The sequence below is a fragment of the Enterococcus ureasiticus genome (assembly GCF_001730285.1).
Lineage (GTDB): Bacteria > Bacillota > Bacilli > Lactobacillales > Enterococcaceae > Enterococcus_L > Enterococcus_L ureasiticus.
The window spans coordinates 1-105,904 of the sequence record NZ_MIJZ01000017.1 but is presented as its reverse complement, the minus strand read 5'-3'; the positions used below and the strand labels follow the sequence as shown (position 1 = coordinate 105,904).

Annotated in this window: 88 protein-coding genes, 8 tRNA genes and 1 rRNA gene; 79 read left to right on the top strand and 18 right to left on the bottom strand. The window is 36.4% G+C overall.

The genetic code is table 11. The annotated features are described in order from the left end of the window. The 14 genes from rrf to gor all read left to right on the top strand — a co-directional run. Positions 1–95, top strand: a 5S ribosomal RNA gene (gene rrf, locus BCR21_RS16230); the annotation flags it as partial. A gap of 14 nt (positions 96–109) precedes the next feature. Further along, positions 110–182 (top strand) — tRNA-Val (locus tag BCR21_RS16225). Between the two features lie 6 nt (positions 183–188). After that, positions 189–261 (top strand) — tRNA-Lys (locus tag BCR21_RS16220). A 13-nt stretch (positions 262–274) separates the two neighbouring features. Beyond that, positions 275–356 (top strand) — tRNA-Leu (locus tag BCR21_RS16215). Positions 357–391: 35 nt separating this feature from the next. After that, positions 392–464: transfer RNA gene (locus BCR21_RS16210), tRNA-Thr, on the top strand. An 8-nt stretch (positions 465–472) separates the two neighbouring features. After that, positions 473–544: transfer RNA gene (locus BCR21_RS16205), tRNA-Gly, on the top strand. A gap of 15 nt (positions 545–559) precedes the next feature. Further along, positions 560–645, top strand: a tRNA-Leu gene (locus BCR21_RS16200). A gap of 99 nt (positions 646–744) precedes the next feature. Continuing rightward, a tRNA-Arg gene (locus BCR21_RS16195) sits at positions 745–818 on the top strand. A gap of 85 nt (positions 819–903) precedes the next feature. Next, a tRNA-Pro gene (locus tag BCR21_RS16190) sits at positions 904–977 on the top strand. Between the two features lie 163 nt (positions 978–1,140). Continuing rightward, a complete protein-coding gene (locus BCR21_RS16185) occupies positions 1,141–1,608 on the top strand; it encodes a CtsR family transcriptional regulator (protein WP_069647508.1) in 468 nt (155 codons plus the stop codon). Positions 1,609–1,612: 4 nt separating this feature from the next. After that, the gene (locus tag BCR21_RS16180; RefSeq protein ID WP_069647507.1) at positions 1,613–4,102 is read left to right on the top strand and encodes an ATP-dependent Clp protease ATP-binding subunit; all 2,490 of its coding nucleotides are present in this window, start codon (positions 1,613–1,615) and stop codon (positions 4,100–4,102) included. Between the two features lie 240 nt (positions 4,103–4,342). Continuing rightward, complete coding sequence (locus tag BCR21_RS16175) at positions 4,343–5,263, top strand: peptidase U32 family protein (RefSeq protein WP_069647506.1); 921 nt, start codon at positions 4,343–4,345, stop codon at positions 5,261–5,263. Between the two features lie 14 nt (positions 5,264–5,277). Beyond that, positions 5,278–6,519, top strand: coding sequence for a peptidase U32 family protein (locus tag BCR21_RS16170; protein ID WP_069647505.1), 1,242 nt, complete (start codon positions 5,278–5,280; stop codon positions 6,517–6,519). Between the two features lie 119 nt (positions 6,520–6,638). Continuing rightward, a complete protein-coding gene (gor, locus tag BCR21_RS16165; protein WP_069647504.1) occupies positions 6,639–7,991 on the top strand; it encodes a glutathione-disulfide reductase in 1,353 nt (450 codons plus the stop codon). A 38-nt stretch (positions 7,992–8,029) separates the two neighbouring features. Here gor and BCR21_RS16160 read toward each other — a convergent pair whose 3' ends face one another. The 4 genes from BCR21_RS16160 to BCR21_RS16145 all read right to left on the bottom strand — a co-directional run bounded on the left by BCR21_RS16160 (position 8,030) and on the right by BCR21_RS16145 (position 12,072). Next, complete coding sequence (locus tag BCR21_RS16160) at positions 8,030–9,016, bottom strand: polyprenyl synthetase family protein (protein ID WP_069647503.1); 987 nt, start codon at positions 9,014–9,016, stop codon at positions 8,030–8,032. Positions 9,017–9,055: 39 nt separating this feature from the next. Beyond that, positions 9,056–9,616, bottom strand: coding sequence for a Gx transporter family protein (locus tag BCR21_RS16155; RefSeq protein ID WP_034683622.1), 561 nt, complete (start codon positions 9,614–9,616; stop codon positions 9,056–9,058). A 16-nt stretch (positions 9,617–9,632) separates the two neighbouring features. Beyond that, positions 9,633–10,055 carry a NusG domain II-containing protein gene (locus BCR21_RS16150; protein ID WP_069647502.1) on the bottom strand — a complete coding sequence of 141 codons (423 nt, stop codon included), beginning with the start codon at positions 10,053–10,055 and terminating at the stop codon, positions 9,633–9,635. A gap of 109 nt (positions 10,056–10,164) precedes the next feature. Beyond that, positions 10,165–12,072 (bottom strand): NAD(P)/FAD-dependent oxidoreductase, encoded by a 1,908-nt coding sequence (locus BCR21_RS16145; RefSeq protein ID WP_069647501.1) that lies wholly within the window; start codon positions 12,070–12,072, stop codon positions 10,165–10,167. A 265-nt stretch (positions 12,073–12,337) separates the two neighbouring features. On the opposite strand from BCR21_RS16145, the gene pplA reads away from it, so the two are divergent. From pplA to menA, 3 genes are all read left to right on the top strand, one after another. After that, positions 12,338–13,267 (top strand): extracellular electron transfer flavoprotein PplA, encoded by a 930-nt coding sequence (gene pplA / locus BCR21_RS16140; protein WP_069647500.1) that lies wholly within the window; start codon positions 12,338–12,340, stop codon positions 13,265–13,267. Between the two features lie 205 nt (positions 13,268–13,472). Further along, entirely contained in the window at positions 13,473–14,513 is a 1,041-nt protein-coding gene (locus BCR21_RS16135; RefSeq protein ID WP_240488110.1) for an FAD:protein FMN transferase, read from the top strand. An 11-nt stretch (positions 14,514–14,524) separates the two neighbouring features. Beyond that, positions 14,525–15,478 (top strand): 1,4-dihydroxy-2-naphthoate polyprenyltransferase, encoded by a 954-nt coding sequence (gene menA / locus BCR21_RS16130; protein ID WP_069647498.1) that lies wholly within the window; start codon positions 14,525–14,527, stop codon positions 15,476–15,478. Positions 15,479–15,554: 76 nt separating this feature from the next. Here the strand turns inward: menA and BCR21_RS16125 are convergent, their stop codons facing one another. Both BCR21_RS16125 and BCR21_RS16120 read right to left on the bottom strand, forming a co-directional pair. Further along, positions 15,555–16,526 carry an LPXTG cell wall anchor domain-containing protein gene (locus BCR21_RS16125; protein ID WP_069647497.1) on the bottom strand — a complete coding sequence of 324 codons (972 nt, stop codon included), beginning with the start codon at positions 16,524–16,526 and terminating at the stop codon, positions 15,555–15,557. Positions 16,527–16,658: 132 nt separating this feature from the next. After that, positions 16,659–17,645, bottom strand: a complete 987-nt coding sequence (locus BCR21_RS16120; RefSeq protein ID WP_069647496.1) for a biotin--[acetyl-CoA-carboxylase] ligase — start codon at positions 17,643–17,645, stop codon at positions 16,659–16,661. Positions 17,646–17,850: 205 nt separating this feature from the next. Between BCR21_RS16120 and BCR21_RS16115 the strand changes: the two genes are divergently transcribed. Continuing rightward, the gene (locus tag BCR21_RS16115) at positions 17,851–18,063 is read left to right on the top strand and encodes a zinc ribbon domain-containing protein (protein ID WP_069647511.1); all 213 of its coding nucleotides are present in this window, start codon (positions 17,851–17,853) and stop codon (positions 18,061–18,063) included. Between the two features lie 64 nt (positions 18,064–18,127). Here the strand turns inward: BCR21_RS16115 and BCR21_RS16110 are convergent, their stop codons facing one another. The 3 genes from BCR21_RS16110 to BCR21_RS16100 all read right to left on the bottom strand — a co-directional run bounded on the left by BCR21_RS16110 (position 18,128) and on the right by BCR21_RS16100 (position 20,930). Beyond that, on the bottom strand, positions 18,128–18,931 hold the full coding sequence (locus tag BCR21_RS16110; protein ID WP_069647495.1) for an ABC transporter ATP-binding protein: 804 nt from the start codon (positions 18,929–18,931) through the stop codon (positions 18,128–18,130). Further along, positions 18,931–19,881, bottom strand: a complete 951-nt coding sequence (locus BCR21_RS16105; protein ID WP_069647494.1) for an ABC transporter permease — start codon at positions 19,879–19,881, stop codon at positions 18,931–18,933. The genes BCR21_RS16110 and BCR21_RS16105 overlap by 1 nt, the downstream gene beginning before the upstream one ends. A 71-nt stretch (positions 19,882–19,952) precedes the next feature. After that, the gene (locus tag BCR21_RS16100) at positions 19,953–20,930 is read right to left on the bottom strand and encodes an ABC transporter substrate-binding protein (protein ID WP_069647493.1); all 978 of its coding nucleotides are present in this window, start codon (positions 20,928–20,930) and stop codon (positions 19,953–19,955) included. Between the two features lie 486 nt (positions 20,931–21,416). On the opposite strand from BCR21_RS16100, the gene BCR21_RS16095 reads away from it, so the two are divergent. From BCR21_RS16095 to rpoC, 3 genes are all read left to right on the top strand, one after another. Next, positions 21,417–21,989, top strand: coding sequence for a hypothetical protein (locus BCR21_RS16095; RefSeq protein ID WP_069647492.1), 573 nt, complete (start codon positions 21,417–21,419; stop codon positions 21,987–21,989). A gap of 364 nt (positions 21,990–22,353) precedes the next feature. Further along, entirely contained in the window at positions 22,354–25,971 is a 3,618-nt protein-coding gene (gene rpoB / locus BCR21_RS16090; protein ID WP_069647491.1) for a DNA-directed RNA polymerase subunit beta, read from the top strand. Between the two features lie 162 nt (positions 25,972–26,133). Continuing rightward, on the top strand, positions 26,134–29,787 hold the full coding sequence (rpoC, locus tag BCR21_RS16085; RefSeq protein ID WP_069647490.1) for a DNA-directed RNA polymerase subunit beta': 3,654 nt from the start codon (positions 26,134–26,136) through the stop codon (positions 29,785–29,787). 48 nt (positions 29,788–29,835) lie between these two features. On the opposite strand, the gene BCR21_RS16080 is transcribed toward rpoC, so the two are convergent. After that, positions 29,836–30,555 carry a glucosamine-6-phosphate deaminase gene (locus BCR21_RS16080; protein WP_069647489.1) on the bottom strand — a complete coding sequence of 240 codons (720 nt, stop codon included), beginning with the start codon at positions 30,553–30,555 and terminating at the stop codon, positions 29,836–29,838. 139 nt (positions 30,556–30,694) lie between these two features. Here BCR21_RS16080 and msrA point away from each other — a divergent pair, with 139 nt between their 5' ends. Next, positions 30,695–31,228 (top strand): peptide-methionine (S)-S-oxide reductase MsrA, encoded by a 534-nt coding sequence (gene msrA, locus BCR21_RS16075; protein ID WP_069647488.1) that lies wholly within the window; start codon positions 30,695–30,697, stop codon positions 31,226–31,228. 44 nt (positions 31,229–31,272) lie between these two features. Here the strand turns inward: msrA and BCR21_RS16070 are convergent, their stop codons facing one another. Then, a complete protein-coding gene (locus BCR21_RS16070) occupies positions 31,273–31,959 on the bottom strand; it encodes a prepilin peptidase (protein ID WP_084013373.1) in 687 nt (228 codons plus the stop codon). Between the two features lie 100 nt (positions 31,960–32,059). On the opposite strand from BCR21_RS16070, the gene BCR21_RS16065 reads away from it, so the two are divergent. The 3 genes from BCR21_RS16065 to BCR21_RS16055 all read left to right on the top strand — a co-directional run bounded on the left by BCR21_RS16065 (position 32,060) and on the right by BCR21_RS16055 (position 34,997). After that, positions 32,060–33,589 (top strand): gluconokinase, encoded by a 1,530-nt coding sequence (locus BCR21_RS16065; RefSeq protein WP_069647487.1) that lies wholly within the window; start codon positions 32,060–32,062, stop codon positions 33,587–33,589. Positions 33,590–33,650: 61 nt separating this feature from the next. Beyond that, positions 33,651–34,388 (top strand): DUF5105 domain-containing protein, encoded by a 738-nt coding sequence (locus BCR21_RS16060; RefSeq protein ID WP_069647486.1) that lies wholly within the window; start codon positions 33,651–33,653, stop codon positions 34,386–34,388. 120 nt (positions 34,389–34,508) lie between these two features. Then, positions 34,509–34,997: a Dps family protein gene (locus BCR21_RS16055; RefSeq protein ID WP_069647485.1), complete on the top strand. Its 489-nt coding sequence runs from the start codon at positions 34,509–34,511 to the stop codon at positions 34,995–34,997. Positions 34,998–35,052: 55 nt separating this feature from the next. On the opposite strand, the gene argH is transcribed toward BCR21_RS16055, so the two are convergent. Then, positions 35,053–36,438, bottom strand: a complete 1,386-nt coding sequence (argH, locus tag BCR21_RS16050) for an argininosuccinate lyase (protein ID WP_069647484.1) — start codon at positions 36,436–36,438, stop codon at positions 35,053–35,055. Positions 36,439–36,561: 123 nt separating this feature from the next. Next, complete coding sequence (locus BCR21_RS16045; RefSeq protein ID WP_069647483.1) at positions 36,562–37,767, bottom strand: argininosuccinate synthase; 1,206 nt, start codon at positions 37,765–37,767, stop codon at positions 36,562–36,564. Between the two features lie 363 nt (positions 37,768–38,130). On the opposite strand from BCR21_RS16045, the gene rplM reads away from it, so the two are divergent. The 23 genes from rplM (at position 38,131) to BCR21_RS15935 (ending at position 61,894) form a co-directional block, all read left to right on the top strand. Continuing rightward, positions 38,131–38,577: a 50S ribosomal protein L13 gene (gene rplM / locus BCR21_RS16040; RefSeq protein WP_303393681.1), complete on the top strand. Its 447-nt coding sequence runs from the start codon at positions 38,131–38,133 to the stop codon at positions 38,575–38,577. Between the two features lie 13 nt (positions 38,578–38,590). Then, a complete protein-coding gene (gene rpsI, locus BCR21_RS16035; protein WP_010762225.1) occupies positions 38,591–38,983 on the top strand; it encodes a 30S ribosomal protein S9 in 393 nt (130 codons plus the stop codon). 530 nt (positions 38,984–39,513) lie between these two features. Further along, on the top strand, positions 39,514–41,655 hold the full coding sequence (locus BCR21_RS16030) for an InlB B-repeat-containing protein (RefSeq protein ID WP_069647482.1): 2,142 nt from the start codon (positions 39,514–39,516) through the stop codon (positions 41,653–41,655). A gap of 390 nt (positions 41,656–42,045) precedes the next feature. Then, positions 42,046–42,243: a thiazolylpeptide-type bacteriocin gene (locus BCR21_RS16025; protein WP_069647481.1), complete on the top strand. Its 198-nt coding sequence runs from the start codon at positions 42,046–42,048 to the stop codon at positions 42,241–42,243. A gap of 20 nt (positions 42,244–42,263) precedes the next feature. Then, entirely contained in the window at positions 42,264–42,461 is a 198-nt protein-coding gene (locus tag BCR21_RS16020; protein ID WP_069647480.1) for a thiazolylpeptide-type bacteriocin, read from the top strand. Positions 42,462–42,663: 202 nt separating this feature from the next. Beyond that, positions 42,664–43,347 carry an ABC transporter ATP-binding protein gene (locus BCR21_RS16015; protein WP_069647479.1) on the top strand — a complete coding sequence of 228 codons (684 nt, stop codon included), beginning with the start codon at positions 42,664–42,666 and terminating at the stop codon, positions 43,345–43,347. 5 nt (positions 43,348–43,352) lie between these two features. Further along, positions 43,353–44,171 (top strand): ABC transporter permease, encoded by an 819-nt coding sequence (locus BCR21_RS16010; RefSeq protein ID WP_069647478.1) that lies wholly within the window; start codon positions 43,353–43,355, stop codon positions 44,169–44,171. A 31-nt stretch (positions 44,172–44,202) separates the two neighbouring features. Then, the gene (locus tag BCR21_RS16005; RefSeq protein ID WP_069647477.1) at positions 44,203–46,713 is read left to right on the top strand and encodes a hypothetical protein; all 2,511 of its coding nucleotides are present in this window, start codon (positions 44,203–44,205) and stop codon (positions 46,711–46,713) included. Then, positions 46,697–47,740 carry a hypothetical protein gene (locus BCR21_RS16000; protein WP_069647476.1) on the top strand — a complete coding sequence of 348 codons (1,044 nt, stop codon included), beginning with the start codon at positions 46,697–46,699 and terminating at the stop codon, positions 47,738–47,740. Before BCR21_RS16005 ends, BCR21_RS16000 begins: the two co-directional genes overlap by 17 nt. Then, on the top strand, positions 47,737–48,672 hold the full coding sequence (locus BCR21_RS15995; RefSeq protein ID WP_069647475.1) for a hypothetical protein: 936 nt from the start codon (positions 47,737–47,739) through the stop codon (positions 48,670–48,672). Before BCR21_RS16000 ends, BCR21_RS15995 begins: the two co-directional genes overlap by 4 nt. An 18-nt stretch (positions 48,673–48,690) precedes the next feature. Further along, positions 48,691–50,235: a YcaO-like family protein gene (locus BCR21_RS15990; protein WP_069647474.1), complete on the top strand. Its 1,545-nt coding sequence runs from the start codon at positions 48,691–48,693 to the stop codon at positions 50,233–50,235. Beyond that, positions 50,213–51,517 carry a hypothetical protein gene (locus tag BCR21_RS15985; RefSeq protein ID WP_069647473.1) on the top strand — a complete coding sequence of 435 codons (1,305 nt, stop codon included), beginning with the start codon at positions 50,213–50,215 and terminating at the stop codon, positions 51,515–51,517. The genes BCR21_RS15990 and BCR21_RS15985 overlap by 23 nt, the downstream gene beginning before the upstream one ends. A gap of 97 nt (positions 51,518–51,614) precedes the next feature. Further along, entirely contained in the window at positions 51,615–52,439 is an 825-nt protein-coding gene (locus tag BCR21_RS15980) for a thiopeptide-type bacteriocin biosynthesis protein (protein WP_069647472.1), read from the top strand. Continuing rightward, complete coding sequence (locus BCR21_RS15975) at positions 52,439–53,212, top strand: SagB family peptide dehydrogenase (protein WP_069647471.1); 774 nt, start codon at positions 52,439–52,441, stop codon at positions 53,210–53,212. Before BCR21_RS15980 ends, BCR21_RS15975 begins: the two co-directional genes overlap by 1 nt. A 5-nt stretch (positions 53,213–53,217) precedes the next feature. Then, a complete protein-coding gene (locus BCR21_RS15970) occupies positions 53,218–54,090 on the top strand; it encodes a low molecular weight phosphatase family protein (protein ID WP_069647470.1) in 873 nt (290 codons plus the stop codon). A 23-nt stretch (positions 54,091–54,113) separates the two neighbouring features. Continuing rightward, positions 54,114–55,736 carry a YcaO-like family protein gene (locus tag BCR21_RS15965; protein ID WP_069647469.1) on the top strand — a complete coding sequence of 541 codons (1,623 nt, stop codon included), beginning with the start codon at positions 54,114–54,116 and terminating at the stop codon, positions 55,734–55,736. A gap of 5 nt (positions 55,737–55,741) precedes the next feature. Beyond that, a complete protein-coding gene (locus tag BCR21_RS15960; protein ID WP_069647468.1) occupies positions 55,742–56,692 on the top strand; it encodes a hypothetical protein in 951 nt (316 codons plus the stop codon). A gap of 13 nt (positions 56,693–56,705) precedes the next feature. Continuing rightward, a complete protein-coding gene (locus tag BCR21_RS15955) occupies positions 56,706–57,392 on the top strand; it encodes an SDR family NAD(P)-dependent oxidoreductase (RefSeq protein ID WP_069647467.1) in 687 nt (228 codons plus the stop codon). Beyond that, positions 57,389–57,841 (top strand): hypothetical protein, encoded by a 453-nt coding sequence (locus BCR21_RS15950; protein ID WP_069647466.1) that lies wholly within the window; start codon positions 57,389–57,391, stop codon positions 57,839–57,841. Before BCR21_RS15955 ends, BCR21_RS15950 begins: the two co-directional genes overlap by 4 nt. A gap of 436 nt (positions 57,842–58,277) precedes the next feature. Further along, entirely contained in the window at positions 58,278–58,877 is a 600-nt protein-coding gene (locus BCR21_RS15945) for an accessory gene regulator AgrB (protein WP_069647465.1), read from the top strand. 22 nt (positions 58,878–58,899) lie between these two features. Continuing rightward, the gene (locus BCR21_RS16760; RefSeq protein ID WP_205684852.1) at positions 58,900–59,007 is read left to right on the top strand and encodes a cyclic lactone autoinducer peptide; all 108 of its coding nucleotides are present in this window, start codon (positions 58,900–58,902) and stop codon (positions 59,005–59,007) included. An 813-nt stretch (positions 59,008–59,820) separates the two neighbouring features. After that, positions 59,821–61,122 (top strand): sensor histidine kinase, encoded by a 1,302-nt coding sequence (locus BCR21_RS15940; protein ID WP_167351798.1) that lies wholly within the window; start codon positions 59,821–59,823, stop codon positions 61,120–61,122. Positions 61,123–61,168: 46 nt separating this feature from the next. Next, complete coding sequence (locus tag BCR21_RS15935) at positions 61,169–61,894, top strand: LytR/AlgR family response regulator transcription factor (RefSeq protein WP_084013369.1); 726 nt, start codon at positions 61,169–61,171, stop codon at positions 61,892–61,894. Between the two features lie 284 nt (positions 61,895–62,178). Here the strand turns inward: BCR21_RS15935 and BCR21_RS15930 are convergent, their stop codons facing one another. Continuing rightward, entirely contained in the window at positions 62,179–63,156 is a 978-nt protein-coding gene (locus BCR21_RS15930) for a tRNA dihydrouridine synthase (protein WP_069647462.1), read from the bottom strand. A 188-nt stretch (positions 63,157–63,344) separates the two neighbouring features. Between BCR21_RS15930 and BCR21_RS15925 the strand changes: the two genes are divergently transcribed. From BCR21_RS15925 to yqeK, 4 genes are all read left to right on the top strand, one after another. Beyond that, positions 63,345–63,767: a MarR family winged helix-turn-helix transcriptional regulator gene (locus BCR21_RS15925; RefSeq protein ID WP_069647461.1), complete on the top strand. Its 423-nt coding sequence runs from the start codon at positions 63,345–63,347 to the stop codon at positions 63,765–63,767. Positions 63,768–63,803: 36 nt separating this feature from the next. Beyond that, entirely contained in the window at positions 63,804–64,883 is a 1,080-nt protein-coding gene (locus tag BCR21_RS15920; protein WP_069647460.1) for an LLM class flavin-dependent oxidoreductase, read from the top strand. Positions 64,884–64,894: 11 nt separating this feature from the next. After that, positions 64,895–65,461 (top strand): NADPH-dependent FMN reductase, encoded by a 567-nt coding sequence (locus BCR21_RS15915; RefSeq protein ID WP_069647459.1) that lies wholly within the window; start codon positions 64,895–64,897, stop codon positions 65,459–65,461. Positions 65,462–65,607: 146 nt separating this feature from the next. After that, complete coding sequence (gene yqeK, locus BCR21_RS15910; RefSeq protein WP_069647458.1) at positions 65,608–66,198, top strand: bis(5'-nucleosyl)-tetraphosphatase (symmetrical) YqeK; 591 nt, start codon at positions 65,608–65,610, stop codon at positions 66,196–66,198. A gap of 96 nt (positions 66,199–66,294) precedes the next feature. Here the strand turns inward: yqeK and BCR21_RS15905 are convergent, their stop codons facing one another. Next, on the bottom strand, positions 66,295–68,067 hold the full coding sequence (locus BCR21_RS15905) for an oleate hydratase (protein WP_069647457.1): 1,773 nt from the start codon (positions 68,065–68,067) through the stop codon (positions 66,295–66,297). Between the two features lie 658 nt (positions 68,068–68,725). Here BCR21_RS15905 and BCR21_RS15900 point away from each other — a divergent pair. Continuing rightward, the gene (locus BCR21_RS15900) at positions 68,726–70,048 is read left to right on the top strand and encodes a hypothetical protein (RefSeq protein WP_069647456.1); all 1,323 of its coding nucleotides are present in this window, start codon (positions 68,726–68,728) and stop codon (positions 70,046–70,048) included. A gap of 115 nt (positions 70,049–70,163) precedes the next feature. Here the strand turns inward: BCR21_RS15900 and BCR21_RS15895 are convergent, their stop codons facing one another. Further along, positions 70,164–70,970, bottom strand: coding sequence for a hypothetical protein (locus BCR21_RS15895; protein ID WP_069647455.1), 807 nt, complete (start codon positions 70,968–70,970; stop codon positions 70,164–70,166). 189 nt (positions 70,971–71,159) lie between these two features. On the opposite strand from BCR21_RS15895, the gene BCR21_RS15890 reads away from it, so the two are divergent. Further along, the gene (locus BCR21_RS15890) at positions 71,160–71,582 is read left to right on the top strand and encodes an Rrf2 family transcriptional regulator (protein WP_069647454.1); all 423 of its coding nucleotides are present in this window, start codon (positions 71,160–71,162) and stop codon (positions 71,580–71,582) included. Between the two features lie 68 nt (positions 71,583–71,650). Then, a complete protein-coding gene (locus BCR21_RS15885; RefSeq protein ID WP_069647509.1) occupies positions 71,651–72,274 on the top strand; it encodes an NAD(P)-dependent oxidoreductase in 624 nt (207 codons plus the stop codon). Positions 72,275–72,337: 63 nt separating this feature from the next. Here the strand turns inward: BCR21_RS15885 and BCR21_RS15880 are convergent, their stop codons facing one another. Beyond that, positions 72,338–73,519, bottom strand: coding sequence for a hypothetical protein (locus tag BCR21_RS15880; RefSeq protein ID WP_069647453.1), 1,182 nt, complete (start codon positions 73,517–73,519; stop codon positions 72,338–72,340). 181 nt (positions 73,520–73,700) lie between these two features. On the opposite strand from BCR21_RS15880, the gene BCR21_RS15875 reads away from it, so the two are divergent. The 5 genes from BCR21_RS15875 (at position 73,701) to BCR21_RS15855 (ending at position 80,792) form a co-directional block, all read left to right on the top strand. Beyond that, complete coding sequence (locus BCR21_RS15875) at positions 73,701–74,948, top strand: competence/damage-inducible protein A (RefSeq protein WP_069647452.1); 1,248 nt, start codon at positions 73,701–73,703, stop codon at positions 74,946–74,948. A gap of 107 nt (positions 74,949–75,055) precedes the next feature. Next, positions 75,056–76,105, top strand: a complete 1,050-nt coding sequence (recA, locus tag BCR21_RS15870) for a recombinase RecA (RefSeq protein ID WP_010762249.1) — start codon at positions 75,056–75,058, stop codon at positions 76,103–76,105. 276 nt (positions 76,106–76,381) lie between these two features. After that, positions 76,382–77,938, top strand: coding sequence for a ribonuclease Y (gene rny / locus BCR21_RS15865; protein WP_069647451.1), 1,557 nt, complete (start codon positions 76,382–76,384; stop codon positions 77,936–77,938). A gap of 169 nt (positions 77,939–78,107) precedes the next feature. Continuing rightward, entirely contained in the window at positions 78,108–79,760 is a 1,653-nt protein-coding gene (locus BCR21_RS15860; protein WP_069647450.1) for a peptide ABC transporter substrate-binding protein, read from the top strand. A gap of 150 nt (positions 79,761–79,910) precedes the next feature. After that, the gene (locus tag BCR21_RS15855) at positions 79,911–80,792 is read left to right on the top strand and encodes an ABC transporter ATP-binding protein (RefSeq protein ID WP_069647449.1); all 882 of its coding nucleotides are present in this window, start codon (positions 79,911–79,913) and stop codon (positions 80,790–80,792) included. A gap of 342 nt (positions 80,793–81,134) precedes the next feature. Here BCR21_RS15855 and BCR21_RS15850 read toward each other — a convergent pair whose 3' ends face one another. Continuing rightward, positions 81,135–81,332 carry a helix-turn-helix transcriptional regulator gene (locus BCR21_RS15850; protein ID WP_069647448.1) on the bottom strand — a complete coding sequence of 66 codons (198 nt, stop codon included), beginning with the start codon at positions 81,330–81,332 and terminating at the stop codon, positions 81,135–81,137. Positions 81,333–82,163: 831 nt separating this feature from the next. Here BCR21_RS15850 and BCR21_RS15845 point away from each other — a divergent pair. The 19 genes from BCR21_RS15845 (at position 82,164) to BCR21_RS15755 (ending at position 105,471) form a co-directional block, all read left to right on the top strand. Next, positions 82,164–82,961 carry a TIGR00282 family metallophosphoesterase gene (locus BCR21_RS15845; protein WP_069647447.1) on the top strand — a complete coding sequence of 266 codons (798 nt, stop codon included), beginning with the start codon at positions 82,164–82,166 and terminating at the stop codon, positions 82,959–82,961. 202 nt (positions 82,962–83,163) lie between these two features. Beyond that, the gene (locus BCR21_RS15840) at positions 83,164–84,672 is read left to right on the top strand and encodes a helix-turn-helix domain-containing protein (RefSeq protein WP_069647446.1); all 1,509 of its coding nucleotides are present in this window, start codon (positions 83,164–83,166) and stop codon (positions 84,670–84,672) included. 292 nt (positions 84,673–84,964) lie between these two features. Beyond that, a complete protein-coding gene (locus BCR21_RS15835) occupies positions 84,965–87,370 on the top strand; it encodes a MucBP domain-containing protein (protein WP_069647445.1) in 2,406 nt (801 codons plus the stop codon). A 13-nt stretch (positions 87,371–87,383) separates the two neighbouring features. Beyond that, positions 87,384–87,659 (top strand): LPXTG cell wall anchor domain-containing protein, encoded by a 276-nt coding sequence (locus BCR21_RS15830; protein ID WP_167351797.1) that lies wholly within the window; start codon positions 87,384–87,386, stop codon positions 87,657–87,659. Continuing rightward, positions 87,660–88,244, top strand: coding sequence for a WxL domain-containing protein (locus BCR21_RS15825; RefSeq protein ID WP_069647443.1), 585 nt, complete (start codon positions 87,660–87,662; stop codon positions 88,242–88,244). An 87-nt stretch (positions 88,245–88,331) separates the two neighbouring features. Next, positions 88,332–89,387: a WxLIP family cell surface protein gene (locus BCR21_RS15820; RefSeq protein WP_069647442.1), complete on the top strand. Its 1,056-nt coding sequence runs from the start codon at positions 88,332–88,334 to the stop codon at positions 89,385–89,387. Between the two features lie 200 nt (positions 89,388–89,587). Then, complete coding sequence (locus tag BCR21_RS15815; RefSeq protein WP_069647441.1) at positions 89,588–89,956, top strand: YlbF family regulator; 369 nt, start codon at positions 89,588–89,590, stop codon at positions 89,954–89,956. Positions 89,957–89,958: 2 nt separating this feature from the next. Continuing rightward, the gene (mutS, locus tag BCR21_RS15810; protein WP_069647440.1) at positions 89,959–92,526 is read left to right on the top strand and encodes a DNA mismatch repair protein MutS; all 2,568 of its coding nucleotides are present in this window, start codon (positions 89,959–89,961) and stop codon (positions 92,524–92,526) included. Between the two features lie 33 nt (positions 92,527–92,559). Next, the gene (gene mutL, locus BCR21_RS15805; RefSeq protein ID WP_069647439.1) at positions 92,560–94,644 is read left to right on the top strand and encodes a DNA mismatch repair endonuclease MutL; all 2,085 of its coding nucleotides are present in this window, start codon (positions 92,560–92,562) and stop codon (positions 94,642–94,644) included. A 27-nt stretch (positions 94,645–94,671) separates the two neighbouring features. After that, positions 94,672–95,226: a Maf family protein gene (locus tag BCR21_RS15800; protein ID WP_069647438.1), complete on the top strand. Its 555-nt coding sequence runs from the start codon at positions 94,672–94,674 to the stop codon at positions 95,224–95,226. A 30-nt stretch (positions 95,227–95,256) separates the two neighbouring features. After that, positions 95,257–95,751, top strand: coding sequence for an acyl-CoA thioesterase (locus BCR21_RS15795; RefSeq protein WP_069647437.1), 495 nt, complete (start codon positions 95,257–95,259; stop codon positions 95,749–95,751). A 98-nt stretch (positions 95,752–95,849) separates the two neighbouring features. Further along, positions 95,850–96,287: a peptide-methionine (R)-S-oxide reductase MsrB gene (msrB, locus tag BCR21_RS15790; RefSeq protein WP_069647436.1), complete on the top strand. Its 438-nt coding sequence runs from the start codon at positions 95,850–95,852 to the stop codon at positions 96,285–96,287. Between the two features lie 185 nt (positions 96,288–96,472). Further along, complete coding sequence (locus BCR21_RS15785) at positions 96,473–98,146, top strand: peptide ABC transporter substrate-binding protein (RefSeq protein ID WP_069647435.1); 1,674 nt, start codon at positions 96,473–96,475, stop codon at positions 98,144–98,146. A 139-nt stretch (positions 98,147–98,285) separates the two neighbouring features. Then, positions 98,286–98,897 (top strand): Holliday junction branch migration protein RuvA, encoded by a 612-nt coding sequence (ruvA, locus tag BCR21_RS15780; RefSeq protein ID WP_069647434.1) that lies wholly within the window; start codon positions 98,286–98,288, stop codon positions 98,895–98,897. 12 nt (positions 98,898–98,909) lie between these two features. Continuing rightward, positions 98,910–99,920 carry a Holliday junction branch migration DNA helicase RuvB gene (gene ruvB, locus BCR21_RS15775; RefSeq protein WP_069647433.1) on the top strand — a complete coding sequence of 337 codons (1,011 nt, stop codon included), beginning with the start codon at positions 98,910–98,912 and terminating at the stop codon, positions 99,918–99,920. A gap of 324 nt (positions 99,921–100,244) precedes the next feature. Next, positions 100,245–101,303 (top strand): hypothetical protein, encoded by a 1,059-nt coding sequence (locus tag BCR21_RS15770; RefSeq protein WP_069647432.1) that lies wholly within the window; start codon positions 100,245–100,247, stop codon positions 101,301–101,303. Between the two features lie 434 nt (positions 101,304–101,737). Further along, a complete protein-coding gene (locus BCR21_RS15765) occupies positions 101,738–102,412 on the top strand; it encodes a response regulator transcription factor (RefSeq protein WP_069647431.1) in 675 nt (224 codons plus the stop codon). After that, positions 102,409–103,788 (top strand): sensor histidine kinase, encoded by a 1,380-nt coding sequence (locus tag BCR21_RS15760; protein ID WP_069647430.1) that lies wholly within the window; start codon positions 102,409–102,411, stop codon positions 103,786–103,788. Before BCR21_RS15765 ends, BCR21_RS15760 begins: the two co-directional genes overlap by 4 nt. Positions 103,789–104,364: 576 nt before the next feature. After that, positions 104,365–105,471 carry a tyrosine-type recombinase/integrase gene (locus BCR21_RS15755; protein WP_084013368.1) on the top strand — a complete coding sequence of 369 codons (1,107 nt, stop codon included), beginning with the start codon at positions 104,365–104,367 and terminating at the stop codon, positions 105,469–105,471. Positions 105,472–105,904: the final 433 nt, after the last annotated feature.

Here is a 105,904-nt window from a genome sequence, read left to right as displayed (position 1 = left end):
GATACACCTGTTCCCATGCCGAACACAGAAGTTAAGCTTCTTAGCGCCGATTGTAGTGAAGGGTTTCCCTTTGTGAGAGTAGGACGTCGCCACGCTAAAGTGTTGTCTTGGAGGTTTAGCTCAGCTGGGAGAGCACCTGCCTTACAAGCAGGGGGTCGGCGGTTCGATCCCGTCAACCTCCATTTTTTGAGCCGTTAGCTCAGTTGGTAGAGCATCTGACTTTTAATCAGAGGGTCGCAGGTTCGAGCCCTGCACGGCTCATAGGAATATTTTTGCGGGTGTGGCGGAATTGGCAGACGCACTAGATTTAGGATCTAGCGCCTTACGGCGTGGGGGTTCAAGTCCCTTCACCCGCATTTTTAGTCTCGTTTTATTACTAGGCGATTATAACGCCGGCTTAGCTCAGTTGGTAGAGCATCTGATTTGTAATCAGAGGGTCGAGGGTTCAAATCCTTTAGCCGGCATCCAGACTGCGGAAATAGCTCAGTGGTAGAGCACCACCTTGCCAAGGTGGGGGTCGCGGGTTCGAACCCCGTTTTCCGCTTAGCCTTTTCAAAACGCCGGGGTGGCGGAACTGGCAGACGCACAGGACTTAAAATCCTGCGGTGAGTGATCACCGTACCGGTTCGATTCCGGTCCTCGGCATTGCTTTGAAACACTATGAATGGCAATTGTGAAATTGACAGAATAGATGTTGAAAGGTACAAAGTAGATGAATACATCTGACTTTGATCCTTTTTTTTAGCACCCATAGCTCAACTGGATAGAGTGCTTGACTACGAATCAAGAGGTTAGGGGTTCGACTCCCTTTGGGTGCATAGTTAAAGTGTTTGACTGAGGATTAGAAGGTTCAGAGAATTTAGTTCCTTTTAAGCGTTTGGTCTTTTTTTATTATTATAGCTACGGGAAGTAGCTCAGCTTGGTAGAGCACTTGGTTTGGGACCAAGGGGTCGCAGGTTCGAATCCTGTCTTCCCGATTTAAAGAACAGAGTAATTACTCTGTTCTTTTTTGTTCGATTGAGTAACTAACTATTTCAATATATTTATCTTTTCTTATCAATTTGGGCATTCTTCTTTATTAAACAGTTGAAGTTATGTATAATTAAGGTCAGTATTAGTCAAGGGAAAAGGATGAGTGTGATGAGTAATCAAAATACTTCTGATTTAATAGAAGCATATTTAAAAAAAATTCTTGAAGAAAGCAGTAAAATTGAGATTCGTAGAGCCGAAATGGCTCATTTATTCAATTGTGTTCCCTCCCAGATTAATTATGTTATCAACACACGTTTTACGATTCAACGTGGCTATTCTGTTGAGAGTAAACGTGGCGGCGGTGGTTATATTAGGATTGCCAAAGTCCAAATTTCTGATAGTGATCAATTACTAAAACAAATTGCTCAGTTTACGGGTAATGAGCTTTCAGAAAAAGATGCGCTGATTTTTGTACAAAAATTGTATGAAGAAGACGTAATCACCAAAAGAGAAGGAAATCTGATGTTGTCAGTTCTTGGCAAATCAGTTTTAGGCAAAGCAGGATCTAATGAAGATTATTTACGTGCTCAATTGATGCATTCATTTTTAGAACGTTTGAGTTACGAGGAGGAATGATAGTATGGATGAATTATTTACAGAAAGTGCCAAGGCGGTATTAGCTATTGCACAAGAAGAAGCAAAATATTTTAGGCATCAATCTGTGGGCTCAGAACATTTATTGTTAGCATTAGTTTTAGAGCCAAATGGAATTGCTGGGAAATCACTACGTCAGTTGAATGCAGATAAAAATGATATTCGTGAAGAAATCGAGCATTTAACTGGATATGGAACCGTTAAAGGCTACCCTAAGGGCGCTTATTTACCTTATTCTCCTCGTGCAAAACAAATTTTTGCTTACGCAGGCGACGAAGCGAAACGTTTAGGCGCACCGAATATCGGAACGGAACATATTTTACTAGGTTTATTAAGAGATGAAGATATTTTGGCTTCACGTATTTTATTGAATTTAGGTTTGAGTTTATCTAAGATGCGTCAATTGCTAATGAAGAAAATAGGTGTTACTGACCCGCAAATGAGTGGTAATGTCGGGCGTCGTCGCAATAATCAGGCTCAAAAAGCTGCACCTAAAGGAACGCCAACGTTGGATTCATTAGCACGTGATTTAACGAAATTAGCGCGCGAAAATGATTTAGATCCTGTTGTCGGACGTTCACAAGAGGTTAGAAGATTGATCCAAATTCTAAGTCGTCGTACAAAGAACAACCCAGTTTTAGTTGGTGAACCTGGTGTGGGTAAGACAGCGATTGCTGAAGGTTTGGCCCAAAAAATTGTGAACGGTGAAGTTCCTGATGATATGCTAGAAAAACGCTTGATGATGTTGGATATGGGCGCTTTAGTTGCTGGTACCAAGTATCGTGGTGAGTTTGAAGATCGACTAAAAAAAGTAATTGATGAAATTTATCAAGACGGAGAAGTAATTTTGTTTATTGACGAATTGCATACCTTGATCGGTGCAGGTGGTGCTGAGGGTGCGATCGATGCATCAAATATTTTAAAACCAGCACTTGCAAGAGGAGAATTACAAACGATCGGTGCAACAACACTAGATGAATACCAAAAATATATCGAAAAAGATTCAGCATTGGAACGCCGTTTTGCTCGTGTGCAAGTGGATGAACCAACCCCTGAAGAAGCAGAAGAAATTTTAAAAGGTTTGCGCTCTCGTTATGAAGAACATCATGGTGTTGAGATAACAGATGATGCGCTTCATGCGGCGGTTCAATTATCTGTACGATATATCAATTCTCGCCAGCTACCGGACAAAGCCATCGATCTGATGGATGAGTCATCTGCCAAAGTCCGTTTAGATTTAGCAGATGAACCGTCTGAAATCAATAATTTACGTGTAGAAATCGCTCGTTTAGTTCAAGAAAAAGAAGAAGCGATTCAGTCCCAGTCATTTGAAAGTGCAGCAAGACTGCGCCAAAAAGAGAAAAAACTAGCACGTAAATTGGAAAACATTTTATTACTAGAACAAAAAGAAGCTTCTGGTTACGCGAATCAAGTGACAGAGCAAGATGTTGCGAATGTTGTTTCACAATGGACAGGCGTGCCGTTACAGCAGTTAGAGAAAAAAGAAAGTGAACGTTTACTTGAACTAGAAAGTATTCTACATCATCGAGTAGTTGGTCAAGATGAAGCTGTTCAAGCAGTGTCACGTGCGATTCGTAGAGCTCGTAGTGGTTTGAAAGATCCAGATCGACCAATTGGTTCATTCATGTTCTTAGGCCCAACAGGTGTAGGTAAAACAGAGCTTGCCAAAGCACTAGCTGAAACAATGTTCGGAAGTGAAGATGCTCTTGTTCGAGTGGACATGTCTGAATTTATGGAAAAATATAGTACTAGTCGTTTGATTGGTTCTCCTCCAGGTTATGTGGGGTACGAAGAAGGCGGGCAGTTAACTGAAAAAATCCGTCAAAAACCATACTCCGTCATTTTATTGGATGAAGTAGAAAAAGCGCATCCAGATGTCTTCAATATTCTATTACAAGTATTAGATGATGGGCATTTAACTGATTCAAAAGGACGTAAAGTGGACTTTAGAAATACAATTTTGATCATGACATCAAATATTGGAGCAACAGCGATTCGTGAAGAAAAAAATGTTGGTTTCAATGTAAAAGACCTGACAAAAGATTACGATGCGATGCAAAAACGAATTATGGAAGAACTGAAAAAAGCATTCCGTCCAGAGTTCTTGAATCGTGTGGATGAGACCGTTGTCTTCCGTTCATTGGACCAAGAAGAAATCCATGAAATCGTGAAAATCATGAGCAAATCTATCGTTCAGCGTTTGAGAGAGCAAGACGTCAATGTGAAAATAACAGCTGCAGCCATCGAAGTGATTGGAAAAGTTGGTTTTGATCCAGAATATGGCGCACGGCCGATTAGACGAGCATTACAAAAAGAGGTGGAGGATCGTTTAAGTGAAGCATTACTTTCCGGTCAAATCCATCTGGGTGATAAAGTAACCATTGGTGCAAGTAAAGGTAAAATAACATTGAACGTTAAATCGCCTAAACCTGAACAAGTATTACAAACAATTTAATAAAAAAATCATTAATTCGCTGTGCAAAACGAATCCGTTTTGTACAGCTTTTTTATTTTAATAAAAGTAAAACTATAGCATTTATTTTGTGAAAAATGAACGTTAAAATAAAGAGAGGCTATTGGAAAGTTTGTGAACCTGTGCTACTATAAAACAGTTGTTAGAAGACTATGGAAAAAGTAAAAAGACATTTTTTTAGGGCTGAACAAACCCACTCAGCTTTTTAAAGGAGGATACAAAATGATTGAACTTATTGCGACTGCTGAGTCGATTGAACAAGCAGAGGCTTTGTTAGCAGTAGGAGTAGACACGTTATACATTGGAGAAGAGATGTTTGGATTGCGCTTACCAACGTCATTTTCTCGTGAGGAACAGCGGACCATTACAGAAAAAGCGCACGAAGTTGGTAAAAAAGTAACGATTGCACTAAATGGCATTATGCATCCTGAAAAAATGAAAAAAGTGCCAGAATATTTGGCATTTTTACAAGAAATCAAAGTAGATCAAGTAACAGTAGGTGATCCTGGAGTCGTATTTGTGATGCAACGTGATCAAATCAATATTCCATACATTTACGATGGTGAAACCTTAGTGACTAGCTCTCGCCAAATAAATTTCTGGGCGAAACGTGGAGCAATCGGTGCAATATTGGCACGTGAAGTTCCTTTTGAAGAAATGAAAGCGATGAAGGAAAACTTGATGGTTCCAGCGGAAGTTCTTGTGTATGGTGCTACATGCATCCATCAATCAAAACGACCATTGCTGCAAAACTACTATAATTTCACTAAAAATGATGAGTCGGCGAGTAAAGAGCGCGGTTTGTTTATATCAGAACCTAAAAAAGAAGAGACGCACTATTCAATTTATGAAGACAGCCATGGCACGCATATTTTTGCAGATAATGATGTGAATTTAATTGGTGAATTGGACAAGCTTCATGAACATAATTACACAAAGTGGAAACTTGATGGGATCTATGCGCCAGGAGAAAACTTTGTAGAAGTAGCAAAACTATTCGTAGACGCAAAAGAAAAAATCGAAACAGGTCTTTGGTCGAGTGAACAAGCTCAAGAAGCAGTCGATCAAATCAAAGCTTTACATCCAGAAAACCGTGGGTTAGATATTGGATTCTTTGATTTAGATCCAGACGAGATAAAATAAGGAGAAAAACACACATGACAAACGAACGAACATTGAAGCGTCCTGAGGTCTTAGCACCAGCAGGGACGCTAGAAAAACTAAAAACAGCCATTCATTATGGAGCAGACGCGGTATACATTGGCGGAAATGCTTATGGTTTACGTAGCCGTGCAGGTAATTTCACAAAAGAGGATATGATCGAAGGCGTAGCATTTGCCAAAGAACATGGAGCGAAAGTATATGTAGCAGCAAATATGGTTACCCATGAAGGAAATCAAGAAGGAGCAGGAGACTTTTTCAGAGAAATTCGCGATGTTGGTATTTCCGCAGTAATCGTTTCTGATCCGGCCTTGATTGAAATTTGTGCAGCAGAAGCACCTGGCTTGCCGATCCATTTGTCTACACAAGCTTCAGCTACTAATTATGAAACACTGGAATTTTGGAAAAACGAAGGCTTGGAGCGTGTTGTTTTAGCACGTGAAGTATCAATGGAAGAAGTAGCAGAGATTCGCAAAAATACGGATGTTGAGATCGAAGCATTCATCCATGGTGCAATGTGTATTTCTTATTCGGGTAGATGTACGTTGTCTAACCATATGTCAATGAGGGATGCTAACCGTGGCGGTTGTTCACAATCTTGCCGCTGGAAATATGAGCTTTATGATATGCCTTTTGGCGCTGAACGTACAAGCTTAACAGACAAAGGTGAAGTTGAAGAAGAATTTTCAATGAGCGCGGTTGATATGGCGATGATCCAGCATATTCCTGAATTGATCCAAAATGGTGTTGATAGTTTTAAAATTGAAGGAAGAATGAAATCCATTCACTATGTTTCTACAGTAGCAAATGTTTATAAAAAAGCAGTTGATACGTATATGGAAGATCCTGAAAATTATGAATGTAAACAAGAATGGATCGATGAACTTTGGAAAGTAGCACAAAGAGAGCTTTCAACTGGTTTTTATTACCATGTACCAACCGATGAGGAACAACTATTTGGAGAACGTCGTAAAATCCCTCAATATAAGTTTATTGGTGAAGTCATGGCATATGATTCTGAAACAAAAATCGCAACAATCCGTCAAAGAAATCATTTTAGTGTAGGGGATGAAATTGAATTTTATGGTCCTGGGTTCAATCACTTCCATCAAACAGTAGAAGTTATGTATAATGAAGAGAACGAGTTAATCGATCGAGCACCAAATCCAATGATGATTCTAACGATGCCGGTTGAAAAACCTGTGGCAGTTGGCGATATGATTCGTAAGAAGAAATAAGTAATACAAATGAGGGATTGGCTGTCGTAGCCTATCCCTTTCATTACAGGTGGAAGTTCGTTAGCATTTCGGACATAAATTCCTATTATCAGTCTTTAAAATAAGGAGGACAAATAACTATGTCAAAACAATATGATTACATCGTGATCGGCGGTGGCAGTGGCGGGATTGCTTCTGCTAATCGTGCAGGTATGCATGGGGCTAAGGTTTTACTGATTGAAGCTGCAGATATTGGCGGAACGTGTGTCAATGTTGGCTGTGTACCAAAAAAAGTGATGTGGCAAGCTAGTTCAATGATGGAAATGATGAAGCGTGATACTGAAGGATATGGATTTGATGTAGATGTAAAAGCATTTAGCTTTAAAAAACTTGTTCAAAATCGTGAAGCCTATATCAATAATTTACATGCAGCTTATCATCGCGGATTAGATAGTAACAAAGTAGAAGTTTTATCTGAATATGCAACATTTGTTGATGATCATACAGTTGAAGCAGGTGGTGAAATCTATACTGCACCTCATATTTTGATTGCTACTGGTGGACGCCCCAAAAAATTAGGGATTCCTGGTGAAGAATATGCGATAGATTCCAATGGTTTCTTTGCTTTAGAAGAATTACCAAAACGAGTAGTATTTATTGGTGCAGGCTATATAGCTGCTGAACTTGCAGGAACAATCCATGGATTAGGTGCTGAAACGCATTGGGCTTTTAGAAAAGAGCGCCCGTTACGAGAATTTGATGAAATGCTTTCTGAAAAAGTAGTTGAGCATTATATTGAAGACGGTATGCATATTTATCCTCATTCAACTCCCCGTTCTATCGAGAAGTTTGAATCTGGAGAATTGATGATCACTTTTGAAAATGGGACTAAGATTACAGCTGATAGTATTGTATTCGGAACGGGTCGTCAACCAAATACGGATACCTTGGGATTAGAAAATACTCATATTGAGCTAACAGATAAAGGTTATGTAAAAGTCGATAAATTTCAAAATACAACGCAGTCTGGTGTGTACGCCGTTGGGGATGTGATCGGTAAAATTGACTTAACACCTGTTGCTATTGCAGCGGGGAGAAGACTTTCAGAACGCTTATTTAATGGGAAAGAAAATGAATATTTAGACTATGAAACGATTCCTACTGTTGTTTTTACTCATCCACCAATTGCTACAGTTGGCTTGACTGAAATAGAAGCAGAAGAAAAATATGGCGATGAGAACATCAAAATTTATCAATCGACGTTTACTCCAATGTATTTTGCGCTAGGAGAATATCGTCAAAAATGCGATATGAAATTGGTGTGTGTTGGCGAAGAGGAAAAAATCGTTGGACTACATGGTATTGGCCTTGGTGTAGATGAGATGCTGCAAGGTTTTGCAGTTGCCATAAAAATGGGAGCTACGAAAAAGGATTTCGATAATACAGTAGCGATTCACCCGACAGGTTCAGAAGAATTTGTGACGATGAGATAAAAAACCAGGATAAAACGGCTAACGTTTTATCCTGGTTTTTAATTTGTTCGTGCAAGAATCGCTTGTGTGATTGTTAACAATTCATTTTTAGCATTAGTGGATGTTTCAGGTAATTTGCTAATCCCCTTTAATGCTTGTTGTGTATATTCTTCTGCAAGTTTCTGCGCTTTAGCGACACCGCCAAAAGAATGAACGAGTTCATAGATTTTATTTGTCTCAGTTTCAGTTAATGATTCACCTTTTTCAAGGTAAGGAAGTAAGGTTTCACGACCTTCTTCTAAAGCATATAAAAGCGGTAGTGAATAAACTCCTTGACGAACATCTTCTAGAACGGGTTTGCCGATTTGTTCAGGGCTTTGTGTATAGTCTAAAACGTCATCAATAATTTGAAAAGCAATCCCGATATTTTCCCCGATCTTCCCACAATTTTTAGCAAATCGGTCTGATGTTCCACTTTCATAGGCGCCAACAAAACAGCTTAATGAAAAAAGCTCGGCTGTTTTACCAGAAATATTCTCAAGGTATTGATCGATCGTCATGTCAAGATTATAGCGATTGTCCATTTGGCCCAATTCGCCGCTCAATATTTTTTCCATACTTCTGGAATTCAATTGGATACTCTTTAAAGAAGAAGAGTAATCAGCTAATAGTTTAAAACAACTGACAAATAAATAATCACCAGCATAAACGGCTGTGCTATTGCCGAATTGAGAACGTATAGTTGGTAAGCTGCGTCTGATATCTGCATCATCTACGATATCATCGTGGATCAGGGTTGCAGTGTGTAGTAACTCGATAGCCGCTGCCAAAGCAACAGCTTTTTTTCCTTCTCTTTTTTCACCAAATTGTGAAAATAAAAGTTGATAGGCTGGTCGCAACAATTTACCACCAGAATGAATCATAGACATGACCGCATTTTCGACCTCTTTGTTTTTTAAATTAACACTATTTTCCATTAGCTTTAGTGTGCTGTTTAAATCTTTTGCTAGTTCAGGATATTTTTTCCACATTGGGTGAATGTTCATAAAATGACTCCTTTGATTGTACTCGATCTGACTAAGATGTTATTGAAAATATTGACTCCATTTATGCTTGGTTGTTGATTCATAGTTTAACTGGAATTGCCGTAAGGTTTGAACATGGCGCAACAAGTAGTTTGCTGCAATTCCTATTGCAATCCCAGATAATAAGCCGATAAATGAAAGGAACGGTAGATAAAGCATGGGAGCCCACGATTGAGCAAAGAAACAAGTGGTCAATAGTTGTCCAACATTATGCAAAAATCCGCCTGCTGCACTGATTCCGATAATACTGACACGTTTTGGTCCTAACTGCATGATAATGAGCATCCCTAAATAACTAAGTAACGCACCACTGGCACTGTAAAAGAAGGTAGAGATCGTTCCTCCAAGTAAAGTCGTTAAAATCAAACGCATACAGACTAAAAAGAAACTGTCTCTTTTTCGCATGGTAAAAATGGCAATGATTGTAATTAAGTTAGCCAATCCTAATTTTGCCCCTGGAGCGAAAGCAAAGGGATAAGGGATCATATTTTCAATCAAACCAATAATCACGCCTTGGGCAACTAACATGGAAATATAGATGTTTTTTTGTAATTTGCTCATAATATACTGGCAACGTTTAGTAAATCAAACTGCCATCCTCACTCCCGTCAGAAGCTTCAACTGTGATGAATAAATTATGTGGTAAACAAGCAATCGGTGTTTCTCCTGCTTTTGATATCCATCCTCGTTGTACGCAAATTTGATCTCCGCAGTTTGTTTCAACCATACGGATTCTGTCTCCGCTGACCTCGATCAAGTTGTAATCACCATCAGCTGCTTCATATTTGTATGTATAAGTAGGGCCGCCTTCTTTTAGCTCGAAAACTTTGATGACTTCGCCATCAACTTTCAAGACGGCTTGTTTTGCGGCATCGTCTTGGGCGGTATTTTGTATGCCAAAAACAACAAGGGGCAAGAAAGAACTGATCGTTAAAAGTAAAATAATAACAATATCCCATGGACGTATATAACTTTTTTGAATAAATTCTTTAAAATCCAACTCTTTCCTCTCCTTTGTAGTTTTTAGTTTAATATATTTTATCATAATGAGAAAAGAAAGTTCTAGGAGTAAACCTAGAACTCTCTTAGATTTTTACTATAAAAAGTAATTATTTACTGCCGTATCTAGATTTAGGTGTACCATACCACCATTTACCTAATGTACGTTGTACCCAAGGGATAACCCAGCGGTCTAAACCAAGTGAGCGTCCAGAACCATTCATCAAAGCGAAGGCTACGAAGATAAACCAAATGTTTACCCAGTAGAACATGCCTGATAGACAGAATGCGATTGTTAAACCAATTGTAGCAGCACTACTTAACCAAGTAAATAATCCAGCGATCAATGCTAAAGCAATCAACACTTCAACGATTGTCATGAATTTTTGCATGAATAACGCAACTTCTTGGTTTGGCATCATGAATTTCATCACACTTTCAAACCATTTAGGCATATGATCGAACACTTGCATTGGTTCTTCACCGTATGCATAGCTTAAACCAAATTGGGCGGCTTTTGCTGTTGTTTCAGTTGCTTCGGCTCCACCACCTGCAGCAGATGCCCCAGTTGTTACTTGTTCTTGTAACCATGGGAATGGGAACGCAACTTTATCCGTAAACCATGAACCGTCACCAAACCAAGTGCTTGGTTTAAGGTAATCACCAGTTCCGACAATTTTCTTCATTGCTTCTACTAACCAAACTGTTCCGTAGAATACACGTAATGGAACACTCCATAAAACATTACCATAACGAGAAGAATGTCCGCGTGTTACATTACGATCATCTTTAATATGGAAGAATTCGTGCATAATATATTGGAACATGTAATAACCAGAACGGATATCAAAGAAATATTTCAAGTTAACGATGTGTTTCATAATGATTGCTAAGAAACCGCTAAGGTGAATTTTATCAAATAAGTTCGCAACGCCCCATTTAGCGCCGACAGAAACCATGAATCCTTGATAATTTCCTTTGAATTTGTGTTTTTCGCTACCTTTGATGTCAGCCACGATATTTGCCGCAGCAGTGTGACCCGTTTGTTCAGCAGCTTGAACGATTTGTGGTGTTGGTGTTTCAGGGAACTCTTCGTAGTATACTAAGTCACCAACGATATAAATGTTTTTGTCTTCGTAGCCTTTTGCTTGCATATATTCGTTTGCAATCAAACGATTACCGCGAGCTGATTCTAAACCAAAGTCAGCAGCATCAGAAGTTGCTTTAACACCGGCAGTCCAGATCAATGTGTGTGTGGGAACTGTAGAACCATCTTTTAATTTGATGTGATCTGCAGCTACTTCAACGATTGGTGCGTTAAGCAACAATTTCACATTTTTCTTCTCTAAATAACGTTCAGCTTTGGCTGCGTCATTACGAGATAACATGTTTAAGATTGTCGGCATTGCTTCAACGACCATTAATGTAAATTCATTAGGATCAAGTTTGAAGTCTTTAGCTAGACGATCTTTCCAGTCGATCAATTCGCCGATCATTTCAATACCAGTAAATCCTGAACCGCAGACAACAAATGTCAACATTGCTTTACGAACTTCTGGATCGGGCTCGATTGCTGCTTTTTCAACTGTTTCCAAGATATGTTCACGAATTTTCAGAGAGTTTTCAAAAGACCATAAAGTAAATCCATGTTCTTTAACTCCAGGAGTACCAAAATCATTTGGCTCGCCGCCCATACCGATGATCAATTGGTCAAATTCATAAGAACCTAACTTTGTTTGAACGACTTTTTTGTCTTTATCGATACCAGTTACAGTGTCTGTTACAAGAGTGACATTCTTTTTACGTGAAAATAAACGTTGCAAGTCATATTGAATCGCAGAAGGTTCAACACGTCCTCCAGCTACTTCGTGCAACTCAGTCATCATGGTGTGGTAAGAATGACGATCAATTAAGGTAATTTCAACGTCAGAATCTTTTTTCAATTTTTTTGCTAAAAATTTAGTAGCTGAAACTCCAGCATAACCAGCTCCCACAACGACAATTTTTTGCTTTGTCATTGATAATCCGCTCCTTAAAAAAATAAAATAGAAAATGATAATAATTACACAATCGACTTCATTATATAGCGATAATCAGGTTTTGTCTAATAACAATTCTTAAATATATGAAATAAATTTTTATTATTAAAAAAACGTGAAAAATGGGTAAAATTTTGTCTTTATTTTATAACTTTAATTGACATAATTGAAATTTTCTATAGAATGTAAATTATATCACAAACTTAATTTGTGAACGTTTAAGAAAAGGAAAAGGTGAACAAAAATGAAAATGAGCAAAATTGTTAAGGGTTTTACAGCTATCGCACTTTCATCTCTTTTATTAGCAGCATGTGGATCAGATCAAAAGAAAGATACAGCAAAATCATCTGACTCAAGCACTGCAACATCAAAAACAGCTGAATCTTCTAAAGCAACAGAAAAAGAAGCTGGTGCAGATTTACAAGATGGTACGTATAAATTAGAAGAAAAGAACGAATCTAACGGTTACCGTGCAACTTTTGAAATGACTGTTAAAGATGGCAAAATCACTGAATCTAACTATGACAATATCAATGCTGATGGTAAATCAAAAGCGGATGATAAAGACTACGAAAAAAATATGAAAGACAAATCAGGTGTAGGTCCAGCTGAATACATCAAAGAATTAAACGAGTCTTTCGTTAAATCACAAAGCGCTGATGGTGTAGAAGTAGTAACTGGTGCGACTCACTCTAGTGAATCATTCCAAAACTATGCACAACAATTGATTCAAGCTGCCCAAGCAGGAGATACTAAAACAATCGAAATCGACAATGGTGCTGACCTTAAAGACGGTACGTATTCATTGAAAGAAAAAAATAATTCAAATGGCTACCACACACAATTTTCAATCGTTGTTAAAGATGGCAAAGTAACTGAATCTAACTACGATAACGTTAATGATGAAGGTAAATCTAAAAAAGATGACGCTGACTACAACAAAAACATGAAAGACAAATCAGGTGTAGGTCCAGCTGAATACATCAAAACTTTAAACGAAGAATTAGTAAAAACAATGGGTGAAGAAGGCAAATCAGCTGCAGACGTAGAAGTAGTAACTGGTGCAACTCACAGCTCTCATTCATTTGTAACGTACGCAGAACAATTAATCAATGCTGCTGAAAAAGGCGACACTAAAGAAATCGTTGTAGACAACATCGTAATGAAAAAATAATTTTTTACACAAGTGAACCAAAAAATATATATGTGGCAGAATTCAGGTATTTCTCTGAATTCTGCTTTTATTTTTATCAAAATACATAAATAACAGATAGAAAATCCTTCCCATTCACGAAAAAAAGCGCTACTATAAATAAGACAATTTTCTATTTAGAAAGAGGGATATGATGAAGAACAAAAAAACACTAATCACTATAGCAATGGCATTATTTTTAGTTGTTTTAGCAGGATGTAACTCGAAAGACGAGCAGTCAAAAATTAATAAAGAACCTTATTCAGATCAGCAATCATTGTTAGGAACATATGTCCAAGTAAGAATCTATGATGATGGAAAAGAAGATGTTTTGGAAAAAGCATTTGACCGAGTAAAAGAATTAGGTGATAAAATCACTGTAAACGAAAAAGGCTCCGAAATAGATGAAATCAATGAACAAGCAGGTATCAAACCAGTTAAAGTTTCGGATGATATTTATCCATTGTTGAAACGAGCGTATGAATATAGTGAAGATTCTTCAGGCGGTTTTGATATGGCAATTGGTCCAATCACACAATTATGGCATATTGGCTTCGACGATGCGCGCAAACCTTCACAAGAAGAGATCGACCAAGCATTAAAATTAGTTGATTATCATAAAGTGAAATTAAATGATGAAGATAAGACAGTCTACCTTGAAGAAAAAGGTATGCAGCTTGATTTAGGTGCAATCGCAAAAGGATTTATTACAGATGAAGTTGTGAAAGTCTTAAAAGACAATGGCGTAACAACTGCGATAGTGGATTTAGGCGGAAATGTTTATGTTTTGGGCCATAGTCCTCGCGGTAAGGATATGGATTGGAATGTTGGTATTCAAGATCCTAACAAAGCACGTAATACCGTGATCGGAACAGTTCAAGAAAGCAATAAAACGTTAGTAACTTCTGGTATTTATGAGCGCTTTTTAGAAGTAGATGGTAAAAATTATCATCATTTATTTGATCCTAAAACGGGTTATCCGTTTGATAATGACATTGCTGGTGTGACAGTAATCACAAATGAATCGATCGATGGTGACGGATTATCAACTGCGGTATTTTCTATGGGTGTCAAAAAAGGCTTGGAGTATGCTGAAGGGCTGAAAGATGTCGATGTGATTTTTGTTACAAAAGAAGACAAAGTCTTTGTAAGTAAGGATATTGAAAAAGATTTTGAGTTAGGAAAAGATTCAGGTTATACAATGGGTGATCGTAAAGACCTGAAATAAGGAGAACGGATATGTCGTTGAAAGTATTTTTGCAAGTAGTGGAAATCCAGACGAAATTAGCAAGTCTATTTCCCTTTGCAGTTGGGGTACTATTTTCTATTGCTTATTTTAATCAGTTTCAATTAGGGTATACAGTGTTGTTTTTTGTTGGAATGGTCGTGTTTGACATGGCGACGACAGCAATCAATAATTATATGGATTTTAAGAAAGCGAAGTCTGAAGTATATAAATATGAAGAGAATATTATTGGCAGTTCGGGGATTGCCCCGGTTCTTGTGCGAAATATGATCTTTGGAATGATTGCTTTCTCTGCTGTGATTGGTATTTTTCTAACAATTAAAACGGGTTGGTTATTTTTGGTGATGGGCGGCGTGTGCTGTTTTATTGGTATTTTTTACACATTTGGTCCAATCCCGCTTTCTCGAATGCCTTTAGGTGAGGTATTTAGCGGATTTACTATGGGTCTGGGTATTTTTGCGATGACGATTTATTTGAATGTTCAGGAGAGCCGACCGTTTTATCTGCTGCTTGATTGGAGCCTGGGAACATTCGCTTTGACTGGCAATCTGTGGGCAGTGATTGCAATTATTTGGGCGTCGTTACCAATGGTCTTTACGATTGCGAATATTATGCTGGCCAATAATTTGAGGGATTTAGATACGGATATTGAGAATCATCGGTATACATTGGTTTATTATATTGGTCGGAAGCAGGGCGTGATTTTATTTCAACTGTTGATGTTGGCTTGTTACGCTGTTGTTTTGATTGGATTGCCTTTTGGCGTGTATCGTTGGCCAATTTTGACTGTATTTTTATCATTACCTGTTGTTTGGAAAAATCTTCAGCTATTCAAAAAAGAATTACCACATCCTAAAAGCTTTGGTTATTCGATAAAAAATTTGATGGCATTTAACGGAAGTTATTTAGTAGGTTTATTGCTGACGATTGTTTTAGAAAAAATATAAATAAAAAAAGAAGGAAGCAGGAACGACTTAGCTTTCTTCTTTTTTATGATTTATTATAGCAACTCTTTTTCAAAAACTACTCTTTATTTTTTTTACTCTTAATGAATAGAAATAGTATAGCTAGTAAAATAATGGCAATACCGGCAATTGAAAAGTAAACAGTTTTCTTTTCTCCTGTATTTGGGAATAGACCTTTTTTCTTTTCTTCTTTTTTCTCAGAAGAGGACTGTGTACTTTCCGCAGGGTTAGATGTGTCTGTAGTTGCAGATGCACCAGCGAAGGTTTTATCGTTCAATGTGTAGACAGGTGAATAGTCGTTAGTTTCACTGTTAAAAGCAAAGAAACTGTAATTGTCTTGGTAAGAAAGTGTAAAGTAACCTTCAGCATCTGTTGAAACAGGATTATTTAAATCAACAAATGGATAAAATCCTGTTATGTTTGCAGGTGCTGAATCATAGTTAGCAGTATTGTCTCCGTATATATGAACGTTACTTGCTGCTACGCCATCTACTGATGATACTTTTCCTTTAACTTGTTTGTTATCAGAATCGTAAGAGATAAACTGTATATTGTAAGTTGGGGCAGTTTTTACTACTGTATACGCCATATTTAGGATAACTTCTTTTTTTTCTCCTTGATCCTCTTCCCAAGGATAAAGCATGAAGCTAACTTTGACTAGATTTTTTCCTAGTTTATCTGTTGGAGCTTCGTCTAAAAGTTTAAGATCTCTAAATGTAGCACCATGAAAACCTCCATCTTGGTAGAGCATTTCAGCCGTCACTTTTTCTCCTTGAAAGACAACTAGTGTTGTGTGGATAAGGTCACCGTACGGATTTCCAATAGTGTTGGATGTTTCGGAGGAACTTGAATCTAATGTGGAAGAAGAACTGCTCTCCACGATTTTCTCATCATTTTTTTCTGTGTCTTGTGTTGAGGCTGAAGAGCTTTCAACTTTTGAATCCTCGGTGGTAGATAATGTTTCCTCTGCAAAACTTGTGATTGGAAGAGCAAGCGATAATGCAACCAAACAAAAAACTATTTTTTTCATAATCATTCTCCTTTTGTAATATTCGTATTATTCGCAATACAAATGTAACATAATTGAAATATATAGCAAATGGTTGTAAGAAAATGCTTGCGTTTCTTAAGGTATTCTTAATAGTTTTGTTTGGTGTAAAGCTTAAAGTGTTGGGTTTATACTACTTAGGCTAATTTCTCCAGAAGAAAGCACTTTTTCTGTTTTATCTTGGAGTTTTACAACTAATTCACCATGATCGTTGATTGCTGTGGCAATTCCTTCATAGCCAACTCCTGCTTGTGTAAAGGAAACAGTTTTACCAAGGACAAAGGATTTTTGGCGATATTCTTCTAGAAAAGCTTGTTCAGGTAGTTGAGTCAATATGCGATAAAATTGATTCCAGATCGCTCCAATCAGTTGGTTACGTGTAATCGTCGGTTCTGTTTCTGGAAATAAAGAGGTTGCTTTTTCTCTTAGATCTTCTGGAAATTCATTTTGCTTTAAAGAAAAATTGATCCCCATACCGATAATGACATTTGAAATTTGTCCGGATTCGACATCGCTCATGGCTTCTGATAAAATACCGCAGACTTTTTTTCCATTAATATAAATATCATTGACCCATTTTATTTCAGTTTGTACTTGGGTCAGATCATCCATTGCACGAGCGATTGCTACCGCCATGATCACGGTATATTGCGCCATTTCTTCGAAGTTTTGGTTGGGTCTTAATAGCATGCTCATATAGATACCGCTACCCGCTTTTGAGAAGAAAGGTCGGCCAAATCGTCCTTTGGGTGCTTCTTGGATATCTGCTACGATCAATGTATTAGCTGGTTCTCCGTTGATTGCGGCTAATTTAGCATCTTTCATCGTAGACTCTGAGGCGTTTAAAACTACGATTGAAAGTTTAGGTGTTTCTGAATCTAGTGATAAACGAATCCCTTCTGCAGATAGAACATCAGAGTTATCATAACGGTAGCCTTTATTTCGACTGCTGGAAATAAGATGTCCTTCTTTTTTTAATTCATTGATTGCTTTCCAAATCGCCGTTCGAGATAAAGAAAGTTGTTGCGCCATTTCTTCACCTGAAATAAATGCGGGTGCTTGTTTCATTAATAAAGTTAACACCTGACTTTTCGTAGACATAGACATCGCTCCTTTATAGTAGTTTTATTGTATCTGATAGGAGGAAGGTGGGTCAACCGCAATACGCCTGAAAGAGGAGGGGAAAATCCTCCTTAGGATGTATGATTTCTCTTTGAAAGCTTGCTATACTTACATGACAGGAATGAAGAACAAAGTGTTTAATTGTTCAGCGAACAGAGAGATTGTAGAGATGGAGTGGATAAGAATGGAAAAGCAGCAATATATTTGTGATAAGTGTGGAAATGAACATTATGTTTCCGATCAGTTTCAAGCAACAGGAGGAAACTTTGCGAAAATATTTGATGTACAAAACAAAAAATTTATTACAGTCAGCTGTACAAGATGTGGCTTTTCGGAATTATACCGTGGGCAAACATCAGACGGTTGGAATGTTTTAGACTTTTTAATGGGTGGTTAATAGCCATCTAAATAAAATGAAAAAAGGAGTTTAAGTGTATAAGACACTCGAACTCCTTTTTTGTTTAAACCAACAATAATTGATCGTCTTTTAATTCTGTGCCACTATTTTTATGGAACATGTCCATCAATTCATTAACAGTCAAATCTTTTTTCTGCTCGGCAGGTACATCTACCACGACTTGACCTTGATGAAGCATGATCAGGCGGTTGCCGTAACGAATGGCATCTTCCATATCGTGTGTCACCATAAATGCCGTTAAATTTTGCTCTTGGATCAACTTCTCAGTTAGTTCCATGACCGTGATCGATGTTTTAGGATCAAGTGCTGCTGTATGTTCATCTAGTAAAATCAATTCTGGGCGAATCAAGGTAGCCATCAGTAAAGTAATCGCTTGACGCTGTCCACCGGATAATAAACCAATTTCTGCGCTTAAACGATTTTCTAGCCCTAGATTCAAGCTGGCTAATTGTTCTTTGAAGAAATTGCGGTCATTTTTGCGAACACCATTTCCCAAACCGCGTTTTTTCCCACGTTTCATCGCAAGTGCCATATTTTCTTCTACAGTTAAACGAACAGCGGTCCCCATTTTAGGATCTTGGAAAACACGGCTGATTTGTTTTGAGCGAGCAACGACACGTTGTTTTGTAATGTCTTTGCCGTTTAAAGCTAACTGACCTTCTTCAATCGGTAGCGTTCCAGCAATACTGTTTAGTAGAGTAGATTTACCAGCGCCGTTTCCGCCGATGATTGTAATGAACTCACCTTGGTTGATAGTCAAGTCAATCCCTTTTAATACGTGGTTTTCATTAACTGTTCCACGTTCGAAATATTGGTGTAAGTTTTTGATTGTCAATACAGGCTGCATTAATTTGTGCCTCCTTTGCGTTTTCCAAGTTTAGAAAAGCCTAATTTTTTTTGAATCAGAGGTGAAGAAAGACAGATGACCAGAATGATCGCTGAAAATAATTTCAAATCGGCTGGATCGACGCGTAGCTCTAAAACACAAGCAAGGATAAAACGGTACAAAATAGCACCAATCACAATCGTGATCAAACGCAAACCTAGTGATTTGTTTTTAAAGAGAACTTCAGCAATGATGATTGACGCAAGTCCAATAACGATTGTTCCAATACCAGAATTCAAATCAGCAAAGTTATTATTTTGTACGAGTAAAGCACCTGCTAAAGCGATACAGCCATTTGAAAGCATATAGCCGATGATTTTCATATTATCTGTTTTGATTCCGTTGGCTTCGCTCATGTCGATGTTGTCACCAGTTGCTCTAGTGGCCAAGCCGATTTCGGTTTTAAAGAATAGAACAAGTAAAACAATGACCAAAAGTACAATGATCGAGCCAACAACTATTGCACTGTTGACTTTAGTGAGACCCAATGACTGAGCATGAGAGAAAATGGAATCTGTTCCAATCAACGAAATATTTGGAGCACCCATAATGCGTGAGTTGATACTGTAAAGTCCAGTCATTGTGATGATTCCTGCTAATAAAGCTGGAATTTTTAATTTTGTATGGAGAAGTCCTGAAACAAGACCAGCTAACATACCAGCGATAAAGGCAAAAAGTAATGCGAAAACTGGCGCTATCATATAATGAATATCAAATAAGGACTGGATCGGCTCCGGCCAAGTAGTAGGATCTTTTGCTAAAATAACCGCGGCTACAGCGCCACCTAAAGGAAAACTTCCTTCGGTCGTTAAATCAGCAATGTCTAAAATACGGTAAGTTAGAAAGACTCCAATGGCGAGTAAAGACCACAGAAGACCTTGAGAGGTTGAGGAAAGTAGTATGTCTAACAATAAAATCAGCTTCTTTCAATAATATTTATGTATTCCCCGCAGCTCTTAATTGAAATGCGGGGAAAGTTCAATTACGGTGCTTTGATAGTATCTGGATCGATGTCTAAGGCTTTTGCCATGTCTTTATTTACGAAAAGTTCTAAGTTTTTGGCTTTTTCAACAGGCATGTCAGCAGGTTTTGCTTCGCCTTTTAGAATTTTCGCTGCCATAACACCAGTTTGTTTGCCGAGTGATTTATAGTCGATTCCCACAGTTGCCAAACCACCTTCTTCGACTTGCTCGATTGATCCTGCAATAACAGGAATCTTGTGTTCTTTGGCTACTTCACCGATAACAGCAGCGGCTGAAGCGAAGGTATTGTCAGTTGGGATATAAATTGCATCAACATCTTTTGCTAAGCTTGTGGTTACTTGTTGTACGTCATTGGTTGAATTTGCCGTTAAAACTTTGGCCTTGATCCCCGCATCTTTTAGAGCTTTTTCCGCCATATCAGCTTGGATTTTAGAGTTAGCTTCCCCTGCGTTGTACATAATTCCGACAGTTTTAGCGTCAGGCACAATAGACAATAATAAGGCGATTTGTTTGTCTATTGGGACGATATCGGTAGTTCCAGTAACATTACCGCCAGGTTTTTCATCTGATTTGACTAATTTTGCGCTGACTAGGTCAGTAACCGCTGTGACTAGAATCGGGATATCTGTTGTTTCGTTCAATAATGATTGTGCGGCAGGTGTTGCAATTCCTAAAAGTAGGTCTGGTTTTCCTTTGACTAATTTTTCACTCATGCTTTTTAATTGAGCCTGATCGTTTTGAGCATTGCTGTATTCGATCGTTAGATTTTCACCATCTTTAAATCCGTTATCAGCTAAACCTTCTTTGAATCCTTCAAACGCAGCATCTAGTGAGCCGTGTTCAACAGGTTGTAAAACACCGATTTTTTTATTGTCACTATTTGTTCCGTTGTCTGCTTTTTTACCATCGCCACATGCACCAAGAGCTAATAATGCTACTGCTGATACGATACTTAGTACTACTAGTTTCTTTTTCATCTTGATTCCTCCAATTATAGTTGATAAAACAAAAAATCCATTTAGACAATATGCCTAAATGGATTGATAAAAGTCGTAGGTAAACACTTCTTCTTTCGCCACTTAGGAATGTCTAGGTGGCTGTTTGTTCAGTACAAAGCGCTCTAGCCATCATAGATACAAAAACAGTTTTTTGCTGTTTGTACCCACGATTGCATGAATACAAAACTATCTAAAGTAGCTAAAGTAAGCTTTATTCAGTTGTGCGTTGATTGAGTATGTCATAAAAAATACCTCCGCAAATTGAATTGTGTTTAGTATAAAACAAAAGAGCACGTGATGTCAACAGATTATTTTAAATTTTCTGAACATTCACTTAATGGAAATGGATTGTAGATAGTTCAAATTAATCGTAATAAACTAGATGAAAAAGGATATCTTTTTAAATTTAAACGATTTCATGCTATTATTTAACTTAATAAATAGTAAATAATTAGGAGGATGTATATGATTTCGAAAAAATTAATCACACTAGGAACATTAGCTGCAACAGTATTGGTATTGGGTGCATGTAACAGTGACAACAAAGATTCTAAAGACAGTTCTTCTGATAGCAAAACTGAAACATCTATGAGCTCAAGTGTAGATGCAGTGAGTGGTGCTTCAATCAGTGACAAACCAGAAGTAATCGAAAAAGCTTTAGGCAAAGATGGTAACTGGATCGTTGCAGCAACAGCGGATATTACTTTTGATAAAGATGTGACTGTTTCAGGAGAATTCCATGATAAAGGCGAAGCTTCAGGCGATATTTATAGAAAATTAGCGTTATACGCACAAGACTCTGATAAAAAAGTTACAGATGAGTATACACTAACAGTTCCTGAGTTAGTTGTTGAAACTGAAAACTTCAACATCGTTAACGGAACAGTTAAAGGTGATATCATGGTTAAAGCAAATGGTTTTGTGCTAAACGGAACAAAAGTTGACGGTAAAGTAACGTTTGAAAAAGAAGAATATAAAACTTCTGCAACTCTAGATAAAGAAGGCGCTGAAGTAACTGGTGATGTAACAGTTAAATAAGACAAATTAGCTAAAAAGTGTGAGACACTCGATTTTTATTGAGTGTCTTTTTTTTTTGAATAAAAAGGTATTTTAAGCCCTCAGAAATCCTTGACTTTTACTATAGAAGGAAGTACAATGTATAGATGCAAAAACTATCTGAAAAATGACAAAGCAGGAGCGAAATATTGTCCGTTCCGGTTTTTAATAGGGAAACAAAAGTAGAAACGCACGAGAGATTTTCAAGAGCACATTCTATTTTTGGTTTTTTTTTGCCTAAAAACTGCAAAAAATGCTCAATATTACAGAGATTTAATATTTGTAATGTTTATGAAATGTTTTCGGTTAGTGTTTTGATAGACTTTTAATTAGAGGAGTGAAGAGCTTGGCTGGACACGTAGTAAAATACGGAAAACACCGCGAACGTAGAAGTTTCGCCCGGATCAGTGAAGTGTTGGAATTACCCAACTTGATCGAAATTCAAACAGACTCTTACCAATGGTTTTTAGATGAAGGACTAAGAGAAATGTTTGAGGACATTTTACCGATCGATGATTTTCAAGGTAATTTATCTTTGGAATTTGTGGATTATGAATTAAAAGAACCTAAGTATACGGTGGAAGAAGCGCGCGCACACGATGCAAACTACTCTGCACCATTACATGTTACTCTACGATTGACAAACCGTGAATCTGGAGAAATCAAATCACAAGAAGTATTTTTCGGTGATTTCCCTCTAATGACTGAAATGGGAACATTTATCATCAATGGAGCAGAACGTGTTATCGTTTCTCAATTAGTACGTTCACCAGGTGTTTATTTCCATGGAAAAGTAGATAAAAATGGGAAAGAAGGCTTTGGTTCAACAGTTATTCCTAACCGTGGTGCATGGTTAGAGATGGAAACTGATGCTAAAGACATTTCTTACGTACGTATCGACCGTACACGTAAAATTCCTTTGACTGTATTAGTTCGTGCTTTAGGTTTTGGCTCTGATGATACAATTTTTGAAATTTTCGGTGAAACATTAAGCTTACGCAATACCATCGAAAAAGATTTACACAAAAACGCGAGCGATTCTCGTACTGAAGAAGGTTTGAAAGACATCTACGAGCGTCTACGACCTGGCGAACCGAAAACAGCAGACAGTTCTCGTAACTTACTGAATGCTCGTTTCTTCGATCCGAAACGTTATGATTTAGCTAACGTTGGTCGTTACAAAGTCAACAAAAAATTAGATTTAAAAACTCGTCTATTGAACCTAACTTTAGGAGAAACATTGATCGATGCTGAAACTGGTGAAATCATTGTTGAAAAAGGGACAGTATTAACGCACCAAGTAATGGAAACATTAGGTGAACATATCGATAACGGCTTAAACAGCGTAACCTATTATCCAAGTGAAGATGGTGTGGTTACTGAACCAATGACTGTTCAAGTAATCAAAGTCCTTTCTCCAAAAGATCCAGAACGCATCGTTAACGTAATCGGTAATGGTTATCCTGATACAAGTGTGAAGACTGTTCGTCCAGCAGATATCATTGCTTCAATGAGTTATTTCTTTAACTTACAAGAAGACATCGGTAATGTAGATGATATCGATCACTTAGGTAATCGTCGTATCCGTTCAGTTGGTGAATTACTGCAAAACCAATTCCGTATTGGTTTAGCTCGTATGGAGCGTGTGGTTCGCGAAAGAATGTCGATTCAAGATACTGAAACATTAACGCCACAACAATTGATCAATATTCGTCCAGTTGTTGCAAGTATCAAAGAATTCTTTGGTTCTTCTCAGTTGTCACAATTCATGGATCAAACAAATCCTCTAGGTGAGTTGACACACAAACGTCGTCTATCTGCCTTAGGACCTGGTGGTTTGACTCGTGACCGTGCCGGCTATGAAGTTCGAGACGTTCACTATTCCCATTATGGCCGTATGTGTCCGATCGAAACACCTGAGGGACCAAATATCGGGTTGATCAATAGCTTGTCAAGTTATGCCAAAGTCAATAAATTTGGTTTTATCGAAACACCATATCGTCGTGTTGATCGTGCAACAGGAAAAGTAACCGATCAAGTGGATTACTTAACTGCTGACACAGAGGATCACTACATTGTAGCGCAAGCAAACTCACGCTTAAATGAAGATGGAACATTCGCTGAAGAATTAGTAATGGCCCGTCTGCAAAGTGAAAACCTTGAAGTGACGATCGATAGAGTCGATTATATGGACGTTTCACCTAAACAGGTAGTTGCAGTCGCTACAGCATGTATTCCTTTCTTGGAAAACGATGACTCCAACCGTGCCTTGATGGGTGCCAACATGCAACGTCAAGCAGTGCCTTTGATTCAACCTCGTTCACCACTTGTGGGAACTGGTATGGAATACAAATCAGCACATGACTCGGGTGCCGCTTTACTATGTAAACATGATGGTGTCGTTGAATATGTGGATGCATCAGAAGTACGCGTTCGCCGTGATAATGGCGCATTAGATAAATATATGGTAACAAAATTCCGTCGTTCAAACTCAGGAACAAGTTACAACCAACGTCCAATCGTTCTTTTAGGCGAAAAAGTTGAAAAAGGCGATACATTAGCTGATGGACCTTCTATGGAAGAAGGCGAAATGGCTTTAGGACAAAATGTCCTTGTCGGATTCATGACTTGGGAAGGGTACAACTACGAGGATGCGATCATCATGAGCCGTCGTTTGGTGAAAGATGATGTCTATACTTCTATTCATATTGAAGAATACGAATCAGAAGCTCGCGATACAAAATTAGGACCTGAAGAAATCACGCGTGAAATTCCAAACGTCGGGGAAGATGCTTTGAAAGATCTTGACGAAATGGGAATTATCCGTATCGGTGCTGAAGTCAAAGATGGTGACCTATTAGTAGGTAAAGTAACACCTAAAGGGGTAACTGAATTATCTGCTGAAGAACGTTTACTACATGCAATCTTTGGTGAAAAAGCTCGTGAAGTTCGTGATACATCTCTACGTGTGCCTCACGGTGGCGGCGGGATCGTTCATGATGTGAAAATCTTTACTCGTGAAGCCGGAGACGAATTATCTCCAGGCGTAAACATGTTAGTTCGTGTGTATATCGTTCAAAAACGTAAAATCAACGAAGGCGATAAAATGGCCGGACGTCATGGTAATAAAGGGGTTGTATCCCGCATTATGCCGGAAGAAGATATGCCATTCTTACCAGACGGCACACCAATCGATGTCATGTTGAACCCACTAGGGGTACCATCACGTATGAATATCGGACAAGTACTAGAATTGCACTTGGGTATGGCTGCTCGTCAGTTAGGTATCCACATTGCAACACCAGTATTTGATGGCGCCAATGATGATGACGTTTGGGAAACGGTTCGTGAAGCGGGCATGGCTCGTGATGCGAAAACAGTTCTTTATGACGGACGTACTGGTGAACCATTTGATAACCGTATCTCTGTTGGTGTGATGTACATGATTAAATTGGCCCATATGGTCGATGATAAATTACATGCCCGTTCTATTGGACCATACTCACTTGTTACCCAACAACCACTTGGAGGTAAAGCTCAATTTGGTGGACAACGTTTTGGGGAAATGGAAGTATGGGCACTTGAAGCATATGGTGCAGCTTACACATTACAAGAAATCTTAACGTACAAATCTGATGACGTAGTTGGTCGTGTGAAAACATACGAAGCGATCGTTAAGGGTGAACCAATTCCAAAACCAGGCGTACCAGAATCATTCCGCGTATTGGTAAAAGAATTACAATCACTTGGATTAGATATGCGCGTATTGGACATTGAAGAACAAGAAATCGAATTACGTGATATGGATGACGATGATGATGACTTGATCACAGTTGATGCCCTAACAAAATTTGCCGAACAACAATCAGCGAAACAATTAGAAAAAGAAGCAGCTGAAGCAAAAGAAGCTGCTGATGCAGTTCTTGAACAAGAAATTGAAACTGCTGAAGATACAAAAGACTAATTGTTAAAAGTCTTATTAAAATTGTCAAGTTAGTTGTGTTTCATTCTCTCTTTTCAAAGAGAGAATAGAGGCCTTTGTTGGAAGGAAATGAGTACTTTGAAAAAGTGCAGTATTTTTCTTCCAACCCTAACTTTTCCTATCAAGAAATGGAGGGAATCCCTTTTGATCGATGTAAATAAATTCGAAAGTATGCAAATAGGTTTAGCTTCTCCAGAAAAGATCAGAAGCTGGTCTTACGGTGAAGTAAAGAAACCCGAAACGATTAACTACCGTACGTTAAAACCTGAACGTGAAGGTTTGTTCTGTGAACGCATTTTCGGCCCAACTAAAGACTGGGAATGTGCATGTGGAAAATATAAACGTATTCGTTATAAAGGTATCGTTTGTGACCGTTGTGGTGTAGAAGTAACTCGTTCTAAAGTTCGTCGTGAACGTATGGGACACATCGAGTTAGCAGCACCTGTTTCACATATCTGGTATTTCAAAGGTATTCCATCTCGTATGGGTCTTGTATTAGACATGAGTCCTCGTGCCTTAGAAGAAATCATTTACTTTGCATCTTATGTGGTAATTGATGCTGGAGATACATCTTTAGAGAAAAAACAATTATTAACAGAGCGCGAATATCGCGATAAACGTGATCAATATGGTCAAGGTTTTACTGCAGCAATGGGTGCAGAAGCTGTTAAACAATTATTGGATAACGTTGATTTAGATGGCGAAGTTGCTGGTTTGAAAGAAGATTTGAAAACAGCACAAGGTCAAAAAAGAACACGTGCGATCCGTCGTTTAGATATTTTAGAAGCATTCCGTGCTTCTGGAAACTTACCAAGCTGGATGGTTATGGATGTTATTCCTGTAATTCCACCAGATTTGCGCCCAATGGTTCAATTAGAAGGTGGACGTTTTGCGACAAGTGATTTGAATGACTTATACCGTCGTGTAATCAACCGTAACAACCGTTTGAAACGTTTATTAGATTTAAATGCGCCAAACATCATTGTTCAAAATGAAAAACGTATGCTGCAAGAAGCGGTCGATGCGTTGATCGATAATGGTCGTCGTGGCCGTCCTGTTACAGGCCCAGGTAACCGTCCATTAAAATCTCTATCTCATATGTTGAAAGGGAAACAAGGTCGTTTCCGTCAAAACTTATTGGGTAAACGTGTGGATTACTCTGGTCGTTCAGTTATCGTCGTAGGACCTAACCTTAAAATGTACCAATGTGGTTTGCCAAAAGAAATGGCGATTGAATTATTCAAACCATTTGTAATGCGTGAATTAGTTCAACGCGAAATCGCAACAAACATCAAAAACGCAAAACGTAAAATCGAACGCGGAGAAGATGAAGTTTGGGATATCTTAGAAGAAGTTATTCAAGAGCATCCAGTATTGCTTAACCGAGCACCTACGCTACACAGACTTGGTATCCAAGCCTTTGAACCAGTATTAGTTGAAGGTCGTGCAATCCGTCTTCATCCATTAGTCTGTGAAGCTTATAATGCCGATTTTGATGGAGACCAAATGGCCGTTCACGTTCCATTGAATGAAGAAGCACAAGCAGAAGCACGTATGCTGATGTTAGCTGCTCAAAACATTTTGAATCCAAAAGATGGTAAACCAGTTGTAACACCTTCTCAAGATATGGTCTTAGGTAACTATTACCTAACAATGGAAGAAGAAGGACGTGAAGGGGAAGGCATGATCTTCCGCGACATGAACGAAGCTGTTTTAGCATGGCGTAATGGATATGTGCATTTACACTCACGTATCGGTGTTCAAACAACTTTACTTGGCGACAAACCGTTTACGGATTGGCAAAAAGAACGTATTTTGATTACAACTGTAGGTAAGATTATCTTTAATGAAATCATGCCTATAGAGTTCCCTTACTTGAATGAGCCGACAGATTACAACTTAACTGTGCAAACACCTGACAAGTATTTTGTAGAAGCTGGTACAGATATTCCTGCTCACATTAAAGAACAAGAATTAGTTTTACCGTTCAAGAAGAAAAACTTAGGGAACATCATCGCTGAAGTCTTCAAGAGATTCCATATCACTGAAACTTCTAAGATGCTTGATAGAATGAAAGACTTAGGTTATAAACATTCTACTCATGCTGGTATGACCGTGGGTATCGCTGATATCATGGTATTGCATGAGAAACAAGAAATCATTGATGATGCGCATAAACAAGTAGAAAACATTACGAAACAATTCCGTCGTGGTCTGATTACAGATGACGAACGTTATGAACGTGTTATTGCTGTTTGGAACAAAGCCAAAGATGAGATCCAACAAAAACTGATTGAAAGTATGGATGCTAAAAATCCAATCTTCATGATGTCAGATTCAGGAGCTCGTGGTAACATCTCCAACTTTACTCAGCTTGCTGGTATGCGTGGACTTATGGCCGCACCGAATGGACGTATCATGGAACTGCCGATCATCTCTAACTTCCGTGAAGGACTTTCTGTCTTGGAAATGTTTATCTCTACCCATGGAGCGCGTAAAGGGATGACCGATACAGCCTTGAAGACTGCCGATTCAGGTTACTTGACTCGTCGTTTGGTTGACGTTGCCCAAGATGTTATCATTCGTGAAGACGATTGTGGTACAGACCGTGGTCTAGTTATCCAATCTATTCGTGAAGGTAATGAAATCATTGAACCTTTAGAAGAACGTTTACTAGGACGTTACACTCGTAAATCAGTGATGCATCCTGAAACTGGCAAAATGATTATCGGTGAAGATCAACTGATTTCAGAAGATCTTGCAAGAGAAATCGTAGATGCTGGTGTTGAAACAGTAACGATCCGTTCCGTATTTACATGTAACACGAAACATGGTGTATGTAAACACTGTTACGGCCGTAACTTAGCAACTGGTTCTGGTGTTGAAGTTGGTGAAGCAGTTGGTACAATTGCCGCTCAATCAATCGGTGAACCTGGTACTCAGTTAACAATGCGTACGTTCCATACAGGTGGGGTTGCCGGAGATGATATTACACAAGGTCTACCTCGTGTCCAAGAAATCTTTGAAGCACGTAATCCTAAAGGACAAGCAGTCATCACAGAAGTTACCGGTGAAGTTATCGATATTTCTGAAGATCCTGCAACACGCCAAAAAGAAGTAACGATCAAAGGGAAAACTGATACACGTACGTATACAGTTCCTTATACAGCTCGTATGAAAGTCGCTGAAGGCGATACGATCCGTCGTGGTGAGCCATTGACAGAAGGTTCGATCGATCCTAAACAATTGCTACAAGTTCGCGATGTTTTATCAGTTGAAAACTACCTATTGCGTGAAGTACAACGTGTTTACCGTATGCAAGGGGTGGAAATCGGTGATAAACATATCGAGGTAATGGTTCGTCAAATGCTTCGTAAAGTTCGTGTCATGGATCCAGGTGATACTGAAATCTTACCAGGTACATTACTAGATATCGCTGAATTTAAAGATCGTAACTATGACACATTAGTAGCCGGCGGCGTTCCTGCAACAAGCCGTCCAGTCTTACTAGGAATCACAAAAGCATCATTAGAAACAAATAGTTTCTTATCTGCTGCATCATTCCAAGAAACGACTCGTGTGTTAACCGATGCTGCGATTCGCGGTAAAAAAGACCCATTACTTGGTTTGAAAGAAAATGTTATCATCGGTAAGATCATCCCAGCTGGTACTGGTATGGCCCGTTACCGTAACATGGAACCAAAAGAAGTTGGCGTAGCGAGCGAAAATGTCTACAGTATCTCTGATATTGAAGCACAAATGGCTGCTGAAGATGCTTTGAATGAGTTGAATAAATAGTTAAATAGAAAAAGGCTTGAAATCGATCGATTTCAAGCCTTTTTTTAATTAGTAAAGCTCTGATGCAGCGTCTTGATCTAAAACAATTGTTAAGTTAGGATGGGTTTGTAATAAGGAAGCTGGAACTTCGTTTGTAATTGGACCAAAGAACGCACGCTGTATGATTGCCGCTTTTTTCTTACCCGTAGCAAATAGCACAATTTCTTTTGCCTGCATCACACTTTTTGGTCCCATCGTAACATAAAAGTCTGGCCGTTCATTTTCATCTCCGCCGACTTCACTTAATAAGATATCTTTCATGTTTTCAGTAGCATCTTCTCTTACGTGAGAGGTTAAATCTTCAAATTTAGTTGTTCCTGGAAGATTTCCACAATAATGTCCATCTGATCCAATACCTAATAGAATCAAGTCTAATCCGCCATCTTGCTCAATTCTTTTATCTTGAGTTTTGTAGTTATTTTCGTCTAAAGGATGGATTTGGCTTTCAGGAATTTCTGCTGGTTTAAAGAAGAGATTATTGAGGTTTGTCATGGTTACGCCATATCCTTTTCTCTGTTTGAAGGGGATCTCATCGAAGTTGTAATAATGAACATTATCAAGATAAGATTTGTTTTTTACATCGGCGACTAAGTATTCATACATCTTAATTGGTGTTGAGCCAGCGGTTATTGCTAAGTTCACTCGTTTTTGTTGATACATTTTACCTAGTAGAATGTTTGCGGCAACACGGCTCATTTTTTCGTAGTTTTCTTCAAGTATGATTTTCATTTTTGAACAGCTCCTTCTTTTTGTTTAACTTATCATATGGGAACCATCCCATGTCAATGAATTTTTTTGCTACAGGCAAATCAATATCATTATTTTTTTATTCGGCTTATGATAAGGAAAAAGAAGAGGTGAAGTAATCATGGAACACAATTACGAAAAAGCAATTTTTGCTGGCGGCTGTTTCTGGTGCATGGTCAAACCTTTTGATACTCAGCCAGGGATCATTTCAGTTGTCGCTGGATATACGGGAGGTCATGTTGAAAATCCAACGTATGAACAAGTTACGACTGGTTTGACAGGACACACAGAAGCAGTTGAAATTACTTATGACTCTACGATTATCCCATATGAAAAATTGGTGGAAACTTATTGGCAACAAACAGATCCAACTGATGCGCTAGGGCAATTTGCTGATCGGGGTGATTCCTATCGTCCAGTCATTTTTTATGCAGATGAGACTCAAAAAGAAATCGCAGAAAAATCGAAAGCTACATTACAAGCAAGCGGCCGCTTTACACAACCAATCGTGACCAAAATAGAGCCAGCCCAAAGGTTTTATCCTGCAGAAGACTATCATCAAGATTATTATAAGAAACATAGCATACACTATAATCTGTATAAAGAAGGCTCCGGACGTGCTGGATTTATTCGGAAAAATTGGAAAGATAATTAACTTATAAAACGAGACAGAAGCAGATGTTACTTTTGTCTCGTTATTTATTTACATAAAAACACAAAAAATAGTCCGATACTTAAAAATGGTACAAATGGAAGTTGTTGTATTTTTTTCTTTAAAATATATCGGGAAACTAAAAGAAAAAGTAAGCCACTACTGCTGGCAATGAACAATAAAAAGATAAGAGATTCACTGCCTAAGAGTGCTCCCCAGACCGTTAACAGGAGAATATCTCCGCCTCCCATGGAATCAGGCAAGAAATAGTTTAAAGCATGTAAGCTAAAGAAAATAATAATGCTTGTGAAAAGAAAAATCGGTAAAGCCAAATAAATGTGCCCGATACATAATAAAATGGATAACGGATAGAAAATTTTAGGCTCAACGATTAAATAGAAAATGTCTGTTAAAGATAACGTAACTGCTGTAAATAAAAAGCAAAGAGAATACAACGGGGAAATAGATTTAAAAGCTACAAAAAAACAAAGCAATCCGCAAATTATTTCGCTGTAAAAATAAATGGATGATAATTTGATCCCGCAATAACGACAACGAAAACGTAGAAAAATAATAGAAATAATCGGAATCAATTCAAAAACTGCCAACCTAGTCTGGCAATGAGAACAATGAGAAGCAGGATATACGATAGATTTTCTGATGGGAATTCGCTCGGCTACTAGACAAAGAAACGAACCAATAACACTACCAAAAATAAAATAAATGATTAACATAAAAATCTCCTTTCATAAACAAATACGCAATTAAACGCTTTTTTAACTAGACAATTCTTTTTTTATTAGGAATAATGAAAGGGAGAAATGAGGCGGGAAGATGGAAAAAATAGCAATTGGTGTGGATATTGGTACAACGCAGACAAAGGCTGTCGCTTTTAGTGAGGATGGAAAGGTTCAGACATCGGCATACGTTCGGTATTCACTCATTCAGGAAACAGAAGGTATGGCAGAACAAGATGTGGAGCAGATTTTTCAAGCAGTTATTACGTGTATCGAGCAAGTGGTAAGTGCAGTGCATCTGCATGAAATTTCGCTGATATCTTTTTCTACGGCGATGCATGGGTTGATTGTCATGGATAAAAATAATCAACCACTGACTCGGGTGATCACTTGGGCGGATAACCGTGCAGAAAAATATGCGGAAGAGTTAAAAGATACAGCTTTAGGAAAAACGATGTATCAAAATACAGGATTACCGATGCATCCTATGACGCCTTTTCATAAAATTCGTTGGCTAAAAGAAGAATTTCCGGAAATTTACAAGCAAGCAGAGAAATTCATTGGGATGAAAGAGTATGTATTTTATCGATTATTCGACCAATATATCACGGATATCAGCACAGCTTCTGGGACTGGATTTTTAAATATTCATGATCTTATTTGGGATCGGCAGGCTTTATCGGAGATGGGGATCACAACTGAACAGTTGCCATTGTTGGTTAGACCGACTCACCAATTAATGGGTTTAAGTGCTGAATGGTTAGAGCAATTGGGCTTGTCTGCAAAAACAGTTTTTGTGTTGGGCGGAGCAGATGGACCATTATCCAATTTAGGCTTGGGTGCAATGGCAAAAGGAACGGCTACATTGACGGTTGGAACAAGTGGGGCTTTACGTTATATTGTTGATCGGCCTTGTACTCATCCACAAGCAGAAACCTTTTGTTGTGTTCTAGATGAAAATCATTGGGTTATTGGGGGCGCGACAAGTAATGGAGCTGGAATTTTCGATTGGGCTTGTGAAAATTTATTGAAAGAAGTTCAAACCGAAGCACGTAAAGCTGGAGAAAAGCCTTATGATGAGGTAATGGCGCTAGTAAAAGGAACGCCAGCTGGAGCTAAGGGGTTGCTGTTTCATCCGTATTTACTTGGAGAGCGCGCACCATTGTGGAATGCAGAAGCAACAGGTAGCTTCATTGGTTTAAAGAGAAATCATGACGACAAATTAATGATGCGTGCTGTGGTTGAAGGAATTTGTTTGAATTTGAAGCGTATTTTAACAGAATTAGAAGAATTAGGCGGATCAGTGAAAGAAATTCGAGCAACAGGCGGTTTTGCTGATTCAGAGGTTTTTAAAAAAGTGATGGCGGATGTTTTTGGCTATAAGCTTTCGTTAACTGAAAGTATTGAGGCTTCAGCTTTGGGGGCTGTCTTATTAGGCTGGCAAAGTCTAGGTATAATTTCAGATTTGAAAACAGCTTGTGAACAAGTTGAGATTTATGAAATAGTGGAACCTAATAGTGAGAACTATGAAGTTTATCAACAGATTTACCCACTATTTATAACAACTCAGCAGCAAATATCTGCCAGTTATCACCAGCTAGCGAAATTAAGAGCAGATTTAGAATAAATTTTTTTGACAAATAGGGCTGAACTTGCTTTACTAGTAGTAAGAGAACGGAGGAAAGGAAATGAAGAAGTTATGGATCATCTCTTTGCTTTTAGCGGGAATTTTTCTGACAAGTTGTGGATCTAAAGGGATCTCAGCAGAAGATGCTGGAACGTTGTTCGTTGATCGTTTAGTTTATCAAAAAGAAGAGAGTAAGTTTGCCAAAGAGTTTCGTGATGGTGAACGAGTTGGTAAAGAACTAGATGAAAATAGTAAAACTTTCGAAGAAAATTTTGCCAAAGGATTATCCTCTACAGGAGCAAAGGTTCCGGAAAAAGAAGCAGATCAGTTAACAAACGAACTTTTACAGCAAGCAAGAGAAAAAGCAACCTATAAAATCGTTCAAATAGATGAAACAAAAACTGGTGCAACAATTTCTTATTATGTAACTGGATTGGACTTAGTGAGTGCGATGCAGGAGATGACAAGGCAGCTGGTAAAAGAGACCTTAGCTGAACCTGAAATAGCCAAGGATGAGCAAAAAACATTGGATGCGACGTTTTCTATTTTAGAAGAGCGGGTCAAATCGATTAAAATCAAAACAGATCCAGTTGAAATGAAATTACATTTAGAGAAAGAAAAAGGAAAGTGGTTTGTGCCGGATAATCAAAAAACTGCTGTATCTAATTTGTTTATGGCATTCATTTCTGGTTCAAAAGATACAGATACGATGAATAAAGAATTGCAAGAAGCATTAAATGAAGTTGCTAAAGAGATTATCGATTCATTGGACACGGTATCAATACCTAATAGTAATTAACGATTCAGTTTATAATTATTATTAAATGAGAAATGTTTTAAAAATGAAGATTTTAGTGTACTTTTTCACCGTTTCGTACTACAATTAAGTGTAGATAAAAATTTAGGAGGATGATGTATAATGAAATTTGAACAAACTAAAGAAGTATTAAACCAACTAGTTGCGGATCTAAGCCAGTTTTCAGTGGTAATCCACCAAACACACTGGTATATGCGTGGCCCAGAATTCTTGACATTGCACCCTAAAATGGACGAATATATGGACCAAATCAATGACCAATTAGACGTTATTTCTGAACGTTTGATTACACTAGACGGCGCACCTTACTCAACATTACAAGAATTTGCTGACCATACTGGTATTGAAGATGAAATCGGCACATACGAACGTACAATTCCTGAACGTATGGAAAAATTAGTAGAAGGCTACCGCTATTTAGCAGATTTATATCAAAAAGGAATTGAAGTGTCTGGTGAAGAAGGCGACGATTCTACACAAGATATCTTTATTGCAAACAAAACAGATATCGAGAAAAATATTTGGATGTTGCAAGCAAAACTGGGGAAAGCACCTGGTATTGATGCAGATTCACGTGCAAAAACTCGTTAACCAACAGAATTTGAAAGCTTATGGAAGATGGTTTACTATCTTCCATAAGCTTTTTTTAGTTTGCTTTGCTTTCTAGTTTTAGTTTACTACGCTCAATTGCTGCTTTCACTTGATCAAATCCGGTCCCACCATACGAATGTCGCCGTTCGATTGCTGTTTTTGAGGCTAGGGTTTGATAGATGTCTGCTTCAATCAACGGTGTAATAGTTTGGTAGTCTTCTAATTGGACATCTTGCAAATAAATCCCTTGTTTCGTACATTGTAATACTAATTTTCCAACAATTTCGTGCGCTTGTCTGAAGGGCATTCCCTTGCTTGCAAGGTAGTCTGCTAGCTCCGTTGCATTTGAAAAATCTTTTTCTGTTGATTTTTCCATGATTTCTTGATTTAGTGTCATTGTTTCAACCATACCTGCCATAATCTCTAAACTAGTTAATATCGTATGAGACGTATCAAACATGCCCTCTTTGTCTTCTTGCAGGTCTTTGTTATAAGCTAATGGTAAACCTTTTAAAACGGTTAAGAGGCTGAATAAATTGCCATATACGCGACCAGACTTCCCACGAATCAATTCTGCCATATCTGGGTTCTTTTTTTGAGGCATGATTGAGCTACCTGTAGAAAAAGTATCGGTCAATTCAATAAATTGAAATTCGTGGCTGCACCATAAGATGATTTCTTCGCAAAAACGAGAAAGATGCATCATTAAAATAGAACTATTGCTAAGGAATTCTAGAATGAAGTCTCGATCGCTCACACCGTCTAGACTATTTTCATAGATTGAAGAAAAGCCTAGCAGCTCAGCTGAATAGGCACGATCTATTGGAAAAGTAGTGCCAGCAAGGGCCGCACAGCCCAATGGGGAAATATCGATTCGCTTCAAACTTTCTGAAAATCGTTCTTGATCTCGTGTCAGCATACCGTAATAAGCCATCATATGATGAGCAAAGGAAATAGGTTGCGCATGTTGTAAGTGAGTGTAGCCAGGCATAATAGTCTCAATATTTTCTTCAGCTTTATGAACTAAAACTTGGCGAAATAAGTGGATCTTTTCGATAACTTCTTGAACGATTTCCTTTAAGTAGAGATGCATGTCTGTAGCAACTTGATCATTTCTACTACGGCCTGTATGCAATTTTCCAGCAACAGGGCCAATTTCATCATGCAGATGTTTTTCAATGTTTAGATGGATATCTTCATTTTCTATACTAAATTCAAGCTCACCTGCGATTAACTTTTTTTGAATGGTATTAAGCCCGATAGTGATTTTATCAGCTTCTGTTTCCGTTAAAATTCCTGTCTTAGCTAACATTTTTACATGAGCTAAGCTTCCAATAATATCTTGTTTGGCTAACTTTTGATCGAAAGGAATCGAAGCCCCAAAGGCATCTATCCATGCTTCGCTTTTCCCTTCAAAACGTCCGCCCCATAATTTTTCCATTATGCACACCTCATTTATGTATTATTATTCATTCTGAAAAGAAAGAGGTCATCTACTTCTGGATGTAGATAACCTGTTTACTTATCAATTGTTTATAGGAGATAGATAAAAATAAAATCATTACTAATTATTTTTGTTTAATGTAGCTTGAACTTCTGCATTGACTTTGGTAGGAAGTCCCCAGAGCTTGATGAAACCCACGGCTGCATCTTGATCAAAAGTATCAGCAGACGTGTAAGTCGCTAAGTTTTCGTTATATAGACTATTCGCTGATTTACGTCCTTCAACAATGGCATGACCTTTAAAGAGTTTTACCCGAACCACACCGTTTACATATTTTTGCGTAGATTTTAAGAAAGCAATCAGCGCGTCAGTTAACGGATTGAACCATAGACCATCATAAATAATTTGAGATAGTTGATTTTCGATGATTGGTTTGAAGTGTGCTACTTCCCGAACGAAAGTTAAATCCTCTAGTTCTTTATGAGCGGTCATCAACGTGATTGCTGCTGGACATTCATAAACTTCCCGTGACTTGATCCCCACTAAACGGTTTTCTACATGATCGATTCGACCAATACCATGTTTACCAGCTAAATCATTCAAGTCCAAAATTAAATCGGATAACAGCATTTCTTTGCCGTTGATAGCTGTAGGTACACCCTCTACGAAAGTTAACTCAATAATATCTGCTTCATCAGGCGTGTTCTCTAAGCTAGCTGTTAATTCATAAGCGCCTTCTGGCGGAGTTGCCCAAGGATCTTCTAAAATGCCGCATTCATTGGCGCGGCCCCAAAGATTTTGGTCGACAGAATAAGGATTATCTAAATCGGCAGGGACTGGTACGCCTTTTTCTTTTGCATAATTGATTTCTTCTTCACGTGACCATTTCCATTCACGAACTGGAGCAATCACGCTGAGCTCGGGTGCAAGGGCATTGATCGCTACTTCAAAACGTACTTGATCATTCCCTTTTCCTGTACACCCGTGGGCAATCGTTGTCGCTCCAGTCTCGTGTGCTAATTCTACTAATTTTTTAGCAATCAGAGGGCGAGATAAAGCGGAAACTAACGGATAAGATTGTTCATAGAAGGTATGGCCTTGTAAAGCAATCAAGGCAAATTCTTGCGCAAATTCCTCTTTAGCATCAATGGTATATGAAGCAGAGGCACCAACTTCTAATGCTTTATTTTTGATGAAATCTAAATCTTTCTTTTCACCGACATCTAAGCAGCAAGCAATCACATCATATCCTTCGTCAACTAACCATTTAACAGCAACGGAAGTATCTAATCCGCCAGAGTAGGCTAAAACAACTTTTTCTTTCATGAGTAACACTCCTTATTTTCTAATTGTCTTTTTTGATTGTTCTCATCATATCACTTGAAAATACAAAAATCAACACTTTTTGTAAATAAATATACATAAAAATAAATATTTCGGGAATAATATACATTTTTGTTTTTTGGAATCACGTAATATACATTACGCATATTTTGGTCTTTTCCATTTTTATAGTAGAAGTTATTTTTTTGATCAGAAAAAATAAGAAGAAAAATAGCGGAAAACCTCAGAAATTCATTGACTTTGCTAGCGATAGAAGGTATCATGTTAAATGGTATTGTTTGCCCCACAATGAGCCCCGGAAACTCAAGTGAATGTCAAACATCGAATAGAAAATTGGAGGAAAGAATCGTGCGTACAACATATATGGCCAAATCTGGCGAAGTAGAACGTAAATGGTATGTAGTAGATGCAACAGATATCCCAATGGGACGTCTATCAACTGTAGTTGCTTCTATCTTACGTGGAAAAAATAAACCAACATTCACACCACATGTGGATACTGGAGATTTCGTAATTGTAATTAATGCTGATAAAATCAAATTAACTGGTAACAAAGCAAGTGATAAAATTTACTACCGTCACAGCCAATACCCAGGTGGGTTAAAATCTGTTACTGCTGGTGAATTACGCGATAAAAACTCTCGTCGTTTAATCGAAACTTCTGTAAAAGGTATGCTTCCTAAAAACACTTTAGGCCGTAAACAATTTACTAAGTTGAACGTATACGGTGGAGCTGAGCATCCACATGCTGCACAACAACCAGAAGTATTAGATATTACTAACCTAATTTAAGGAGGGAAATTCATTGGCTCAAGTACAATATATCGGCACTGGCCGTCGTAAAAATGCAGTTGCCCGCGTACGTTTAGTACCTGGTACTGGTAAAATTACTGTAAATAAAAAAGATGTTGAAGAATATATTCCACACGCTGACTTGCGTGAAGTTATCAACCAACCATTTGGTGTAACTGAAACTAAAGGCGCTTATGATGTAATGGTAAACGTTAATGGTGGAGGCTACTCTGGTCAATCAGGTGCGATCCGTCACGGAATCGCTCGTGCATTATTAGAAGTAGATCCTGATTTTCGTGCTGCTTTAAAACGCGCTGGACTTCTTACTCGTGATGCCCGTATGGTAGAACGTAAAAAACCAGGTCTTAAAAAAGCCCGTAAAGCTTCACAATTCTCAAAACGTTAATATTATTATATCAATGTTTAAGTCACTTTCCAGGTTTTGGAAAGTGACTTTTTTTTGCAACGGTAATAAGTAGGATATATAAAATCAAACATACCCTACTTATTAACAGGTATCAATTCATGCTTAAAACCATGATGATCCGCCTTAATTTTTTTCATACCAATAACTTTTTGAAGTCACATATTCACATTTTTTAAATACCTTAATAAAATAACTCACATCATTAAAGAGAAGCAATGAGTTGCTCAAATAGTACTGTTTAAATTCCAATAGTTGCTGACTTTCTTCTATTTTTTACTTCAACACATATTTATTGAGAGAAAATCCCACTTCTTTTTTAACAATTTACATAAATTCTGTGTGAACCGCGATCCTCATCTTAAAAGCACATCATTTTTTCAGCAGTGTTCTGAAATAGTTTACCAAGTGAATCTTAACACACACTTTTTGGAGTAAGCGTTTGCATTTGAGACAAGATTATTATACAATGTTATCGAAACGTTTCGATAAATATGAAAAGGAGCTTTTACGTGAAAAATAGACCAAAATTTATAGCTTTTCTATTTCTACTTGTACTATCGTTATCCTTTGCTATCAGCAGCTTTGCTCAAAATAATGAAAAAAATCAAAATTTTGAAATGAAAGCCACTAAAAATGAACAATTAGACAGGCTATTTAGGAATAGTTACGATGTTTTTAAAGATTTAAGAAATGATTTAGGTGTTTACAGAGATAGTATTTTGCTTGAACCTGGCGAAAATTATCATCCTTCATCAGTTGCAGCAACTGGTGTTGGCTTAATGTCATTGACCATCGCTGATAAAAAGAATTGGGAAGAAAACGCTGTGGAAAAAGCAAGAAAAACTGTGGCGACAATGACAGATCAAACAGCTGGTTTTCATGCTGACAGAACATCAAATGGCTTTTACAGGCATTTCATTAATATGGAAACTGGGGTACAGGAATGGAATTCTGAATATAGCACGATTGATACGGCAATATTTTTAGTGGGTGCCATGTTTGCTGAAAAATATTTTAATGATGCAGCACTAAGTGAATCTGTTGCTAAACTTTATCATTCGATAGATTTTGAAGCGGCAATCGCTGACATTGATACTGGCGGAATTTATCTTACAATGAATGAAGATGGAACAGGTGGTTCAAATTCAATAACATTACCGTATAACGAATACATCATTGTGGCGTGGTTAGCTTATAATCAAAATATTAGTAACCCAGAAAGTAAAGCAGTCAAATTTTGGCAAAATCATTACGCAACTCCAGACAAACTGTTAAACAAGCAATTTGCTGATGTAAGCCTTTTGACTGACCATCCAGACCATTATCTATCATCATTTACGTTGTTATTTCCATACTACATGGTGAATATGTTTTCTGAGTCAAATGAGTATAATGTTTATATCGAAAATGGCTATAAAGCTGATAAACTTTGGAGTGAAGGAACGAAAAAAACAGCTTCTTATGAATGGGGAAATGGTCCAGGAGCATCTCCAGAAGGATATGGCTATCATGCGGATGCAATAAATAATAATGAATTAATAACTATTTCTCCTCATATTATCGCAGGCTTTTTACCTGTAAATCCTAGTGGTACTCAAGATTTGTTAGATTTGTATGCAAATAAAAAAGGAATTTATCGTTTACAATCTGATTCTTCAAAAGAAATTCTTTGGAGATATAGCGTGGTAGATCCTGCATGGAAAGCTAATTCAATCCAAGGTATTGATTACTCGACATTTATTTTTGGACTTGCAACGTTAGACGATGATATTGGTCTTACTTTTTTTCAAGATAATAACAATTTTTTTACGAAAGTAGATTTTGATTTAAATGGTGGGACAGGTGAGATACCGCCAGCACAACATTTGACTGTTGGTGATACGTTGCAAGAACCAACGACTAAACCAACACGCCCTGACTATACGTTTGCTGGCTGGAGTAGGACGGTGGATGGATCAGCAGGCGCATGGAATTTTTCTGAAGGGATGACGCCGACGCAAGATTTAACGCTGTATGCCCAATGGGAAATGGATAAGCATACTGTTACTTTTGATTTAAATGGTGGAACAAGTGAGGTACCTCCAATACAAAGTGTAGGGGTTGGAGTGAATATAGAAACACCAACTCCTGATCCAACTCGTTTAGGCTATACGTTTGCTGGTTGGAGTACAAACATAGCTGGATCAGAAAAAGTATGGAATTTTTCTATGGATGTAATGCCGGATAAAGATTTAACGTTGTATGCCCAATGGCGAATAAACACGTATACTGTTACTTTTGATTTAAATGGAGGGGGGAGTCCAGTACCAGCTGAGCAAAATATAGCATTTGGCTCTAAAGTGATGGAGCCAACACCAGCGCCAACACGTTCGGGCCACACCTTTATTGGGTGGTATGATGCAGAAGATAATGTATGGGATTTTAGAAAAATGTCTATGCCAGACAGCGATATAAAATTATATGCACACTGGAAAAAACTTGGTTTAGATAACATAACCACAGATAACGGAAATGTATTAAAAAAAGAAAATATCCCAACAACGAAATCAAACACATTGCCAAAAACTGGAGAAAAGGTTGAGTTTGTTGGTATTTGTGGGTTATTGTTAGTAAGTAGCTTAGTTGTTGTAATCTATAAAAAAAATATGTAATTTAATTAAATCGGTAGAAGTATCTTTCAAAATTTCCTTTGTTATACTGTGTTGATTAAAATAGAATATCGATTTTAGCTAGTAAAGCACTTTCTCATATCGAGAAGGTGTCTTTTTTTTACTAAATTTTAAGAGAATGTTCGCTTTACAAATCATTCAGTTTTTTTATTTGTGTTTACCTACTAACAAAAGACCCATTTAGCATACGATTCTGTTATCAAAATCGTTTTTAAAATATGGAGAGAAACGTTGGTGACTTTGAATCTAGTTTTTTAGATCCAAACGTTGATATTTATAGAATGAGCCTATAATAAAAGCATAGAACAAGTCATAAAAAGCAAAACTGAAAGAAATTGAATGTTCTAAAAAACAAAAGAAAGAGGTTTAGTAATGGAGAAAGAATTAAAAGCTATTGATACAGAAATCGAAGAACTGGATGAATTGTTTGGAGAAGTAGAATTGATTGAAATTGATGAAACAATCACACTATCTGAGACAGCAGCATCAAGTGGAATTTCATCATGTAATAGTTGTTCATGCTGTGCGTCGACATCGTGTTGCAGTAGTTCATCAGTAAGTTTTACTTAATAAAGAAAGGAACTGTAGGAATGAAGACAGAAGAAAAAAAGTTTGAGAATCATATCGAAGAATTAGATGAATTATTTGGAGAAGTAGAATTGATTGAGATCGATGAAACAATCACACTATCTGAGACAGCAGCATCAAGTGGAATTTCATCATGTAATAGTTGTTCATGTTGTGCATCGACATCATGTTGTAGTAACTCGTCAATTAGTATCACTTGATAAAACAGGCTTATACATTATTTTAACGGGAGATTAAGTTGGCGGCACAACACTTTAAAAAATTGATTTGAATGGCTCTACCATAAGTGTTTGAAGTAAGCTGCCTTTAGTTATTAGAGCATAATTTAAACGCTAAGTGTAGGAATAATTAAACACTTAGGTTCTCCTGTTAAATGAAATGTATTAGGAAGGATGAATAGAAATGAATATTACAGCGAATCAAATTACAAAAAAATATGGGGAAACAACAGCACTTCAATCAGTAAGCTTTGATTTTCCTAAGAATTCAATTGTTGGGGTCGTTGGTCATAATGGTTCTGGAAAGACTACATTACTGGAAATACTGTGTGGCTTGAGAAAAGAAGATGGCGGCAAAATGAATGTAAAGATTGATAAGAAATACAAATCAAAATTAGGAGTTGTTCTACAAAATAATGCATTTTATGATGATGCGAAAGTCATCGAATTACTGAAGTTATTTTCGTCTTTTTATAAAGAATCAGTAGATATTGATGAATTGATGGATATTACTCAGATCAAAGAATACAGTCATAAATTTTATAAAGATTTATCTGGCGGAATGAAGCAAAAGGTAAATATCGCATTAGCGCTTTTAAATAACCCTGAAATCATGATCTTAGATGAACCTACTACGGGATTAGATCCGATTGCACGTAAAGAGTTGTGGGATATCGTTCACCGTTTTGCTAAAGAAAATATTGTTTTTCTATCATCTCATTATATGGATGAAGTTGAATCCAACTGCACACATATATTGTTTCTGAAAAAAGGACGAGTTGTAGAATGTGGAAAAATTTCAGATATTTTAAATAAACATGATACAAATATGAATGATCTGTATTTAGAAAAAAATAAAGGAGCGTAATAATTATGATAGCAAGTATTTTGCAGCAATTAAAAGTTGAATTTAAAATTTATTTAAGACAACCGTTTTACTTACTGTTCAGCTTAGTGATGCCAGTAGCAAGTTTTCTATTCTTTGGAAGCTTATACTCGTCACAAGATTATGGAGCAGCAGACTTCTTTTCAATGTATATCCCAGGTTTTTGTATGTTGGTTCTATTTTCTACATCTGTATTTAATGTTGGAAATCAAGTGATCTCAGATAAAGAAAAAGGTATCTACAATCGTATTTTAACAACACCTATTTCTTTGACTCGTTTCATTGGGGTAATCTTATCTAAAGCATTTATGCTGGCGTTTCTTGGTTTTGTATTGATTTTATTAGTTGCGCACTTTTCATTCTCTATTCCGATTGGGTTAGACCGTTTAGGCTTTGTGGCAATGTACACTCTCTTTATTCTGTATTCTTTATCTTTGGGTGTTGGGATTGCTTTTCTAGTAAATAAGCTTAACACATACTCGATTGCAATGATGACTGCATTTTTCCCAATGTTCATGCTTTCAGACGCTTCTATTCCCTTAATGAGTTTACCTGAATGGGCGCAAAAAGCTGCACAGTTCAATCCGTTGTATCATGCAAACTTGATTTTGAGAACATTTTGGGCTTCAAATATGCGGGAAATGTATGGAGCAAATATTTGGAAATCATATGTAGTATTGGGATTGCTTTTAAGTGTTTTATATATTTTGGTTATTTATAAATGGAAAAAAGGAAAAATTTCATTAAAACAGAAATCAGATAGTAAAGGACAACTTCCGTTATCAAATGCTTCTGAAGTAATTTAGTGAGTAAATAGAAAGAAAGGAATCAATTTGTATGACTCAAGAAACAAAGTCTCATCCTATCATCATTGAAAGAAGTAAATATGATGCACAAGGATTATATACGGATGCTTATAGAATGGAAGAAACGTATGAAAAATATAAAGAAAAACACAGACAGTTTAACAAATTTTGTCAGGATATGGTAACGAAATTAAATGGACAAGAAGATCTGTTAAGTAAAAGTCAGCTTTCAAAGTTGAGAAAAAAGTTGAAAAAGAAAAGTTTAGATATTTCTTTTGATACCTTACTTAATGATTCAGAATACAACGCTATTCAGCCGTTACTTATCAAATATGAAGAGTATCGTAAAGGCTGTCAAGAGTCATTTCTTTTGATCAGTGATGTACTGCAAAAATCAGAAGTTTCTAATAGAAAAGAGCTTAAACATTTTTTGATGGAGAATCAAGAGATTCAACAGATGTTGTATCTAACAAATCAGGAACTTTATCAGAATACTCAAAAATATCTAAACGGAGAATTTGAAGGGAAAAAGAAGAAGTTGCGTAAAGTCGAGATTCCATTAATGAAAGTAGTCTCTAAAGCAACAACAAAAACGAGTCCCAATTTTTATTTTAATACGGTAAAATTTTATTCTGATCAAGTTGAGAATTTCAATTATCTTGTTAAGAAAAATCAAGTTACGCCAAACTATGTTTTCTTCCATCGTGCGCTAGAGCATCTATTATTGAGTGAAAAGTATATTGAGTATACACAATTCAAAGTGAACAACCGAATTACAAAAATGAGTGATGACGGGCTTTATATCTTTAAGAATGAAAGTGATAACTATAAGATTTTCAAATCAAAAGATGTCTTGCGTAAAACAGAAAGCAATGAAGTGATTGAAGTATTACTTCAACATTCAGATCAGCTTTTTGAAACTTCTTATTTCTGTAAAAAGTTTGATATAACAATTGAACGAGCGAAAGCAATTGTAAAAAAGCTGCATGATTTGGGTGTTTTAGAGCTTAAACAACAATTGACAGATCGTATTGATATTATTCAAGAGTTCACTGAAACAATCGAAGACATTTTTGGTCAGAAAATTACGACAATTAATCAAATTATCGATTCCAGCTTAAAGCTTAGAGCGTTATTTATAAAGATAAATCAAGAATTTTCAATTGATCTTTATAATCAAATCATTAATTGTTACGAAGAGCTTTCTATGGCAATTGGAATAAATGTTCCATCCAGACAACTTTTGGTCTATGGAGATAATGTAATTGCTAATGAACATGGGACTACGCCTCCTGGTATTTTATCTAAGCATATGGAAGAGTTATTGAGTGTTTTTCCAATTTTTGATATCAATGAGAAAATCAAAAATGAATTTGCTGTGGAAGTTGAAAAATACAAGGAAAATGAACGGATTGAAATGAATCATCCCGCAATTTTAAAAGTATTGACAGATGTAAACTTGAAATATGGACAGTATTGGACAGACCCATGGCATCAATTTGAAACAAAATCACTTTTAAATCAATTTTTATTTGAATTACAGAATGAATTTGCGAAACATTTAACCCAGTATAGTGACGAAAAACAAACCCTAGATCTTACTGAGAAACTAAAAGAACTAAGCCACAAACTGAAAACGAAAGGTATTCAAAGAGAAGGATATTATTCAGTATTTTATCAAAACGATAAACAAAATCAAACAGTTATTAATAAAATCTATCCTGGCTATGGAAGTTTTTATCAGAGATTTTTACGCTATACAAATATCTTGGAAACCTATGGCAAAGAAGTGAAGGATTTTTATCGAAATGAGCATCATGAAATCGCTGAATTACATGAACCATTAGCATTTAATGCTAACGTGGTAGATATTCCTTATTATGAAACAAGGTATATGGATGATTTATCTAAAGATAATGGAGAAAAAGATATTTTTAAAAAGCATGTGTATGAAGAACGATCTGATCTCGATTTTGAAGAGGGGGAGTTTGTTCTCCAACATGATGGAAAAAACTATAAACCTGTTATTTCTTCTAGCCTCATTCGAGCGCTGTATCCAGGTAAATTTGCGTTTATTACATCAATTTTTTCAAATATCAGTTTTATTAATGATTTATCTTTGTTTTGGCTAAATCAAAGAAAGAACAACTTAGCAATTAGAAGTCCGCAAATGAAATTCAAAGATATAGTACTGGAACGGGCACATTTATATTGCAAAGCAGATTACTTCAAGCATGACGCGAATAATACAGAAGAACATTTGTATCTCTCAATTCGGGAAAAGTTGGCAGAAAATGGTATTGGTTCATCATTCTTTATCCAATCACGTAAAAAGCAATTTGTAGACAGCCAAGTCAAGTCACTATCATTTGAGTTTAACAAACCCCAGTACATCGATTTAAATAACGTTTTGCTGTATAAATTATTTTTAAATACCATGAAGACAAACAATGATCTTTTGATCTCAGAAATTTTGCCTGAAAATATCAGCGCAAGTGAATACATGAAAGAGGTGAAAGTGATAAATGGCGAAAATTCATAAAATAACGATTGCATTAAATACCCAAAATACATTTAAACAAAAATTCATTAGAGAAGAACTGATTCCGGAAATGAAAAAATTTCGTGAATCATATGGTAGTGACAGTTGCTTTTTCCATCGTACGTTAAATGTTGGACCGATAATCAATGTCTATATTCAAGGAACGACAGAAGAAGCAATCAATTTGCAGGTCGCAATGGAAGCAAGAATGGCTGAATTTAAAAGACAATATGGCAATCAATTTGTAGAAAAGTCTGTTTATTTTGAAAATCAGCAAAATATTCGTCGAATGAATGGGCTCTCAAAGGGGATAGGGGACTATCAAAATTTCGCTGTTATATTGGACGAAATAGAGTCAGTTCCAAGAGAAGGTGAATATTATTCAGAAGAAGCGAAGAATATGGTCAACAACTGGTTGTTCGAGCAGGGAGGATTGATCGACGGTACAAATTTACTAGTTGAGCAATTAAATGAATTGGAAAAACAAAAATTCTTAGTTGCTTTATTTTTAACTTGTTCGCAAAAATTAGATGGTACATCGTATCGAGGATATTTGTCTTTTAAGTCTCATTATTTGGGATTTATTAATATTCGTAAGCAGGAGATGCAAAATTATCATAAGATGTTTGAACAATACTACTTGGAACACGGAGAAGAGTTTGAAAGCATGAGGGATACAATAAGAAATAGTCAGTCGATTTTGACAGGAAATGATCAGTCGGATGAAATCCTTCGTAAATGGGAGATTGTAATCAATCAATTCATGGAACTTCAAAAGAATTTACCCAAAAAAGTAAAACTATCAAATATATTCAGTATGCTTAGTTTTCGAAGATACAGTGAGTTCCATAAGGAATCATTTAAGCTCTCGAATCTGAAATTTTATTTTTCCGAACAATTTCAGGAATATCGTTTGTTGGTCAATATCATCTATCTTTTGTTGCCAGATATGGGATTCAATACACCTAAACGATTATTAGCATCTTATAATTTGATTTCAGTTTTGGAAGAAGGGAGAAAAAAATGAATATCGTCTACAAGGGTAATACATTTTTGAAAGAAGATGGGGAAATGATTATTTTGCGGGTAGGGCAAAAAGAATATCGATTTCCAAAGAAGAGTTGCAGCATTGACTCTTGTAAGAAAAGTATTCGATACTTTCAAAAACCAACAAATCAAGAAAGATTCATCCAAGCGCATAGTAAAGAAGAAATTAAAGCTTTCTATCTTTTGATGAAAGTACAGGCACTTGCAATGTTACCTAAAGACATTGAAATAACACCTATAAATATGTACATTATTAGAAATTATACTGATTATATAGAGGTCATTCGAAGATATTCAAGTACAAAATATCCTGTTATTCAACTTGTTACTAGTCAAGGAAGTATTGATACACTTAAGTTTATCAAAGGAAGTTGTGTGATTACTTCTGTCTATCAGGAAAATAGCATTACTATTTTAGACCAGCCGAAAGATTTAGAGCAACTACAGAAAGAACTGAAAAGAAGAAAATCAAGAGGTCGAAGCAATTTAAAAGTAGAGAGGCTACTGAAAAAATATGCTGAAATTCTTATGATCGATCGTTTGTCTTTACATCCGAAGTATGAGCCATCATTTATGTTTACCTCAGATTTACAATTGATCAATTATGATATTTTGGATCAACAAGAAGTGTTTCATGTGATTGTTGATCAAATCAAAGAAATGAAAAAAGATGAACAAATCTCGCAAGCACTAGATTTTTTACAACGCCATCCCAGCTTTTTCTTGACCTACAATGTAGAAAAAGAAATGGAGGGTGTGTATTCTGGAAAAGCATTTCTAAGAGGAATTAATCAATCTGAAGTTACATTTTCAGGTATAGATTATATAGATATTTTAGAACAAATATTAAATGAATTCTTGCCATTGCTTCAATTAACTGAAGAGGAGCCTGTTGTGGTGAAGAGTCATTAATAAACTGGAGTTGAAAAGATGAATAAAATAGAAAATCGTTGTTTTTTCAGTAAGACCCCCTTAACAGAAACTTCTCAAAAATACATAATGAGAAACCTAAAATATAATAAAAAAGTTGATTTAACTGGTGATCAGATAGACGAAACACCATATTGTGAGATAACTTCAGAAATCGTTCGATTACACCAATCAATCCAAGAAGATGGAGTATCAGAATGCTTTTATGAAATAAATAATCAGGATTTAGCGATTTTGAAACATCCAATTTATAAAAAAGAAGAGTTGCCAGAATGGCTCTACAAAGAAAATCAAGTCTCCAAAACAATACGAGTCAAGGAAAATATAGATACTGAGTACATAAAAAAACAGCTATTTGATAATAAATATGGTACTTTTTTCAATATTTATAAAGATATCAGTTCAAAAGAATACGCTATGGTTGGCGTCGAGTTTAAGCCATCACCATTTTTTGATGACTCAGAAACAGGTTTTGGTCGAGCAGAAACTTTTCAAAAAGCAGAAAGTCAAGCGATTTTAGAAGCGCTGGAACGTTATGGAATCTACAATTTAGAAAATCAGTCAGTAAAGCAACAATTAAATACGGTAATTACAGACCCTGTTCAGAAGAAAGAATTAAAAAAGCATCTAGATAAAGAATTTTTTGCAGTCGAAGTAGAAGAATTGATTAACCAGAAAACAGCTTTGCAGCCAGAACAATTTTTCAAATTTTTAGTAAATGATCCAGAAATTATGGTTAATGAAACAAGTAATGGTGTTGCTTTAGGCTCTTCCTATTATGAGGCGGCTGTTTATTCTTTGTTTGAATTTATTGAACGAGATGCATTCTTGACTTTTTGGCATAAGCAAGTCCCTTTGAGACAAATTGATAAAGAGAGTCTGAATGTGAAGCAGAAAAAAATCATTGATGAATTTGAAACAGAAAACAAACAGGTTTATTTGTTTGATATGAGGTTTGATATTGATATCCCAACAATACTGAGTTTAGTGATTTCTAAGAATGAAAAACCAGCAACTTATGTGAGTGCTGCAGCACATTTGAATTATGATGTGGCGATAGAAGGAGCATTGAAAGAAGCTATAGTGGCTCATAATGTATATAAGAATAATCCTGCGGTAGCAGAAAAAGTTTATGGGGCAAAAGAAGAGGTTGTTTCGTTGTCAGATCATTTTAATTATTATTCTAAACCTGAGTCTATTACTGTTTATGATTTTTTATTTGAATCGAATAAGTTATTTTCTGTAGCAGCTTTATTTGAAAAGAATAGTGTAAGAACAGATAAAGAAGCGCTAGAAAAAGTGATTAAGAAAATGAAAAGGGTCAATACAATTTATTGTTGTGATGTAAAGAATGAGCTGATCAATCATTTAGGTTTTATTGTAACAAAAGTGATCATTCCTGAGATGCAGACAATGTACTTTGGTTATGAGAACAAGCGAATCAATCAACAGCGGATTGATCAAGCAGTAGCAGATTCCAGCTATAAAAATACTGCAAGAATCCAAGAAGGAGAGTATTTTGATGAACCCCATCCGTTCCCTTAAATCAAACGATTATTTTACTGAATTTTTGAAAGAACGATATCAGACGATTCAAACGGAGAGTAGACCAAACTATATTAACTCACCTTTTGAATTTCCAGAGAACCCTGTATACCTTACTGATTTACTGCAGGGGGGAAACTCAATAATTTTAGAGAGCGTAGATCAATTCTTAGGTATTTCACGTTTAGAACCAGAAAATCCGTATGTTCTTCATACGAGTGTTCCCTCTGCTCGAAGCATACAAAGTAATTTAGCGTTGCTCAATATTAAATCTGAGAACCAGAGTCACTGGTTTATCTATAGTAAAAGTGAACAGGAATTCGTTCTTATTTTAAAAGAACAGACAGACCGCTTTTATCAAGAAGCAGAATTGATTTATTTTATCATGTACAATCATTTAGCTATTGGAAAGTATTACGGGAGGTTTGGTTTTTTGTTATCTTTACTGGATTCAGGACATCAATTGAATCATTTTGAGCATCTCTTTCAAGCCTGTGATCTAAAAAATTATAAGGCAGAAATTTTTCCTTCCCTGGTTCATTCGAGGATAACACCATTTTTTGATGAAAATTATTTTCCAATGGTTAAGATGACATGTACAGGACTAAAAGATGTAGTACTGTCTGATCAAGAAGAATCAGGACTTCGGGTGCAATTAGTTGATAGTGGTTTGACAAAATGTACCTCCTATGAGCAGCTAGTGGAACATATTTTTACTGATACAACAAAGTTAGTTAGGAATGAGTTACAAGTACTGCCGCAGATGAATTATCTTTCTGTGATTGAAAAAAGGACAAGTTTACAATCTTTTGAGGGGTTATGTTTCTTTGAAAGAGAAAAAGTCCCTTTAGAATCAGTAGTTGAAAAAATTAAAAAAGTTAATTCATTTCATGAAGTAGAAACAATGATATTTGATGTTGAGAAGCACGTTTATTTCAATGTTAGACATGAGAAGTGGGAAAACTGCCCATTTGAAAGTATTGAACAATTGCTACATGATTCGCTTGAATTTATTGATGTTCAGTCATCTAGCTATGTTCTAGTGACCGCATTGAAAAAGTCAGCACATCTAACGGTTAAAGAAAAGCTATTTAGCTTTATTCATTCGGCCGAAATCATGAGTGAAGCAGCTTTAGCATTTGCTTCAAATGCTTATGTTTCAAGATGTTTAAGGAATATAGATGACTGTACCTTTCTAGCACAATTCCCTGAATATGAAGAAATCACATATTTACAAGTGATAGGAAAAAATGAATGGAATCAAAAACTATATATTGCATAATAAATGAATAGTAATGAACAGGAATAGTGAGTTATCAAAAACATGTTACAGATGAAACAACAAACATGAAGTAATTGCATCATTAAGGAGGAATCTTATGGAGTCAGTCTACTTTTATCTTCATTCAGTAACGCTTCAAGATAAAGTAATTAAAAGTTTAGCAGATTATTTTAAAAAAATAGAAACTCAGTGGTTTTTTATCAGATATTGGCATGGTGGACCGCATTTAAGAATCCGATTCAAGGATGAACATGGAAATCGAAAAGCAGAAGTTTTCCACCTATTGAATCAGTTTGCTACAGAGATCCCAAACGATTCTGCTGTTACTGCGGAATCATATTATAAAAATCAAACATTTGATGGAGAACAAACAAACATATCCGAGCTTCCATGGTATGTGCAAGGGTCACTGATCGAAGAAACCTATGCGCCAGAAATCAATCGATATGGGAGTGGAATTTTATTAGAATTGTCTGAACGAGTATTTCAACTCTCTTCTGAATTAGTTGATAGTTGGTTAAGGAAGAAGAATTCGTTCAATATGAGGATATTATTTTCCTACTATATTTTCCATGAATTTTTAATGCTCTGTCCAGAAGTAGAAAGAGGTGCTTTCTTGAATAGATACTATCATTATTGGCACTCATTGAATAAAATGGAAAATCTAAAATTAAATCTTCGCGAGGTTAAAAAAATCTATCTTCCTTTTTTAAAAAAAATGACTGGTTCAACTGAAGCTAAATTATTTGAAGAAATCAGAGAAGTGTTGAATAAAGCAAAAGCGATCATCGATAATGAAGAAATGTTTCTGTATTTGATTAGTTCTCACATTCATATGACGAACAATCGATTATCTGTTACACCAGGAATAGAAGCAGAAATAGCTAAGTCAATGACACCAGAAGAAATGTTGGTGGAGTGATGTGGAAAAAAGAAAAAGATCCATACTTTAGTTTTCAAGAGTTTTTAGACTTTCACATATCTACGGCACACAGCGATTCTAATATGTCTGCTAATGGAGTGAAACGTGTATACGAGGCTAAAAAGGAGGAGCTACCAACAGGGAATAGAGTATCCCTGAATGAGTTATCATCGGTGGGAAATATGAGTGAGGAACAGCGATTGAAGCAAATTTTCGAGAAACGAAGAACTTCTTGGATGTTTGCTAAAAAGTTGGACGAAAACAAATTGTCTTTAGTCTTAAAATCTGCACTAGGTATTACTAGTGAGAGCTGGTATGGTCCTCATAAGGTCTTGAAAAAGGCTTATGCTTCTGCTGGAGGAGAGTATTCTATAAATATTTACATGTATCTACAGAATTTCTCTGATCCTAGATTAAATGGAAAAGTGATGAGATATTTACCAGAAGAAGAGAGTTTTTATCAAGTAAAAGAAATTGAGCTAGGAGCAATCAACAAAATATGTTCTACAAGTAAATATACCAATAATCAATTTGAACAAGCCAATTGCATATTCTTTTTCACGACTAGCTTCAAATCGCTATTTTCAAAGTATGGCAAGTTGGCTTACAGGCTTTCATTTTTAGAAGCTGGACATATTTGTCAAAACTTGCAAATTGTCTCAAGTTTGTTGGATGTCTCAAGTGTGCCATTAGGAGGCTTTTATGATGAGGATGTCCGGAGTATGTTGGCGTTAGAACAAGAGTACTGTTTATATGCATTAGCTATGGGGTGAGGAAAATGTTAATTAAAAATAAAAAATATCATTTAATAAAAGAACAGGAATTGATTGCTATTTATAATATTCAAGAGCAAAAAGTTGAAAAATTAATCAAAGTAGATCCGTTATTGATTGAATGTTATTTAGAAGTAAATTCAACAAAAGCAATAGCTGAGCAACAGGAAAAATATCATCATGTGTTGACAAACTTGCAAAAAGCATGGCCAGATTTGATTGTTGATATGGACGGAGAAAAGTTAGAACAGCTGATTGAATTGGAAGAGGCAGCTCGAGAGTTTGCACGACTTAATCACCACTATTTTTCTTTGAAAGAAGAGATGATCTTCATCAATGTAAAAGAAACGCTTTCCTTCTATACGGTAAATAATTTTTCCAAAAGCGTTGACTTCAAATTTTCTCTATTGAAGGATATTCATCAATATACAGCATTTTCTAACAAAAAAAAGGGTGAACAAAAAGAAATCAATTTAATTGATATTGCTTCCTTTGAAAAAGAAGAATTGCAGTATTTTGAAACAATGATGCTTCGAGATGACAGCATCCGTATCTATTACTACAATACGGTGCAAGATGTTGTTTTGGGGGAAGGATTAGTCGGGAGTGACTATGGTTGTCTATTTTGTAATAAGGACGAGCTGCCTGACACCTCGGAAATAACTGCAGAAGTTAGTTCGTTGATAGCATCGTTATTGCAATTTGAAATCATTAAATACAACCGAAATTTATTAGCGTTCTTGAATGAAGATATCACATTAACTAAAGGAAAGAAATTTTTGATCAATAAATCAACTTTTGAAGCGCAGGATATTCATATAAAAAGAAGTTCAGTTTGTACCTGTTGTGCGGGGGGAACGGTTAGGAAAGTAGTGTAAAAATATAACCTGGAGGATTAGCTATGGAACGTCATAAAAGTCGAAAACCCAAAGAAACGATTCAGAAAATAAAAGGATTTTTAAAAAAAATTAATCTTGATGTTTTTGAACATGAGATGCAAAATACAGAGGAATTTTATTCAGTATTATTACAAGTAAGTGGTTCCACATTATTCGTTAACGGAAAAGGAACGACTGCTGAATATGCAAAAGCCAGTGCGTATGGAGAACTGATGGAAAGAATTCTGACAGGAATTCTTTTCAGATATCAGTTGATTACACCTGAAACTATGATTTATCAAGATCAGAATTTCCATTTCAATGATACGTATAATTTGAAAGATAGTGTGGCACTTGTTGGCAAACAAATAAGTAAACAAGATGCGCAAGATATACAGCAATACTTTTTTTCAGCAACTGAAAAACGCTTAGTAATGGAAGAATATCAAGAGCTGCAGCAAGATCAAGCAATTGAATTACCGATTGCCTTAGTAGATGCAATGTATTCAAGTAATGGGATGGCATATGGAAATGATTTTTATGAGGCTAGTGTACAAGCAATGTCAGAAATATTTGAACGCTACATTAATCGAAAAATCTTGATTGATGAAGATGTTCCTCCCATTTTGACAAATTGGCAAGACTATGTAGATTCAGAGTTGACCGATAAAATTGAAAAACTATTAGAAAAACATCAATTGACTTTGGAAGTTAGAGATTGCAGTATGGGTAGTCAGTATCCTGTCGTTGGAATTGTTGTCAGAAATGAAGCAAATCATTATTTTGTGAAATTTGGTGCTCATTTCACGTTTACAGTAGCTCTAGAAAGATGTTTTACTGAGTTATTCCAGGGAAGAAATATGGAAATGGATTTTTGGAAAGCACCTGTGTATGATTATTCAGATGAATTTATTCAAAGAAATCTGGAGAGGACGATGAAAGATGGTGATGGTTTTTATCCAGCTAGCTTTTTTGAACAAGTAGAGGATGTAGATAAGCTAAATTTCTTTTTTGGGGCCTCAAACGAAGAAGCATATAATACATTTTTGGAGCAACTAAAAACTTTTTCATCCCCAATATATTTTAAGGATTATACGATTGCTGATCACACAGTTGTAAGGTACATTGTTCCTGAGATAAGTAATGTAAATGTAGATATAATGAAAGTTAAATCTTGGTATCAGGATAGTTTTTATCAAACAAGAACATTAACGAGCTTTCTTGGATTAACTCAAAAAGAGCGGACAGCATTTTTTGATTATTTAGAAGAAAGACAAATTGATGATGGGCAATTGCTGCATCGTTTGATGAAACGTCCAGTTTCGTTTAATCCTTCCTTTGATTATTTAACAATAACGTATTTGAAAGGAATTCACCATTCGTTAGATGGTGAACTTGAACTAGGAGCAGAATACTTGAAGAACTATCCTTTGATAGCTGCAAATTATCGTTTGTTTAAAGAAAATCATGAAAAAATAAAAACAAAAGAACAATTAATAAGAGTGATTGAAAAAATGCTGTGCTATCCAAAAGTGTATCAGGGAGAGTTATATGTTGGTAAGTCACGTCTTACCTATTCACAAGCAATTAAAGAAACCCAACAGGACGTTTTGTTTGGCTTGGATATAGTCGACAAAGCAGGGTAAGTGAAATGGAAATTAACGTGTATTTCACTGAGCGTGACAATTGGATCGGGATTGAACTATGGGTCAATGGGGTTAATCAGTTATTGAATCAAAATAGTCTGAGTTTTGAGGAACTTGCGGGATTTTTTAGTCAGGTGATTCCAGCGAAAGTAAGAATAACAGTTCTTTCAGATAAGGAATGGCTTGTTTCTCGCTCTTACCGCGTTTGTAGCTATCTGAAAAGTAGACACTATCAGTCATTTCCCAACACACAGTTTCAAATTGAGTTTAAAAAAGTACAGAAACAAGCTACCATATTGAATGCATATAAAAGAGGACTGTTAAGCTATTTTACAGGTGTTTATCCAGAGATTCCTCAGAATTGTATCAAGCATATCTTTATCCCAGATAATGTGAGCATAGAAAATAGTGATTTATATTTTAGAAAAGCCGCTATTAATAGTGCTATGATCATCGAAGTTTCAACAATCAAAGAAATGGAAGAAAAATATAAGCGACTTGATTTGCCGCAAATCATTCATTTTAAACTAAAAGACGTTTATTATCTGAACTATCCATTTGGAAAGAAGGTTGTGATGCCGGGAGATGATACGTACCAAATTTGGCAGGAAATGATGGCTGATAATAAACTCATATCTCTTGAAATTGGTGATGGTCTTAGAAAAAGCCACAATTTTTTTGAAATGGAAGGCGGGGTCTCAATAAATAGAATTGTATTATCTTCAGAGGACTCATTTACTATCGGTGGGAAACAAGAATATCGACTATTTGAAATGGATTCAGTGGTTACAAAAGATATTCCACTTATTAGCAAATTATGGTATGAAAGCAGTCGTTTTGCTAGACTTTGCGGAATGGAAAAGTATCGTATCGTAGCACAAGAAGAAGCAAATGTGCGATTCTCAGATGGTTTGATAGAAAAAACGCTTGATTTATCTACATATCAAGTTCGTTAAGGAGGGATTTATTATGCACATTATTGTTGGAGGCAATGGAAGTTTAGGTCAAGACTTGATTCATCAGCTTTCAGGGGAATCGTTTTTAGTGATTGATAAGCAAATCAATGAAATCAGCGATTATCCTCAACTGCAGTTGGATCTTTCAGATATGGATGCAATAGATTCTTTAGATTTATCTGAGTTTCCAGAAATTACAAAAGTTTCGATTTTAACAGGACTCAATTATGCTAAAGGACTTATGGACATTCAACTTCATGAATGGGATGACATGTTTGCTGTGAACATTAAAGGGACACTATTTTTTATTCAGAAGCTCCTACATTATATGGCTAAAAAGGCCAGTATTGTTTTTTGTAGTTCGCAAAATGGCGTTGTTGGTCACGAAAATCGAATTGGATATGGAGAAAGTAAGGCGGCGTTGATTCACTTAGCCAAAAACTTAACAGTAGAATTTGCCAAAATGAAACAACGTGATCTTCGAGTAAATGTTGTTTCTCCATCTTATATATTAAATGAAAAAACGGAGCAATATTTGACCTCATCATTGCAAGGGCATTGCCTTAGAGCGAAAATTCCAAATCAAACATTTATTACCAATGAAAGTGTTACAGCGAGCATTTTATTCCTACATCAGGAGAATGCTTCCGGTATTCGAGGCCAGAATCTAGTAATTGATAATGGGATGACGATTGTATGAAGGAGCCGATCAAAGATGTAATAAATTTTTATTTGGCTGGAAAACGACTTAGCAGTTTTGACTTAGTTTTCTACGAAAAATTGGGGCAAGCTCCATTTTTAAATCCAGTCTTTTATCAACTACTTACAACTTTTACAGTATTAACAGAGGAACACTTGGTCCCTATTTTTGTCAATGATCGCCATCTTTTTATTGCAGAACAGGAACCATCAAAAATGATCAATGTCTATGAATCAGCTGATTTAGATATTCCACCCGATGGAGGGCAGTCCATTTTATTGTATCAAACGGCACAGTATCCATTAACGGTAGAACAGCAAGTGAAAAAAACTAATTTTATTCAAAAAATTTCAGAATTAGATATTCAATTGACACCCGGAAGTGCTAATAGTACTTTTTCTACACTTGGAGAAATCGTAAACATTTGGCTGGTAAAGCTTGATAATTAAATAGCTAAATGAGGCCGAGAGAAAAGTGTTTAGCTCCGAGAAATAAGAGGGAATTTACGGAAATGACAAGAAACACGAAATTTTTAATTTCGATGTTGAATGATTCCTAATTGGTGCTCTTCAAATTTTTGTGACCAAGTAGGTATTATGCAACATCAGCTTATTACATTCACTGTGTTTTACAACAATTTCAGCTTATCCTCGAAGGAGTTGCTTTTTTCTCGCCGTTTATTCGGTTTTAGAGCGTGACACAAAACTGATTTTTAGTTTTGTCCACGCTCATTTACTGTGTAGACAGTTTGGATAAAATAAGCAACGATTTTGCTAAGCGAAAGAACAGAATAGAGACATTAGTGATATAAAAAGCCTTTTTTTTGACAGTTTTGGTTGGAACGACTTGTATACAGGTATTCTATAAACAAGAGGTGAGAGCAATATGGAGATGAAATTATCAATGACAGAGCTTCTAGCTAAGCAGATGTTGGAAAAAATGACAAAGCAAAAAGAACTTTCAAAAACAGAGTATTTAAAATGTAAATTAGGGCTGGAAGTTTTCCTACTCAATGTAACAAAATTGATGGTTGTTTACGGTTTAGCTTTTCTAGTACAGTTGCCATTAGAAGTATTGATTTTTCATAGTGCTTTTATGCTGATTCGCTTTTTCGCATATGGTGCCCACTCATCATCAAGTATCGGGTGCACAGTGATTAGTAGTGTGTTGTTCATAGGAATTCCGTCATTACTTCAAATTGTGACACTTTCAACAACAGGATTGTTGGTAGTCAGTCTAATTAATTTTGTTATTTTGTTCAAATATGCGCCTGGAAAAACAAAGAAGAATCATATTGGTGATGGGCAACGTCAACGTAGATTAAGAAGGAATGCATTGTTAGCAAATGCAATCTTAATGGTTGGGCTTGTTTTACCAAATTTATTTATTAGTAATTTACTTATTTTTGGTGGATTGCTGTGTGGATTGCTTGTTATGCCAGTATCAAATAAATTATTAACACTTGATTTCAAATCATTAGTATAATTAAAAAATGGAGGAACAAAAAATGACGAACGTATTAGTAAGATTATTTGTAGGATTTGGTGGATTATCAATTCAGAATTGTTGTTTAGGATGGGGCTATGAGCCAGAAATACCAGAAGAGTTAAAGTGAATCAAACGGACTATAAAACTAAAAGAACAATATTACTGAGTTCATATAGCTTCTATCTTATTTGTAGTATACAGTTAATTGTATGCAAATGAGATAGAGTTTTTTTGTACTCAGTCCAGGTTTAGGATATTCTAATAAAATGTTGATAGAATAGCTGTGACTTTATCTTAGAAACTGAAAAAAAATGTTTTTAACAACTTTGAACGAAGAGTGAATTAGAATATCTAGTTCTTTTTGTCAACTATAATATTGAGAAATATTTCATTTTTTCTATATATAGTGTATACTTAGGCTTCAATATCATACATATTGAAGAGGATGAGTTTGTGGATTATGTAGGAAATTGGTAGAAGATGGTCGTAATGATGTTACAATTCATATTTTCTTATATTTGTATTGGATTAAGTAAAGGAAGAACAAGAATTAGTGTTATTAGAATAACAATAGTTTTTTTACATATGCTTACGACATTAATGCATTTTTTAGTTGGGCTTTATAGCGCGTTATTTTGGTTGGGTGAAAATTTTATACTTACATATATCGATTAAAAAAAGATCATACCAACTGTGGGAAATCTTGAAATAGCGATGATTATTAATTTGCTTTTTGGTCATGTTGCATCTGTAAGTGATAATTTTTGGGATATTCCTAGCCGATTTAACCCAATAGTCTATGTACTGATTCATAGAGGATTAGTAATTTGTAGATACTAAACTGATTTAAATATAGTGGTATTAAATTTTATGATTACGTATACATATGATAGTTTGTAAAATAGAGATGTTAAATCTTAGTGATGAGAGGGCTGTTTTGGTGAAAGAAGCATTGTCTGTATTAGTATTATTACAATTTATAGTAGGATATATTTGTGTAGGGTTGATTGCTGGTAAGATTAATAAATCATTTTTTCGAATAGTAGCAGTTCTTTTATTGGGGGGATTAGGAGGATTTTTATATCAGCTTATTGGTGTTTATGGTGCGTTATATTTATTATGTGGAAACTTTATACTTGCGTATATTGACTTAAAAAAGTTTATACCAGTTATGGGAAGTCTTGGAATAGCAATGATTTTTAATTTGTTGTTTGATCATGTTGCTTCAATGATTGATATTTTTTTAGGAGTTCCTAGTAACTTCTCGCCAATGGTATATATTTTAATTCATCAAGGAATCGTGTTTATTTTGAGTACCATTTTCTGTATTTTAGCCAGAAAACTATTACTTCGCCGGTTACCACAAGGATTAGCCTCCAAAGAAGGGCATGTCGTGTCATTATTGTGTTTCTTTACATACGCAGTCTATTTAGTATGTATCTTTTTAGGCGTTGGATTAGGCAATACGATTCAACTGATTCAATTGAATTTGCTGTTTTTCTCAATGTATTTGGTATTTATGTTGGTATCGTTCTCTTTTTATTCTCGTTCATTGAGGAAAGAGTATCAGGTCAAAGAGAAGGAAGTAGAATACCAAGCCATGCATCGTTATACATCAGAAATAGAGACGCAATATGCCCAAATGAGAAAATTTCGTCATGATTATCAAAATATCCTGTCCTCATTAGACTCATACATTGAAGAAAAAGATTTGTCAGGTTTGTCAGAGTATTATCGTTCAACACTTCAACGTTCTTCAAAAAGTATCAGTGAAAATAATTTTAAATTGGACGATTTAAGCAAAATAGAAGTCAAAGCAGTGAAAAGTTTGTTAGCCTCAAAATTGATCTATGCTCAAGAACAAGGGTTAGATGCCTCCTTTGAAGCTAGTGAACGAGTGACAGAAATATGGTTGGATCCTTTGATTCTAGTCAGAGTTCTCGGTATATTTTTAGATAATGCTATAGAAGAATTGGATAGGTTGGGATCAGGAAGTTTGAAAACAGCGGTGATCAAGTATCCAAATAGTGTACAGATTATAGTAGAGAATACCTGTGGAGAGAAAGTGGGCCATTACAGGGAATTACGTCAAGCAGGCTATTCTACTAAAGGAGAAGGTCGTGGCTTAGGATTGAGTAATGTGGACGAGCTGTTAGGTAGCGCATCGAATACAACGTTGGAGACGGTTATTGAGAAGGAACGTTTTACGCAAATCCTTTATATTTCTGAGATAGAGGAGTAGTAAAGTCGATTTTTGAGAATTGGATATGAAAAGGGGAGAAGGATGTATGTTATCAGTTATAGTTTGCGAAGATGATCCAAAACAACGGGAACGAATAGAGACGACAATTAAAAATTATCTTATGATAGAAGATTTAGATATGGAACTGACTTTATCAACTGGCAATCCAGAAGAAGTGATGGAACACGTTAAAGCGAATCAAAATCAAATTAGATTGTATTTTTTTGATGTAGATTTGCAGCATGAAATGTCTGGAATCGCATTAGCCTACGAAATAAGAAAATTAGATAATGTAGGGAAAATTGTATTTGTTACTACACACGGCGAGATGTCTTATTTAACATTTACATATAAAATTGAAGCAATGGATTATATCATCAAAGATATACCAGAAGAAATTGATCGGCGGGTAAGAGAATGTATAAATGTTGCGCACCAGAGATATTTGAGTGATAGTGTGAGTAGTAAGGTCAAATCTTTTAAGGTTAAGATGGGTGACACGGTTCGTTCGATTCCGTATGATGAAATAATGTTTTTTGAATCTTCTACAGTTCCACATAAACTAATTCTACATACAGAGACGAGAGAATTGGAGTTTTACGGCGCAATTCGTGATATCGAAGCAAATGATGAATGTCTGTATCGGTGCCATAAGTCATTTGTTGTAAATAAAAATAATATAAAGACAGTTAACAAAAGACTACGTGAAATTGAAATGACAAATGGTGAAACAGTCCTTGTATCCGTTCGTGCAATGAGAGGATTGAATTAAGAGGAAACTAATTCAAAATAGAAAATTAGAAAACTGAGAGATTTTGAAGTACTTAATAATCGTTTTAACAAGGTTGGGACAAAAGCTTATTACCGAAGTCTTCAAATCTTAGTGCTTTGGCACTTAGAATGTGATGTGATTGAAGTGTGGTAGTTGCTTCTACTCCCATCGTTTATCTGGATTCCAAGTGACTGGGTTGTGACTCAAAGAGTTATGTCCCAGCCACTTTTTTTATTTTAAAGTAGAAATGAAAATAAAATGAAGGAGCTTTGAATCCAAATAGACTATTTTAATTCAATTGGTTTATCAGTATAGAATGTTTCTAAAATCTCTCGAACTTCATCTGTTGATTTTGTTCCCATCAATTTAACTCGCAAATCACTGGCTCCAGGAAATCCCTTAACATAAATCTTAAAGAAACGATGTAAGCCAACAATCGAGCGTGGAGCTAATTCAGCATACTGGTCTTGCAAATCGAGCTGTAATTGCAATAAACCAAGTAATTCTTGAGGCGAATGTTCTCTAGGCTCTTTCTCAAACGCATAAGGATTTTTAAAGATTCCACGGCCAATCATAATTCCATCTACACCATATTGTTCCGCAAGTTCTAGACCTTTTTGTCGATCAGGAATATCACCATTGATCGTAATGAATGTTTGCGGTGCAACACGATCACGAATTTCCATAATTTGAGGAATCAGATCCCAATGGGCGTCGACTTTACTCATTTCATTTCGTGTCCGTAAGTGAACAGAAAGATTGGCAATATCTTGTTTCAATAGGTGAGTGATCCAGTCTTCCATTTCAGCAATCTCTGCATACCCGATCCGTGTTTTAACACTAACAGGTAAACCACCAGCTTTAGCCGCTTCAATCAACTCAGACGCCACTTCTGGCCGCAAAATAAGACCGCTCCCTTTTCCACGACCTGCTACATTGGGAACGGGACAACCCATATTGATATCTACGCCTTTAAACCCCATTTCCGCTAATCCGAGACTCATTTCTCTGAAGAATTCAGGATTATCACCCCAAATATGAGCGACTACAGGCTGTTCATCTTCGGTAAACACTAAACGTCCTTTTACACTTTCTTTGCCATCTGGATGGCAGTAACTATCTGAATTTGTAAATTCAGTAAAGAAAACATCAGGTGCGCCTGCTTCTTTGACAACATGGCGGAAGACAACATCCGTTACATCTTCCATCGGTGCTAAAATAAAAAAAGGCTTTGGTAATTCTGCCCAAAAATTATTCATCATTCTATAATCTCCACTCTATCACTTTCGGTTACAATCTGAAAAACATAATCATTATACTAATAATAGTAGAAAGAATCAAAGGGAAGATTTTACTGGCAGATGTAGTATTTATAGTTTGCTTGTTTTTAGTAAGTGTATTATACTAACACTATCAGTTTAGTTCTAAACTTAAGAGGGAGAGTCAATCAATGGAAAAGTTATCACTTTCAGAAAAAGTAAAATTAAGTTGTTGGATGTCTATTTTGCAGTTTGTTCAAAAAAGCAATATTCAGTCCAATGAATTTCTAAAACAATATGACTTAAACGTTTCAAAATTTGATATGCTTCATCGGATTCAGGAAAATCAGCCAATCACACAAAAGGAACTAGGGGAGAAATTACTTCTTTCCAAAGGTGGCGTTTCGCAAATGATCAAGCAATTTGAAGCAGAGGGTTGGATCACCCGCCAACAAGAATGGAAGGAAAAATACATCTCTTTGACGGATATTGGTCAAGAACAGTTAGATACTTGCTTCCTTAAACAAAGTAAACAGCAGGCATCTGCTTTTGACAATTTAACGAAACAGGAAGTCCTTCAACTAGCTAAAATCAGTAAAAAATTGATGAACTAATCCTATATTTAGATAATGAAAAGGAAGTGCAGGAAAATGAACAAAAAAATGAATGAAAAATTCGGCATTGATCCATCAAAAGGCATGGAGATAGGTTTGTATTCTTTAGGCGATCACGTTAAAAATCCAATGACAGGAAATATAATCAGCGAGCAACAACGAATCAATGACATTATTGAGGCAGCAAAATTTGCCGATGAAGCAGGAATCGATGTTTTCGGTGTTGGTGAAAGCCACCAAAGTCATTTTATCGGGCAAGCTAACCAAGTGATTCTATCTGCAATTGCAGCACAAACAAAAAATATCAAAATTTCCAGCTCAGTCACCGTTCTAAGTACCAATGATCCAGTCCGAGTGTATGAAGAGTATGCTACATTAGATTTAATTTCAAATGGTCGTGCTGAAATTGTTGCAGGTCGAGGTTCTCGTGTCGGTGTTTATGAACTGCTTGGGTTTGATTTAAAAGATTATGATGAATTGTTTGAAGAAAAAATGCATTTGTTAAAACTATTGAATGAAGCAACACCAAATGAACGAATGAATTGGGAAGGTGCATTTCGGGCGCCACTAGAAAACGCAGAAATCCTACCGCAACCAGTTCGTGGACATTTACCTATTTGGCGAGCAGTAGGCGGACCTGCAGACAGTGCAATCAAGGCAGGATTAGATGGAATTCCAATGATGCTGACGACATTAGCGGGACCGGCACCAATTTTTAAACGGGCTGTGGATGCATATCGTTTATCTTTAACAGAAGCAGGTTATGATGAGAAAGAATTCCCACTTGCCACGACGAGTTTGTTTTATGTTGCAGAAACGGGTAGTCAAGCACGTAAAGAAATGTATCCATTTTTAAATGCTGGCTGGTCAGCGATTCGTGGCGGAACGTATCCTAAGCAACATTTTGCTCAATCGCAAGATACACGAGATACGCTAATGGTCGGAGGCGTCAATGAAATTATCGAGAAGATGCTTTATCAATACGAATTATATGGACACCAACGTTTTATGGCTCAAATCGATTTTGGTGGTGTGCCGTTGGATCTGGTGAAGAAAAATATTGAATTGATTGCGACAAAAGTGATGCCGGAAGTTAAAAAATATACCAAAGAATAGAAGGAATGGTTATGAAAATCGTAGCAATAATCGGCTCAGCTTTTGGCAGTAAATCAAGAGTAGCTGTAAATTATACAATCAATAAAATAAAAGATGTACGTGAAGATGCCGAAGTGGAGGTCATTGATTTTTCCGAAATACAATTTCCATTTGCAGATGGGCGAGAATATCTTCAGCATGAAGGTGACGTTGGCACAGCATTGAAAAAAATTATGGATGCAGATGGTTTGATTATTGGAACACCAATTTTCCAAGCGGCTATGCCAGGGACTTTGAAGAATTTATTTGATATGTTACCAGTCAATGCTTTTCGAAATAAGGTGGCAGGTATGATCGTTACGGCTGGATCAGAAAAACACTTTTTGATCCCTGAACAACAAATTCGTCCGATTTTGAGTTATATGAAGGCTAATTTAGTGCCAAACTATGTGTTTATTACGGATCAGGATATTATTCGTCAAGAAATCAAGAACCCTGATATTGAATTTCGCTTAGATCGATTCGTGGATGACTTTTTCTTATTGTTGGATACATACCAAACAATGATTCAGAAAAAAGAGGCGGAATATGATTTTTAAAAATGACCAGTTATTTTGTACACTCTTCTTTTCAGGAGAGTGTATTTTTTATACCGTAAAAAGTAAAGGCTAATGTTTAATTAAGGTGGTATCATAAGAGTAACTTTTAAAAAAATGATAAATAATAGATTAAGGAGACTCGAGATATGGGAACGTTCGATCATAATAGTTTGAGAAATGTAGTAAAGAAGTTTCTTGTTGAGCAAAATTGCCTAAAAACGTATGATCACTGTATTTCAGTAGGAGACTATGCTTATGAGTTAGGTAAGGATTATTTGGATGAACCGGCTAAAGCTCGAATTGCAGGTTATTTGCATGATATTTCAGCAATTTATCCAAATAATCAAAGAATCGATGTAGCTAAGAGGATGGGACTCGAGTTATATAAAGAAGAACTGGCGCTTCCGATGATCATTCACCAAAAAATATCAAAGGCGATAGCATTAAATGAATTCAAGGTGACTGATCCAGCGATTCTGTCTGCTATAGAATGTCATACCACTTTAAAGGGGGACTATTCGGATTTAGATTTAGTTGTATTTATAGCAGATAAAATAAAATGGGATCAAGAGGGAGAACCACCGTATATTGTAGGTCTTATGACGGCATTGGAGAATTCGTTAGAAGAAGCTGCTTATTATTATATTGAGTATTTATTAAATCATGATATCCAGGTGATTCATCCGTGGTTGAATGAAGCACATGTGAAATTGAAAAAACAGTTAACCTCTGTTTAGCTTTTATTTTTAGAAAGATATAATGAAAAACCTACTTGGTTCTTTTATTAAAAGAACCAAGTAGGTTTTTGTATATTATGACAGTTTCAATTTGCTTTACAATAAATCAGCATCTTTCAAAATATCTCCAATATAGGTATCTTTTGTTTTCTCAACAAATTTCTCAACGATTTTACGTTCTACAAAAGGTAATTCCATTTCAGTCAGTTTTTTCTTATCTGATAAGTAGTAAACGGAATTCGCCAATGTCCGCAAATCATAAGCTGAAGCAAATACTTCTGGTACACCGCGTTCAACATCAAGTAATTGATAAACAGCTTCCATCGCAGTTCTAACTGAGTATTCAGTAGTGAACACTGTATCTCGTTCTGTTTCTGCAAAGTTACCAATAAAGGCCAAGTTTTTAGAACCTTCTGGAATGACCAATGGACGATCACCAGGTTCACGCAGCATAAAGTAAGAGGTGATAAACGGCATATAAACGGGAATCGCTGTACATGAATTTTGCGCAAATTTAATAATGTCTTCTTCAGGAACGCCTAAGTGATACATCAATTCTTGAGCAATTTCTTCACCAGAACATTGTTCGATCGGTTTTTTAATATAATTTCCTGGAGTATTTGACAACAAGCCGTAGACCCAAGTGATTGATTGTTGCTCATTTTGTTCTTTGAAATGGGGTTGGCGGTGCATTGCAAAACTCATTAACCAGTTAGAATCCTTGATGGTAATGATTCCACCCGTTACGATTTTTCCTGTTCTCATTTTACGATGTGTCAATCTAGAAATATAAGGTTCGATATCGAAATTTTCCCAGGTTACAGTAGCGGAAACAAACCAACTTTCAGCGGGTAAGTTCTCACAAAAGACATCGGGGTTTCCGAACTCTGGTGATTGTTTCGCTAAATTTTTCCAAAGGTTCCAGCTACCGCCTAAATCATGTGTGATCGGCGCAGGTGTATGATGATCGCCTTCTGTCGAACTTTCAGTGATCGAGCCATTTGTGACAAAGACTAAATCATTTTCTGTTAAGTGAATTTCTTCTGTTTTTCCAGCTCTTGTTAGTAAGATGCTTTTAGCAATTTTTGCGTCTTCGGTGATATCGACTTTGATATCATTGATTTTTGTTTCATATTGGAAGTCTACGCCATTGTCTTTTAAAAAGCTCAACAATGGTTTAACTAAAGATTCAAATTGATTGTAGCGTGTAAATTTAAGTGCAGTAAAATCTGGTAATCCTTTGATATGATGGATAAAACGCATTACATAGCGTCTCATTTCAATAGCTGAGTGCCATTTTTCAAAAGCGAACATCGTACACCAATATAACCAGAAATTAGATTCAAAGAATTCTTCAGTGAACACATCTTCGATCTTTTTCCCGATAAGCTTATCCTCTGATGTCATAAATAAATCGACTAATTCTTTTTGGGCTTTTTTAGATAAAGTAAATTCACCGTCATCAGCTGCACGTTCGCCGCGATTGTAAATGATTCGGCAATTTGAAGAGTTAGGGTCATCATGATCCAGCCAGTAAAATTCGTCTAAGACTGAGGCATCGTCTACTTCTAATGAAGGAACAGAACGGAAAAGATCCCATAAACATTCAAAGTGATTTTCCATTTCACGACCGCCACGCGTAACAAAACCATCATGGGGTATGAATTTTCCATCCAAAGAGCCTCCTGATAAGGATAGTTCTTCAAAAATATGGATATGTTCACCTTTCATGTGTCCGTCTCGAATCAAAAAGACTGCTGCTGCTAAACCGGCTAAGCCTGCGCCAACGATATAGGCATTTTTATCATCCACGCCTTCTGGTTTTCTGCTTCTTGCAAATGCTTCATAGTTTCCACTTACGTACTTCATAAATATCCCTCCTGATTTTTGATTTGTTACACCGTCATTGTAACAAGGATCATTTTTACTAACAAAGGATAGCTGTAATGTTTTAGACAGTTAATAGAGAGTGTCTGAATTTTTAATTTAATGAGATAAATTCGCAGTTGATAAAGATCTTTACAAAGGGGGAAGAAGCTATTTTTGGAATACTTAAATGTTTAGCAGGGAAGCCGTTCAGATAGTTAGCCCAAAAAAAATTATCTTTTTTTAAAACAAAAAAATTTTAGATAAAAAACATGTTGATGTAAGTGGCAGAGTCAGTTCACAAAATAGAATGGTTTACAAGTTTGATTGATCAATCGAACTATGTATTGCTAGCTTTCATTTGAAAAAAAATTTAATAGTATCTTTTAGAGAAAAAATCAATTTTAAGGGGAGATAGTTTTCTTTACTGTCGACAAATATATTTTTTCTTTGGCTTTTCTTATATGGTAAATTTCGTTTATTTTGATTTATATAACGATGTAATATTTATCTTTTTTTATGATATATTTGCATTATCATTTATCTTCTTCTATTCAAAAAAAATTGAGAAAAAACTGAGAAAATCCGTGTTATATTGAGTGCTGTCTTGAAACTAAAAAAGACTAAATGAATTAAAGAATAAAAAAGGAGATTAAAGTTAATGAACATGACTAAAAAAACTATCGGGTATTTATTTTTTGTGATGATCGCATTTTTATTGGTATTTACAGGAGGACAAAAAGCTTTTGCTGCGTCCGTTTTGACGGCGGATACTGACTTGAAAGGCTACGATGCAACTATTACAACAAAAGCAGATGGGACAAATGTTTTAACGACTAAAAAAGGTGAATATTTGTTAGACGAGACTGCAACTTTATATAGCTCACGAACAATCACAATCAACTTGAATAACACGAAACCAGTAAATATGGGCGCAATTAATGTAAAAAGTACCCTTGAATTTAGAGGAAATGGCGAGTTGAACGTAACTACTACTGAAGATACAGGTATTTCTGTTGGCATGCATTTACGTGCATTCAAGATGTCAAAATATGGCAAAGGACATGTAACAGCAACAGCTGCTGGGACAGGTTTGTTCGTTCATAATGAAATCCAAATGGATGGCGGTACGGTAGAAGGTTTTGGTGCAAATTACGGAATTTATAGTGAAAATGATATTAAACCGTATCATGACGCTGTTTTAAAAGGTACGAGTAGTGAAGGGATAGGGATCTACGCTTATCGCGATATTTATGCATGGAAAGGTGCCACTGTTATAGGCGAAGGGAAAGTTGCTGGAGCTCGTTCAATCATTGCGCATATCCAAGCCGAAGACGCAGGTAGCTCAATTACTGGTATCTCTACAGATATCAACAGTCCATATTCAGCGCTTCATGCAGATAAACAAATGTTACGTGCTTACTCAGGTGCTGTAGTTCGTGAAGAGTATAAAAAACCAACATTTGAAATTACAGATGATATACCTGTATTTGTAACAGACTTTACAAGTGTTGCCCGTAATATGAAAGATATGAAAAATTATACGTGGGTTTCAGAACCTGATAACGTCTTTTTAGATGCGCAAGGTGGTTTACTAGGAGACCTTTCTAAAGGAACGCCTAAAGAACTTAAAATCATCGGTTCGCGTCAAGAAAGTAAACTGTGCTTGAACAAAAATGAAGTGAGTCAATTAAAAACGAATGGCAAACATGAAGTGATTTTTTCTGAAACACCAACTAGATTTGTTGTACCGGTAACGGTTAAACATTGGATTTATGATACTAATATAAAAGAGTATGTAGTTTATCAAGAGTCTGTTCACGATATGGAAATTGGAAGTGAGTTCAAAGTAAATGACTATATTTTTGACTTCTCAAGTGTAGGTGGCGAAGGTCAACTTGAAAAAATCGATCATAGTGATTTTATCGTTGAAAAAACTGGTAAAGATTTAGTAGTAAATTATTATTATGATGTTGAATTTTAGTTATAATAATGAAATACACTTCAATGGCTAGATAAAGATAAAAGCGTGGTATTCTCCGAAATGGATGAATACTACGCTTTTTTATTATTCTATTTGTAAGGCTAGCTTTCTTTTCTTAATCAACGACTGTCCACTCATTCAGTGTCTTCCCGTTAGCATCGATTAATTCCAACCAGCTATTTGTTCCTCCAAAGTATAAAAATAAGCCGACCTCATTGACGCTTTTTAAAATGATATCTTCAGTTGTGACAAAATTTTTTACTTTATCTTTATGATCTTCTCTGATTCTTTGCCCCATTTTGGCAGAAAATCCTAGTGACCCATCTTTGTTAAGTGACGGTTCAGGCATCATTGTAGCACCAGCTTTTAGGAGCATTTCGTTTCGTTTGTGCCAAAGAGCAGTGGCTTTGCATCCTCTTGCATCTATAAAAAATTCTATTTGGCTGACTTCTTTTGTCCATTTATGACGTGCTTTGGCCGGTTTAGCTTTTGTTTTTTTAGGTTCCTCATGGTGTTTTAAATGGTAGCCAAATTTTTCAAGAACGAATAGAACTTCATTGTTGTAAGATGTGACTGTTTTTTTATAGCTTGCTGGAATCTTTGTTTTTATCTCAGGTATATTAGCAAGTTTGATGTCGTTTTCAACAGCTTCTGTGATAAACTGTTGGACTAAATAGTCCAGTTCGATGTCCCAAGATGGAGTAACTGTGATTATTTTGTTAAAATCTAATTCATTTTGGAAAATCCCTGCTTCTGATTTTCCTATTGAAATTATTGTATGGTCTTTGAGTAAAATATAGACTGCTGGTTGATCTAGGGTGATTTCTTTTGCCGCATCAAGTATGTTGATGACTCCTTGGTGGTCGTTAAATTCAATCGTTGTTTTGGTTTCCGAGATACGGACAGATAGTTTGATTTCCATGTTAGGCTCCTTTAGAAAATGAATGTATGTTTAGTGTCTATTCTTTGGATTGAGGTACTACTTATCCTTGATTTTATCATGAAAGTAAAAATAAATCTTTTAATAGAAGTCTATCTGTTGACATTTCCAAGTAATCGCAGTAAAATTCAAATGTAACTTAGATTGTTACTAAGAGTTGGAGTGATAGACATGGCCATGTCGACGAAATTAAGTGTCGCGATCCATATCCTCAGTTTAATCGAAATCGGGCCACCCGATCGTGTTAATTCTGAATTGATCGCATCAAGTGTAAATACTAATCCAGTTGTTGTTAGAAGACTGATGAGCAAGTTGAAAAAAGCTGGACTCATTCATACAAGTAGAGGCGCGACTCAGACCTATTTACTGAAAAAACCAGAAGATATTTCTCTTTATGATATTTATGAAGCAGTTGAATTAGATCACGAAGTATTCAATATTCACCAAAATCCTAATCCAAACTGTCTAGTAGGAGCAAATATCCAAACAGCTTTAGAAGAACAATATACGAAGGTTCAGCAAAGTATGGAGACAGAATTGAAAGAGATCGCTTTATCTGATGTAATCCATCAAATCAAGCAGCAAGAGACTTGAACATGTCTCTTCTCTTTTTAGATTTAAATGTAACAGAAAAAGTTTCATTAAAAGAAAGGAAGATAAATATGAAAGTAGCAATTTTAGGAGCAAACGGTAAAGCAGGTTCAGCCATTTTGAAAGAAGCAAAAAAACGAGGACTAGATGTGACAGCGATCGTTCGTGATGCGGCCAAAATCACAGATGGCACACCTGTGATCGAAAAAGATGTCTACAACTTAACAACAAACGATGTAAAAGGCTTTGATGTTTTGGTTAGTGCTTTAGGTTTCTGGGGTGATGTGAGTGAATTTACTGGATCAACACAACATCTAATCGATATTTTGACAAATACAAAAACACGTTTGTTAGTAGTCGGTGGCGCTGGAAGTTTATTTGTAAACCCAGAACATACTGTACGCTTAAGTGAAACACCAAATTTTCCTGAAGCATTTAAACCATTAGCAACTGCAATGGGTAAAGGTTTGGACTTGTTAGAAGCCGCTAAAGGCCTTAATTGGACGTATATTAGTCCAGCAGCAGATTTTGATGCAGAAGGTCCAGCAACAGGCAGTTATGTCGCAGCTGGCGAAGAATTAGAAGCAGATAAAGATGGCAAGAGCTATATCTCATACGCTGATTACGCGATTGCGATGGTCGATGAGATTGAAAAAAATGCACATCCAAACCAACGTTTTAGTGTGCATCAATAAGAAGAATGGCTTTATAATAAAAAAGAATTTCCTTGTTTTGGAAATTCTTTTTTATGTGTTTATTTAACCGAAGCATTTAGAGCAGGGTTCTAGCCCAGCGGCAAGTGCTTGCTCTAATGTTGATTCGTTATAAGTTCCATTTCCACAGACACGATTATGGTATTTTTTTCCAGTAGGAGTAACTAATACTCGTTGGCTTACTGCTTGTGTGTTTGGTGCAGGAGTTTCTGGTGTTTGAGTGGCTGCTGCGGCTTGTGCTTGTTGTTGTTCAGCAGCTGCTTTTTGGGCTTCTTGCGCAGCTTTTTTTTGCGCTTCAGCTACTTTTTTTGCTTCTTCTTTTTGAGCTGCGAGTGTTTGTTTTACGCCATTTGCCCGGTTTGTTAATTCAGTATTGCCATTTGGTAGTTCTTTGATTCTAGCAATGGCTTGGTTGTAATGATCATCTGTTGGTTCCTGTTCGGCTTTTTCTACAGCTTCACGAGCTGAGGCAATTTGTTTTTCTGTCTTTTCTTTTTCAGTAATTTTTTGCTGAACAGTTGTTAAACGCTTTAGTAAAGAGTCTTTATTTAGAGTTGCTTTTGCTACTAAAGCAGTTGCTGAATCGACCTGTTCTTTTGTTTGTTTTGTTTCCGCCAGTTCAACAGCTTCGTAAATCGGTACATTCTCTTTTACGATCTCTAAACGTTTTGTAAAGTCGTCTTTTTCCTTTGTTAATGAAGTAATACGAGTTGCGGCTTCATCATAATTTTTTTTCGTGGGTTTATTTTCGGCTAAAACTAGGGCAGTTTCGGCTTTTTTCAGTGTATCTTGATCTTGTTTTTCTTCATTTAAAAAAGCAACGAAGGCTTTTGATGGTTTAACTTCGATTGTTTCAGCTTTGTCGTTGTCACCGATTGAAGCGACGAAAGTCAGTTTTTGAGGCTGATCATCTTTTAACGTAACTTCGTAAGAAAATTCTCCGTTGTTTGTTTTGATTTTCTCCCCATCAAGGGTGATTTTACTTTGGTCATTCGTTTTTCCTTCTATTATTGCGGTTCCTTGATCGTTTGTTTCTATTGATTTGTCTGCAATGTCAATGCGTGGTGATGTGGGTGCTAAGGCTAGCGCACCGATCATTACGACAAAACTAGCTCCGGTAAAAATTAAAGCCTTCTTTTTCGGTTGTTTTTTGAAAATAGCTTTCAATGAAAGAAAACCTCCAACTCCTATCCCTAAAAAACTTAATAATCCAATAATTGCTGTCATTTTTATGCTGTTCCTCCTTTTACCTCAATATACAAATTGTATCATATTATTATATAAATGATACTAATATCACTGTTTTAAATTATAAAGTAGACAAAGCCGTTTGATAGCAATAAAAAAATTTCCTGTGATAAAATGAAATAAGAATCGTTTACGTATCTTATTAGAGAAGAGGAGAAAAATGAAAGCAGAGATCATTGCAGTTGGTACAGAGTTGTTATTAGGGCAAGTCGTCAATACAAATGCGACTTTTCTATCAGAAGAATTAGCAGATTTAGGAATCGAGGTGTATTATCATACCGTTGTAGGAGACAATCCGCAGCGCTTAGAACAATTGCTGATTGAAGCTGAGGGACGTAGTGATCTAATCGTTTTATGCGGCGGATTAGGGCCGACAGATGATGATTTAACCAAAGATACTGTAGCTGAACATATCGATCGTTCTTTAGTCCAAGATAAGCAGGCGCTTACTCGTCTTCATGAATTTTTCAAGTTTTCAAAAAATAAAATGACTGAAAATAATTTAAGACAGACCTTGATGATCGATGGGGGAATTGCTGTTCAAAATCCTACAGGGTTAGCAGTAGGAACCTTGATCACCGAAAATGAGACGACTTATTTATTATTACCAGGACCTCCCAATGAGTTAAAACCGATGTTTCAACAAAATGCTCGTCCATTATTAGAAGAATTTTTCCCGCAAGCAGAGCAGCTAATCTCTAGAGTTTTGAGATTTTATGGGATTGGAGAATCGCAATTAGTGACAGAATTAAAAGAATTGATCGACACTCAGACCAATCCAACAATCGCCCCATATGCTAAGCCGAATGAAGTAACATTACGCTTAACAGCTAAGATCGCTGATGAAATAGCAGGTCAGCAGTTGTTAGATAGTCTGGAAGCGAAAGTCATGAATAAAGTCGGTGAGTATTTCTATGGATATGGTGACGAGAATAGTTTAGTAAAAGTCACAGTAGAGACACTAAAAAAATACGGAAAAACCGTAACAGTCGCAGAAAGTCTGACAGCAGGTCTTTTTCAAAGTACCTTAGGAGATATCTCAGGTGTTTCAGAAGTATTTAAGGGTGGTTTTGTTACCTATTCTGCTGAGACAAAAGAACATTTTTTAGGGATCGATCCGGCATTGCTTGAAAAAGAAGGAACAGTCAGCGAATATTGTGCAATCGCAATGGCAGAACAAGCAAGAAAATTAGCAGATGCAGACTTTGCAGTATCGTTTACAGGTGTAGCTGGTCCAGATGAATTAGAAGGTCAGCCAGCAGGAACTGTCTGGATCGGTTTAGCGCAAAAAGGTCAGCCGACTTTAGCTATACTCCAACATTTTAATCGTGATCGAAAGTACATTCGTCAAAGCGCTGTAATGAAAGGCTTAGACCTGATTCGAAGAGCATTAGATAAGAAAAAATAAAAAGGCGAATGTTTGTTCGTTTTTCTCTTGCTTTTTTTAAATAAACCAGTTATGATATATTTATTGAAAAGGAATTTAAATCGTTTATATATAAGGAGGATTATCGATTGGCAGATGATCGTAAAGTGGCCTTAGATGCCGCATTAAAAAAAATTGAAAAGAACTTTGGTAAAGGTTCCGTAATGAAATTAGGGGAAAAGATCGATCAACAAATTTCGACTATTCCCAGTGGTTCACTAGCATTGGATGTGGCATTAGGTGTAGGCGGTTATCCTCGTGGACGAATCGTTGAAGTTTATGGACCAGAAAGTTCTGGTAAAACGACTGTTGCATTGCATGCGATCGCATCTGTACAACAACAAGGCGGAACTGCTGCATTTATCGATGCAGAACATGCCTTAGATCCTCAATATGCACAAGCATTAGGTGTAAATATCGATGAACTACTTCTTTCGCAACCAGATACTGGTGAACAAGGATTAGAAATCGCAGATGCATTAGTTTCCAGTGGTGCAATCGACATTGTGGTTATTGACTCTGTAGCAGCCCTAGTACCTCGTGCAGAGATCGATGGGGAAATGGGTGCAAGTCACGTTGGTTTGCAAGCGCGTTTGATGTCACAGGCATTACGTAAGCTTTCAGGTTCGATCAATAAGACGAAGACAATTGCGATCTTTATTAACCAAATTCGTGAGAAAGTCGGCGTTATGTTCGGTAATCCTGAAACGACACCTGGTGGTCGTGCCTTGAAATTCTATGCAACTGTTCGTTTAGAAGTAAGACGTGCAGAACAATTGAAGCAAGGAACGGACATTATCGGTAACCGTACAAAAATCAAAGTTGTTAAAAATAAAGTAGCGCCACCATTTAAAGTCGCTGAAGTAGATATCATGTACGGCCAAGGAATCTCTCAAGAAGGAGAATTACTTGATATGGCTGTAGAAAAAGATATTGTTGATAAGAGCGGAGCATGGTATAGCTATAAAGAAGAACGAATCGGTCAAGGTCGTGAAAATGTTAAAGTTTACATGACTGAACATCCAGAAATGGTCGAAGAAGTCTCTAAACGTGTTCGTGATGCATTCGGTATTGGTGATGGAACAGCTATCGTTGAAGAAGAACAAGCGCAAGAAGAACTTCCTCTTGACGAAGAATAATACAGATGAAGCGGCAAACCAATAAGAGCTTTCAAAAGCTTTTTGTTGGTTTGTTTTTTTGCGTAGTGGAAATTCTTTTCACCACCAGAGCTCTTTCGTCGGGAAAGGGCTTTTTTAAGTTGACACACTGGTGTACAAACATTAGAATAAAGTTGTATACAAATATTAGTATATAACTTTTACGTGTATGCAAGTAGACATATTGATAATTGATTATAGTTTATCAGAAAACTACATGAATATTGAAAATTTGAAGATAGTACGGAGGTGGAAACAATGGGTTTAGAAATTCTCCTCGCTATCATCGGTGTAATTGTCGGTCTTGGTTTAGGGTTAGTCGTTGCAAAATCACGTCATGAAAAGGCTATAGATGGTGCAAAGTCCTCTGCAGAAGGCATAATTGAAAGTGCTAAGAAAGAAGCAGAGACTCTGAAAAAAGAAGCTTTATTAAAAGCTATGGAAGAAAACCAGAAGTATCGGTCAGAAATTGAAAGTGAGTTGAAAGAAAGCAAAGTAGAACTTAAATCTCAAGAAAATCGTTTATTACAAAGAGAACAAACGTTAGATCGTAAGGATGATTCTCTTGAAAAACGCGAAAACTCACTGGAAGAAAAAGAAGAGAAACTTGGTGCTAGACAGCAATTAATTGATGAGCGAGAAAAAGATGTAGAAGAACTAGTTGAAAAGCAACACCAAGAAATAGAACGTATTGCTTCACTATCTAAAGATGAAGCAAAAGATATCATTATGAAATCAACAGAAGAAGAATTAAGTCACGAGTTGACAGTAATGGTTAAAGAATCTGAGCAACGTGCCAAAGAAGAATCAGATCGTAAAGCCAAAAACTTACTTTCTCTAGCGATTCAACGATGTGCAGCTGATTCAGTTTCTGAAACGACTGTCTCTGTTGTTAGTTTACCAAATGATGAGATGAAAGGAAGAATCATCGGTCGTGAGGGACGTAACATTCGTACATTAGAGACCTTAACAGGAATCGATTTGATTATTGATGATACGCCGGAAGCTGTTGTACTTTCTGGATTTGATCCAATTCGTAGAGAAATCGCTCGTATGACACTTGAAAAATTGATTCAAGATGGTCGGATTCACCCAGCTCGTATCGAAGAAATGGTTGAAAAGTCGCGTAAAGAAATGGATGAACGTATCCGTGAATACGGTGAACAAGCCGCCTTTGAAGTTGGGGCTCACACATTACATCCAGATTTGATCAAGATTTTAGGACGTTTACGTTTCCGTACAAGTTATGGTCAAAACGTATTGAACCACTCAATCGAAGTTGCGAAATTGACAGGTGTCTTAGCCGCAGAAATTGGCGAAGATATTCAATTAGCAAAACGTGCAGGTTTATTGCATGATATTGGTAAAGCGCTAGATCATGAAATCGAAGGTTCTCACGTTGAGATCGGTGCTGAATTAGCTGCTAAATACAAAGAAAATTCAACAGTCATCAATGCAATTGCATCCCATCATGGCGATGTAGAAGCAACCTCTGTTATTTCTGTATTAGTTGCAGCAGCAGATGCTTTATCAGCTGCTAGACCAGGTGCACGTAGCGAATCAATGGAAAATTACATTCGACGCTTAGAAAACTTAGAAAATATTTCTAATGGATTTGAAGGAGTTGAATCTAGTTTTGCTGTACAAGCTGGACGTGAAGTCCGCGTCATGGTCAAACCAGATGAAATCACAGATTTAGAAGCGGTTCGTTTAGTTAGAGATATTCGTAAGAAAATCGAAGACGACCTAGATTATCCAGGACACATCAAAGTGACCGTTATCCGGGAAACGCGTGCAGTAGATTACGCTAAATAAGTAAAGTCAAAAGAAGCAACGCCCTTGGGTAAGTTGCTTCTTTTTTTATCGTTTAAATTAGAAAAAATTCAGAATATTTTTACTAAACCCATTGTAGTGTTTTAATTGTGATAAGCTTAGAACTTTGTTATATTCTTTATAGCTTTTATTAAAATTGGGGGTTTTTTATATGAAATTAAAGAAAAGTGCCTTACTAGGTTTAATTACAGTATCAAGCATTGCCTTAGTTGCATGTGGTGGAAACGCTAAAAATGCCGATGGCGGTTCAGGCAGCGATGAAAAAGTATTTAGATTTATTGAAAGACAAGAAATGCCAAGCGCAGACCCTTCACTTGCAACGGATGAAGTAAGTTTTGTTGCGTTGAACAATGTTTATGAAGGAATTTACCGCTTAGATAAAGAGAGTAAGCCTCAACCAGCTGGAGCCGCAGAAATGGCTGAAGTCAGCGAAGATGGTTTAACGTATAAAATCAAATTAAGAGAAGATGCAAAATGGACAGATGATAAACCTGTAACGGCAGCAGACTATGTTTATGGCTGGCAGAGAACGGTTGATCCAGCAACTGGGTCAGAATATGCTTATATGTTCAATTCTGTAAAAAATGCTGAAAAGATTTCTAAAGGTGAAATGAAAAAAGAAGAACTTGGCATAAAAGCTATTGGTGATTATGAATTAGAAATCAATTTAGAAAAAGCAACACCGTACTTTGATTACTTATTAGCGTTCCCTTCATTTTTACCACAAAGACAAGATATTGCTGAAAAATATGGAAAAGACTATACAACTGCTAGTGATAAAGCTGTTTATAATGGTCCATTTACATTAACTGATTTTGATGGACCTGGAACAGATACGAGCTGGTCGTACACAAAAAATGATAAATATTGGGACAAAGATACAGTTAAATTGGATAAAGTTGCAATCGATGTTGTAAAAGAAGCACCGACTTCATTAAACTTATTCCAAGATGGACAAGCAGACGAAGTGCCACTATCTGGTGAACTAGCACAACAAATGAAAAATGAACCAGATTATATCGTCTTAAAAGGAGCGTCAACTTTCTATCTTGAACCAAATCAAAGAGAAGAAAACTCACCTTACCGCAATGTGAATTTACGTAAAGCAATCTCATATGCGATCGATCGTAAAGCGTTAGTGGATCAAATCTTGGCAAATGGTTCTGCTGTTCCGCTAGGTCTTGTTCCAGAAGGCTTAGCAACAGCTCCAAAAACAGATGAAGACTTTGCGAAAGAGTCAGGCGACGAAGTTGTGTACGATGTTGACAAAGCAAAAGAATCATGGAAGAAAGCAAAAGATGAATTAGGTATTTCTACATTATCAGTTGACTTATTGATCGATGATACTGACAATGCGAAGAAAATGGCTGAATATCTTCAAGGATCATTATCTGATACACTAGACGGATTAAAAGTATCCGTTAGTCCAGTACCATTCTCTGTTCGTTTAGATCGCTCAAACAAAGGTGATTTCCAAATCGCAGTTAGCGCTTGGGGTGCAGATTATGCTGATCCAAGTAGTTTCTTAGATCTATTTACAACAAATAATTCTTATAACAGAGGTCACTATTCAAATCCAGAATATGACAAATTAGTAGAAGCTGCAGCAACAACCAACGCAAATAATCCAGAGGCACGCTGGAAAGATATGCTTGATGCAGAAAAGGTGATAATGGGTGACATGGGCGTTATTCCGTTGTATCAAAAAGCTGAAGCACATCTTCGCTCTGAGAAAGTTAAAGACGTTGTCTACCACTCAACGGGTGCAAAATATGACTTTAAATGGACATATATTGAAGATTAAGAAAAAAAGTAAAAAACTCTTCTGGTAATTTCACTGGAAGAGTTTTTTTGCTGTCTATATCACAAATGTCAGGTAAATTCATGACAAGAGCATCTAACAAGATTCCCCAAATTCAGATAATATAAGTACATAAGCAAAGGGGAGAAAACAATGATCACAGTAAGAAATCTAACAAAAGTTATCAACAAAAAAGTAATCTTAAATGAAGTATCATTAACTGTAAATGATGGCGAAATCATTGCTTTAGTAGGCCCAAATGGTGCCGGTAAAACAACACTGATTAACTGTTTAACAGGATTGGTACGCCCAACAAGTGGTGAATTAAGTCTTCTAGGAACAAATCCAATGAAGAAAAAAAGTAAAGCAAATATAGGAGTTATGCTACAAGAAAGTACAACTTTAGATAATGTCAAAGTCAAAGAACTGCTGACTCTTTTCCAAAGTTTCTATTCAACTCCACTTTCGCTAACAGAATTATTGAATTTGACAGGTTTAAGTGAGCATCAAAATACCTATACAACGAAGCTATCAGGTGGGCAAAAACGACGCTTAACATTTGGATTAGCAATTATTGGAAATCCAGACCTACTTTTTTTAGATGAACCCACGACAGGAATGGATGTCACTAGTCGAAAAATTTTCTGGGAAAAAATCAATACGTTAAAAAAACAGGGTAAAACAATTATCGTAACTACGCATTATTTAGAGGAAATTGAAAAGATTGCTACTCGGATTTTACTAATGAAGCAAGGCGAGATCGTTCATGATGGAACATTAAAAAGCATTCAATCTGAAATGCTGCAAAATAAATTGAGCTTCCAGTTACTAGATACAATGGATGAATCGAAATTAACTGAATTACCGTATGTATCAAAAATTGAGAAAGAAAAAGATGAAGTAACGTTGCATACTTCAAATAGTGATGGAACCCTTTTAGAATTGTTAGCATTGCAAATCAAATTTAGAAATTTATTCATTATTCCAGGGAATTTAGAAGCAGTGACTATTGCGAAAGAAAAAGGATGGATATAGCGTGAATAATTCCTTCTAATTCCGTAATTTTACAATAAAATGTCTTGATTCACATCTTTAACACGGATATCAATACCAAAATTTTCAGTATTATTCAAAGAAATATCTGGGTATATTGTGGTAGTCTTCAGCATTATTTTAGTCAATAGACATCACTTCTTTTTTTAGGATAGTTTAATTGTGAAGGAAAAAAGCCAACAACAAATGGATGTCGTGTCTTCTCTTTGTTGTTGGCTTTTTTCATAGTGTCCCTATTCAGTTCTAGATAACAAAAATTAGGTATAGTTCCTGAATATTCCGTTAATTGTACAGTACAAACACTTTTTCCTAGATTATAAAGACCTAAGAAAAAATGTCCGTTACCTCTTTATTCAAGGAATTGGCGATATTGAAGGCCAAAGAATCGGAAGGCTTATATTTTCCCTTTTCTATGCTTTGGATCGTTTGGATAGAAACATTTACTTTCTCAGCAAGTTCCTTCTGAGAGATGTTATTGCTACTACGAGTTTCTTGTAAATTGTTTGTGCTCTTTTTTTTCATACAGATAATACCCTCTTTCTTTTTGTTATTCATGGTAATATGAAAAAACGATAATTCAGTTGTTACTAGCAATTTCCAGTCAAAATCATAGGCTAATTCGACCTTTATGTGGTATATTTGATACGTAGTGTTTAACTACTGGTAGAAGGAAAATCTTCCTCTATCAATGACTTCTAGCATGAATAACTTCCCCAAGTTCTGTGAGTGCTAGGAGTTCATTTGTATGACGATTCTGTTTGCCAACTATAAGTATATAATCCCTTAATCATAATGATACCAAATATAAGGTGAATTATAAACTGAATATTAAACAAATTGTTGAATTTTAATGAATTATTGTACACTGAATTGAGAATTAATAGTTACTTGTGAATATAGCATTGGAAGAAGAATGAATGTTGAAAATATAGGAAGTGCTCAGATTTTTTAGATAGACACGACATTTTACTCAAAAAAAGAGTTTATCTGATGTAAATCTCTCAGTTTATTCTAGAATGGAAAGTGAGAAAAAGGAGCTTGATGTACATGATTAAAAAAGGGCTGAACAGCTTCTCTCTTTTGCCTGAGAAAGTTTTGTATCTACATCAATGTCTATGGATCAGCAAAAATTTCTGGTTCTGTCTACCTTCACCTAGAATACATAGAAAATTTCCTAGATTATATAACTATAGGTGATACTATTTGTGCAAATCAAACTAGTTTCGAACGATATTGAGGAAGATAGTAGTGGTAACGATCTTTCAGACATTACTAATAAAACCAACAACCCTTCCCTTCCACCTCAAAAACCTCTATAATAAATAAAGAAATCAAAAGAGAAGAGGAAGTTTTTTGCGTATATTATTTATAGGAGACGTAGTTGGATCACTAGGTCGCGATACGATAACCACCTATTTACCAAAGTTAAAGAAAAAATACCGTCCCCAAGTCACGATTCTTAATGGTGAAAATGCTGCAGCTGGTCGAGGAATCACTGGCAAGATTTACAAGAAGTTTTTACAAGACGGGGTAGATGTGGTCACATTAGGCAATCACACCTGGGATAATAAAGAAATCTTCGAATTTATCGACGATGCTAAAAAAATGATCCGACCGGCTAATTTTCCAGAAGGCACCCCTGGACAAGGGATGGTTTTTGTCAAAGTCAATCAGCTTGAACTTGCCGTTATTAACATGCAAGCACGTGTTTTTATGGCGGATATCGATGATCCGTTTCGTAAAGCAGAAGAATTGATCACAGAAGCACGTAAGCGGACGCCATTGATTTTTGTTGATTTTCATGGCGAAACAACTAGCGAAAAGCAAGCAATGGGCTGGTTTTTAGATGGACACGTTAGCGCAGTTGTCGGCACGCACACGCATGTGCAAACCAACGACGCTCGGATTTTACCAGCTGGGACAGCATTTCTTAGTGATGTCGGCATGACAGGTCCTTACGATGGTATCTTAGGCATGAAGCGCGGACCCATTATTGAGAAATTCAGGACAGCATTACCAAAACGCTTTGAAGTCGTAGACGAAGGTCGGAGCTTATTATCAGCTTGTGTGATTGATATTGACGATCAGACAGGACAAGCGAAAAAAATCGAACCAATTCAAATCAGTGAAGATCGTCCGTTTGAGGAATAACTAAGTTCAACTTAACCAAATACAAAATAAAAAAGGGACAGAAGTATCCAACTCCAAGCAACATGAGAAGGAGTATCTGATGCTTTTTTATTTTGCCAAAAAAGATGGTTGAGCATTTGTGAACAAGTGAACTGAAATTTGTTCTATAATAGGAAAAGAATCAGAGTACAGTAACTAAAAGCAACTAAATTAGGAGGCGACTATGCGAAATTCTTTTATGGGAAAAAAAGAGCGGATGAAGTTTGAATTATTTAAATCGATCATTTTCTCAAAAAATGGGTTAAGCTTTAATGAGTTGATGCAAAAGCATGATCTTACGAAAAGTACATTAAGCAGATATATCAATGATTTGGCGCAAGAAGTGGGAGAGACATTTGATGAGAAGGTCCATTTAGTACAGAACGCTCAGACAGGGACCTATCAAATCCAAACGGAAGAAACATACAGCATCGGGTATTTGATCGATTATAGTCATTTGTTTTACGTAAAACAAAGTGGGATTTTTTTCATTTTAGATATACTGCTAAAAAATCATTATAGTTCGATTGAGGCGATGGCACTTGATTTACATATGAGCAGTTCGTCTGTTTACAAACAACTGCGAGCACTAAAAGAAATGTTAGTTCCTTTTGGAGGAAAGATCTCTTTTGAACAACTTGCTAGCCCTTTGACTGGAAATGAGCTTGGTATTCGTCTCTTTGCTTTTTATTCTTACTGGTCAGTTTTTAAGTCAACGGAATATGGTAACAGACATTATCCAGAAGAATGGTGGAACATAAAAGAGATCGAGGAATACTTTGATCATACGACTTCGTTGTCAGAATCACAACGGGCAAAATTACGTTTTATTCAGTTGATTACCCTAAAAAGAGTCCTTTGGCAAAAGAATTATCTAGAGCTTTCCGAAGAGTTTTTAGCAGATGTTGCCTACTTTGATACCAAAGATACGGAGCTATTGCCTTTAATTAAACAACGATTGCCAAAGAACATCTACCATAAAGAACGAGCGTTATTGGTGTATGCAACTAGAGGGCTGATTTACAATCTAGATTCACTGGAAACGAAAAAAAATATCGTTCAACATTATCAGCAGTCGTCACTAGAAATTGCAGCTTATACGACCAAATTAATGGAAGAAGTTCAAGAAGAATTTGATTTAGATTATACGGAGGAAGGGTATGTAAATTTTTATTTTTATCTGATTATTTTACTGATCTATATCAAGCACATCAACATTGATATTTCTGGATATTATAAAAATGAGCTATCGTTTCATTCGATGATCGATTACGATGAAGGAAATGTAGAAATTTTTCAAAAAATCAACAAGATTATTGAGCAACAGGAATTTTATTCTAAAATCAATAAAAAATCGTTGAAAGGTGTCATGTCGATTCTCTCGTTAACGATTTACTCAGGCATTTATCTGAATAAAAAAGCGGGAAGCATGTCGATCTGTGTCATTTTCAATAATAATTTGATTTTGGCAGACGGCATCAAAAAGATTATTCTAGATGTTTATAATCGGGATCGAATCGTTTTTACGAATGATGTATTGACAGCAGATTTGGTTATTTCAGATTCTTATGAAGTAGCAAACCCGCATACGGAATATTTCTACTTTGATGAGCAGCTAAACCCGGAACAATGGGGAAAAATGATCGAAGCTATCAATCAAATTTTTTATAAAACTGTTTTTTTAGGGATGTAGTGAAGAAGAATCAAATTTGTCAAAAGTATAAAAATATCGATTCTATCACTAAATTACCTTTAAAATTCATTTTTAAAAAGGCTGAAACAAAACAATTCTTTGTTTTGTTTCAGCCTTTTTTCGCATGTAAATAGTGGGTTTCTAGAAAAAGAACTGTTGTTTTTTAATTTTTGGAACAAATCGTTTCAGAAATATATAAATTTTTTCTGAAAAAAATTGTATTATTTCATTGTAATAAAAAAAGCGACTTGGGTTAGATTTGCCAAATGAAGTAAGCAGATAGGAGAAATCGATGAAAAAGAATGTGTTTCGTTTACTCGTTTTATTTTTCTGTCTTTTACATATTGTTGATTCGTCAGATATAGTTTTTGCTGAATCGGTTTTACCACCTGGAAACTATCCACTGGGGGTTTCTACAAAAACGAATTTAACAGCTGGCGGCACACTTTATTTTAATACCGATCAATTGCAAGACAAACAGCTGGTAGGGCAATTTTTAGCAAAAAATATAACCTCTAACGGCTCTTCTGGATTATCCAAAGGCGGTTTTCAAAATTATCAAAACGCAACTCGTCAATGGGAGTTAGACCAAATCGATCCAGCGGTTGTTTCTGAAACAATTACTGGCAGTGATATCATACGCTTGTATGCGAATGCGACAAGTTTTAAGTATATGAATGGTGAAGATCTACATTACTACTTAGGAAATTTACCGACAGAAAAAGAAATGAACGATGCATTGCAATATTATCCTGATTTACGGGAAAATTTCACTAAACGATTATATAATGATACGCTTGAATCATTTCCGTCATTCACGGATAACGGCATTACTAATTTTTCACAAGTGACCGGGAACATTCAAAACGTTAGTGATTATTACGCATCATTGACCGATAGCAATCAATCAGTCGTTCATAATTCAGCTGTTCAATCAGCAGAGGTAAACACAGAGAAAAAAGTAGTGAACCCAAATGATTGGGGCGGACAATCATCGATCCAAATCAATATTGCGTTAAAAAAAGGAACGACGGAACAAGCCGTTGCAATCGTCAATGTTGATGGTCAAATCGATCACTTTAAAAATGCGCAGGATATTTCGATCAATTATACAAATTATGATCCAGATACGATGTTGCCGCCGTACTTGTTCATTAACTATAAACACTTTCCAACGTTTAATTTCAGCGGCAGTACATTTTTCCATGCAACAGCTTATCCGAGCTTGCCAGGTGAGGAAGAATACGAATTCGAAGGAAACAATGGTGTGTTTTTTGAAGGGAAATATTCGGATAAAGCAGTACCGTTAATAAAATCGGATAGTCATACAATCTCTGACGAGCTGAAAGATAAAACCTATAAGATGGCGACGCATCTGGTTCATAACTTTAATGACGAAGATAAAGAGATTCAATTTAGAAGTAATGCATCATTATTTATAGGAAGTGTTTTGGCGCCAAGGGCATCTGTAATACTTGATGATACGCAAGGTCGAGTGTTAGGAAGCGTCTATTCTGGCTATGATATTCATACCAATATGCCGATCAGTCCCGAGGAAAGCACTGCTATGTTTGATTATGACGACTTTCCGGGATTAGGGGATATTGTTGGCGGAGAAGAACTTGAAGCACCGATCAAAGTTGGAGAACAATTTACATATACTGGAAATGAGAACAGGCGATTATATACAATCACCCAAAAAATCCCAGCGTATTCTTCACGATTTCCGATCCAAACAGTAAAAATCACAGATCCATTGGCAGATTCATTAGCGATTGCGGCAGAAGATGTCACGATCAAAGATGAGACTGGAGGGAATGCTACTGATTATTTTACACGCAACAAAAATGCAGAGAATGAATTATTGATCGAAGCAAAGCCGGAAAGCTTAGCCGATGAATCATTTTATGGAAAGACCTATACGATTGAATTGAACGGCAGTTTACAACTGAGCCATGAAGAATTAACCGATCCCGAACTCAATCAAATCACAATTCCTAACACAGCTGTTACAACTGTAAATGAGGAATCAAAAGCCAGCAATGAAGCTGAGCTTAAAGCCGAGTTTGTTCAAGGAAAATCAGTTGTTGTAAATTATCTAAACGAAGATGGACAAGAAATTGCCCCAACGGAAATTTTAGATGGTAAGGTCAGCCAACCTTATCAGGCAAAAGCCAAAGAAATTCCAGGTTACACGTTAACAACAATACCAGAAAATGAGTCAGGAACTTTTTCAAACGAAACACAAACAGTTATCTATAAGTACCAAGGGCACTTAATTTTTTCAGCTGTACCAACACAAATCAGCTTTGGAACGCATGCGTTATCTAGCAAGGATGAAGAATATAAAATCGAAGCAAAAGATCGAGATATTGTTGTAAAAGATACACGCACGTTAGGGTCAAATTGGCAGCTAAGAGCAACATTGAGTAAGCCTTTGACTGGAAACAAAACGCAACATGTACTATCCGATGCACTATTTTATGTAAAGGATGGTCAGTCAGTTCCGATTCCCACGCATTCATCATCGATCATTGAATCAGCAGTGACAACGACCCATGATGAGTACAATATAACCCAGGATTGGGAAACTTCTGATGACGGGCTGAAAGTCGCTGTAAAATCAGGTGATGCGCTAGCGGATCAGTATTCTGGCGAAATCAGCTGGGAATTATACGATGTTGTGGCCAATGATTGAAAGGTGCCGAGTGGTGAAAAATAAAAAAAGAAAATGGCTTCAATTGCTACTAGTTTCCGGTTATTTTATCTATTTGATTGGAATGAGTGAAAGCCACGCCGCAGAAAACGGTAAAGTAACAGTCGGTTTTTACGAAGAAAAGCAAAAGGACCCACATAAAACGCACAAATTACCACAAACGGGTGAGGATTCACCTAGTCATGTTTTACGAATAAGTGGAATATCCATTCTGTTATTTATAACTGGAATGATATCATATAGAATTTTAAATAATGAGGAGAGAATTTAAATGAAAACAAGTAAAATTTTAGTAGTATTAGCAGCAGTAACAATGAGTGTAAGCACAAGTATGGTCGTAAATGCAGAGGAAATCGCAGATCAAGCGTCAAAAAGTGATATTGGGTTTACAGCGCCAACAGAAGGCGCTTTGACGTTATTGAATGTAGCTGATTTTGATTTCGGTTCTAATCCAATTTCTGCTAATGATGAAGTATATAAAAGCAAAACTGAAACAGCGACAACCGTTCAAGATATCCGCGGAACAGAAGCTGGTTGGACTGTCCAAGTTGCTCAAAATGGACAATTTAAAGCAGATAAAAAGGAATTAACAAGCGCTCAAATCACATTGAAAACACCAACTATTTCAGAAAAATCAACAGGTTCAGCTACTGCCAAAACAGAAGTTGTCCTAAATACAGATGGTTCAAGCGAAACGATTTTAGATGCTGAAGCCGGACTGGGTAATGGTGTAACAATTGAAAGTTTCGGTAAAGATGCTGCTGTTTTATCAGTACCGGGTGAAACTGTCAAAGTAGCAAAACAATACGAAACAACATTGACATGGACATTATTGGACCAACCAGCAAATAGCTAGTATAAAAAAGGGAATGGCATGGGACTAAATCTACTTTTATCCCGTGCCGCTAACATACATAGTAAATTAAAAAATGGAGGAATTCACATGTTAAAACATACGCTTAAAGTTTTAGTAACGCTGATCGCTGTTATATTCGGGTGTCTGGTAGGAACACTGAATGTTTGGGCTCAAGACGCAGATTATGAAGTAAAAGCAATTCCTTCAACTAAGCAAGTTGACACAACTAAAACCTATTTTGATTTACGACTTACCCCAGAAGAAACGCAAACAATCACGGTTAAAGTAACCAATAAATCTGATCAAGAACAAACCATAGATACAAAAGTCAAAACAGCTACGACCAATACTAATGGCATAGTCGAATATATGAATAGTGACAAAAACGAATCGATCGATTTACCATATGATATTAGCAAACTCGTTAAAACCAACACACCTAAAATTACACTAGCACCTCATGAATCAAAAGAGGTCGACTACGCAATTACGATGCCTAAAAAAGAGTTTTCGGGCATTTTATCAGGTGGTATTATTTTTACAAATGAAAATACAGATGAAAAGTCAACAGATTCTACAGCGGATGTTGCAATTAAAAACCAATTTGGGTATGTGATTGCCCTTGTTTTACATGGGGAAAAGGAAGTCTCACCTGATTTAAAACTAGCCAAAGTAAGCTTAGGACAAGTCAACAATCGGAACACAGTTTTTGCCCATTTAGAAAATCCTAAAGCAGCTTATCTCAACAAATTGAACGTAAATGTTAAAATCAGAAAGAAAAATTCAGATAACATTCTTTACGAAACAAAAAAAACTGATTTGCAAATGGCACCGAATTCTGTCTTTAACTATCCAGTAAGCCTGCAAGAAACAGAATTTAAACCAGGAAAATATCTTTTAGCTGTTCACGCAGAATCAAAAGGGAAAACATGGGATTTTGAAGAAGAGTTTGAAATCAAAGCAACTGAAGCAGATAAATTAAATGATCAAGCGTATATTCATCATGATAAAAATAACTATCTGCTTTATATAATCCTATTCTTAGTTCTGTTATTGTTGATTCTTTTATTTATTCTATATAGAAAAAGACAACAAAAAATCAAAGCGTTAGAAGAACAAGTAGCGGAATTGAAGAAAAAGTAAATGTATAGAAACATGCTAAACAGAGTAACCTTATCAAAAGGCTGCTCTGTTTTTTTGACTGCTGTTTCTAATGTTGCACAATAAACTTCAAAATATTCGCTACTGTTTTTCCCGACAAACTGTTGATTCTGCTGGAATTATGTTAAAATAAGTAGACCTATTTTACAACAAAATCTTACCCAGAATAAAGGTGTGAAATCATGGAGCCATCCATTACAGATAAAAAAGTCAACGAAGAATTAACGAAATTATTAACCTTACTTGGCGAAGACGAATTGATTCAGCGTTATAAAGAACTAGAAGAAAAAGTTCAAAACAACGAGAAACTCACCGATTTAGTCGAACAAATCAAAGCAGCCCAAAAAGATGCCGTTCAATTTGCTCATTACGACAAACCAGAAGCAGAAAAGGCCGCCATCAAGCGAGCAGACGAACTAACCAAAGAATTCGATGAACATCCCTTAGTTGTGGCATATAGAGAACAACTGATGGAAGCCAATGACCTCTTGCAGCACGTCACAGATATGATCCAATATAGAATCAACGAAGAACTAGAGAAGGAAGGGTAACAATGCCGCAAAAAACAAAACACACACCCATGATGGAACAATACTTAGCAATCAAAGACCAATACCAAGATGCTTTTCTATTTTATAGACTAGGTGACTTTTACGAAATGTTTTATGAAGATGCGATCAATGCGTCACAAGTGTTGGAATTAACGTTAACGAGTCGTAACCGCAATGCAGATGACCCGATTCCAATGTGTGGGATTCCTCATCATGCGGCCCAAGGCTATATCGATACATTGATCGAAAAAGGCTATAAAGTCGCTATTTGTGAGCAAGTAGAAGATCCTAAGACAACGAAAGGCATGGTCAAACGAGAAGTCGTTCAGCTGATTACGCCTGGAACCGTTATGACTAGTAAAGGCTTAGATGCTAAAGACAACAACTACTTAACGGCTATTGTCGAAGAGAATGGTGCCTTTGGTTTAGCCTATGTTGATTTAAGTACAGGCGAACTAAAAACAGCCATTTTAAGCGATGAAGATGCGGTGATCAATGAAGCATCAGCACTGCAAACCAAAGAAATCGTATTAGGTAGTGAATTGTCAGAGACGCTACAGCAAACCCTAAAAGATCGTTTAAACATTATTTTCTCTGAACAAAACCAAGCAGAAGAAAATGCCGAATTTAGCTTTTTGACAAGTGAACTGACAGATCCACTAGAAGTCGAAGTTACAGGCAAGCTTTTAACCTATTTAAGTGTGACACAAAAGCGTGGCTTATCTCATATTCAAAAAGCAGTAGAATATCAGCCAGATCATTTCTTAAAAATGGATCACTATTCTAAATTCAACTTAGAGTTGACTCAATCCATTCGAACTGGGTTGAAAAAAGGCACCTTATTATGGTTACTAGATGAAACAAAAACCGCAATGGGTGGTCGTTTACTAAAGCAATGGCTAGATCGTCCGTTGATCCAAGAAAAACAAATCCAAACTCGCCAAGAAATGGTTCAATCGTTATTGAATGCCTACTTTGAACGTGTCGACTTACAATCAACATTGACGAAAGTCTATGATTTAGAGCGTTTAGCTGGTCGTGTAGCCTTTGGAAATGTAAATGGACGTGACCTGATTCAACTAAAAACTTCATTAGAACAAGTACCGTTGGTTCGTGAGTTGATCGTTGGTATCAACCAAGGTGAGTGGAATGACTTATTATTAGATTTAAATCCAGCTGAAGATATCGTTGAACTAATCAATACAGCTATCAACGAAGAAGCGCCGCTTGCAATCACAGAAGGAAATATCATCAAAGACAATTACAATGAAAAATTAGATGAATACCGCGATGCAATGCGTCACGGCAAACAATGGTTAGCGGAATTAGAGGCCAAAGAGCGCCAAGAAACAGGCATTAAGACCTTGAAAGTCGGGTTTAATCGAGTATTTGGTTACTATATTGAAGTGACGAAATCCAACTTAGCCAACTTAGAAGAAGGCAAATACGAACGCAAACAAACCCTAGCAAACGCGGAACGTTTTATCACCCCTGAACTAAAAGAAATGGAAACGTTGATTTTAGAAGCAGAAGAAAAATCAGTAGATCTAGAATATCAATTATTCCTAGAAGTTCGCGAACAAGTCAAAGCCAATATCGAGCGACTACAAAAACTAGCGAAAACAATCAGCGCAGTGGATGTTTTACAAGCTTTTGCAACGGTTAGTGAAAGATACCAATACGTTCGACCAACCTTAAAAAGCAATAGCAAAGAACTGCATATTGTTGAAGGTCGTCACCCTGTAGTGGAAAAAGTTTTAGGTCATCAAGAATATATCCCAAACAGTGTCCATATGAGTAAAGACAACATCATTTTACTAATTACAGGACCAAATATGTCCGGTAAAAGTACCTACATGCGCCAATTAGCGTTAACAGTCGTAATGGCCCAAATCGGTTGTTTTGTTCCAGCTGAATCTGCGGAACTACCGATTTTTGACCAAATTTTCACAAGAATCGGTGCATCAGATGATTTGATTGCAGGGCAAAGTACCTTCATGGTGGAAATGATGGAAGCCAATCAAGCTTTGCGTCATGCTACGCCGAATAGTTTGATTTTATTTGATGAACTTGGCCGAGGAACTGCAACGTATGATGGAATGGCATTAGCGCAAGCAATCATTGAATATATCCACCGAGAAGTCAAAGCAAAAACATTATTCTCGACTCATTATCATGAATTGACGGTCTTAGATGAAAACTTGACTGGCTTGAAAAATATCCATGTCGGTGCAGTAGAGAAAAATGGCGAAGTCGTCTTCTTGCATAAAATGATGGATGGACCAGCCGATAAAAGTTATGGGATCCATGTAGCTAAAATTGCTGGTTTGCCAAGTGCGTTATTAGAACGTGCCGCTACGATTCTTACTGCTTTAGAATCAGATGAACAACCGCTTAAGACCGTTGAATATAAAGACGAGATCAAAGAAGATACCGAACAATTATCACTATTTAAAGAAGTATCGACAGATGAGTTAGGTGTGATCGATACCTTGAAGAAGATCAATTTATTAGAAATGACGCCAATGGATGCCTTAAATAAATTGCACGAACTGCAAAAAAGAATTTAGCTAAAAAAACTGAGCAAGGAAAGGATCGTATAGATGGGGAAAATACAAGAATTATCAGAACAGCTTGCCAATCAGATCGCTGCTGGTGAAGTAGTAGAACGTCCTGCATCAGTTGTCAAAGAACTTGTAGAAAATGCGATCGATGCAGGAAGTACACAAATCGATATTTTTATTGAAGAAGCAGGGCTTAAAACGATCCAAGTGATCGATAATGGAGAAGGAATCGCAAAAGAAGATATTCTTAGTGCATTCAAACGCCATGCGACCAGTAAAATCCATACAAGAGACGATTTGTTCCGTATCCGTAGTTTAGGATTCCGTGGAGAAGCCCTGCCCAGTATCGCATCCGTTTCAGAAATCGTTGTAGAAACAGCTGTTACTGAGGAAGAGGAAGGCAGTTACGTTCAAATGAAGGGCGGCAAGGTCGAAGAACATCGTCCCGCTGCCTTAAGAAAAGGAACGAAAATCACTGTTTCAAACCTGTTTTTCAACACACCAGCTCGTCTAAAATATGTTAAAACGATTCAAACTGAATTAGCGAATGTCGGTGATATCGTCAATCGGTTGGCGTTAAGCCACCCTAAAATTGCCTTTCGCTTGGTTCATGATGGCAATAAAATGATGAACACAGCTGGCAATGGTGATTTGAAACAAACAATCGCTGGTATTTACGGTATTGGTACAGCAAAAAAAATGCTGAAGATCGAAGCCGAAGATCTAGACTTTAAATTAACAGGCTATGTTTCACTACCAGAAGTGACTAGAGCAAGCCGAAATTATTTGTCCACGATCATCAATGGCCGCTATATCAAAAACTTTGCGCTGAATAAAGCAATCGTTGATGGCTACGGTTCGAAACTTATGGTCGGTCGTTTTCCGCTCGCGGTATTAGAGATCGAGATGGATCCCTTGCTCGTTGACGTTAACGTTCATCCGACAAAACAAGAAGTTCGTTTAAGTAAAGAAAAAGAACTGATGGCTTTGATAAGTGAGGCAATTCGTGAAGTATTAAGTCATGAGCAGCTGATCCCAAATGCGGCAGATAATCTTCGTTTTAAAAAGAAAATCGAGCAACAGCCCAAAGTTGAACAAATGGAAATTCCTTTGACTGAACAAGAAGAAGTAGCAAAACCAATTCGTAAACCAGGAAGTCTAGGCTATGATTCAACGAGCGGCAATTTCTTTGTCAAAGAAACGACAGCAGGATTTTCAGCTAAACCATCTACAAATAATTGGGCAAAAGAGTCTGAACCTCAGAGTAAAGAGGAGCTTGAAAAAGAAGCATTGATGGCTCATGCGTTTAGTTCACCAACTGAAAATGAGGAACAACAAGCACCTGATAACAGCCAAATAGTAGAACCAACAGAAGTAGAGGAAATCCCTCAGCAAAATGACGCGGCAACAGTAGATGAACAGGTCTATGAAGAAGAATTAAGCCATCATCCAGAATTTGATTTTTCAGCGACTGGTGCTCAAAATGATTTAAATAAAGCGTTGAACAAACTATCTGATGAACGCCCGAAAGAACGTTTCCCAGAATTAGAATATTTTGGTCAGATGCACGGCACTTATCTGTTTGCTCAAAGCAAAGACGGCTTATATATCATCGATCAACATGCAGCGCAAGAACGAATCAAATATGAGTACTTTAGAGATAAAATCGGTGAAGTAACGAATGACCTACAAGAGTTATTAGTACCGATCGTGATTGATTATCCAAACAGTGATGCGTTAAAAATCAAAGAACAAAAAGAAACCTTAGCAGAAGTAGGCATTCATTTAGAAGACTTCGGTCAAAACAGTTTCATTGTTCGGGCGCACCCAACTTGGTATCCAGCCGGTGAAGAAGAAACAATTATCCGTGAGATGATCGATATGTTTTTGACAACAGGTGCTGTCAGTGTGAAAAAATTCCGAGAAGCAACAGCAATTATGATGAGTTGTAAACGTTCGATCAAAGCCAATCATTATTTGAATGAACAACAGGCTCGTGTGTTATTGAAGGATCTCGAAACCTGTGAAAATCCCTTTAATTGCCCCCATGGTCGACCTGTTTTGATCCATTTTACAAATTCAGACATGGAAAAAATGTTTAAACGAATCCAAGATCCGCACTAAAAAATAGAGGAAGAAGGTTTTATCCTAATGGCAGTTATTCTAGCCTCCCAATCACCTCGCAGACGTGAGCTGTTGAGCCGAATCATTTCCGATTTTGACGTTGTGCCAGCTGATATCAATGAAGAAGTCAAAGGTTATTTTACTCCGATGGACTATGTCTTGACGATGGCAGCCCAAAAAGCAGCACATATTGCAAAAAAATATCCAAATGATTTAGTGATCGGTTCCGATACAATTGTAACGATCGATAATGAAATATTAGGAAAACCCACTTCCAGAGACGATGCTTTTCGGATGTTACGGCAACTGAGCGGCAGAACACATAAAGTCTATACTAGTGTTGTCTTAATGAAAGACGATCAGGAATCTTCGGCCACTGTTCCGGCCACAGTAGAATTTTACGATTTGACAGATGAAGAAATCAATCGCTACTTAGATACAAAAGAGTACGAAGACAAAGCTGGAGCATATGGCATTCAAGAGCAGGGGGCTTTGTTGGTGAAAAGTATTCAAGGTGATTACTATTCGATCATGGGGTTACCCATTGCGACATTGTACCGAATGTTGCCATCATTTGATTAGTAACTGAACGATGAAAGAAGGAAATAACGAATGAAATGTTCACAAACAAGAGCCATCCAAACACATATGATCACGTATCCTCATTTAAATTTTCACAAGACATTATTTGGTGGCCAACTAATGGCGTGGCTGGATGAAACGGCTGGTATTTCTGCTGTTCGCGTTTCAAGAGCGGCAATTGTCACAGCCTCAGTCGATCATTTAGATTTTTTAGCGCCTTTAAAAGCGGACCATTCAGTTTGTATCGATGCCTATGTATCAGGTGTGGGTACACGTTCGATGGAAATATTCGCCAAAGTGATCGGTGAAGATTTATTTACAGGCGAACGTTATCTAGCTGGCACTTGTTTTATGACCTTTGTCGTACCTAAAGGAGCAAGTCTGCCAAAAACAATCGAGCCTGAGACAAAAGAAGAACGCTTTATCTGTGAAGGCTATGAAGCGAGAAAACAGTTTAGACAAGCTAAGCGTCAAGAAAGTATTAATCTAGCTAGAAATGTCGACTTAGATATTCCTTGGAACTAATAATAGACGTGAACACTCATTTTCTAAACAGAAAGTGAGTGTTTTTTTCACAATGATGCTATGATAAGACTAATAAAAAAGTAAGGGTGTGATTTGTCATGGAAAAACCATCAAAAGAAGAGTTGAAAGAAAAGCTATCCGATATTGAATATGCTGTAACACAGGAAAATGCGACTGAACGACCTTTTACTGGTAAATATGATGACTTTTACCAAGAGGGAATTTATGTGGATGTGGTGAGTGGCGAACCACTTTTTAGCTCAAAAGATAAATATGATGCAGGCTGTGGCTGGCCAGCGTTTACTAAACCCATTGAAAAGCAAGGCGTTAAAGAAAATTCAGATTTTTCTTTAGGAATGCGTCGTGTTGAAGTTCGCAGCAAAGAAGCAGATTCTCATTTAGGACATGTTTTTACGGATGGACCACAAGATCAAGGTGGTTTACGTTATTGTATCAATGCGGCAGCGTTACGGTTTATTCCAGTAGATAGACTAGAAAAAGAAGGATACGGAGAATATAAAGCCTTATTTGAATAATCTGAGCACCTATCTAAGCAGTTGAAATCTGCTTAGATATTTTTTTTAGCTTTGTAAAATAGAAATCATTTGTTATTTTATTTCCGCATAAAAATGATTGCTATTTGTTCTGATTTCTAGTACTATAAGAATATTCAGAAGATTAAAATTAGAAAAGAAATTAATTATTTATTGAGGAGAATAAAATGAAAAAAACAAATATGACAAGATTAATCAGTGTGATGATGCTATCTACACTAGTATTAGCAGCCTGCGGTGGTGGCGGCAAGACTGATTCTACAGATAGCAGTAACGACAGTAAAAAAGCAAGTGGGGAACAGCTTTTTAAACTAGTCGTTCAACAAGAAATGCCAAGTGCAGATTTATCCGTAGCAACAAACACGATTAGTTTTTCAGCATTGAACAATATATATGAAGGGTTATATCGTTTAGATGATAAGAGTAAACCACAGCCTGCCGGCGCAGTAGAATTGGCAAAGAAAAGCGATGACGGGTTGACGTACACGTTTAAACTTAGAGAAGATGCTAAATGGTCAAATGGTGATCCTGTAGTAGCGTCAGATTATGTCTATGGCTGGCAGCGTACAGCAGATCCTAAAACAGCAGCAGAGTATGCGTATATGTTTGAATTAGTCAAAAATGGCGCAGATGTTTCTGCTGGAAAAAAAGGCCTGGACGAATTAGGAATCAAAGCAATCAACGATTATGAATTAGAAGTAACCTTAGAACAAGAAACGCCATACTTTGATTACTTGTTGGCTTTCCCATCATTTTTCCCGCAAAATAAAAAAATAGTCGAAGAAAAAGGCAAAGACTATGCAACAACGAGCGATGCATCAGTTTATAACGGACCATTTACATTGACTGATTTTGACGGACCTGGAACAGATACTGAATGGTCTTACACAAAAAATGATCAATATTGGGATAAAGACGCAGTTCAATTAGATAAAATCGAAGTGAAAGTCGTTAAAGAAGCACCGACATCATTGAATCTTTTCCAAGATGGACAAGCAGATGATGTGATCTTAAGTGGAGAACTAGCCAAACAAATGGCCGATGATCCAGAACTTGTAATCGAAAAAGATGCGCGTACTTCTTATCTTGAATTTAACCAAAGAGATGAAAAATCACCATACCACAATGCGAATCTACGTAAAGCAATCTCTTACTCGATCGACCGTGATGCTTTAGTTGACCGAATCTTAGGAGACGGTTCGATCGCTTCAACTGGTCTTGTGCCAGCCGGAATGTCATTTTCGCCAGAAGGCAACAAAGATTTTGCTGATGAAAATAAAAACGTATTGACACATGATACAAAGAAAGCCAAAGAATACTGGGAAAAAGCGAAAAAGGAATTAGGCATCGATTCATTCAAACTGGATATCTTGGGTGAAGATACTGATTCTACAAAAAAAGTACTAGAATATATCCAAGGAGCAGTCAAAGAAACTCTTGATGGTGTGGATGTGACTGTTACAAATGTACCGTTTGCTGTTCGTTTAGACCGTGGTAAAAATGGTGACTTTGAAGTACTCATGGGCGGTTGGGGTGCTGATTATGCAGATCCAAGTAGTTTCACAGATCTATTCCTAACGGGTGGATCTTACAATAGAGGTCGCTACTCAAATGAGAAATATGATGAATTAGTCAAAGCATCTGGTAGTAAAGATGCTTCAAATCCAGAAAAACGTTGGACGGATATGGTAGATGCTGAAAAACTATTAATGGACGATATGGGTGTTTCACCAGTTTATCAAAAAGCAGAAGCCCACATGCGTAGTAAAAAAGTCAAAGGTGTAGTCGCTCATGGAGCAGGCGCACGTTATGACTACAAATGGACATACATTTCTGAATAAAAAAATAAGCCAATACGAATTTAATCGCAATTCGTATTGGCTTTCTTTTTATCAAGCTACTGATTTTCTTGGATTTGTGCTAAAATAGAAACGTATGTGCGTGTAAAGCATAAGCGACGGTATCAAGAAAGGTGAAATTATGTACGAGTATATCATTGGTAAAGTGACATTTATCAGTCCTTATTATATTGTAATAGAAACAAATGGCATTGGTTTTCAGATTTCTGTAGGAAATCCCTACCGTTATTCTGGAAAAACCGATCAGCAAATCAAAATTTATGTCCATCAAGTCATTCGCGAAGATGCCCATTCTTTATATGGTTTTGGCGATTTAGATGAAAAACAACTTTTCTTAAAACTGATCAGCGTTTCAGGAATCGGACCTAAAAGTGGTTTGGCAATCATGGCTTCAGAAGATCACGGTGGGTTGATCAATGCAATTGAAAGTGAAGATGCAGCGTATCTAACAAAATTCCCTGGTGTAGGTAAAAAAACAGCACAACAAATGATTCTGGATCTAAAAGGAAAATTAGGTGAACTGGAAACCTCAGAAGCAGCGGTTGAAGCAATGGCCAAAACACCAAATACGCAATCCGCGAATCAGGCATTAACAGAAGCTTTAGAAGCCCTAAGTGCGTTAGGTTATAGTGAAAAAGAAATCAAACGAATCACGCCAAAATTAGAAGAATTAGGTACACAAGCGACAGACGAATACTTGCGCAATGCATTGAAATTCATGATGAAACGCTAAGGAGGAATCGCTATGACAGAAGATGAAAGATTGCTTTCCGCTCAAACTAGCGAAGGGGAAGAGACCCTTGAAAAGTCGCTACGTCCGCAATTTCTCGCACAATATATCGGTCAAGACAAAGTCAAACAAGAACTTACGATCTACATTGAAGCGGCCCGGAATCGGGAAGAAGCGTTAGACCATACACTTTTATATGGCCCGCCAGGATTAGGAAAAACGACAATGGCCATGGTGATCGCTAACGAAATGCATGTTAATATCCGCACGACTAGTGGACCTGCGATCGAACGAGCTGGAGATTTAGTTGCAATTTTAAATGAACTAGAACCAGGCGATGTTCTATTTATCGATGAAATCCATCGCTTGCCTCGAATTGTGGAAGAAATGCTGTATTCGGCAATGGAAGATTTTTATGTGGATATTATGGTGGGCCAGGGAACCACGGCTCATCCCGTTCATTTTCCATTACCACCATTTACCTTAATCGGCGCAACAACCAGAGCTGGAATGTTGTCTGCACCTCTTCGAGATCGCTTCGGAATTATTTCCCATATGGAATATTACGAAACACAAGACTTAAAAGAGATCGTTCTGCGCTCTGCTGATATTTTTCAAACAGAAATCGTAGAAGAAGGCGCCTTTGAAATTGCTCGACGTTCACGTGGCACACCTCGTATCGCCAATCGTTTACTAAAACGTGTTCGTGACTTTGCCCAAGTACAGTCAAATGGTACTATCGATCGTGGAATTGCTGATCAGGCATTGACCTTGTTACAAGTCGATCATCAAGGATTAGATTATGTCGATCAAAAACTATTGAAAACAATGATTGAATTATACGGTGGCGGTCCTGTTGGTTTAAGTACATTAGCGGTAAATATTAGTGAAGAAACTGAAACGGTTGAAGATATGTACGAACCTTATTTGATTCAAAAAGGATTTATCAAACGGACGCCAAGAGGAAGAATTGCGACCGCTTTAGCGTATGAACACTTTGGCTATGAATCTTATTATCAAGAATAAAGCCTAGTCATGTTACCAAGTTAATAAGCAAAGGATGAGACAAAACTAGATTTAGTTTAGCTCATCCTTTTTATTTTTCTGTAAAGCTAATTAGTTTATTTCCAAAGAAGAACCTCTTTATCAGCAACAAAATTTTCATTAATCTATACCTGTATAAAGGTGTTTTGTTTAGTGACGATCAACCGAAGCACTATTTCAGATACAGATATTATTAAGTGAGTATTCGATTAGAGGAAAAATCGTATCATTTGCACTAAATATTTTCTCCTTTTATAGTTGATAATGTACCAATTAATAAAAATAACGAACGAAAGGATGAAAATTATGGAAAAGAATACGAGAAAAAAAGGTTTTGTATCGTACTTAACAACACAAGATGAAGCAGGGGTAAATATTTCTTGGGGGGCAATTATAGCGGGATTAGTTTCCTTCTTTGCGATTTTCTTTACCTTGAGTTTGATCGGATCTGCAATTGGCTTTGGTATAGTTGAACCAACATCGGATAGTCCGCTAGATGGTGTAGGAACGGGACTTATTATTTGGACAGTTGTAACATTTGTCCTTTCATTATTTTGTAGTGGATTTATCGCAGGGGTAGCAGCGCGCAGAGTGGGCTTAGTTCATGGATTTCTAACATGGGCAACAAGTGTCTTGGTATTACTGGCTATTCTTTCTTATACAGCGATCGGTGCATTTTCAGCAATTGGCTCTTTATTTGGCAATATCGCATCAGCAACTGGTAGTGGCGTGGAAACTGTAGCTTCTGGTACATCTGATGTAATCAGTAAAGGGTTTGATAAAGTGACGGACAATGTTCAATCAGTAGATACAACAGAACTGCAAGGACAAGTCAAAAAAGTTTTATCTGATACTGACGTAAAAGAGTTACAACCTGATTATTTAAAAGATCAAATGAAAGAAGCAACCGATGAAATCACAGATGCTGGAAAAGAAATCCTAAAAAATCCAGACAACTCAGATGAAATTTTCAAAGACGCAGCAGATTCTTTAGAAGCGAAAGCGAAAAAAATCGGTGACTCAATTGATCGTCCAGCAATCGCAAACGCAGTAGCAAAGAATACTGACTTATCACAAGAAGAAGCGCAACAAGCTACAGATAATATCTACAACGAATTACAAAAAGCATCGAAAGAAACACAAACACAAATAGAAAAGGCAAAATCAAGTCTTGAAGATGCGAAAAAAGAATTAGATAAAAACATCAAAGAAGCCAGACAAAAAGCAGAAGATACTTCAAACACAGTAGCTAAAGCATCTATTTGGGGCTTTGTCGCAATGATTCTTGGCATGATCATTACCTCTTTAGCAGGTTTATGGGGTGCTAATTTAGTGAAAAATCCTGAGACTGAGAGTAAATTGTAAACAGAAGGATTGGATAATAAAAAAAGTGGAAGAGCGTAGAATGAAATTCACTTTTGATTTGTTTCATGTAAAGGTATAGCATCAGCTGTACCTTTTTTTATTAGATTTGTATAAATACTGATAAAAAACAGATGAGTCGATGAAATACAGAATAAATCCAGATTAAACACAAATAGAATACATAAAAATCTGCTAAAGTAGGAAGAGTAACAAAATTCTGAAAGAGAATGTGTGAAAATAAATAGTTAAAACGGAGTAGATGATCGTTGGATTTCGAAACAAATAATTAGCCGATTAAAGCATAACAGTAAAGTGTACGAACATTTTCAAGTACTATTAGAATAAAAGATAAGGAACTATAGTTGACAGAATCTAAACTGTTCAATTATAGTTTCTCTGTACTTTAGAAACAGTCTGTGAAGGAGGTTCTTGGAATGGAAACAAAAATACTAGTGGTTGAAGATGATACAATGACCAATGAAGTGATCTCTGATTTTTTAGAAGAAAAAGACTATGAGGTTATTTCAGCTTCCGATGGTGAAGAGGCTTGGCAGATATTCCAAAAAGAAAAATTAGATTTGATGATCTTAGATATTATGTTGCCAAACATCACTGGGTTGGAGCTGTTAGAAAGAATACGACAGACATCTGATGTACCGGTTATTATGCTAACGGCAATCGATCAAGAACATACACAATTGCTTAGTTTTAAGCAAAAAGTAGACGACTATGTGATTAAACCATTTTCACCAACGATATTAGTTAAAAGAGTCCAAGCTGTCTTGAGAAGAACGAAACAGGGAGCTGAAGTAAAAAATCAAGAAGTATATTACGGAAACGTTCGGATAGATTTTGATGCAGCAATGATTTTTTATAAAGATGAGCGAGTTCCCTTAACTAAAATCGAGTACAGAATAGTTGAATATTTGGCGAAAAACAAAGGACGTACAGTGATGCGAGAACAGTTGATAGAGACCATCTGGGGATATGACTTCACAGCAAATGATCGAGTAATTGACAGTCATATGAAAAATATAAGGAAAAAAATCCCGCAGCTAAACATCGAAACAATTAAAGGAATTGGTTATATCCTAGAGGAAAAAAGATGAAAACGAGAACGAAGACATTCATTTTTACCTCAGCTATCATTGGTATTGTTATTACAATTAGCTTTGCTCTATTGTATTATTTTTTGCCGATTGTTTACGAACGAGACAAAATAAATAGTGCAATCAAAAGAACAGATAAAGTTATAGCCAAAATAGAAAATCAACCGTTAGATAGAATCATAGAAGAAGTCAATGAGGAATTTATTCAAGGTAGAACTACATGGGGGATAAAAGATTCAAAGAATAATACTATTTATCCGTTTAAGCTTGATAGCAATAAAGAAAAGCTATCTCAGAAGATTATTATTATTGCAAAAGACTCAATTGTACCCATCAAAGGAGTAACAATTAAAGATTCAGAAGGACTAAAATATGATGTTGCAGTGAATATGTTCTTAGAGCCTGTTGAAGAAGTAAAAAAAACTCTGTTTAAAACCTATCCATATATCCTTGGGCTAAGTTTTTTTATCGGCGGAGTGGGGGCCTATGTATATTCTTATTGGGCGACAAGAAGAATATATAGGATAAGTGCTAGAACAAAAAATATGGTTGTCTTAAAAGAGCCGGTTGATTACGTAGTAAAAGGTAAAGATGAAATTAGTGAGTTAGAAAATAATATACAATTTCTATACTTGTCATTATTGGATAATATTGAATCATTGAATCAGGAATTAGAAAAAAGTAATGCTGTCGAATACTCTAAATCGGAATTTATGAGAATTGCTTCTCACGAATTGAAAACGCCAATTACAGCGATGTTGGGAATAATTGAAGGAATGATTTTGCAAGTTGGACGTTTTAAAGACCGCGATTATTATTTGAATGTATGTAAAGAAATATTAGAATCACAGGGTAAGCTAGTTCAAGACGTATTATTTATTTCAAAGTTAGAAAGTATTGAAAAATTTGAAACATTTAATGAAGTATTTTCCTTATCGGAGTTAATTAGTGAAGAAATGGCTTTATTTGAACTGATAGCTGTTCAAAAAGAATTAATCTTTAAGGTGGAAGTTTCTGAAGTAATTATCGACTTCAATAAGGAAGATATGAAAAAAATCGTTATGAATCTCTTAAGCAATGCAATAAAATATACAAAAAAAGGTGGGACTGTCACTATTACTCTTACACCCACAGCTTTAGTGATTGAAAATCAATGTACACCTCTTGAACAAGAAGAAATCAACAAGATATTCTTGCCCTTTTATCGACCAGATTATGCTCGGTCAAGAAAAGATGGTGGGACAGGATTAGGTTTGTATATTGTTTCTAAATTGTTATTGAAAAATGATATCCCATTTACATTTAAAGCACTGGAAAATCAAACAGGAATGGTCTTTACAATGATCTTATCCTCTGTGGTAAAGAATAGTGAATAATTAAAAAAGAAAACAGACTTAGTTTTGAAGATTTACTCAAAATTAAGTCTGTTTTCTTTTTTTATTGTTTTTATATTTAAAAAATCCATAAAAAATCCATGTTATATACAAATAGATTCTAGAGAGCCCTGTTAAGCTAAGTGTAACAAAAAGTCGAGGGGGGACATGTATGAATAAAGAATAAGTCATTCAACATAATATTAATGGTAGTTGCTTGTGTTACATAGAAGTGAACAGAAAAGGGACGAGGTATAGATAAATAAAAAGAATATTTCTCGTTTTTTAGTAAAACGAGAAATATTCTTTTTGTTTATTGTGATTTATATATTTTAGTTGTTTTTTATCTGGTATTTATTTGCTCGGTAGATTAATTCTAATAGATATAAATTAAAAATACAAGGTTTTTTTGAAATATAATCTAATTTTTCTTTTTTTTCGTCAAAATTCATCTGAGTTTTGACGATTATCCAATAAAGTTTCTTCTAGTGTAAATACAACATGATTTAGGTGGAGAAATAGGTCGTTTTTTTCCGCCGTCGATTCCGCCGTCAATAAAACTTGAAAGGATGATGTATTTTGGCAAGAGGCGAAAACATATACAAAAGAAAAGATGGGCGTTGGGAAGGTAGGTATCCCAAAGCAAGAAAAGCAGATGGTTCTATATACTACGGCTATATTTATGGACGATCTTACCGATCAGTTCGGGAACAAATTTTAGAAAAAAAGGTACTTCATTCCCTAGAAAACAGTACTTTTCAACAGAAATTCCAAGGAACTTTTGGGACATGGGCGATTATTTGGTTGAATCAATTAATGAAAGACAATATTAAAGAAAGTACGTATTCAAGCTATCAAAATAAACTTTCTTTACACATATTACCAGTCATTGGTAACACGTCATTACATCGTGTGGATAAAAAACAGTTAGAACAATTAGTTGATCAACTTAAAGACAAACTGTCTCCAGCGTCTATTCACATTACCTTCCGTTTAGTTAAGAGTTGTTTAAAAGCTGCCAGAGACAGAGGCTATTTATACATTAATCCGGCTGAGCAGGTTTCCTTGCCTAAGATTCAAAAAGAACAAGTTCCTGCGTTAAACCGCCAACAACACACCAAAATTTTAAAGGAAAGTAAGAAATCTATCAAAGGCTTACCCGTTGTACTTGCTTTAGAAACAGGGATGCGTATTGGAGAAATCAGTGCTTTAAGGTGGGAAGATGTTGATTTTGAGCAAGAAATGATTCATGTTCGCCGAACGAAACAACGTATTTTTGACTTCGCAAGTGATGCAACAAAAACGAAATTGATTGAAACGGCACCTAAGACAAAACGTGCTAAACGTGCTATCCCGATGACTCCTTGTTTAAAAGAGCAGCTTATTTGTGCTAAGAGTCAAGCTATTTCGTCATACGTAGTTGAAAGCCATGGGAAATCGATAGAACCAAGAACAATTAGCTACCGATTTGAACGAATCAGAACCAAAGTAGGCATATTAAACGTTGGTTTTCATGCGCTACGCCATACCTTTGCAACCCGTTGTGTAGAGTTAGGTATCAGTATCAATACGATCAGTGCTTTATTAGGGCATGCCTCTATCAAAATGACATTAGATACGTATACTTATTCTTTTCTTGAGGATCAGCGTCAAGCAATGGATAAACTATCTGTTTTCTCATCTTAAAATCATCAAAAAATAATTTAGCGGAGTTTATCTGTCTCCCTTTTTTTCTTTTATAAATAACGATCGTTATTTATAAAGAGGTGAAAGCGAGAAAGAATGTACGTACAAATAACTTCTAAAGCTTTGCCTCAATTTTTTTGTTCACCGTCACTTACGCCGTCAACCTATAAGTAAGTTTCTTATTTATCAAGCTAAATAAGAAGTTATTCTCGTTTTACTAAAAAACGAGAATAACTTCTATTGATAATTACTACTAATTTTACTTTCATATTAAAAAAAGTGCAAAGAATAACCTTGGAAACTGAAAGAACCAAGTCAATTGACAGGGTAAACTAGAGGAGGCAAGACAAATAATGTACAAACTAGGCATTTTAAAAGAAGAAAGACAACAAGATGCACATGTGAATGAGTTTTCTAACTCTTCCGCATTCAC

Excerpts from the sequence above, each read along its gene's own strand:
- BCR21_RS15905 (WP_069647457.1), bottom strand. The coding sequence starts at position 68,067 with ATGAAGTACGTAAGTGGAAACTATGAAGCATTTGCAAGAAGCAGAAAA.
- BCR21_RS16055 (WP_069647485.1), top strand. The coding sequence starts at position 34,509 with ATGAAATTTGAACAAACTAAAGAAGTATTAAACCAACTAGTTGCGGAT.
- menA (WP_069647498.1), top strand. The coding sequence starts at position 14,525 with ATGTCGTTGAAAGTATTTTTGCAAGTAGTGGAAATCCAGACGAAATTA.
- BCR21_RS16160 (WP_069647503.1), bottom strand. The coding sequence starts at position 9,016 with ATGAACATTCACCCAATGTGGAAAAAATATCCTGAACTAGCAAAAGAT.
- BCR21_RS15920 (WP_069647460.1), top strand. The coding sequence starts at position 63,804 with ATGAACAAAAAAATGAATGAAAAATTCGGCATTGATCCATCAAAAGGC.
- BCR21_RS15965 (WP_069647469.1), top strand. The coding sequence starts at position 54,114 with ATGGAACGTCATAAAAGTCGAAAACCCAAAGAAACGATTCAGAAAATA.
- BCR21_RS16120 (WP_069647496.1), bottom strand. The coding sequence starts at position 17,645 with ATGTCTACGAAAAGTCAGGTGTTAACTTTATTAATGAAACAAGCACCC.
- gor (WP_069647504.1), top strand. The coding sequence starts at position 6,639 with ATGTCAAAACAATATGATTACATCGTGATCGGCGGTGGCAGTGGCGGG.
- BCR21_RS16760 (WP_205684852.1), top strand. The coding sequence starts at position 58,900 with ATGACGAACGTATTAGTAAGATTATTTGTAGGATTTGGTGGATTATCA.
- BCR21_RS15945 (WP_069647465.1), top strand. The coding sequence starts at position 58,278 with ATGGAGATGAAATTATCAATGACAGAGCTTCTAGCTAAGCAGATGTTG.
- BCR21_RS16170 (WP_069647505.1), top strand. The coding sequence starts at position 5,278 with ATGACAAACGAACGAACATTGAAGCGTCCTGAGGTCTTAGCACCAGCA.
- BCR21_RS15765 (WP_069647431.1), top strand. The coding sequence starts at position 101,738 with ATGGAAACAAAAATACTAGTGGTTGAAGATGATACAATGACCAATGAA.
- BCR21_RS15820 (WP_069647442.1), top strand. The coding sequence starts at position 88,332 with ATGTTAAAACATACGCTTAAAGTTTTAGTAACGCTGATCGCTGTTATA.
- BCR21_RS16005 (WP_069647477.1), top strand. The coding sequence starts at position 44,203 with ATGACTCAAGAAACAAAGTCTCATCCTATCATCATTGAAAGAAGTAAA.
- BCR21_RS15985 (WP_069647473.1), top strand. The coding sequence starts at position 50,213 with ATGAACCCCATCCGTTCCCTTAAATCAAACGATTATTTTACTGAATTT.
- BCR21_RS15975 (WP_069647471.1), top strand. The coding sequence starts at position 52,439 with ATGTGGAAAAAAGAAAAAGATCCATACTTTAGTTTTCAAGAGTTTTTA.
- BCR21_RS15890 (WP_069647454.1), top strand. The coding sequence starts at position 71,160 with ATGGCCATGTCGACGAAATTAAGTGTCGCGATCCATATCCTCAGTTTA.
- BCR21_RS16080 (WP_069647489.1), bottom strand. The coding sequence starts at position 30,555 with ATGAAAATCATACTTGAAGAAAACTACGAAAAAATGAGCCGTGTTGCC.
- BCR21_RS16045 (WP_069647483.1), bottom strand. The coding sequence starts at position 37,767 with ATGAAAGAAAAAGTTGTTTTAGCCTACTCTGGCGGATTAGATACTTCC.
- BCR21_RS16010 (WP_069647478.1), top strand. The coding sequence starts at position 43,353 with ATGATAGCAAGTATTTTGCAGCAATTAAAAGTTGAATTTAAAATTTAT.
- BCR21_RS15795 (WP_069647437.1), top strand. The coding sequence starts at position 95,257 with ATGAAATGTTCACAAACAAGAGCCATCCAAACACATATGATCACGTAT.
- BCR21_RS15800 (WP_069647438.1), top strand. The coding sequence starts at position 94,672 with ATGGCAGTTATTCTAGCCTCCCAATCACCTCGCAGACGTGAGCTGTTG.
- BCR21_RS16070 (WP_084013373.1), bottom strand. The coding sequence starts at position 31,959 with ATGTTAATCATTTATTTTATTTTTGGTAGTGTTATTGGTTCGTTTCTT.
- BCR21_RS15760 (WP_069647430.1), top strand. The coding sequence starts at position 102,409 with ATGAAAACGAGAACGAAGACATTCATTTTTACCTCAGCTATCATTGGT.
- mutS (WP_069647440.1), top strand. The coding sequence starts at position 89,959 with ATGCCGCAAAAAACAAAACACACACCCATGATGGAACAATACTTAGCA.
- BCR21_RS15895 (WP_069647455.1), bottom strand. The coding sequence starts at position 70,970 with ATGGAAATCAAACTATCTGTCCGTATCTCGGAAACCAAAACAACGATT.
- BCR21_RS16100 (WP_069647493.1), bottom strand. The coding sequence starts at position 20,930 with ATGAAAAAGAAACTAGTAGTACTAAGTATCGTATCAGCAGTAGCATTA.
- BCR21_RS16060 (WP_069647486.1), top strand. The coding sequence starts at position 33,651 with ATGAAGAAGTTATGGATCATCTCTTTGCTTTTAGCGGGAATTTTTCTG.
- mutL (WP_069647439.1), top strand. The coding sequence starts at position 92,560 with ATGGGGAAAATACAAGAATTATCAGAACAGCTTGCCAATCAGATCGCT.
- pplA (WP_069647500.1), top strand. The coding sequence starts at position 12,338 with ATGAAAATGAGCAAAATTGTTAAGGGTTTTACAGCTATCGCACTTTCA.
- yqeK (WP_069647458.1), top strand. The coding sequence starts at position 65,608 with ATGGGAACGTTCGATCATAATAGTTTGAGAAATGTAGTAAAGAAGTTT.
- ruvB (WP_069647433.1), top strand. The coding sequence starts at position 98,910 with ATGACAGAAGATGAAAGATTGCTTTCCGCTCAAACTAGCGAAGGGGAA.
- BCR21_RS15850 (WP_069647448.1), bottom strand. The coding sequence starts at position 81,332 with ATGAAAAAAAAGAGCACAAACAATTTACAAGAAACTCGTAGTAGCAAT.
- BCR21_RS16175 (WP_069647506.1), top strand. The coding sequence starts at position 4,343 with ATGATTGAACTTATTGCGACTGCTGAGTCGATTGAACAAGCAGAGGCT.
- msrA (WP_069647488.1), top strand. The coding sequence starts at position 30,695 with ATGGAACACAATTACGAAAAAGCAATTTTTGCTGGCGGCTGTTTCTGG.
- BCR21_RS15925 (WP_069647461.1), top strand. The coding sequence starts at position 63,345 with ATGGAAAAGTTATCACTTTCAGAAAAAGTAAAATTAAGTTGTTGGATG.
- BCR21_RS15970 (WP_069647470.1), top strand. The coding sequence starts at position 53,218 with ATGTTAATTAAAAATAAAAAATATCATTTAATAAAAGAACAGGAATTG.
- BCR21_RS15860 (WP_069647450.1), top strand. The coding sequence starts at position 78,108 with ATGAAATTAAAGAAAAGTGCCTTACTAGGTTTAATTACAGTATCAAGC.
- BCR21_RS15770 (WP_069647432.1), top strand. The coding sequence starts at position 100,245 with ATGGAAAAGAATACGAGAAAAAAAGGTTTTGTATCGTACTTAACAACA.
- BCR21_RS16095 (WP_069647492.1), top strand. The coding sequence starts at position 21,417 with ATGATTTCGAAAAAATTAATCACACTAGGAACATTAGCTGCAACAGTA.
- BCR21_RS15980 (WP_069647472.1), top strand. The coding sequence starts at position 51,615 with ATGGAGTCAGTCTACTTTTATCTTCATTCAGTAACGCTTCAAGATAAA.
- BCR21_RS15960 (WP_069647468.1), top strand. The coding sequence starts at position 55,742 with ATGGAAATTAACGTGTATTTCACTGAGCGTGACAATTGGATCGGGATT.
- BCR21_RS16155 (WP_034683622.1), bottom strand. The coding sequence starts at position 9,616 with ATGAGCAAATTACAAAAAAACATCTATATTTCCATGTTAGTTGCCCAA.
- BCR21_RS15815 (WP_069647441.1), top strand. The coding sequence starts at position 89,588 with ATGGAGCCATCCATTACAGATAAAAAAGTCAACGAAGAATTAACGAAA.
- BCR21_RS15995 (WP_069647475.1), top strand. The coding sequence starts at position 47,737 with ATGAATATCGTCTACAAGGGTAATACATTTTTGAAAGAAGATGGGGAA.
- BCR21_RS15785 (WP_069647435.1), top strand. The coding sequence starts at position 96,473 with ATGAAAAAAACAAATATGACAAGATTAATCAGTGTGATGATGCTATCT.
- BCR21_RS15855 (WP_069647449.1), top strand. The coding sequence starts at position 79,911 with ATGATCACAGTAAGAAATCTAACAAAAGTTATCAACAAAAAAGTAATC.
- BCR21_RS15930 (WP_069647462.1), bottom strand. The coding sequence starts at position 63,156 with ATGATGAATAATTTTTGGGCAGAATTACCAAAGCCTTTTTTTATTTTA.
- BCR21_RS15840 (WP_069647446.1), top strand. The coding sequence starts at position 83,164 with ATGCGAAATTCTTTTATGGGAAAAAAAGAGCGGATGAAGTTTGAATTA.
- BCR21_RS16180 (WP_069647507.1), top strand. The coding sequence starts at position 1,613 with ATGGATGAATTATTTACAGAAAGTGCCAAGGCGGTATTAGCTATTGCA.
- ruvA (WP_069647434.1), top strand. The coding sequence starts at position 98,286 with ATGTACGAGTATATCATTGGTAAAGTGACATTTATCAGTCCTTATTAT.
- BCR21_RS15825 (WP_069647443.1), top strand. The coding sequence starts at position 87,660 with ATGAAAACAAGTAAAATTTTAGTAGTATTAGCAGCAGTAACAATGAGT.
- BCR21_RS16110 (WP_069647495.1), bottom strand. The coding sequence starts at position 18,931 with ATGCAGCCTGTATTGACAATCAAAAACTTACACCAATATTTCGAACGT.
- BCR21_RS16000 (WP_069647476.1), top strand. The coding sequence starts at position 46,697 with ATGGCGAAAATTCATAAAATAACGATTGCATTAAATACCCAAAATACA.
- BCR21_RS16115 (WP_069647511.1), top strand. The coding sequence starts at position 17,851 with ATGGAAAAGCAGCAATATATTTGTGATAAGTGTGGAAATGAACATTAT.
- rny (WP_069647451.1), top strand. The coding sequence starts at position 76,382 with ATGGGTTTAGAAATTCTCCTCGCTATCATCGGTGTAATTGTCGGTCTT.
- BCR21_RS15950 (WP_069647466.1), top strand. The coding sequence starts at position 57,389 with ATGAAGGAGCCGATCAAAGATGTAATAAATTTTTATTTGGCTGGAAAA.
- BCR21_RS16145 (WP_069647501.1), bottom strand. The coding sequence starts at position 12,072 with ATGACAAAGCAAAAAATTGTCGTTGTGGGAGCTGGTTATGCTGGAGTT.
- BCR21_RS16125 (WP_069647497.1), bottom strand. The coding sequence starts at position 16,526 with ATGAAAAAAATAGTTTTTTGTTTGGTTGCATTATCGCTTGCTCTTCCA.
- BCR21_RS16025 (WP_069647481.1), top strand. The coding sequence starts at position 42,046 with ATGGAGAAAGAATTAAAAGCTATTGATACAGAAATCGAAGAACTGGAT.
- BCR21_RS15880 (WP_069647453.1), bottom strand. The coding sequence starts at position 73,519 with ATGACAGCAATTATTGGATTATTAAGTTTTTTAGGGATAGGAGTTGGA.
- BCR21_RS16020 (WP_069647480.1), top strand. The coding sequence starts at position 42,264 with ATGAAGACAGAAGAAAAAAAGTTTGAGAATCATATCGAAGAATTAGAT.
- BCR21_RS15935 (WP_084013369.1), top strand. The coding sequence starts at position 61,169 with ATGTTATCAGTTATAGTTTGCGAAGATGATCCAAAACAACGGGAACGA.
- msrB (WP_069647436.1), top strand. The coding sequence starts at position 95,850 with ATGGAAAAACCATCAAAAGAAGAGTTGAAAGAAAAGCTATCCGATATT.
- BCR21_RS15875 (WP_069647452.1), top strand. The coding sequence starts at position 73,701 with ATGAAAGCAGAGATCATTGCAGTTGGTACAGAGTTGTTATTAGGGCAA.
- BCR21_RS16185 (WP_069647508.1), top strand. The coding sequence starts at position 1,141 with ATGAGTAATCAAAATACTTCTGATTTAATAGAAGCATATTTAAAAAAA.
- BCR21_RS15990 (WP_069647474.1), top strand. The coding sequence starts at position 48,691 with ATGAATAAAATAGAAAATCGTTGTTTTTTCAGTAAGACCCCCTTAACA.
- BCR21_RS15915 (WP_069647459.1), top strand. The coding sequence starts at position 64,895 with ATGAAAATCGTAGCAATAATCGGCTCAGCTTTTGGCAGTAAATCAAGA.
- BCR21_RS16135 (WP_240488110.1), top strand. The coding sequence starts at position 13,473 with ATGGCATTATTTTTAGTTGTTTTAGCAGGATGTAACTCGAAAGACGAG.
- BCR21_RS15885 (WP_069647509.1), top strand. The coding sequence starts at position 71,651 with ATGAAAGTAGCAATTTTAGGAGCAAACGGTAAAGCAGGTTCAGCCATT.
- BCR21_RS15955 (WP_069647467.1), top strand. The coding sequence starts at position 56,706 with ATGCACATTATTGTTGGAGGCAATGGAAGTTTAGGTCAAGACTTGATT.
- BCR21_RS16065 (WP_069647487.1), top strand. The coding sequence starts at position 32,060 with ATGGAAAAAATAGCAATTGGTGTGGATATTGGTACAACGCAGACAAAG.
- BCR21_RS16015 (WP_069647479.1), top strand. The coding sequence starts at position 42,664 with ATGAATATTACAGCGAATCAAATTACAAAAAAATATGGGGAAACAACA.
- BCR21_RS15900 (WP_069647456.1), top strand. The coding sequence starts at position 68,726 with ATGAACATGACTAAAAAAACTATCGGGTATTTATTTTTTGTGATGATC.
- BCR21_RS15835 (WP_069647445.1), top strand. The coding sequence starts at position 84,965 with ATGAAAAAGAATGTGTTTCGTTTACTCGTTTTATTTTTCTGTCTTTTA.
- argH (WP_069647484.1), bottom strand. The coding sequence starts at position 36,438 with ATGGAAAAATTATGGGGCGGACGTTTTGAAGGGAAAAGCGAAGCATGG.